Consider the following 114,327-nt stretch of genomic DNA (forward strand, 5'->3'; position numbering starts at 1 on the left):
CGTCGCCGTGCGCGGCACCCGCGGCATCGGCCCCGCGGGCCTGCTCCTCAACTCCCGGGTCGGAGACGTCCAGGTCGACGACCGTACCGGTCTCGTCTCCCTCGACGGCTCCCCGATCCGCTCCGAGGCGGTCGACTCCGTCTCCCTCAACCGCCTCTACTTCCTCTGACCTTCCTTAGGACTCACCGATGACCTACCGCATGCCCGCCGAGTGGATGCCGCACGAGCGCACCTGGATGGCCTGGCCCAGCCCCAACCCCACCTTCACGAACGAGGACGAACTCGCCGAGGCCCGCGCCGCCTGGGCGTCCGTGGCCCGCGCCGTCCGCCGCTTCGAGCCGGTCACGCTGGTCGTCGCCCCCGGCGACGCGGAGTCGGCCCGCGCCCTCGTCGGGCCCGACGTCGACCTGGTCGAGCGGGACCTCGACGACGCCTGGATGCGGGACATCGGCCCCACCTTCGTCACCGACGGCACCGAACTCGCCGCCGTGGACTGGGTGTTCAACGGCTGGGGAGCCCAGGACTGGGCCCGCTGGGAGCACGACTCCAAGATCGCCCGCCACATCGCCGACCTCGCGCAGGTCCCCGTCCTGGCCTCCCCCCTCGTCAACGAGGGCGGCGCGATCCACGTCGACGGCGAGGGCACGGTCCTCCTCACCGACACCGTCCAGCTCGGCTCCGGCCGCAACCCCGAGTGGACCCGCGAGCAGGTCGAGGCCGAGATCCACGCCAAGCTCGGCACCACCAAGGCCATCTGGCTCCCCCACGGCCTCACCGGCGACTACGGCCTCTACGGCACCCAGGGCCACGTCGACATCGTCGCCGCCTTCGCCCGCCCCGGCACGGTCCTCGTCCACAGCCAGCAGAACCCGGCCCACCCCGACTACGAGCGGTCCCGGATGTACGTGAACATCCTGCGCGGCCAGACCGACGCCCAGGGCCGCCCCCTGGAGGTCCTGGAGATCCCGGCCCCGACCGTCCTCAAGGACGAGGAGGGCGACTGGGTCGACTACTCGTACATCAACCACTACCTGTGCAACGACGGCGTCGTCCTCTGCGCCTTCGACGACCCCCACGACGAGCTCGCCGCCGAGATCTTCCGCCGCCTCTTCCCCGAGCGCGAGGTCGTCCTCGTCGACGCGCGGACGATCTTCGCGGGCGGCGGCGGCATCCACTGCATCACCCAGCAGCAGCCGAAGGTCTGAGCCGGGCGGGCATGCGGTAGAACGTACGAGTGAGTCAGAGCAGCAGCCCGTCGCCCCACCCCCGCCGTCGCAATCAGGCCGCCCCGCCGCGGGAGGAACTGCTCGCCGCCGCCATGGGCACGATCGCCGAGCGGGGGCTCGACGGCCTGACGATGGCGGGGCTCGGGCGGCAGGTCGGGATGAGCAGCGGCCACCTGCTCTACTACTTCCGCACCAAGGACGAGCTGCTGCTGCAGACCCTGGAGTGGAGCGAGGGACGGCTCGGGGCCGAGCGGAGCGCACTGCTCTCCCGGCCCGGGACCGCGCGCGAGCGGCTCGACGGGTACGTCGACGTGTACGTGCCCGACGGGCCGCGCGACCCGCACTGGACGCTGTGGCTGGAGGTCTGGAACCGGTCGCAGAACGCCGACGACGACGCCCGCGCGCGCCAGGCCGCCATCGAGGGCGCCTGGCACCGGGACCTCGTGGCGATCCTCGCCGAGGGCGTCTCGCGCGGGGAGTTCCGGGCGGTCGACCCCGACCGCTTCGCGGCCCGGATGCGCGCCCTGCTCGACGGCTTCAGCGTGCACGTCGCCGTCGGCATCCCGGGCACGGGGCGGGATCAAGTCCTCGCCCATGTGGGGGAGTTCATCGCCGAAACCCTGATCTCGCGACCGTAAGGCACGCAAGTACTCCCGATCGTTGCCCGCCGCGACCTTGATCCCCGCACCGTCCCTCCGGCACGGTTCCGGACCATGGGACGAGAGCACTGGAAGAAGATCTGGGTCGGGTCCGCGGGCAACATGGTCGAGTGGTTCGACTGGTTCGTGTACGCGAGCTTCGCCACCTATTTCGCGGGAGCGTTCTTCCCCGAGGGCAACGACACCGCCAAACTCATGAACACCGCCGGCATCTTCGCCGTCGGCTTCTTCATGCGGCCCGTCGGCGGCTGGCTCCTCGGCCGGGTCGGCGACCGCAAGGGGCGCAAGGCCGCCCTCACCCTCACCGTCACCCTGATGTCCGCCTCCGCCCTCCTCATCGCGGTCGCGCCCACCTACGCCGTCGCGGGATACGGCGGCGCCGCCGTCCTCCTGGTCGCCCGCCTCCTCCAGGGGCTCTCCGTCGGCGGCGAGTACGCCGCGAGCGCGACCTACCTCACCGAGGCCTCCGCGCCGCAGCACCGCGGCTTCGCCTCCAGCTTCCAGTACGTCTCGATGACCGCAGGCCAGATCCTGGGCCTCGGCCTGCTGCTCATCCTCCAGCAGACCCTGTCCAGCGAGGCCCTGCACAGCTGGGGCTGGCGCGTCCCCTTCATCATCGGCGCCCTCGGCGCGGCCGTCGTCTTCTACCTGCGCCGCACCATGCTGGAGACCGAGGTGTACGAGGAGAGCGCCGACACCGGCGTCGCGAGCGACCAGAAGGGCACCCTCAAGGCCCTCTGGGGGCACAAGCGCGAGGCCTTCCTCGTCATCGCGCTCACCATGGGCGGGACCGTGGCGTACTACACGTACACGACCTACCTCACGAAGTACCTCTCCAACTCCGCGGGGCTCCCCAAGCAGACCGCGACCCTGGTCTCCTTCTGCGCGCTGATCGTCTTCGCCTGCCTCCAGCCGCTCGCCGGGGCCCTCTCCGACCGGATCGGCCGCCGGCCGCTCCTCATCACCTTCGCGGTGGGCTCCACACTCCTGACCGTGCCGATCATGACGATGCTGAAGCACGCGGGCTCCTTCTGGCCGGCCCTCGGCCTCTCCCTCCTCGCGCTCGTCGTCATCACCGGATACACCTCGATCAACGCCTGCGTGAAGGCCGAGCTCTTCCCCACCGGCATCCGGGCCCTGGGCGTCGCCCTGCCGTACGCCATCGCCAACGCCCTCTTCGGCGGCACCGCCGAGTACGTCGCCCTCTGGTTCAAGGACGCCGGCATCGAGTCGGGCTTCTTCTGGTACGTGGCGGGCTGCGCGGCCGTCTCCCTGATCGTCTACCTGACCATGCGGGAGACCCGCGACATCGACCTGGGCCGGGTCGGCGCGGCCGGCTCCGTGCCCGGGCAGAAGCGGGATCAGCTGCCCGTATCGTGAGACCGTCGTCCCGCTGACGTTCGACCTGTGTCAGACTTCCGGCGTGCTCGCTACCACGATGATTATCGGCAGCAGCGCGCCGGTCCGCAGTGGCCACTGAACCGCGGCACAAACCCCGCGGCAGTGGACACCGTGCCCCAGACCCGCGCGCAGACCTCTCGCACCCGCGAGGGGTTTTTTCGTTTTTCGGCCCCACCCATGCCGGAAGCGGACGACGCGTGAGAATGGGGGCAAGTGGATCCAGACCTTCCGGAGCCACATCCGACAGGAGCCATCACAGTCATGACCACGGAGAACGCCGAGAGCTCGCGCCTCGACGACAGCTTCCATGTCTTCGACACGACGCTGCGCGACGGGGCGCAGCGTGAAGGCATCAACCTCACCGTCGCGGACAAGCTGACCATCGCCCGGCACCTCGACGAGTTCGGTGTGGGCTTCATCGAGGGCGGCTGGCCCGGCGCCAATCCGCGCGACACGGAGTTCTTCGCCCGCGCCACCCAGGAGATCGCGTTCAAGAACGCGCAGCTCGTGGCCTTCGGCGCCACCCGCAGGGCGGGCGGTGACGCCGCCGAGGACCCGCAGGTCAAGGCCCTCCTGGACTCCGGCGCCCCGGTCATCACCCTGGTCGCCAAGTCGCACGACCGGCACGTCGAGCTCGCGCTCCGCACCACCCTCGACGAGAACCTGGAGATGGTCCGCGACACCGTCGCCCATCTGCGCTCCCAGGGCCGCCGCGTCTTCGTCGACTGCGAGCACTTCTTCGACGGCTACAAGGCCAACCCCGACTACGCCAAGGCCGTCGTCCGCGCCGCGCACGAGGCCGGCGCCGACGTCGTCATCCTCTGCGACACCAACGGCGGCATGCTGCCCGCCCAGATCCAGGCCGTCGTCGCCACCGTCCTCGCCGACACCGGGGCCCGCCTCGGCATCCACGCCCAGGACGACACCGGCTGCGCCGTCGCCAACACCCTCGCCGCCGTCGACGCGGGCGCCACCCACGTCCAGTGCACCGCCAACGGCTACGGCGAGCGGGTCGGCAACGCCAACCTCTTCCCCGTGGTCGCGGCCCTGGAGCTCAAGTACGGCAAGAAGGTGCTGCCCGACGGCGCCCTCGCCGAGATGACCCGGATCTCGCACGCCATCGCCGAGGTCGTCAACCTCACCCCCTCCACCCACCAGCCGTACGTCGGCGTCTCCGCCTTCGCCCACAAGGCCGGACTCCACGCCTCCGCGATCAAGGTGGACCCCGACCTCTACCAGCACATCGACCCCGAGCTGGTCGGCAACACCATGCGGATGCTCGTCTCCGACATGGCGGGCCGCGCCTCCATCGAGCTCAAGGGCAAGGAGCTCGGCGTCGACCTGGGCGACGACCGCGCGCTCGTCGCCCGGGTCGTCGAGCGGGTCAAGGAGCGCGAGCTCCAGGGCTACACGTACGAGGCCGCCGACGCCTCCTTCGAGCTGCTCCTGCGCGAGGAGGTCGAGGGCCGCGCCCGCCGCTACTTCCGTACGGAGTCCTGGCGCGCGATCGTCGAGGACCGCCCCGACGGCACCCACGCCAACGAGGCCACGGTCAAGCTCTGGGCCAAGGGCGAGCGGATCGTCGCCACCGCCGAGGGCAACGGCCCCGTCAACGCGCTCGACCGCGCGATGCGCATCGCCCTGGAGCGGATCTACCCGCAGCTCGCCAAGTTCGAGCTGGTCGACTACAAGGTCCGCATCCTGGAGGGCCGCCACGGCACCGAGTCCACGACCCGCGTCCTGATCACCACCAGCGACGGCAACGGAGAGTGGTCGACGGTCGGCGTGGGCGAGAACGTGATCGCCGCCTCCTGGCAGGCACTGGAGGACGCCTTCACCTACGGCGTGCTCAGGGCCGGGGTCGACCCGTCCGAGTAGTCCTCCCGAGCGGCTCGGCGCATGGTTTTTCGGCGTAATTTTTCGACCGAATAGTCCACCTATGTTCCGTTTGGTCCAGTGCGGGTAGCGTCGAACCATGAGGACCAGGCCGCTCTCCCTCCTGTCGGCCCTCGCCGGGCTGATACTGCTCCTGCTCCTGGCCCTGGCCCCCTCATCGGGCGCCAGGGCCACGGGGATCCCCGACGCGGCCGCCGCCCTGAGACAGGGCCCGGTCTACGTCGACCCGGGCGCCGCCGACCAGCTCTCCAAGGCCGACGCGGACGCCCTCGCCCAGAAGATCAAGGACGCGGACAAGCCGCTCTTCGTGGCCGTCCTGCCGGCCACCGCCCAGTTCCCGCCGAACGGCCTCCTCGACAACCTGCGCGCCCAGACCGGCGCCACAGGCCTGTACGCGGTGCGCCTCGGTGACCGTCTCGACGCGGGCTCCGACCCCTCCGTGATGTCCCCCGCCGCCGCGCAGAACCTCGCCGCATCGGTACGTCAGCCCGGTGCCGGAGCGGCCGCCGAACTCAACGACTTCGTCGACCAGGCCCTGCCCGCCCTGCGTGGCTCCGCCCCCGCCTCCTGGGGCTCCGTCGGCACCGACTCCGGCGTCCCCGTGGGCGGACTCATCACCCTCGGCGCCGTCGTCGCCGCCGGAGGCGCGAGCGCCTACGCGGTCGTCCGCCGCAACCGGCTCCGCAAGGAGGCCGGGGAGCGCGCCGCCCTCGACAAGCTGCGGGTCGTCGTCGACGAGGACATCACCGCCTTCGGCGAGGAGCTGGAGCGCCTCGACTTCCACCCCGCGGAGCCCGGCGCGGACGACGCCATGCGCGGCGACTACGAACGCGCCCTCGACTCGTACGACAAGGCCAAGTCCCTCATGGCCTCCGCAACCCACCCCCATGACGTCCGCGCCGTCACCCAGGCCCTTGAGGACGGCCGCTACTCCCTCGCCGTCCTCGCCGCCCGCCGTGAGTCCCGGCCGCTGCCCGAGCGCCGCGCGCCCTGCTTCTTCGACCCGCGCCACGGGCCATCCGCCGAGGACCGCACCTGGACCCCGGCCGGCGGCGCGGCCCGCCAGGTCCCGGTCTGCGCCGCCGACGCGGCCCGCCTCGACGACGGCCTCGATCCGATGGCCCGCACCGTCGACGCGGACGGCGTCCGCCGCCCGTACTGGGAGGCGGGTCCCGCCTACGGCCCCTGGGCCGGCGGCTACTTCGGCGGCGGCATCCTCCCCGGCCTCCTGATGGGCACGCTGCTCGGCTCGATGCTCGCCACCCCGGCCTACGCCGCGGAGTACGGCGGAGGCGAATTCGACGGCGGCGACTTCGCGGGAGGCGACTTCGGCGGCGGTGACTTCGGATCGGGCGGCTTCGGCGGCGACTCGGGCGGCTTCGGCGGCGGCGACTTCGGCGGAGGCGGCGGGTTCGACGGCGGAGGCGGCTTCTGAGCCGCCCCCGGCGCTCCTCAGACCAGCGGCTTCACCGACATCAGGAGATGACGGTGGGCCGCGACCGGCCCGTCGGTGAGGAGAGCACGCTGGCCGGGCCCCAGGAGGTGGAAGTGGACCTCCGGGGAGTCCAGTGAGCCGAGGGCGTCCAGGAGGTACCCCGGGTTGAAGGCGACCGTCAGGGTGTCCGTGCCCGTGAGGACGGACGGGAGCCGCTGGGAGGCCACGTCGTCCTCGTACCCCGCCTGGAGGTGGATCCCGGTGGGGGTGAAGGTGAGCTGGACCGGGCTGTCGCCCTCGGCGACGACCGCGACCCGCTTGACGGCCTCGGTCAGCGGGGCCCGCTCGGTGACCGCGAGGGCGTGGTCGCCGAGGGCGAAGAGCTTGTCGTGGCGGGGCAGGCGCCCGTCGAGCAGTCGGGTGGTACTGCGCAGACCGGCGCTCTCGAAGCCGATCGAGCCGCCGTCGAGGGCGAGCCGCGCCGGGCCGGTGCCCGCGAGGGAACGGGCGATCTCGGTGAGGCGGCGGGCGGGGACGACCACGTCCGCGTCCTCGGCGGGGGTCTCCGCCTCCGGCTTCCACTCCAGGGTGCGGACGGCGTAGCGGTAGCGGTCGGTGGCCGCGAGCGTCATGGTCGTCCCGTCCAGGGCGAGCCGTATCCCGGTCAGGACGGGCAGCGAGTCGTCACGGCCCGCCGCCACCGCCACCTGGCCGACCGCGGCGGCGAAGGCGTCCCCGTCCACCAGGCCGCGGACCTCGGGCAGCGCCGGCGGGGCGGGGTAGTCGTCGAGCGGCAGCAGGGAGAGTCCGAAACGGGCGTCGCCGGAGGTCACGGAGAGGCGGGCGCCCTCCACGGCGATCTCCGTGCCGCCCCGGGGGAGCACCTTGCAGATGTCGAGCAGTCGCCGTCCGAGGACCAGCGCCCGGCCCTCGACGTCCGTGTCGGCCTCGATCTCGACGCGGGCGGAGGCCTCGTGGTCGAGGCCGGAGACCCGCAGTCGGCCGTCCGCGGCCTCCAGGAGCAGGCCGCCGAGGACGGGCATGGGGGAGCGGGCCGGCAGGACGCGCGCGGCCCAGGCCACGGCATCGGTCAACACGCCGCTGTCGATACGGAATTCCATGGCACCGACGCTAGTCGCACCCACTGACAGAGGCGTTGACCAGCGGTTTCAGGCGTCCTTCGGTGAGTTGGGAAGGGAAACGAGTGTCTGATCGTTCTCCTCTCCGAACGCGAACGCGAACGATGGGGGAGCAGCGCGATGAGTGACGTCCACGGCACGGTGGAACCCGGATTCGAGTCCGTACGCGAGGAGTTCGCCACCGTCGTGGCGAACGAGGCGCGCGACGGCGGGGCCCAGCTCGCCGTCCACCACCACGGCCGGCTCGTCGTGGACCTGTGGGGCGGCGACGGAGTCGACGGGGACTCGCTCCTCGGTCTCTACTCCTCGTCCAAGGGCGCCATGGCCCTGGTCGCCGCCCTCCTCGTCCAGGACGGCGTCCTCGACCTGGACCGCACCGTCGCCTCCTGGTGGCCCGAGTTCGCCGCCGAGGGGAAGGGCGGGATCACCCTGCGCCAGCTGCTCGCCCACCGCTCCGGCGTGATCGGAGCCGACGGCGGCCTCAGCCTCGACGAGCTCGCCGACGACCGGAGGGTCGCCGCGCGGCTCGCCGGGCAGCGACCGTTCTGGGAGCCGGACACCGGCCACGGCTACCACGCCCTCGTGATCGGCGCCCTGGTCGGCGAGGTCGTCCTGCGGGCCACCGGCCGGACGGCGCAGGAGCTGTACGAGGAGCGGGTCCGGGTCCCGTACGCGCTCGACTACTACCTGGGGCTGCCCGAGGAGCTGGAGCCGCGCTTCCGTACGGCCCTGCCGATGCTGCCCACGCCCGCGGAGCAGGCGTTCCTCGCGGCGAACCCGATCGCGCCGGACAGTCTCATGGCCATCGGCTTCAACCTCCACGCGGACCCGCCGTTCGACGACCTCGACTACGCGAACTCCCGTACGGTCCGGGAGCGGGCCCCGCTCTCCGGCGGCGGCATCGGCTCCGCGCGCGGCCTCTCCCGGATGTACGCGGCGATCGCCGGCGAGCTCGACGGGCGCGCCCCGCTCCTGAAGCCGGACACGCTGGCGGAGTTCGCCCGGATCCACTCCCGGGGCACCGACCTCGTGACGGGCGCGGAGAACGCCTTCGCCCTCGGCTTCGTCCCGATGGCCACCCGCCACCCCTCCCTGAGCCCGCTCGCCGTCGGCCACAGCGGCGCCCCCGGCTCCCAGGCCTTCGCCGACCCGGCGACCGGCCTCGCGTACAGCTACACCCGCCGCCGCTTCGGCTTCATGGCGGGCCCGGGCGCCGCCGAGAACCACCGCCTGATCCCGGCGGTCGTCGGGGCGGCGCTCAGCCTCTGAAAAGGTCGTCGGAAACGCCGAGCGCCCGCCTTCCGCTGTCGCGGAGGGCGGGCGCGCTCGTGTGTCGTCCCGGGGGGGGAGGACCCGGAGGAGGATCAGGGTCAGGCGGCGTTCTTGATCGCGGAGATGTCGAAGTTCAGCTTGACCTTGTCGCTGACCATGACACCGCCGGTCTCCAGGGCCGCGTTCCAGGTCAGGCCCCACGCGGAGCGCAGGATCTCGGCGGAGCCCTCGAAGCCGACGCGCTCGTTGCCGTAGACGTCCGTCGCCGCGCCGTTGAACTCCAGGTCGATGGAGAGCGGCTTGGTGACGTCCTTGATGGTCAGGTCACCGGTGATCCGGTACAGGTCGCCGCCCAGCTGCTCGGCCGACGTGGAGCGGAAGCTCATCAGCGGGAACTGCTCGACGTCGAAGAAGTCGGCGCTGCGGAGGTGGCCGTCGCGGTCGGCGATGCCCGTGTCGATGGAGGCGATCTTGACGTCGATCGAGGCGGCGGAGCCTGCCGGGTCCGAGCCGTCCAGCTTCAGGACGCCCTCGTGCTCGGCGAAGCTGCCGCGCACGTTGGTGACCATGGCGTGGCGGACGGTGAAGCCGATGCTGCTGTGCGCCGGGTCGATGGTGTAGTCGCCGGTCAGCGCGGCCAGGGCCGGGTCGACGGGGAGGGTGGCGGTGGCGACGGCGGACTCGTTGTTCTTGCGGTTGAAGAGGCCCATGACATGCTCCTTGTCGGTGTTTGTTGAAGCTTCAACGAGAACGACTCTAACTCCATTCCGTTCAACATTCAACATCTCTGGAGGAGTGTCTCCGGGATGTTCACCCGCACGGCGTCACACGGACCCCGACGCCCTCTGGCGGACGCGCGTAGAACTGCGGCATCATCCCCGTGCGAGACGAGCACAAGAACCACCTGCATCCCAAGGCCACCCCCCACCGCCACGGTCACCAGCAGGAGGCAATCCCCATGAAGCTCCGCTCCGTCCTCACGTCCCTCGCCCTCGTCCTCGGCGCGCTCTTCGCACCCGGCGTCGGCGTCCTCACCGCCGCGAGCGAGGCGCACGCGGTCACCAAGATCAGCCACTCCACCGCGACCTCGATGTTCCGGAACTCCGGCATCACCTGGTCCTCGTCCGGCGGCTGCTCCGACCGCTACAACTCCACGTGCACGTCCTTCGAGCAGCTCAACCTCGCCTCCGCCCAGGGCGCCCAGACCCTCAAGAGCGCCAGCGGCTGCGCCCTCAACATCACCGGCGGCACCGAGACCGGGCACGCGAGCGGCACGTACTCCCACTGGAACGGCTACAAGCTCGACTTCAGCAAGTACACCTGCGTCGGGAACTACATCAGGAACACCTTCACCTACATCGGCGTACGCGGTGACGGCGCCCCGCAGTGGAAGTCCGGCGCGGGCAACATCTACGCCGACGAGGGCAACCACTGGGACGTGACCTTCTACAACTGCGGCGGCTGCTGACCGCTCGCGCGTCCCCGAAAGAGCCCCCTCCGGTGGTCACTTGGACTAACCGAAGGGGGTTCTTGGACTGGAGGGGCCCGCGCGGCGCCATCTCGTTGACGGTGCCGCCGGGGAGGGGCCAACTAGTGCGCATGTCCCTCCCCCATTCGCGAAGAATCCGTGCGGCCTGCGCGCTCGCCGTCGCTTCATCCGCCGTGTTCGCCCTGGCCGGCCCCGCCCCCGCCGAAGCCACCCCGGCCACGGCATCGGACACCGCCGCCACGACGGCGGACGCCCTCGCCGCGGAAGACCGGCTCATCACCTCCCCGCAGCTCGCCGTCGCCGTCGCCGAGGACTTCCCCCGCGTCCTCGCGTACACCGACCGCGCGAGCGGCGCCCGCCTCCTCGGCAGTACGGCCCCGGTCACGCGGGTCGTCCTCAACGGCACCCCCCGCGCCGTCCAGGCCAAGGGCGCCCCCGTCCTGACCGCCTCCTCCGCCGCGTACACCCTCACCTTCCCCGACCTGCCCGGCGTCGAGATCGACGCGAGCCTCGGCGTCGACGGGCGGACCACCACCTTCCGGGTGACCGCCGTCCGCGACACCGAGGGCTTCCGCGTCGGCACGATCGACATACCCGGCCACGACCTGGTCTCCGTCAGCTCCTCCGACCCCGGCGCCGCGACCGCCTTCACCCGGCTCGACCCGGACTCCACCCGTACCGCCGACGTCTTCGCGCGGGTCACCGACGCGACCGCCGCCGAGCCGAACCCGGTGGGCGCGACCTACGCCCTCGTGAACACCGGCCGGCTCGCCGCCGCCGTCGAGTCCAACTCCAGCTACGACAAGCCCTCGGGGGCGTCCGCCCGCGACGGCGCCCGCTTCTGGCACCAGGCCCGCAGGACCGGCACCGAGACCCGTGTCGGCGTCTGGTCAGGGCAGTGGACCTACCGCGGCGAAGGCGCGCCGAAGCCCGCGAGCGGTGACGCCCTCCCGTGGGCCAAGGTCGTCGTCACCCCCGACGCCAACGCCGACGGCGCCACCGACTGGCAGGACGGCGCCGTCGCCTTCCGGACGATCGGGATCAAGGCCCCCGGCAGCGACGAGACCCCCGGCCGGGTCGTCGCCCACATCCCGTTCAACTTCGCCTCCCAGGCCACCCACCCCTTCCTGCGCACCCTCGACGACGTCAAGCGGATCTCGCTCGCCACCGACGGACTCGGCCAGTTCGCGCTGCTCAAGGGGTACGGCTCCGAGGGCCACGACTCCGCGCACCCCGACTACGGCGGGAACTACAACAAGCGGGCCGGCGGCCTCGCCGACCTCAACGTCCTTCTCAAGGAGGGCGGGGAGTGGGGCGCCGACTTCGGCGTCCACGTCAACGCCACCGAGTCGTACCCCGAGGCGAAGAACTTCAGCGAGACCCTCGTCGACAAGACGAAGCCGGGCTGGAACTGGCTCAACCAGAGCTACTACATCGACCAGCGCCGCGACATCAACAGCGGCGACCTCGCCCGCCGCTTCCAGCAGCTCCGCGACGAGACCGACCCGAACCTCTCCGCGCTCTACATCGACGTCTACTACACCCACGGCTGGATCGCCGACGAGACGATGCGAGCCGTCCAGGCACAGGGCTGGAACGTCGCCACCGAGTGGTCCGAGAAGTTCGAGCGGTCCTCCCTCTGGTCCCACTGGGCCAACGACCTCGACTACGGCGGCGCCACCAACAAGGGCCTCAACTCGCAGATCATCCGCTTCATCCGCAACGGCGAGAAGGACATCTGGAACAACCACCCGGTCCTCGGCCAGACCGCGCTCGTCGACTTCGAGGGCTGGACCGGCGAGACCGACTGGAACGACTTCACCGCCAACATCTGGCAGCGGAACCTGCCCGCCAAGTACCTCCAGCAGCAGAAGATCACCCGCTGGAACGGCAACGACCTCACCTTCACCGGCGGGGTCCGCGGCACCGTGGAGAACGGCCGCCGCACCTTCCACGACAACGGCCGCAAGGTCCTCGACGGCGACACCTACCTGCTCCCCTGGGACGGCGGCAGGAAGCTCTACCACTACAACAAGACGGGCGGCACGACCAGTTGGGAGGTCCCGGCCGGTACCGGCTCGTACACCGTGTACAAGCTCACCGACAACGGGCGCGTGCAGGCCGCCACCGTCAAGCCCGCCGACGGCCGCATCACCCTCGACGCCGCCGCCGGGCAGCCGTACGTCCTGTACCCCGACCGCGCGCCCGAACAGCGCGCCCCCAAGTGGGGCCAGGGCACCCCGGTGAAGGACCCCGGCTTCAACGACGCGAAGCTCACCGCCTGGACCAAGGCCGGAACCGTCATCCGTGACACCGACGCCCAGGGCCGCAACAGCGCGAAGCTCTCCGGCACCGCCACCGCCTCGCTCCGCCAGGGGATCACCGGACTCACCCCCGGCGAGCGGTACACCGCCTCCGCCCTGATCGAGGTCCAGGCCGGCGAGACCCGGCCCACCACCCTCTCCGTCGGCGGCCGGTCCGTCACCGTCGCACGCTCCGTCCTCCAGGACCGGGTCGCCGCATCCGACTGGAACGGCACCCGCTTCCAGCGCGCCAAGGTCACCTTCACCGCACCGGCGGGCGGCACCACCCCGCTCAGGATCCAGGCCGCGAGCGGCAGCGCCGCCACCGTCCGGATCGACGACGTCCGGATCGTCGCCAACGACCCCGCCACCAAGGACGGAACCCTGGTGTACGAGGACTTCGAGGCCGTCGACCAGGGCTGGGGCCCCTTCCTCAAGGGCGACTCCGGCGGTACGACCGACCCCCGCACCCACATCGCCCAGCTGCACGCCCCGTACACCCAGGCCGGCTGGAACGGGAAGCTGATCGACGACGTCATCGGCGGTGCCGAGTCCCTCAAGTCCCACGACGAGAACACCGGCCTCGTCTACCGCACCGCGCCCTGGACCGTCCCCATGAAGGACGGCCACGGCTACCGCGTGGAGTACACGTACCAGTCCAGCCACGCGGGCGCGTACGAGTGGATCACCGGCTACGACCGCGCGAACGGCACCTCCGTGGAGACCCGCCGCACCCCCATCGGACAGCAGAGGACCAGCGGCCGCTTCACGGAGACCGTCACCGCCGGCTGCGGAGACACCTGGACCGGTCTGCGCAAGCGCGCCGACGCCCCCGACGGCGCCGACTTCGTCCTCGACGACTTCACCGTCACCGACCTCGGCCCGGCCGCCGAGCGCGCCGCCTGCGGCACGCTCACCGTCACCGCGCCCGACACCCTGGAGCCCGGCCGCCCGAACCAGGTCACGGCCACCTTCGGCAACGACGAGACCACCGGCGTCACCGGCGCCCGGGCCGTCCTCGCCCTCCCCGAGGGCTGGACCGCCGAACCGTCCGCGCCCGTCGCCCTCGGCACCGTCGCGGCGGGCGGGAAGGCCACCGCCACCTGGCAGGTCACCCCGCCGGTCGACGCGGCCTACCGGCCGTACCCGCTCGGCGCCACCCTCACCTACGCCCTCGGGGGAGAGGAGCGGAGGCTCACCGCCGCCACCACCGCCCGCACCCTGCCCCCGCCGCCCACCGCCGACAGCTGGGCCAGTGACCTGGACTGGACCTCGGCCACCAACGGCTGGGGACCCGTCGAGCGCGACCTCTCCAACGGCGAGACCGGCACCGGCGACGGCTCCCCGCTGCGGATCGGGGGAGTGACGTACGCCAAGGGCCTGGGCAGCCACGCCCCGGCGAAGATCCGCTACTACCTCGGCGGGCGCTGCACCTCCCTCACCGCCCAGGTCGGCGTGGACGACGTCCAGACCACCCGGGGCACCGTTCAGTTCAGCGTCCTCGCGGACGGCGCCGAGAAGGTGAAGTCCCCGGTGCTCAAGGCCACGGACCCCGCCTGGCCGCTCACCGCCGACGTCACCGGCGCCTCCTACGTCGACCTGGTGGTCGCCGACGGCGGCGACGGCAACGGCAACGACCACGCGGACTGGGGCGACGCGCGCCTCCACTGCGGAAGCTGACCCCGCACGGGCAGGGCAGTCGGCAGCACACGGGGGAAAGCGCTTCCCCGTGTGCTGCCGTGCTCATTGATTGCGTCGGAACCACGGTGTTACACCAGGCGCCACCGGTCTCCACCACTTCCCCCGGGAGGCTCCCGTGTCCCTGTCCCGCTGGTCCCGCCGCACCTTCCTCACCACCGCGAGCGCCACAGCCGCCGCCCTCGCGCTGCCGCTGCCCGCCGCCCACGCCGCCGGTACGGCCACCGAGTTCGAGGCCCTGCGGCTCCGCTGGCTCGACCTCCAGCTCGGCTCCGGCTTCGACGCCGGGGCCGAGCCCTACGCCTCACGGCTCGCCGAGACGGGCACGCTCGCGCGTGCCTTCCGCTCCGCCATGGCCCCCGCCGCCGGCTCCCTCTGGCCCGACGCCCCCTTCGACCCGCCGGCCGGCATCTCCCAGAGCTACAGCCGCCTCTGGACCATGACCCAGGCGTACGCACAGCCCGGCACCGGCCTCACCGGCGACCCGGGACTGCTCGCCGACGTCCTGCGCGGCCTCGACCACCTCTCCGCCGGTGTCTACCGGGCCGGCGCCCCGCGCTACGGCAACTGGTGGGAGTGGCAGATCGGCAGCCCGCGCCTCCTCATGGACATCGTGGCCGCGCTCCACCCGCACCTCGGCGCCGAGCGGATCGCCGCCGCCTGCGCCGCCGTCGACCACTTCGTCCCCGACTCGGTGCTCATGAACTACACCGGCACCTCCACCGGCGCCAACCGCGTCGACCTGTGCCGCTCGGTCGCCCTGCGCGGAGTCCTCGGCGCGAACCCCGCCAAGGTCGCCCTCGCCCGCGACGCCCTCTCGCCCGTCTTCCCGTACGTCACCAAGGGCGACGGCCTCTACGCCGACGGCTCCTTCGTCCAGCACACCTGGGTCGCCTACTCCGGCACCTACGGACAGGTCATGCTCGACGGCCTCGGCCGGCTCTTCACCCTCCTCGCGGGATCCAGCTGGGCCGTCACCGACCCGAACCGGCAGATCGTCCTCGACAGCGTCGAGAAGGCCTACGCGCCCCTCATCTACGACGGCCTCATGATGGACAGCGTCAACGGCCGTGCCATCAGCCGTGGATACCTCAGGAACGACGACCGCCGGATCATGCGCTCCGACCACTTCCACGGCCAGGGCGTCATCGCCGCCATCGCCCTCCTCGCGGGCGGCGCCTCCCCGGCCGAGCGGGACCGCTGGCACGCGCGCGTGAAGGGCTGGATCGAGCGCGACACCGTCTCCCCGGTCCTGGCCGCCCGCCAGTTCGGCGTCGCCGACCTCGCACGGCTGCACGCCGTGGCCGCCGCCCCCGTCCCCGCCGCCCCCGAGCCGACCGGGCACCGGCTCTTCGCCGCCATGGACCGGGCCGTGCACCGCCGCCCCGGCTGGGCCGCCAACATCGCCATGGCCTCGAACCGGATCTCGTACTACGAATGCGGCAACGGCGAGAACCCCCGCGGCTGGCACACCGGCGCCGGAATGCTCTCCTGGTGGACCCCGGAGCTCGGCGACCAGTACACCGACTGGTTCTGGCCCACCGTCGACCCCTACCGCCTCCCCGGCACCACCGTCTCCACCCGGCGCCTCGCCGACCGGGCGGGCGGCGAGTGGGGCGCGCCCAAGCCGGCCGTGCGCTGGGTCGGCGGGGCCACCGACGGGGAGTACGCGGCCGTCGGACAGCACCTGAAGGGCCTCGGCTCCACCCTGGAGGCCCGCAAGTCGTGGTTCTGCGCGGCGGACGCGGTCATCTGCCTGGGCGCCGGGATCACCGCGACCGACGGCGTGCCCGTCGAGACGGTCGTGGACAACCGCCTCCTCGGGGAGTCCGGCACCCAGGCCTTCACCACCGGCGACGGCTGGGCGCACCTGGAGGGCCACGGCGGCTGGGTCTTCCCCGGCGGGACCGGAGAGCTCCGGACGCTCCGAGAGGACCGCACCGGCGCCTGGAGCGACATCAACACCACCAGCTCCACCGAGCGCCGTACCCGCCGCTACCAGACCCTCTGGCTCGACCACGGCACGGACCCGGTCGCCGCCTCGTACGCGTACCTCCTGATGCCGGGAGCCTCCCGGCGTACGCTCGCGGCCCGCGCCGCCGACCCCGGCTGGCTGCGCGTACTCGACAACGGCTCCGAGGCCCAGGCGGTCGCCGTCCCGTCCCTCGGCCTCACCGCCGCGAACCTCTGGCAGGCCGGTACGGTGGGTCCCCTCACGGCCACCGCGCCGGCGAGCGTCCTGGTCCGGCGCCGCCGCTCCGTGCTCGATCTGAGGGTCTCCGAACCGCTCCGCACCGGGCAGCCGCTCGAGCTGCTCTGGGACGGCCCGGTCCGCCAGGTCCTCTCCCACGACCCCTCGGTGGAGGTGCTCGGCGCCGGCCGCTCGCTGCGGCTCCGGATCACGCCCGGCACCGGCGGAGCCACTCACCGTTGCGAGGTCCTGATCTAGGTCTATGTCGGACCCCTACAAACACGAGGGGGGCTGGGCTGTTGACTCGGGCTGGACAGGCGCAGGTTCTGTCCAGCCTCACCAGGATTCGACACGGGAGACTGTTCGGAGTGGACGGCGGGGTTTTCTTGTTCGAGTTCGTAGGGTCGGTACATGACCGTTGTGGACCAGATCCCGAGCGAGCCCGCTGACGCCCGTGGCCGTGTGGCCGAGCTGCACGTCCTGCGCGAGCAGGCTCTCCGCGGCCCGAGTGACCGGGCGACCGAGGCTCAGCACGCCAAGGGCAAGCTGACGGCCCGCGAGCGCATCGAGCTGCTGCTCGATCCTGGTTCGTTCAGCGAGGTGGAGCAGCTGCGCCGGCATCGTGCGCAGGGCTTCGGCCTGGAGGCGAAGAAGCCGTACACCGACGGTGTGATCACCGGCTGGGGCACGGTGGAGGGCCGCACGGTCTTCGTCTACGCGCACGACTTCCGGATCTTCGGCGGTGCGCTCGGCGAGGCGCACGCGACGAAGATCCACAAGATCATGGACATGGCCATCGCGGCCGGTGCTCCGCTGGTGTCCCTGAACGACGGCGCCGGCGCCCGTATCCAGGAGGGCGTCTCGGCGCTCGCCGGCTACGGGGGCATCTTCCAGCGCAACACCCGTGCCTCGGGTGTCATCCCGCAGATCTCCGTGATGCTCGGCCCGTGCGCCGGCGGCGCGGCCTACAGCCCCGCCCTCACCGACTTCGTCTTCATGGTCCGCGAGACCTCGCAGATGTTCATCACGGGCCCGGACGTCGTCAAGGCGGTCACCGGCGAGGAGATCACCCAGAACGGACTCGGCGGCGCCGACGTCCACGCGGGCGTCTCCGGCGTCTCCCACTTCGCGTACGACGACGAGGAGACCTGCATCGCGGAGGTCCGCTACCTCCTGTCGATGCTCCCGCAGAACAACCGCGAGAACCCGCCGACCGTCGCCTCCGAGGACCCGGCGGACCGCCGCTCCGAGATCCTCCTCGACCTGGTGCCCGCCGACGGCAACCGCCCGTACGACATGCACAAGGTCATCGAGGAGCTCGTCGACGACGGCGACTACCTGGAGATCCACGAGCGCTGGGCCCGCAACATCATCTGCGCCCTCGCCCGGCTCGACGGCCAGGTCGTCGGCATCGTCGCCAACCAGCCCCAGACGCTGGCCGGTGTCCTCGACATCGAGGCCTCCGAGAAGGCCGCCCGCTTCGTGCAGATGTGCGACGCCTTCAACATCCCGATCATCACTCTTCTGGACGTACCCGGCTTCCTGCCGGGCGTCGACCAGGAGCACGGTGGAATCATCAGGCACGGCGCCAAGCTGCTCTACGCGTACTGCAACGCGACCGTGCCCCGGATCTCCCTGATCCTGCGCAAGGCGTACGGCGGCGCGTACATCGTCATGGACTCCCAGTCCATCGGCGCCGACCTGACGTACGCCTGGCCCACCAACGAGATCGCCGTCATGGGCGCCGAGGGCGCCGCCAACGTGATCTTCCGCAAGCAGATCGCGGAGGCCGAGGACTCCGAGGCCATGCGTGCCCGCATGGTCAAGGAGTACAAGGCGGAGCTGATGCACCCGTACTACGCGGCGGAGCGTGGCCTGGTCGACGACGTCATCGACCCCGCCGAGACCCGCCAGGTGCTCATCAGGTCCCTCGCGATGCTCCGCACCAAGCACGCCGACCTGCCGTCCCGCAAGCACGGCAACCCGCCTCAGTAAGAGGAGTCATCCACGTGAGCACCCCTGCCAACCTTCTCCGCGTCGAGAAGGGCCACGCCGACCCCGAGGAGCTCGCCGCCATCACGGCGGTGCTGCTCGCCCGTGCGGCCGCCACGCCCGAGCAGACGGACCACCAGGCGCGCACCACGGCCGGCTGGCGCCGCCTGGAGCGCGAGCACGGCTTCCGCGCCCCGCACAGCTGGCGCTGAGTCCCGCCGTACGGGAAGGGCCCCGCACCGATCGGTGCGGGGCCCTTCCCGTACGCGTGGTGGGCCCGGCACGAAGGCCCCGCACCTTCCGGCGCGGGGCCTTTCGTCACGTCCGACCCGGGCGGGGACTACCGCAGGCGTGCCATGAGCGCGTGCTCGACGAGCGTGATGAGGGCGCTCTTGGCGTCCGCGCGGTGGCGGGCGTCGGTGGTGATGATGGGGGTGTCGGGGCCGATCTGGAGGGCCTCGCGGACCTCCTCCGGCTGGTACGGCTGGGCACCGTCGAAGCCGTTGAGGGCGATGACGAAGGGCAGACCCGAGTTCTCGAAGTAGTCGACCGCCGGGAAGCAGTCGGCGAGACGGCGGGTGTCGACGAGGACGACGGCGCCGATGGCACCACGGACCAGGTCGTCCCACATGAACCAGAAGCGGTCCTGTCCGGGGGTGCCGAACAGGTACAGGATCAGGTCCTGGTCCAGGGTGATGCGGCCGAAGTCCATGGCGACGGTCGTCGTCGTCTTGTCGCCGGTGTGCGTGAGGTCGTCGATGCCCGCGGAGGCGGAGGTCATGACGGCTTCGGTACGCAGCGGGTTGATCTCAGAGACGGCGCCGACGAACGTGGTCTTGCCCACGCCGAAGCCACCCGCCACCACGATCTTCGCGCTGGTGGTTGAACGGGCCGCGCCGCCGCTAGAGCTTGCGAAGTCCACTGAGCACCCTTTCGAGCAGTGTCACGTCTGGCTGGCCGCCGGCGGCTGCGTCGCCGCCCGGCTGGTGGATGGCGACGAGTCCGGCCTCGGCCAGGTCGGCGACGAGGATTCGGGCGACGCCGAGGGGGATGGAGAGAAGGGCCGAGATCTCCGCGACCGACTTGATCTCGAAGCACAGCCGGCAGATCCGCTGGTGCTCGGGCAACTGCCCCTGCAGCCGGGACGGTTCGGCCGTCGTGCTGACCAGCGCCTCGATGGCGAGCTGGTAGCGCGGCCGGGTCCGGCCGCCGGTCATCGCGTACGGACGCACCAGCGGGTTGTGCCCGCCTGAGCCGCCCGAGGAACTCGAACCGGCGGCGGACGGAGCGCGCGAGGCGCCGTGCGCGGCCGCGGACGGTCCCTGAGGCTGCCGGTAGGGCTGCGACGCGCCCTGTCTGCTGGGTGCGGAGGGAAAGTTGAACCGGTTCTGCGCCGGGTCGCCGATCGGCGCCTGGTGCGCGTCATAACCGTTGTAGGGGCTTGCGCCCGGTGGTGTTCCCACGTTCTCCTCCTCGACTGCCTCGCGGTCCATGTCCCGTGGAACCGCGCCACCGCACCCTACGGTGCGGTGGCGCGAAACGCACTGTCTGTCTGTTAGTTGAGAAGACTTCCCTGAAGCTCCGCCCGGAGGTCAGGAGTCAGTACCGTGCCCGCGCGGTCCACGAGAAGGGCCATCTCGTAGCCCACGAGACCGATGTCGGCCTCCGGGTGGGCGAGCACGGCCAGCGAGGAGCCGTCCGAGATCGACATGATGAAGAGGAAGCCGCGCTCCATCTCCACCACGGTCTGGTTGACCGCACCGCCCTCGAAGATCCGGGACGCGCCCGCGGTCAGCGAGGTCAGTCCGGAGGCGACGGCCGCCAGCTGGTCGGCGCGGTCACGGGGGAAGCCCTCGGACATCGCCAGCAGGAGTCCGTCGGCGGAGACCACCACCGTGTGCGACACCCCGGGGGTGTTGTCCACGAAGTTGGTGATCAACCAGTTCAGATTCTGCGCCGCCTGGCTCATGCTCACACTAACGCTCCTGGTTGTAGGTACTGCCCGGGCCGAGGCCCGATCCGTTCGTGTCCGTTCCCGCGGTGCGTCCCTGCTGGACTCCGCGGCGCAGGTTGCTCAACCTGCCCCGGACGTCCTCGGGTGCGCGGGAGACCTGGGGGCCGCCCTGCGGGGTCTGCTCAGCCGTGCCCTCGACCAGGTTGGCCTTGGGGACCCGCCGGGGGAGACCGGACGAGGTGACCCCGCCCGCCTTCGGGTCCTTGAGCTTTCCGGCCCGCTGCCAGCGCTCGTCGTTGGTCGAGCGCCAGTCGTCGGTGCCGTCGGCTTCGTTCTGCTGCTGCTCCTGCGCCGGCTGCGCGGGCTTCGCCTGCTGCGGCGCCTGCTGGCCCTGCGAGGCGACGCTGCCGCGGCGCGGCAGACCGGAGTCGGTCAGCGCGTGACCGGCGTCCGGGGCGGGACTGGGGGTCGGACCCTGACGATCGAAGCCTACGCGCTCGGGGGCCTGTTCGGGAGCGCCCGGAGCAGATTCCGTTTCCGCTCCGTACTGCTGCGTCCAGCCGTCGCCGTAAGCGTTCTGATCCTGCCACTCTCCCTGGTGGGACTGGCCATCGAACGCGTTTCCGTACTGCTGGTGTTCGGCTTCCGGTGCCTCGTACGAAGCTTCCGCATAGCCGGCCTGCTGGTACGACTCGTACCCCTGCTGCGGGTACGCGTAGCCGTCCTGCTGCGGGAAGCCGGCCGCGTACTCCTGGCCGTACCCGTTCCCCTGCTGGGGCTGCTGCCCGTACTCCTGCGCCGGGGCGTACTGCTCCGCCGCGTACTCCTGGCCCTGCTGCTGCCCGTACTCCTGGCCCTGGCCGTACTCCTGCGCCTGGTGCCCGTACGCGTCCGCCTGCTCCGGCTGCTCGGCCTGCTCCGCCTCGTCGTGGAAGAGCGGGGCCTGCGCCTGGGCCTCCAGAGCGGCACGCCGCCCCTCACGCTTCAGCGAGCGCTTGACCGGGTCGAGCGGACGCTCCTCCTCGGCCGGCTGCTCGTAACGCGAGTCGTCGAAGCCGAGATCGGCGGCGGTCAGCATCTGCTGCTGCTGGGGCGCGCTCTCGAAGGCGCTCTGCTGCTGCTGTTGCGGGATGATCTGGGAGACCGTGAAGTCGTCCTGGAGCGGCTGCTCGGCGCCACCGCCGTGGGTGATCGCGTCCGGCAGCATGACGAGCGAGGTCGTGCCGGCCTGCTCGCCCGAGGGGCGGAGCTGGACCCGGATGCCGTGGCGGTCCGCGAGCCGGCCGACCACGAAGAGACCCATGCGCTGCGAGACGGCGGCGTCGACGGTCGGCGGGTTCGCCAGCTTGTGGTTGATGTCCGCGAAGTCCTCGGCGGTGAGGCCGATGCCCTTGTCGTGGATCTCGACCATCACACGGCCGTCGGGCAGACGGGTCGCGGTGACGCGGACCTTGGTCTGCGGGGAGGAGAACGTGGTGGCGTTCTCCAGGAGCTCGGCGAGCAGGTGCACGAGGTCGGTCACGGCCTGGCCGTGGATCTCGGCCTCCGGGACACCGGCGAGCTCGATGCGCTCGTACTGCTCCACCTCGGAGGAGGCGGCGCGCATGACGTCGACCAGCGGGACCGGCTGGTCCCAGCGGCGGCCGGGCTCCTCGCCGGCGAGGACCAGGAGGTTCTCGCCGTTGCGGCGCATACGGGTCGCCAGGTGGTCCAGGCGGAAGAGGTTCTCCAGCTGGTCCGGGTCGGCCTCGTTGTTCTCCAGGTCGGTGATGAGGGTCAGCTGGCCCTCGATCAGCGACTGGTTGCGGCGCGAGAGGTTGGTGAAGATCGCGTTGACGTTGCCCCGGAGCATGGCCTGCTCGGCGGCGAGCCGGACGGCCTCGCGGTGGACCTGGTCGAAGGCGCGGGCGACCTCGCCGATCTCGTCCTGCGAGTCGATCGGGATGGGCTGGACACGGGTGTCGACGCGGCCCGGCTCGGTGCGGGAGAGCTGGTCGACCAGCATCGGCAGGCGCTGCTCGGCGATGCCGAAGGCGGCGTTGCGCAGCTGGAGCATCGAGCGGCTCATCTGGCGGGCCATCATCCCGGCCAGGATGAAGGCGGCGAGCAGGGCGATGACGACGATGCCGCCGATCACCCAGGCGTCCGTCTTGGCCTCGTCGGAGATCTTCACGGCCTCGGCCACGGCCTTGTCGACGAGCGCCTTCTCCACCTCGGAGTAGCCCTCGAACTTGGCGGTGGCGACCGCCATCCACGTCTCGGCCGTGATGCCCTGGGACTTCAGGTCCGCGAGGCCATCGGGCGACTTGGCGGTGCCGATCGCGGAGGCCGCGCCGGAGTAGACGGAGCCGTCCTTGCCCTTCGGCAGCTCGACGCCGGCGGCCTGCATCTGCTTGGCGCCCTCGGCGGCCTTCCCGGCCATGACCTTCTTCAGCAGCTCGACGTCCTCGGGCATGCCACCGGAGGCGAACTCGCCGAGGGCGATCTGCTCCAGGTAGTTGTACGAGTTGAACGCCACGGACTGCTGGGCGAAGACGGCCTCCTGGCGGCTGGGCCGGACCAGGAGCTGGGTGCCGATGGAGCGCTGGAGGGACTCGGCGCCCTTGGCCAGCTGGATGGCGTAGACGCTGCGGCCGTAGGCCGTGACGTTGCCGGTGCCGAGGCCGAGCTCGTTGGAGAACTCGGTCAGGTAGTGCTGGACGCCGGTGTACCCGAGCTGGGTGTTCACCGGGTCGAGGGAGCGGGTGTACGCGGCCTTGCGCAGCGCGTCGAGCTTCGGCTCCTCGTCCTTGAAGAGCTTGATGCGGCGCTCGAGGCCCTGACCCGAGGGCAGGTTCTTGATGGCCTCGTCGAACTTCAGCCGGGCCGCGTCGGTCGCGGCGTACGCCTGTGTGACCTCGTCGCTCTTGCGGTCCTCGGCGGACTTCGCGGCCAGCAGCGGGCCGGCGGTGAGGTCCCGCTCGTTCAGGAGGGCGGTGCTGTACTCCGAGGCGGCGCTCACGATGAGCGCCGTCTTCTCGGCGTCCTGCGCCTCCTGCCAGGTGTCGATCGCTCCCTTGACCTGGAAGCCACCCATGACGAGTCCGACGAGCACGGGTATGCAGAGGATCGCGTTCAGCCTGGTGGGCACCCGCCAGTTGCGGGGCGAAAGCTTGCTGGAGCTTCCCTTGGCGGCCGCGGCGGGCGGCGGTGTCACGGGTACATCCGCGGGCGACACCGCGAAACGCGACGGCGGCGTGAAGTTGCCCCGCGTCTCCTGCTCCGCGGAGCTTTCCTTGCTTCGCCTCACTCGACCAACAACCTCTCGGCGTCGGCACCTACGTTGTGCCGGTGTTTCGTTCAGGGCCGTACTACTCGGGAGTTCATGAATTGCAGCACGTGAAGGGGGTCCGTTCCAAACAGTGGGATGCGGCCGCCTTCAGTGGTCCAGGCCTCGTATAAAACGGGCATAAAGAGCGAGCCCCGCCAAATGGCGGGGCTCATGTGAGCGCAGTGACACCGATCGGATGCGTCGTGTGTCCGGGGCGCTCCAATTCTCTGTCGAAACGTTATGAACGGGCGGGCGGCCGTGTCGAAGGACACAGACCGCCCCTGGCAGCGGCATATGACAACCGCCCTGGAGCACTGACTACTTGAGCCGGGCCATCAGGGCGTGCTCGACGAGCGTGATGAGGGCGCTCTTGGCGTCCGCGCGGTGGCGGGCGTCGGTGGTGATGATGGGGGTGTCGGGGCCGATCTGGAGGGCCTCGCGGACCTCCTCCGGCTGGTACGGCTGGGCACCGTCGAAGCCGTTGAGGGCGATGACGAAGGGCAGGCCGCTGTTCTCGAAGTAGTCGACCGCCGGGAAGCAGTCGGCGAGACGGCGGGTGTCGACGAGGACGACGGCGCCGATGGCGCCGCGGACCAGGTCGTCCCACATGAACCAGAAACGGTCCTGTCCGGGGGTGCCGAACAGGTACAGGATCAGGTCCTGGTCCAGGGTGATGCGGCCGAAGTCCATGGCGACGGTCGTCGTCGTCTTGCCACCGGTGTGCGTGAGGTCGTCGATCCCCGCCGAAGCGGAGGTCATCACGGCCTCGGTGCGCAGCGGGTCGATCTCGGAGACGGCGCCGACGAACGTGGTCTTGCCCACGCCGAAGCCACCCGCCACCACGATCTTCGCGCTGGTGGTTGAACGGGCCGCGCCGCCGCTAGAGCTTGCGAAGTCCACTGAGCACCCTTTCGAGCAGAGTCACGTCCGGCGTGCCGCCGGTCTCTCCGTTGCCCGGCTGGTGGATCGCCACCATGCCGGCCTCCGCCAGGTCGGCGACGAGGATGCGGGCGACACCGAGCGGCATCGAGAGCAGCGCCGACACCTCGGCCACCGACTTCACCTCACGGCACAGGTGGCAGATCCGCTGGTGCTCGGGGAGCAGGGTGGCGAGGTGCGCCGGGTCGGCCGTGGTGCTGACCAGCGCCTCGATGGCGAGCTGGTAGCGCGGCCGGGTCCGGCCGCCGGTCATCGCGTAAGGACGCACCAGCGGCTGGTCGCCCTCGTACCCGTACTCGTCGACTGAGGCGCCGTACGGATCGTGAGAGGCGGGGGGCGGGGTCATGAATCCTCCGGGCGTGACAGCAAGACTTCTGCCGTCGGATGGGGCCGGTGGGGGGCCGGGTGGGGCGGCCGGACGATTTGAACGGTGCGCAGGGCGGTACGGAGGGGCGTACCGCCCTGTGGATCGGTCGTGCGAGGGGTTCTGTCCCGGATGGGAACCGGGCTAGTGGAGCAGGCTGCCCTGGAGCTCCGCGCGGAGATCCGGGGTGAGGACGCTGCCGGCCCGGTCGACGAGCAGCGCCATCTCGTAGCCCACGAGGCCGATGTCGCACTCGGGGTGGGCGAGCACGGCGAGCGAGGAGCCGTCGGAGACCTGCATGAGGAAGAGGAAGCCGCGCTCCATCTCCACCACGGTCTGCGCGACGGGGCCTCCCTCGAAGATCCGGGACGCGCCCGCGGTCAGCGAGGTCAGTCCGGACGCGACCGCCGCCAGCTGGTCGGCACGGTCACGGGGGAAGCCTTCGGACATGGCGAGCAGGAGTCCGTCGGCGGAGACCACCACCGTGTGCGACACCCCGGGGGTGTTGTCCACGAAATTGGTGATCAACCAGTTCAGGTTCTGCGCCGCCTGGCTCATCGCGTTCAACTAGCGCTCCTGCTGAGGGTTCGGACCGAGGTGGTGGCTACCCGTGGTCGAGTTGCCGGCCTGGCGGCCCTGCTGGATGCCGCGGCGCAGATTGGTGAGCCGGCCGCGGACGTCGTCGGGTGCACGCGAGACCTGGGGGCCGGCCGTGTGGGCCTGCTCCTGAGCGGTCCCGGGTACGAGGTTGGCCTTCGGCACGCGCCGGGGAAGACCTGAGGTGGTGACACCGCCGGCCGCGGGCTTGCGCACCCGCTCGGCCTGGCGCACCAACTCGTCGTTGGGCGAGGTCCGCCAGGCGGCCCCGCCGTTCTGCTGACCGGCGGCCGGGTCACCGGTCTGCCGGGGCGCCGGGGCGGAGGGCTGCGACACGACCGGGGTCTGCGTCGTCTGCGCCACGTCCGGAACACGGCCGGCGCCGGGCGCCTGCCCCTGCTCCTGGTTCCAGCTGGTCTCAAGGGTGTCGAACAGCGGGGTACGCATGTCACCCGCGCCGCTCGCCGGCGGCAGGGCCTCCGGACGGCGCGGCTGCTGGAGCTGCGGCTGCCGGCCCGGCTCTGAGCCCTGACGCGGACCGCCGAAGTCGCCACCGGTCCGCTGACGCGGGGCCGGTGCCTGCGGGGCCTGGGCCTGCTGCTGGGCCTGCGGTACGAAGGGCTGCCGGCCGAACTGCTGCTGCTGGCCGCCCTGGTACCCCTGGGGGGCGGGGGCCTGCTGCGGGGAGCCGAGGTCGGGGAGCGCGAACTGACCCGTGGAACCGGGGCCCTGCGGAGCACCGAAGTCCGGGCGGGCGAACTGACCCGTGGAGCCGGGGCCCTGCGAGGCGTCGAAGTCCGGACGCGGGAACTGCGCCGTGGACGCCGGGTCCTGCGCACCGCCCTGGTACCCCTGAGGGGTCCCCGGGCGCTGGCCCTGCTGCTGCGGAGCACCGAAGTCGGGGCGCGGGAACTGACCCGTGGAGCCGGGGCCCTGGGGGGCCGCCGGGGCGCCGAACAGGCCGGTCGTCTCCGACTCCTCGTGACCGCGCGGGGCGTCCAGCGGCGACATCTCCTGCCGCTGGCGCCGGACCGGCTGCTGCGCCGGGTCGTTGCCCCAGCTCGCGGCCTGCGGGCGCTGCGGCTGGGGGTTGCCCCCCGGCAGCTCGGCGCGCGGGAACTCGTACCCACCGGTCTGACCGCCCTGCGGGGCCTGCTGCGGCGCGCCGGGTCCGGCCTGCGGGCCGCCGGTGTTGCCCCACACGTCCGTACGGGAGGGGATGGCGCTCGCGGCGCCGCCGATGAGACCGCCGCCGGGGCGCGGCGGCTCGCCGCCCTGCGGACCCTGGGGCGCCTGCGGGCCCGGCGGCAGCTGACCGGTCTTGTCCAGCTGGGCGTTCTGCGGCTGCGGGGTGCGGGACTGCGGGCCGCCCTGCGGACCACCGTCCCGGGCGGGCAGCGCGGCCCGGGGACCGCTCGTGCCGACCTGGGCGCGCGGCGCCGCGGTGCCGAGCCGGCCGGCCGTCGCCGACGGCGCACCGCCCTGACCCGGACGTCCGCCGCCGGGGCCACCGGCCGCGCCGGGACCGCCGGGAAGCCGGCCGCCCGGGGCGGAGCCACCCTGCGGCATGGCGCCCTGGCCACCGGCACCCTGCTTGGGCATCGGCTTCTTGTTCCCCTGGGCGACGTCGACCGGCAGCATGACGAGCGCGGTGGTGCCGCCCGAGTCGGAGGGGCGCAGCTGGATGCGGATGCCGTGTCGCAGGGACAGGCGGCCGACCACGAAGAGACCCATGCGGCGGGAGACCGAGACGTCCACGGTGGGCGGCGAGGCGAGCCGCTCGTTGATCGCGGCGAGGTCCTCGGGGGAGAGGCCGATGCCGGTGTCGTGGATCTCGACGAGCACGCGCCCGTCGGGCAGCGCGTGACCGGTGACCCGGACCTTGGTCTGCGGGGAGGAGAACGAGGTCGCGTTCTCGAGCAGCTCGGCGAGGAGGTGCACGAGGTCGTTGACGACCCGGCCGGCGACCTCGGTCGCCGGGACCGCGGCCAGTTCGATGCGCTCGTACTGCTCCACCTCGGAGGCGGCGGCACGCAGGACGTCGACCAGCGGGACCGGACGCGTCCAGCGGCGGCCCGGCTCCTCACCCGCGAGGACGAGGAGGTTCTCACCGTTACGGCGCATGCGCGTCGCGAGGTGGTCGAGCTTGAACAGCGAGGACAGCTGGTCCGGGTCGGCCTCGCGGGACTCCAGCTCGGAGATGAGCGAGAGCTGACGCTGGATGAGGCCCTGGGAGCGGCGCGAGAGGTTGGTGAACATCGCGTTGACGTTGCCCCGGAGGAGGGCCTGCTCGGCGGCGAGACGCACGGCCTCGCGGTGCACGTCGTCGAAGGCCGCGGCCACCTGGCCGATCTCGTCACGGGAGTGCACACCGACGGACTCGACGGAGGTGTCGACGTCCTGCGGGTCGGACTCGGAGAGCTGCTTGACGAGCTCGGGCAGGCGGTCCTGGGCGACCTTGGTCGCGGTGTCCTGGAGCCGGCGCAGCGAGCGGATCATGGACCGCGCGACGACGAAGGCGCCGATGAGCGAGACGCCGAGGACGAGGAGGATCAGGGCACCGTTGATGATGGCCTCGCGCTGCGACTCCTGCCGCAGCTCACGGGCCATGGTCTCCATGTCGCCGAGCAGACCGCGCTCGATGCGGTTCATGGCGGCGATCTTGGTGCCGTACTCGTCGGTGAAGTTCAGGTGACCCCGCTTGGGGCCGCTCGGCATGGCGTCGTCCGCGTTGAGGACGCGCTCGGCGTACTTCTCGGCGGCGGTGATCGACGGGTTGCCGGTGTTCAGGGACGCCGTCCGTTCGGTGGCGTCACCACCGGTCGACTCGTAGATCGCCTGGAAGGACTTGAGCTCGTCGCTCTCGGAGTTGAGCGCGGCCTCGCCGTAGAGACGGTCGCCCTGCTGGATCTTTCCGGAGGTCTTGTCGCTCGCGGGGAGCGCGGCCGCGATGATCGCCTGCTGGATGGAGGCGTACTCCTTGGCGGACGAGAACGCGGCGAGCGCACGGGTCCGCTTGATCATCTCGGGGTTGCTGGTCGCCTGCGCCATGTCCTGGGACAGGCTGAGCAGCGCGCGGATGAGGCGGCTGTACGCCTCGACCGTCACCGAGTGGGAGACGCCCTTCTCGTAGGCGTTGCCACGGATCGTGTTGAGCTGGATGACCTGCGAGGCGATCCCGTTGACGTTCTGGCGGATGCTGCGCAGCGCCTCGTCGCCCTCGGTGGCCGGGATGTCCTCGGTGGCCTCCAGGAAGGCCTTGTACTCGAGGTCCGTCTTCCGGCGCGGGTTGGAGACCTGGTAGTCGCTGACCGGCCGGTTGTTGACCAGGGGGCCCGCGGAGAGGTCGCGCTCGGCCTGCAGGGCCTGCGCGAGGTCGGTCGCCTCACGGGTCAGCTTGGTCAGCAGCTGCATGTGGTCGAGCTGCTCCATGTCCGCCAGCGACTCGCTGATGCGGATGCCGCCCAGGGTCGTCGCGGCGACCACGGGGAGGGTGAGGAGCGCGACCAGGCGCGTGGAGATGCGCCAGTTGCGCAGGGCTATTCGCGGGCCGACCTCGTTCTCGGCCTTGGGCTTGGTGGGAACTTCGGACGGCTCGGCCGAAGCGGCCGCGGCGTTCGTGCGCCCGCCGTCACCGCCCTTGCCGGACGGTCCCTGACCCTGGTTCGGGGTGCGCGAGGCCGAGGGACCGCGGTCGGTCCCGGCACGCGGTTCCTGCTCCGCCGGAGCATCCGCTCGGCCCTGGCGGGCCGGGGGAGACCCCGAGCCATCCCTCTTGAAACGTCCCTGCACTAGCGTCGCAACCTCTGGACCAGGCGTCCTTCCGGGTGAACGGAGAGGACGGTGTCGGCGTCAATCGGGGTGCGTGAGCACCCCCGGGTGGTCGTCGGTGACCGGCGCAGTTCCCCCTTTCCCGCCACATGGCCGGCGCTGCGTTGCGCCCCCTGCGCGCCGGCTTGAAACCCGCGGCGGTGCGTGGAATTCCAGCACAGTGCCGGATCTCCAACAAGGGCCGCGTGTCGCGCCGGGAGGGTCATGACAACGCGTACGCGCAGTGTCACCGCATGTAGAAGATGATCACGGAGGATTGGGACTTTTCCCCTCCAATGGCTGCGCATGCCCGTGTGTCCCAGTCGCGATGATCAGGAGCGGAATAGAGCATTCAATGGCGGAATGTCCCTTTCCGTGGTGACAGGAGACCGTCCGTAATGCCTGGATTGTGACGCCAGTGGTGAGCAAACTCACACGTTGATCGATGTCTTAGCCATGCATTCGAAGGGAATCGCATGTTTAGCCTGACGCTTTACACCCTCCCGCGCCCTTACGCGGCGCCCGTTCCGGAACAAGGTCAGATCACCGCGATGAAGACGACGAAGACGACGACGCCCGGCAGCACGGCCAACCCCCGCCGTTCCACCCTCGTCCACCTCACGGACGCCGCGGAGCTCGACCGGGGCGCCCGGCCGGAGTACGCGGCCGAGCTGCCCGCCCGGACGGCCAACCCCCGCCGCACCGTCCTCATGCAGCCCCCGGCCCCGTACCAGCCCGAGCCGTACGCCTCCGCCTCCCGCTGAATTCGCAGGTCGGCCGCCCCCGCCGCGTTAGCCTGGAGCGTCAGACTCCAGCCAGCATCAAGTGAGGGGCGACAGCACTCGTGCGCATCGCCAGATTCTCCATCGACGGCAATGTGGCCTTCGGCGCCGTCGAGGGCGAGGGAACCGTCGAGTCCGGCGGCCTCGTCCTCGACATCATCAAGGGCATCCCGTACACCGACTTCGAGCTCAGCGGCACCAAGGTCCCGCTGAGCAAGGTACGGCTCCTGCCGCCCGTGCTCCCCAACAAGGTCGTGGCCATCGGCCGCAACTACGCGGAGCACGCCGCCGAACTCGGCAACGAGGTCCCCGACGTCCCCGTCGCCTTCTTCAAGCCCACCACCTCGGTGATCGGCCCCGGCGACGCCATCGAGTACCCCTCCTTCTCCGACGAGCTGCACCACGAGGCCGAACTGGCCGTGGTCATCGGCCGCATGTGCCGCGAGGTGCCCCGCGAGCGCGTCAAGGACGTCATCTTCGGCTACACCTGCGCCAACGACGTCACCGCACGCGACGCCCAGAAGCGCGAGAAGCAGTGGGCCCGCGCCAAGGGCTTCGACACCTCCTGCCCGCTCGGCCCCTGGGTGGAGACGGACATGAGCATCGCTGCCGCGAGCGACCTGACCATCCAGGCCACGGTCAACGGCGAACAGCGCCAGCTGGGTCGGACGAGCGACATGGTCCGCTCCATCGAGGACCTGGTCGTCCACATCACCGAGGCCATGACGCTGCTCCCCGGCGACGTCATCCTCACCGGCACCCCCGCCGGGGTCGGCCCCCTCAACGTCGGCGACGAGGTCGCCGTCACCATCGAAGGCATCGGCACTCTCACCAACAAGGTGATCAAGCGTGGCTAACGCGATCCGCGTCCGTTTCTGTCCCTCCCCGACCGGCAACCCCCACGTGGGCCTGGTCCGCACCGCCCTGTTCAACTGGGCCTTCGCCCGGCACCACCAGGGCACCATGGTCTTCCGCATCGAGGACACCGACGCGGCGCGCGACTCCGAGGAGTCGTACCAGCAGCTCCTCGACTCGATGCGCTGGCTCGGTCTCGACTGGGACGAGGGCCCCGAGGTCGGCGGCCCCCACGAGCCGTACCGCCAGTCGCAGCGGATGGACCTCTACAAGGACGTCGCCGACAAGCTGCTCGCCGGCGGGTACGCGTACCACTGCTTCTGCACCGCCGTGGAGCTGGAGGCCCGCCGTGACGCCGCCCGTCTGGCCGGCAAGCCCTCGGGCTACGACGGCACCTGCCGCAACCTGAGCGAGGAGCGCATCGAGCGCTACCGCGCCGAGGGCCGCGAGTCGATCGTCCGCTTCAAGATGCCCGACGAGCCGATCACCTTCACCGACCTGGTCCGCGGCGAGCTCACCTTCACCCCGGACAACGTCCCGGACTACGGCATCCTCCGCGCCAACGGCGCCCCGCTGTACACCCTGGTCAACCCGGTCGACGACGCCCTGATGGGGATCACCCACGTCCTGCGCGGCGAGGACCTGCTCTCCTCCACCCCGCGCCAGATCGCGCTCTACAAGGCGCTGATCGAGCTGGGCGTCGCCAAGGAGATCCCCGCCTTCGGACACCTGCCGTACGTGATGGGCGAGGGCAACAAGAAGCTCTCCAAGCGCGACCCGCAGGCCTCCCTCAACCTCTACCGGGAGCGCGGCTTCCTCCGCGAGGGCCTGCTGAACTACCTCTCGCTCCTCGGCTGGTCCTTCTCCGCCGACCAGGACATCTTCACCATCGAGCAGATGGTCGAGAAGTTCGACATCGCCGACGTCAACGCCAACCCGGCGCGCTTCGACCTCAAGAAGGCCGAGTCGATCAACGCCGACCACATCCGCATGCTGGACGTGAAGGCCTTCGCCGAGGCCTGCGAGCCCTGGCTCCGGGCCCCGCACGCGAACTGGGCGCCCGAGGACTTCGACCGCGCCGCCTGGGAGGCCATCGCGCCGCACGCCCAGACCCGCGTGACCGTCCTCTCGGACATCACGGCCAACGTGGACTTCCTCTTCCTGCCCGAGCCGGTCTTCGACCAGCCCTCGTGGGACAAGGCGATGAAGGGCGAGCCCGCGGCGCTCCTCACCACGGCCCGCGAGAAGCTCGCCGACGCCGACTGGAGCGACCCGGAGTCCCTCAAGAACGCGGTCCTGACCGCCGGCGAGGCCCACGGCCTCAAGCTCGGCAAGGCCCAGGCCCCGGTCCGCGTCGCCGTCACCGGCCGCACGGTCGGCCTGCCGCTCTTCGAGTCCATGGAGATCCTGGGCAGGGAGAAGTCCCTGACCCGCATCGACGCGGCCCTCGCGAAGCTCACCGCCTAACCGCACGCCGTACGCCACGGGGGCGGCGACCGGAGATCTCCGGCCGCCGCCCCCGTTGTCGTACCCGCGGACTAGGGTCCGCCCATGTCCATGACACCGCCTGACTGCGCCCACTGGTTCACCCCGGGATCCGTCCCGGCGGAGGACGGGAAGGACGTCGTCTTCGCCGTGCGGGACGTGGGCGAGATCGACCTGCCCACGGGCCGGCTCCTCGCCTGCGACCCGATCGTCCAGCTCTGGGACGACCACGAGCGCCCCGAGCCCTTCGCCGACGCGGTCCCGCCCGGCCGCTACCGGGTGCAGACCGCGGAGGCGTCCTTCACGTACCCCTACGACCACACCGTGAACGCCGCCGCCCGGCTCGTGATCCGCGACACCCCGGTGGCCCGCTGGGAGTCCGCCCTGCCGCCCGGTGAGGACACTCCCGGTGACGACTGCTTCGGCTACGGCGTGGAATCCGGCGCCGGCTGCTTCCTCGACGCCGCCGCCCCCCACTCCTTTCCCGGCACCGACGACGAAGCGGGTGTCATCTGGGACGGTCTCGACAACAGTCCGTCCTTCCCGATCGCCTTCGTCGCAGAGGGTGAGAACGGCCACGGCATCGCCGTCTTCACCTCGGGATGGGGCGACGGCCTCTACGCGACCTGGGTCGGCCGCGACGCCGAAGGCGAGGTCGCCTGCTTCGTCACCGACTTCCGTCCCTTCCGCTTCGCCCGCACCCGATAACCGCTCCCGGAGGGCCCGCCACCGGCGTACGGTCGGTCCATGGCCATCCGCGCCGTCCTCTGGGACATCGACGACACCCTCTTCGACTACGCGCGCGCCGACCGCGCCGGCATGCGGGCCCACCTCGCCGCCGAGGGACTGCTCGCGGCGTACCACTCCGTCGAGGACGCGCTGCGCCGCTGGAAGGAGCTCACGGAGCTGCACTGGCGGCGCTTCGAGGCGTCGGGCGGCACCTTCCAGGACCAGCGGCGCCACCGGGTCCGGGACTTCCTCGGGGCACCCGGACTCACGGACACGGAGGCCGACGACTGGTTCGGGCGGTACGTGGTCCACTACGAGGCGGCCTGGGAGCTCTTCCCCGACACCCTCCCCGTCCTCGACCTCCTCGCCGCCGACTACCGGCACGCGGTCCTGTCGAACTCCAGCATCCGGGCCCAGGAACCCAAGCTCCGCGCGCTCGGCCTGAGCGACCGCTTCGAGGCCGTCCTCTGCGCCGCCGAGCTCGGCACCGCCAAACCGGCCCCCGAGGCCTTCCAGGCCGCCTGTGCGGCCCTGGACCTCGCCCCGTACGAGATCGCGTACGTGGGGGACCAGCCGGACATCGACGCCCGCGGCGCCCGGGAGGCGGGGTTGTGGGGAGTGTGGCTCGATCGCGCCGCCACGGGCGGCCGGCCGGAGCTCGACACGATCACCGACCTCCACCAGCTCCCGGCCCTGCTCCGCACGCATACCCGTTTTGGAGCACCGTCCACCTTCGGGTAATGTTCTTCCTGCGCCGAGGGGAACAAGCCGAAAGGCAAGAGCCCGGAAAGCGCAAGCCGAGCAAGATCCCCCTGGCGGGGAAGTTGCCCCGGTGGCCTATGGTGTAATTGGCAGCACGACGGTTTCTGGTTCCGTTAGTCTTGGTTCGAGTCCAGGTAGGCCAGCTCGCAGAGCTTCATCTGCATGTACGCGGATCTCATCCGCAAGGCCCCCGTTGTGTAGCGGCCTAGCACGCCGCCCTCTCAAGGCGGTAGCGCCGGTTCGAATCCGGTCGGGGGTACAGATCCATCCTGTAGATCATTTGGGTAGCTCCCGGTGAATCCACGGTGACATCACCCGGCTCCGGCCGGGTGGGATCGCTAGGGCCCCCGTTGTGTAGCGGCCTAGCACGCCGCCCTCTCAAGGCGGTAGCGCCGGTTCGAATCCGGTCGGGGGTACGGTTCAACAACCATGGCCTATGGTGTAATTGGCAACACTACGGTTTCTGGTACCGTCATTCTTGGTTCGAGTCCAGGTAGGCCAGCTCGCAGAGCTTCATCTGCATGTACGCGGATCTCATCCGCAAGGCCCCCGTTGTGTAGCGGCCTAGCACGCCGCCCTCTCAAGGCGGTAGCGCCGGTTCGAATCCGGTCGGGGGTACAAGACGAAGAAGCCCTTCCCTTCGGGGGAGGGCTTCTTCGCTGTCCGGCTGCGGTACGCACAACTCCGGCCCACCGCTGCGGCGTTGGAGCGGTGGGCCGGGGAACGAACAGAGGGAGAGGGGTACGTCAGCCGGTGCGGCGGAGCGCCTCGGAGAGGCGGGCGGCGGCGTCGATGACCGCCTGGGCGTGCATACGGCCCGGGTGGCGCGTCAGACGCTCGATCGGCCCGGAGACCGAGACGGCGGCCACCACGCGGTTCGACGGGCCGCGTACGGGCGCGGAGACGGACGCCACGCCCGGCTCCCGCTCGCCGATCGACTGGGCCCAGCCGCGGCGCCGTACGCCCGACAGGGCCGTCGCCGTGAAGCGGGCGCCCTGGAGGCCGCGGTGCAGCCGCTCGGGCTCCTCCCAGGCCATCAGGATCTGCGCCGAGGAGCCGGCCTTCATCGTCAGCGTCGAGCCGACCGGGACGGTGTCCCGCAGGCCCGAGAGACGCTCGGCCGCCGCCACGCAGATGCGCATGTCGCCCTGCCGCCGGTAGAGCTGGGCGCTCTCGCCGGTGACGTCGCGCAGATGCGTCAGTACCGGGCCCGCGGTCGCGAGCAGGCGGTCCTCGCCGGCCGCGGCGGCGAGCTCCGCCAGGCGCGGTCCGAGGATGAACCGGCCCTGCATGTCACGCGCCACCATCCGGTGGTGTTCCAGTGCCACGGCGAGACGATGTGCCGTGGGTCGTGCGAGTCCCGTCGCCGCGACCAGTCCTGCGAGGGTGGCCGGACCGGACTCCAGGGCGCTCAGGACAAGGGCTGCCTTGTCGAGAACGCCTACGCCGCTAGAGTTGTCCATGCAACGATATTCACGTCTCACTCTGTGAAACGCAAGTTCAATTTTCCGAGGATCTTGTCACTCTGGTGAGGCGGCCGCACAACGGCTCGCGAAACGGGTCTCTAGTGGTGTCGGCGCAGCCGCCGGCCGGAGGGAAAGCGATGGGTAGGACACTCGCGGAGAAGGTCTGGGACGACCATGTCGTCCGGCGCGCCGAAGGCGAGCCCGACCTCCTCTTCATCGATCTGCACCTGCTGCACGAGGTGACCAGCCCCCAGGCCTTCGACGGCCTGCGTCAGAACGGCCGGCAGGTGCGGCGCCTCGACCTCACCATCGCCACCGAGGACCACAACACCCCGACCCTCGACATCGACAAGCCGATCGCCGACCCGGTCTCCCGCGCACAGCTGGAGACCCTCCGCAAGAACTGTGCCGACTTCGGCGTGCGGCTGCACCCGCTGGGCGACGTCGAGCAGGGCGTCGTCCACGTGGTGGGACCGCAGCTGGGCCTGACCCAGCCCGGCACCACCGTGGTCTGCGGCGACTCCCACACCTCCACGCACGGCGCCTTCGGCGCGCTGGCCTTCGGCATCGGCACCAGCCAGGTCGAGCACGTGCTCGCCACCCAGACGCTGCCCCTGGCCCGCCCGAAGACCATGGCCATCACCGTGGACGGCGAGCTGCCCGAGGACGTCACCGCCAAGGACCTGATCCTGGCGATCATCGCGAAGATCGGCACCGGCGGCGGCCAGGGCTACATCCTCGAGTACCGGGGCTCCGCCATCGAGAAACTCTCGATGGAGGCCCGGATGACCATCTGCAACATGTCGATCGAGGCCGGCGCCCGCGCGGGCATGATCGCCCCCGACGAGACCACCTTCGCCTACCTGAAGGGCCGCGCCCACGCCCCCGAGGGCGAGGACTGGGACGCCGCCGTCGCGTACTGGAAGACCCTGAAGTCCGACGAGGACGCCGTCTTCGACGCCGAGGTCGTCATCGACGCCGCCTCGCTGGCGCCGTTCGTCACCTGGGGCACCAACCCCGGCCAGGGCGCGCCGCTTTCGGCGAACGTCCCCGACCCGGCTTCGTACGAAGACGCTTCGGAGCGCAACGCCGCCGAAAAGGCCCTGGAATACATGGGGTTGACCGCCGGGCAGCCGCTGCGCGACATCAAGGTCGACACCGTCTTCGTAGGCTCCTGCACCAACGGCCGCATCGAGGACCTGCGCAACGCCGCCGGCCTGCTCGAGGGCCGCAAGGTCGCCGACGGGGTCCGCATGCTGGTCGTCCCCGGCTCCGTCCGGGTCGCCCTGCAGGCCGTTGAGGAGGGCCTGGACAAGGTCTTCAAGGAGGCCGGCGCCGAATGGCGGCACGCGGGCTGCTCGATGTGTCTGGGCATGAACCCCGACCAACTGGCGCCCGGTGAGCGCTCCGCGTCCACCTCCAACCGCAACTTCGAGGGTCGGCAGGGCAAGGGCGGCCGGACCCACCTGGTCTCGCCCCAGGTCGCCGCCGCCACCGCCGTCCTGGGCCACCTGGCCTCCCCGGCCGATCTGTCCGACGTCGCCACCACCGCGGGGGTCTGAGGAACCATGGAAGCTTTCACCACGCACACCGGCCGGGCCGTCCCGCTGCGCCGCAGCAACGTCGACACCGACCAGATCATCCCGGCGCACTGGCTGAAGAAGGTCACCCGCGACGGCTTCGAGGACGGCCTCTTCGAGGCCTGGCGCAAGGACTCCGAGTTCATCCTCAACCGCCCCGAGCGGCAGGGTGCCTCGGTCCTGGTCGCCGGCCCCGACTTCGGCACCGGCTCCTCCCGTGAGCACGCCGTCTGGGCGCTCCAGAACTACGGCTTCCAGACGGTCATCTCCTCCCGCTTCGCCGACATCTTCCGCGGCAACTCGCTGAAGAACGGCCTGCTCACCGTGGTCCTGCCGCAGGAGACCGTGGACGCGCTCTGGGAGCTGACCGAGGCCGACCCGACCGCCGAGGTCACCGTCGACCTGGAGCAGCGGAAGGTCCTGGCCGAGGGGATCGACGCCGACTTCGAGCTCGACGAGAACGCCCGCTGGCGGCTCCTGAACGGGCTCGACGACATCAGCCTCACCCTTCAGAACGAAGCCGACATCGCGGCCTACGAGGCGGACCGGCCGGCCCACAAGCCCCGTACAATTACGGTCTGAGCAGCGCTTTTCCAAGACTGCGCCCCCCACCGTCCGGTGGGGGGCGCAGTCGCTTGTTGAGACCCTGTCGGGCGACAACTCGCCCTAGATGGCACAATCGGTGCATGGAACGCGACAGCCAACTCGAGCTCTACGAGGCAGTCGCCGCCCGATTGAAGGAAGCGCACACAAGAGTGCGCTCACTGCAAGTCCCGGAGGGCGTAAGGATGGCGCTGTCCCGGAAGCTGCTGGTCGTGACGGCCGCGGCGAAGCACGATCTCAAGGACGCGGCAGCGCGTCTGGACCGGTTGATGAAGGACCTCGACGAGGGCCGATTCCCAGAGGACGACTGACACCAGGAACTCCGCAGCGGATCTTCCGCGTTGCGGCACTAGGGTGATTAGACCGTTTCGTGTTTGATTTGCGGTATATACATGCCTAACGTGCGAAAAAGCTTGAACACTTTCGTTCTGGCAATGTCTCCGAAGGGGAAGACGTGAACAAGGCGCAGCTCGTAGAAGCGATTGCCGACAAGATGGGCGGTCGCCAGCAGGCCGCCGAAGCCGTCGACCACGTGCTTGACGCCATCGTGCGTGCCGTGGTCGGGGGCGACCGGGTCTCGGTGACGGGTTTCGGCTCGTTCGAGAAGGTCGACCGTCCGGCCCGCTACGCCCGTAACCCGCAGACGGGTGAGCGGGTGCGGGTCAAGAAGACCTCGGTCCCGCGCTTCCGTGCAGGTCAGGGCTTCAAGGACCTGGTCAGCGGCTCGAAGAAGCTCCCCAAGGGCGGCGAGGTCTCCGTCAAGAAGGCCCCCAAGGGCAGCCTCACCGGTGGCGCCTCCGCCACCGTGAAGAAGGCCGCCGCCAAGAAGGCCACCACCGCCAAGAAGGCCGCCGCGAAGAAGGCGACGCCGGCGAAGAAGACCACCGCGGCGGCCGCCAAGAAGGCGACCCCCGCGAAGAAGACCACCACGGCGGCCGCGAAGAAGGCGACCCCCGCGAAGAAGGCGACCCCGGCCGCGGCGAAGAAGACCGCGAACGGCGCCGCCAAGAAGGCCACCACGGCCGCCGCCGCCAAGAAGGCGACCAAGGCCGCCGCCAAGAAGACCGCGCCCGCGGCGAAGAAGGCCACGGCGACGAAGGCGCCCGCCAAGAAGACGACGGCGCGCAAGACGACCGCCAAGAAGACCGCCGCCAAGAAGTAGGACGAGCGGTACCGATCCGCCGGGCCGGGCTCCCTCCGGGGAGCCCGGCCCGCGGCGCGTCCGAGTGCCCGGCGCGTGGGGAGGTGCCGGTCAGAAGGTCTGCAGGGTCACCAGGGTGATCCGCGGGGCGGCCCCGGAGGCGCCGGGCTCCACCTCGATCCGCACCCGCTGCCCCGGGCGCAGCAGCCGCAGCCCGCCCGCCTCGAAGGCCTCCGCCCCGAACTCCACGGGGGTGCCGTCGTCGAGCAGCACACTGCCGCTGCGGGTCTCGGGGTCGTACGTGAACGCGGTCGCCTGCATGGGCCGCAGCCTATCCGGCCGCCGACAGCCACCGGGCGGCCGTCCGCGGGCCGAGCCCCAGGGCCCCGGCCACCGCCAGATCCGCACCGGTGTCCACGTCCCGGCGTACGGAATCCACCCCGGCGAGCGTGATTTCCACCGCCCCCGAAGACAAATGCCGGAGCCTCGACGCACCTCCGAATGCCGGTTCCAATTCCACCCCCGGAGCCGCCGAGAGGAATGTCGTACCTATTTCGGCGGCATCCGCGAGAAATGCTCTCGGAAATTTCCGGGCCACGTCGAGCACCCGGGCCAGCTCCTCCGGCCGCAGCGCCGGCAGATCCGCGTTGAGCGCCGCCACGCGCGCGTACCGCCGCCGGGACCGCACGGCACGGACCCCGTGCGCGAGGGCCGCGTTGAGCCCCGCCGCCGGGGTGTCCGGAACGATGCGGGCACCCAGGGCGGCCAGGGCCGCGGCGGCCTCGGGATCGTCCGTGACGACCGCCACATCCCGTACGGGGGCGCAGTTGAGGGCCGCCCCCACGGTGTCCTCGGCGAACGCCAGCGCGAGCCGCGGGCGCAGCCGGGATCCGGCCGCCGCGGCCAGCCGGCTCTTCGCCAGGGCAAGGGGCTTCAGGGGGACGATCAGGGACCAGCGGTCGTCCGCGTCCGGGCGCGTGGCGTGCGGTGGCTTCATCGGGGCCCATTCTGTCCCGCCCACACGTTCTCCCGGAGGGCCCGGGGCGTACGGTGTCACTCGACAGAGCAGGAGCATGGGGCGACACTTGACCCCCTGCCAGCCAGTCCCGGAGAAAGGTGTCCGAGTGCCCCGCCGCAGAATCGGCTTCTGGTACCGCCTCGCGGCGGTCATCGCCAAACCCCCCCTGGTGGTTCTGTTCAAGCGGGACTGGCGCGGTATGGAGCACATTCCGGCCGACGGCGGATTCATCACCGCGGTCAACCACAACTCCTACCTGGACCCGCTGTCCTACGCGCACTACCAGTACAACACCGGCCGCGTCCCGCGCCTCCTCGCCAAGGCGGCCCTCTTCAAGGCCCCCTTCGTCGGCATGATGCTGCGCGGCACCGGCCAGATCCCCGTCTACCGCGAGACGACGAACGCGCTCGACGCGTTCCGCGCCGCCGTCGACGCCATCGAGCGCGGCGAGTGCGTCGCCTTCTACCCCGAGGGCACCCTGACCCGCGACCCCGACATGTGGCCCATGGCCGGCAAGACCGGCGCCGCGCGCGTCGCGCTGCTCACCCGGGCCCCCGTCATCCCGGTGGCCCAGTGGGGTGCCAACCTCGCGATGCCGCCGTACGCCAAGGAGAACAAGCTCAGCCTGTTCCCCCGCAAGACGCTGATCGTGCAGGCCGGTCCGCCCGTCGACCTCTCCCGCTTCCACGGACTCGAGCCGACGCCCGAGGTGCTCCGCGAGGCGACCGAGGTCATCATGGCCGACATCACCGCCCTCCTGGAGCAGATCAGGGGCGAACAGGCGCCCGTCGAACCGTACGACCACCGCAAGGCCCGTCTCCAGCAGCGGCGCAAGGCGGCAGAGGGGGGCACCAAGTGACCAAGGCAGCCGTCTTCGGCAACGGATCCTGGGGCACCGCCTTCGCGATGGTGCTCGCCGACGCGGGATGCGAGGTGAGCCTCTGGGGCCGCCGCGCCGAACTCGCCAAGGAGATCAACACCTCCCGCACCAACCCTGACTACCTGCCCGGAGTCGAACTCCCGGCCACCGTCACGGCCACCGCCGACCCGGCCGAGGCCGCCCACGACGCCGACTTCACCGTCCTCGTCGTGCCCTCCCAGACCCTCCGCGGCAACCTCGCCGCCTGGGCCCCGGTGCTCGCCCCCGACACCGTCCTCGTCTCCCTCATGAAGGGCGTCGAACTCGGCACCGCCAAGCGGATGAGCGAGGTCATCACCGAGGTCGCCGACGTGCCCGCGGAGCGCGTGGCCGTCCTCACGGGCCCCAACCTGGCCAAGGAGATCGCCGCCCGGCAGCCCGCGGCCGCCGTCGTCGCCTGCGTCGACGAGACGGTCGCCCAGCGGCTCCAGACCGCCTGCATGACCCCGTACTTCCGGCCGTACACCAACACCGACGTGGTGGGCTGCGAGCTCGGCGGCGCCGTGAAGAACGTCATCGGCCTCGCCGTCGGCATCGCCAACGGCATGGGCCTCGGCGACAACTCCAAGGCCACGCTCATCACGCGCGGCCTCGCCGAGACCACCCGCCTCGGCCTCGCCATGGGCGCCGACCCGCTCACCTTCTCCGGCCTCGCCGGCCTCGGCGACCTGGTCGCCACCTGCTCCTCGCCGCTCTCCCGGAACAACACCTTCGGCACCAACCTCGGCCGCGGGATGACCCTCCAGGAGACCATCGCGGCCACCAAGCAGACCGCCGAGGGCGTCAAGTCCTGCGAGTCCGTGCTCGATCTGGGCCGCCGCCACGGCGTCGACATGCCCATCACCGAGACCGTCGTCTCGATCGTCCACGACGGCAAGCCGCCGATCGTCGCCCTCAAGGAACTGATGTCGCGCTCGGCCAAGCCCGAACGCCGCTGAGGCGTCGGTGACGCGCCCGCTGCGCCGTACGCGCGCGGTGGCAGCGGGGCGCTCAGGAGTTCGGGAGCCGCAGGGTACGCTCATCGCGATATGAGCGAGAACACCCAGAGCCCCCGCAAGCCGCGCGTGGCCGTCGTCTTCGGCGGACGCAGCTCCGAGCACGCCATCTCCGTCGTCACGGCGGGCGCCGTCCTGAGCGCCATCGACCGGGACAAGTACGACGTGCTGCCCATCGGCATCACGACGGACGGGCGCTGGGCGCTCACCGCCGACGCCCCGGAGCGCATGGCCATCGCCGACCGCGCCCTGCCGAACGTCGCCGACCTGGCCGAGTCCGCGAAGGGCGGCGTCGTCCTCTCCGTCGACCCGGCCAACCGCGAAGTCGTCCTCAGCGAGCCCGGCGCCGTACCGAAGGCCCTCGGCGAGGTCGACGTGGTCTTCCCGATGCTCCACGGCCCCTACGGCGAGGACGGCACCCTCCAGGGCCTCCTGGAGCTCTCCGGTGTCCCCTACGTCGGCGCGGGCGTCCTCGCCTCCGCCGTCGGCCAGGACAAGGAGTACATGAAGCGGGTCTTCGTCTCCTTCGGCCTCCCGGTCGGCCCGTACGAGGTCATCCGGCCCCGTGAGTGGGAGCAGAACCCGGCCGCCGCCCGCAAGCGGATCGTCGAGTTCGCCGCCGACCACGGCTGGCCGCTCTTCGTGAAGCCGGCCCGCGGTGGCTCCTCGATGGGCATCACCAAGGTCGACGACCTCTCCGGCCTCGACGAGGCGATCGAGGAGGCCCGCCGCCACGACCCGAAGATCCTCGTCGAGTCGCTGCTGCGCGGCCGCGAGATCGAGTGCGGCGTCCTGGAGTTCGAGGACGGCCCGCGCGCCAGCGTGCCGGCCGAGATCCCGCCCGTCACCGACCACGACTTCTACGACTTCGAGGCCAAGTACATCGACTCGGCCTCCGGCATCGTGCCCGCCCCGATCGGGGACGAGGCCACCGCCGAGGTCCAGCGCCTGGCCGTCGCCGCCTACGAGGCCGTCTCCTGCGAGGGTCTGGTCCGCGCCGACTTCTTCCTCACCGACGACGGCGACTTCGTCATCAACGAGATCAACACCATGCCGGGCTTCACGCCCATCTCCATGTACCCGCGCATGTGGCAGGAGAGCGGCGTCGACTACCCCGAGCTCGTCGACCGGCTCATCCAGGCCGCGCTGAACCGCTCCACGGGCCTGCGCTGACCGGACCGGAAACGGAAAGACCGTGCCACCGCCTCTCAGAGGCTCGGCGGCACGGTCTTCCGCACGGGAGCGGCGAGGTCGGCGAGGGGCGTCACGTCGTGCGCGAACCGCTCGCCGAGGGTCACCTCGACATACGTCTTCCGGTACGTCGAGGTGAAACGGGGCCCGCTGCCCTCGGGGCGCTCCAGCATCCAGTTCACCCCGTTCGCCTCGACGCCCTGCGCCTTGGGGTCGCTCATCTTTTCGGGCCGGGGGACCCCGCAGCGCAGTACGATCGCACCGTCGCCCCAGCCGGCGGTCAGCTCGGAGCCGGGCTCCGGGTCACTCCGCTCAAGACCCGCCACGGTGTCGGGAAGCTCCTTCGCCAGGGCCTGGCAGAAGGCGGCCTCCACCGCGGGGGGGCTTGGAACCACGACGGACGCCGAGGCGTCCGACGAGGAGCAGCCGGCGGCGGCCGGCAGCAGGACGGCGACCGCCACGGCGGCGGACAGGCCGAAAGGCCGGTGGGAAGACATCACCGGCCAAGCGTAGACGGGGGCTACAGATGAACGACCGGGCAGGTGAGGGTGCGCGTGATGCCGTCCACTTGCTGGACCTTCGCGACCACCATGCGGCCGAGCTCGTCGACCGTGTCCGCCTGCGCGCGCACGATGACGTCGTACGGACCGGTCACGTCTTCCGCCTGGAGCACCCCCGGGATCTTGGAGATGGTGTCGGCGACGATCGACGCCTTGCCCACCTCGGTCTGAATAAGGATGTACGCCTGAACCACGGAACCTCCAGGGCGACCACGAGGATCTTGTGGGAGAAAGAGACGCCACGGTACCGCGTCGCCGCGGGCCACGGGGAGACCCGCGTGTCCCGGGGCACTGCCGGGGTGGCGTACGCAGGACAGAAGTTGACGGTCTACTTGACGGTACCCAGCACGGTGACGGCCCGCGACCCGCGGCGCGAGACGACGCGCCCCCGCACGCCGGCCGGCACGAAGACACGAGGTGAGGCGCGGTGAAGGGCACAGTCGGAGAGCTCGGCGAGTTCGGGCTCATCAGGGAGCTCACATCGCGGCTCACCTCCACCCCGGCGGTACGGATCGGGCCGGGCGACGACGCCGCGGTGGTCTCCGCCCCCGACCGGCGCGTGGTCGCCAGCACGGACATCCTCCTCGAGGGACGCCACTTCCGCCGCGACTGGTCCACGGCGTACGACGTCGGCCGCAAGGCCGCCGCGCAGAACCTCGCCGACATCGCCGCCATGGGCGCGGTCCCCACCGCGCTCCTCCTCGGCCTGGTCGTCCCCGCCGAACTCCCCGTCACCTGGGCCACCGAACTCATGGACGGCCTCCGCGACGAATGTCAGGTCGCGGGCGCGGCGGTCGTCGGCGGCGACGTCGTCCGCGGCGACTCGATCATGGTCTCCATCACCGCCCTCGGCGACCTGCGCAACCACGACCCGGTGACCCGCGGCGGCGCCCAGCCCGGCGACGTCGTCGCCTACACCGGCTGGCTCGGCTGGTCCGCCGCCGGCTACGCGGTCCTCTCCCGCGGCTTCCGCTCCCCGCGCGCCTTCGTCGAGGCCCACCGCAGGCCCGAACCGCCGTACCACGCGGGTCCCGCCGCCGCCGGTCTCGGCGCCACCGCCATGTGCGACGTCAGCGACGGCCTGATCGCGGACCTCGGGCACATCGCCGAGGCCAGCAAGGTCCGCATCGACCTGCGGTCGGGACTCATCGACATCCCCACCCAGATGAACGACATCGGCCAGGCCGTCGGCGTCGACCCCATGCAGTGGGTGCTCACCGGGGGAGAGGACCACGCCATCGTGGCCACCTTCCCGGCCGACGTGAAGCTCCCCGCCCGCTGGAAGGTCATCGGCGAGGTCCTCAACCCCTCCGCGCTGCCGCAGGTCACCGTGGACGGGGCGCCCTGGCACAGCGCGGGCGGCTGGGACCACTTCGGGGAGACGGAGTGACGTCCCGGCCCCCGCTGGTGCTGACCGTCGCCGGATCCGACTCCGGCGGCGGCGCCGGCATCCAGGCCGACCTGAAGACGATGCTCGCGCTCGGCGTCCACGGCATGAGCGTGCTCACCGCCGTCACCGCCCAGAACTCGCGGGGCGTCCAGGGCGTCTGGGAGCTGCCCGTGGAGGCCGTCCGCGCCCAGTACCGGGCCGTCGTCGACGACATCGGCGTCCAGGCGGTCAAGACCGGGATGCTGGCCACGGCGGCGCTCGTGGAGACCGTCGCAGGGCTGCTCGCCGATACCGACGCCCCGGTGGTCGTCGATCCGGTCGGCGTCTCCAAGCACGGGGACCCGCTGCTCGCCGAGAGCGCGCTCGACGCCGTACGGGAGAGGCTGCTGCCCCGGGCGACCGTCGCCACCCCCAACCTGGACGAGGTGGCACAGCTCACAGGCGTGCACGTCGTGTACGAGAGCGACATGCGGACCGCAGCCGAGGCGGTCCTGTCGTACGGGCCGCGCTGGGTCCTGATCAAGGGCGGGCACCTGCCCACCGGTCAGGAGGCCGTGGACCTGCTCACGGACGGCGCGGATGAGCACTGGCTGCGCGCCCCGCGCCACGACAACCGGCACACCCACGGGACGGGCTGCACGCTCGCGTCGGCGGTCGCGTCCGGGCTCGCCAGGGGGCTCGCGGTGCCGGAGGCGGTACGGGAGGCGAAGGAGTACGTGACCGGGGCCATCGGCGCCGGTTTCGCCCTGGGCTCGGGCATCGGCCCGGTCGACCACGGCTGGCGCTTCCGGGACTGACCGTCCACGGAGGCCTCGAAAGGTCCATGATCGTTTCCGGGCAAGGCAAAAGGCCGGTTCACCGAGGTGAACCGGCCCTTTCAAGGCAACCGCAGGGGCTGCGCTACGACAGAACGTCGCGATTAGCGCGAGACCTTGCCGGCCTTGATGCACGAGGTGCAGACGTTGAGCCGCTTCGGCGTCCGACCGACCACGGCACGCACGCGCTGGATGTTCGGGTTCCAGCGACGGGACGTACGGCGGTGCGAGTGCGAAATGTTGTTGCCGAAGCCCGGCCCCTTGCCGCAGACGTCGCAGTTGGCAGCCACGGGTCACTCCAAAAGCTTCAGGATTTACAGTGAATTCCGGCGCACCGGAATCAGGAGTCTGAAGTGGCTTGCCGGGGAACGGCCCGGTGTGAACCGGGCAACCGAAGCAGCATACAACGCCTGCCTCGGTGGAACGAAACTACCACGGTCTCCGCGGACCCCGCCCCGGGGCCAGGTCACTGGGGGTCCCCCTGCTCGAGCGAAGCCGAGAGCTTGGGGGAGGGGCACCCCGGGTCTACCCTGCGGTGAGCTCACCGCCGAAGGAGGACCCCCGTTGTCGCGAGCCCTTCAGCCCTTCGAGGAGCTCGTCGAGCTCGACGCCGAAGCGGTCCGCTCCTGGTCCGCGCGGACCCTGGACGCCCTCGGCCGGGAGCGCGAGGAGATCGACGCGATCAACGTCTACCCCGTCGCCGACGGGGACACCGGCACCAATCTGTACCTGACGGCGGAAGCCGCCCACCAGGCCGTCGAGGCCGTCTTCGCCGCCTCCGCGCCGGACACCGCCGAGACCGTACGGGCCATGGCGCACGGCGCCCTGCTCGGCGCCCGGGGGAACTCGGGAACGATCCTCTCCCAGCTCCTGCGCGGCATGGCCGGGGTGCTCACCGAGGGCTGTGACGGTGATCACCTCGCTCGCGCCCTCGCCGAGGCCGCGAGCGCGGCCCGACGGGCCGTCGCCCATCCCGTGGAGGGCACCATCCTCACGGTGGCCGCCGCCGCGGCCGTGGCCTGCGCCGCGGGCGGGGGACTCGTCGAGGTGGCGAGGAACGCCCACGACGGGGCCAGGACCGCCCTCGCGGCCACCTCGGGGCAGCTCGACGTCCTCGCACGCGCCGGAGTCGTCGACGCGGGCGGACAGGGCCTCGTGACGGTCCTCGGCGCCCTCCTGGAGACCGTGACCGGCCAGGCCCCGCCCCCCGCCGGTACGGCGGCGGTCATGCCCGCCCCCAGCGAGGAATGCCCCGCCGAGGGCGGACCCGCCTATGAGGTGATCTACCTCCTGGAGGCGGACGACACGGCCGTGGACCTGCTGCGGGCCCGGCTCGACGCGTTGGGGGAGTCCCTCGTCGTCGTCGGCGGCGACGGACTTTGGAACGTCCACGTGCACGTCGACGACGCCGGCGCCGCCGTCGAGGCCGGCGTCGAGGCCGGACGGCCCCACCGCATCCGGATCACCCACTTCGCGGCCGACGCCGCCGCCGACGGGGGCCGAGCGGAACGCGCTCAGCGCGCGGTCGTCGCCGTCGTCCCCGGCGAGGGCCTCGCCGGCCTCTGCGCGGAGGCGGGCGCGACCACCGTACGGACCCGGCCCGGCGAACCGCCCGCGGGCGACGAACTCCTCGACGCGATCCGCCGGGCCCACGCGCGCGAGGTCGTCCTCCTGCCCAACGACACCGAGCTGCGGCAGACCGCCACGGCCGCCGCCGAACGGGCCAGGGCCGAGGGCATCCGCGTCGCCCTCATCCCCACCCGGGCCGCCGTCCAGGGCATCGCCGCCCTCGCCGTCCACGAACCCGACCGCCGCTTCGACGAGGACGTCGTCGCCATGACGGCCGCCGCGGGCGCCACCCGCTACGCCGAACTCGCCGTCGCCGAACGCCAGTCCTTCACCTCCGCCGGCGTCTGCCAGGCCGGCGACGTCCTCGGCCTCATCGAGGGCGACGTCGCCGTCATCGGCAAGGACCTCACCGAGACGGCCCGCACGGTCCTCGACCGGATGCTCTCGGCCGGCGGCGAACTCGTCACCCTCGTCGTCGCCGACGACACACCGCCCGAGCTCGCCGCCGACCTGGAACGCCATGTCCGGCGCGGCTACCTGGCCGTCGACACCACCACGTACCACGCGGGCGCGGGGGCCCCGCCGCTGCTCATCGGGGTGGAATAGGGCCCGTTCCCGACGCTTGTCCACAGGGTTCTGCGCGACTGTCGGTCCCTTGGTGTGGAATGGAACGCGTGCCCGCGCTCGACGAACCACTCAAGAAGTCCCTCGGCCCCGCCACCGCCAAGGTCATGGCCGAGGCACTCGACCTGCACACGGTCGGCGACCTGCTCCACCACTACCCCCGCCGGTACGCCGAGCGGGGCGAGCTGACCACGCTCTCCGACCTGCCGCTCGACGAGCACGTCACGGTCGTCGCGCAGGTCGCCGACGCCCGTGTGCTCACCTTCAACGGCGCCAAGGGGCGCGGCCAGCGCCTCGAAGTGACCATCACCGACGGCAGCGGCCGCCTCCAGCTGGTCTTCTTCGGCAAGGGCGTGCACAAGCCGCACAAGGACCTTCTGCCCGGCACCCGGGCGATGTTCTCCGGCAAGGTCTCGCTCTTCAACCGGCGCCTCCAGCTCGCCCATCCCGCGTACGAACTCCTACGCGGCGACGACGGGGAGGCCGTGGACACCTGGGCCGGGGCCCTCATCCCGATCTACCCGGCCACCACCAAGCTGGAGTCCTGGAAGATCGCCAAGGCCGTCGACGCCGTCCTGCCGAGCGCCGTCGACGCCGTCGACCCGCTCCCCGACGCCCTGCGCGAGGGCCGCGGCCTCGCCGAACTCCCCGAAGCCCTCCGGCTCATCCACCGGCCCCGCACCAAGGCCGACGTCGCCACCGCCCGCGAGCGCCTCAAGTGGGACGAGGCCTTCGTCCTCCAGGTCGCCCTCGCCCGGCGCAGACACGCCGACACCCAACTGCCCGCCGTCGCCCGCCGGCCGGTCCCCGACGGCATCCTCGACGCCTTCGACGCCAAGCTGCCCTTCACCCTCACCGACGGCCAGAAGAAGGTCTCCAAGGAGATCTTCGACGACCTCGCCACCGAACACCCCATGCACCGCCTCCTCCAGGGCGAAGTGGGCAGCGGAAAGACGATGGTCGCCCTGCGCGCGATGCTCGCCGTCGTCGACTCCGGGGGGCAGGCCGCGATGCTCGCCCCCACCGAGGTCCTCGCCCAGCAGCACCACCGCTCGGTCACCGAGATGATGGGCGAGCTCGCCGAGGGAGGCATGCTCGGCGGCGCCGAGCGGGCCACGAAGGTCGTCCTGCTCACCGGCTCCATGGGGGTGCCCGCCCGCCGGCAGGCCCTCCTCGACCTGGTCACGGGGGAGGCGGGCCTCGTCATCGGCACGCACGCGCTCATCGAGGACAAGGTCCAGTTCCACGACCTGGGCCTGGTCGTCGTCGACGAGCAGCACCGCTTCGGCGTCGAGCAGCGCGACGCCCTCCGGGGCAAGGGCAAGCAGCCCCCGCACCTCCTCGTCATGACCGCCACCCCCATCCCGCGGACCGTCGCCATGACGGTCTTCGGCGACCTGGAGACCTCCGTCCTCGACCAGCTGCCCGCAGGACGCTCCCCTATCGCCAGCCATGTCGTCCCCGCCGCCGACAAACCCCACTTCCTCACGCGCGCGTGGGAGCGCGTGCGCGAGGAGGTAGGGAAGGGACACCAGGCGTACGTGGTCTGCCCGCGCATCGGCGACGAGGAGGACCAGAAGAAGAAGGCCAAGGCGTCCGCGGAGGACGAGGCCGAGAAGCGCCCGCCGCTCGCCGTCCTCGACGTCGCCGAGAAGCTCCGCACCGGCCCCCTCGCCGGCCTCCGGATCGCCGTCCTGCACGGCCGGATGCACCCCGACGACAAGGACGACGTGATGCGCCGCTTCGCCGCGGGCGAGCTCGACGTCCTCGTCGCCACCACCGTCATCGAGGTCGGCGTCAACGTCCCCAACGCCACCGCCATGGTGATCACGGACGCGGACCGCTTCGGCGTCTCCCAGCTCCACCAGCTCCGCGGCCGCGTCGGCCGTGGTGCGGCCCCCGGGCTCTGCCTCCTCGTCAGCGAGATGCCCGAGGCGAGCCCCGCCCGGCAGCGGCTCAACGCCGTCGCCGCCACCCTCGACGGCTTCGAGCTCTCCCGCATCGACCTCGAACAGCGACGCGAGGGCGACGTCCTCGGCCAGGCCCAGTCCGGCGTCCGCTCCTCCCTGCGGGTGCTCACCGTCATCGAGGACGAGGAGGTCATCACCGCCGCCCGCGAGGAGGCCACCGCCCTCGTCCTCGCCGACCCGGACCTCACCGCCCACCCGGGCCTCCGCACGGCTTTGGACGCCCTCCTCAGCGAGGAGCGGGAGGAGTACCTGGAGAAGGGCTGACCCGGTGTGACCGAAAGCGCCATAAGCTATTGCACACGCCATAGGTTATGAAGAACGAGGACATCGATGACCCGCGTGATCGCCGGCACGGCAGGCGGGCGCCGCCTGGCTGTGCCGCCAGGCAACGGCACCCGCCCCACCTCCGACCGGGCGCGCGAGGGCCTCTTCTCCACCTGGGAGGCGTTCCACGGCCTCGCCGGGTCGCGCGTCGCCGACCTGTACGCGGGCTCCGGCGCCGTCGGCCTCGAGGCGCTCTCCCGTGGCGCCACCCACGCCCTGCTCGTGGAGGCGGACCCGCGCGCAGCGAAGACGATCCGGGACAACATCCGGTCGATCGGCCTGCCCGGCGCCGAACTCCGTACCGGCAAAGCGGAGCAGATCGTGACGGGACCGGCGCCGGCCGACCCGTACGACCTGGTCTTTCTCGATCCGCCGTACGCCGTGGGGGACGAGGATCTTCGCGAGATACTCCTCACACTGCGCTCAGGGGGCTGGCTGAGCGACGATGCCCTCGTCACCGTGGAGCGCAGCACCAGAGGCGGAGAATTCGGCTGGCCGGCCGGTTTCGAACCTATGCGGGCCCGTCGTTACGGCGAGGGAACGTTTTGGTACGGTCGCGCCGCCTCTACGTGCGAAGACGCACGATGACCGGACCGGAGAGCGAGGGACCCAAGTTGCGCCGCGCCGTCTGTCCGGGGTCATTCGACCCCATCACCAACGGACACCTCGACATCATCGCCCGAGCCTCCAAGCTGTACGACGTCGTACACGTCGCGGTGATGATCAACCAGTCGAAGAAGGGCCTGTTCACCGTCGACGAGCGGATCGAGCTGATCCGCGAGGTGACCGCCGACTTCGGCAACGTCGAGGTGGAGTCCTTCCACGGGCTACTCGTCGACTTCTGCAAGCAGCGAGACATCCCCGCCATCGTCAAGGGACTCCGCGCGGTCAGCGACTTCGACTACGAGCTGCAGATGGCCCAGATGAACAACGGCCTCACGGGCGTGGAGACCCTGTTCGTCCCCACCAACCCGACGTACAGCTTCCTCTCCTCCTCGCTGGTCAAGGAGGTGGCCGCCTGGGGCGGCGACGTCTCCCACCTGGTCCCCCCGACGGTCCTTCCCCGGCTGACCGAGCGCCTGGCGCGGAAGTGACGCCCGGCCATCGCTGCTGACACTCCGTCACCTGGTGTCGTACGGGCACCGACTGCCCTTACAGTCGTCCCGTCCGTCTCCATCCAGCTGTAGAGAGTGGCGAGCACCCGGTGGACGTACAGAAGAAGCTCGACGAGATCGTCGCGACCGTGCAGGGCGCCCGTTCCATGCCCATGTCGGCATCCTGCGTGGTCAACCGGGCCGAGCTGCTCGCCCTGCTCGAAGAGGTACGGGGGGCCCTGCCGGGGTCTCTCGCCCAGGCCCAGGAGCTGATCGGCGGCCGCGAGCAGCTGGTCGAGCAGGCCCGCCAGGAAGCCGAGCGGATCATCGAGGCCGCCCACGCCGAGCGGGGCTCGATCGTCTCCGACACCCAGGTGGCCCGGGAGTCCCAGGAGGAGGCCGACCGGATCCTCTCCGAGGCCCGCCGGGAGGCGGAGGAGGTCCGCGCGGAGGCCGACGACTACGTCGACTCCAAGCTCGCCAACTTCGAGGTCGTCCTCAACAAGACGATCGGCTCCGTCGACCGGGGCCGCGAGAAGCTCCTCGGCCGCGGTCCCGGCCTCGACCAGGACGGCTACGCGGACCCGGACGCCCCGGAGTACAGCTCCGACCCGGCGACCCTGATCAGCCGGGCCGACGAGTACGTCGACGCCAAGCTCGGCGCCTTCGAGGCCGTGCTCAGCAAGACCCTGGAGGCCGTCGGGCGCGGCCGGCAGAAGCTGCACGGCCGGATCGCCTCCGACGCCCTCGGTGAGCACATGGCCGCGCAGGACGGTCTCGGCGGTTCCGTGCACACCAGCGACGCCGACTACCTCGCGGGCCTCGCGGAGCTGTCCGACCCCGAGCCGGTGCAGATCCCGGCCCAGCAGCAGCCCCAGCACCAGCCCGACCCGTACGCGGCGTACCAGCAGGTCCAGCAGCAGCCCGACCCGTACGCCGCCTACCAGCAGGTCCAGCAGCAGCCCGACCCCTATGCCGCGTACCAGCAGCCGCAGCAGGCCGACCCGTACGGCTACCAGCAGCAGGACCCGTACGCGTACCAGCAGCCCGTCCAGCAGCCCGGCCAGCCTCAGCAGGGCGCCGCGCTCGACGAGACCAGCTTCTTCGACACGAGCATGATCGACCTGGAGCAGCTGCGCAGGTACGAACAGGGACAGTAGGGGTCCCAAGGGCCGGATTGGGCCCTGAGCGAAGCGTCCAGTATCCTGGCTCTTCGGTCGCGCGTATGCCCGCGATCCTTGCTGCCCACGTCAGGCAGCCTCCCCACGACGCAGAACGAATCGAAAGCAGGAAGAGCCCTGAGCACGCGCCTCGACCACCGCAACCCCCTCGTGTTCGACACGCACGAGCTGGGGCGGCGTCCTGGTGCCCTCCAGCGGATCTCGCGTTCGATCGAGGCCCCCACGGCCCTGGGCGTCGAAGGAGTGATCGGAGTGCCCGAGGGCGCTCCGGTGGAAATCGATCTCCGTCTTGAGTCGGTCATGGAAGGGGTGCTTGTCACAGGCACCGCCCGTGCATCGGCCGAGGGGGAGTGCGTAAGGTGTCTGGAGCCCGTCGAGCTGGAGCTCGACGTGGATTTCCAGGAGATGTTCTCGTACCCCGACTCCGACGACCGGGGCCGCTCCAAGGCGGCCGCGGACGACGAAGCCGAGGCAGACGAGGACATGATCCCCCTCGAGGACGGCATGTTCGACCTCGAACCCGTGCTGCGTGATGCGGTGGTGCTCGCACTGCCGATGCAGCCGGTGTGCCGGGAGGACTGTGCAGGCCTGTGCTCCGAATGTGGAGCCAACCTGAACGAGAACCCGGACCACCACCACGACGCCGTCGACGCTCGTTGGGCGGCATTGCAGGGACTCGCCGGTTCGCTGGGAACCGATGAGAAGGACAACATGAGCGGCAAAGCCTCTGACGGGGACGTCCGAAGCGCCGCCGAGAAGCAGGAGAAGTAGCCGTGGCTGTTCCGAAGCGGAAGATGTCGCGCAGCAACACGCGCCACCGCCGGTCGCAGTGGAAGGCTGCGGTCCCCACCCTGGTTTCGTGTGAGCGTTGCCAGGAGCCGAAGCTGCAGCACATCGCGTGCCCGAGCTGCGGCACCTACAACAAGCGCCAGGTCCTCTCGGTCTGATTGGGCTGGTGAGAGGCGCAATGTCTGAGTCCCGCAAGACGGACGACAAGACGGACCATGCCTCGTCCCACACGCTTCTGGAAGGGCGGCTCGGCTACAAGCTCGAGTCCGCCCTTCTGGTGCGTGCGCTGACCCACCGTTCGTTCGCGTACGAGAACGGCGGTCTGCCCACCAACGAGCGTCTCGAGTTCCTCGGGGACTCCGTGCTCGGCCTGGTGGTCACGGACACGCTGTACCGGACCCACCCCGACCTGCCGGAAGGCCAACTGGCCAAACTGCGGGCCGCGGTGGTCAACTCGCGTGCGCTGGCGGACGTGGGGCGCGACCTCGAACTCGGCTCCTTCATCCGGCTCGGCCGGGGCGAAGAGGGCACGGGGGGCCGGGACAAGGCGTCCATCCTCGCCGACACCCTTGAAGCGGTGATCGGCGCGGTCTATCTCGACCAGGGCCTCGACGCGGCGTCCGAGCTGGTTCACCGGCTCTTCGACCCGCTGATCGAGAAGTCCTCGAACCTCGGTGCGGGCCTGGACTGGAAGACCAGTCTCCAGGAACTCACCGCGGCCGAGGGTCTGGGTGTGCCGGAGTACCTCGTCTCGGAAGAGGGCCCCGACCACGAGAAGACCTTCACTGCTGCCGCCCGCGTCGGTGGTGTCTCGTACGGCACCGGCACCGGCCGCAGCAAGAAGGAAGCGGAACAGCAGGCGGCGGAGTCCGCGTGGCGCGCGATTCGCGCGGCCGCGGACGAACGCGCGGCGGCGGCGAAGGCCGCGGCCGAGTCGGGAACGGGAGAGGTCGCCGACCCCTCTCCGACCGTCCACCGGGCGTCGGCCTGACGGCCGCACCCACCGCTTCCCGAGAACCCCGCCCCAGGGCGGGGTTCTCGCTTTTCCGGCTCATGGCCCCCGGTAGGGTTGAAGCGCTGTCGAAGACGTCCGTCCGGAGGAGTCCCGTGCCCGAGCTGCCCGAGGTCGAGGTCGTACGGCGCGGTCTGGAGCGCTGGGTCGCCGGGCGGACCGTGGCCGAGGTCGAGGTGCTGCACCCGAGGGCCGTACGGCGTCATCCGGCGGGCGGCGAGGACTTCGCGGCCCGGCTGAAGGGGCAGCGGTTCGAGGTGGCGCGGCGACGCGGCAAGTACCTCTGGCTGCCGCTGGCCGACACCGGGACCTCCGTCCTCGGACACCTCGGCATGAGCGGGCAGCTGCTCGTGCAGCCCGAGGACGCCGCCGACGAGAAGCACCTGCGGATCCGGATCCGCTTCGCCGACTCCGCCGGCACCGAGCTCCGCTTCGTGGACCAGCGCACCTTCGGCGGGCTCTCGCTCCACGACCAGACCCCCGACGGGCTGCCCGACGTCATCGGGCACATCGCCCGTGACCCGCTGGATCCCGAGTTCGACGACGCCGTCTTCCAGAGCGCGCTGCGTCTGCGCCGTACGACCGTCAAGCGGGCGCTCCTCGACCAGTCGCTGATCAGCGGCGTCGGCAACATCTACGCCGACGAGGCGCTCTGGCGCGCCCGGCTGCACTACGACCGGCCGACCGCCACCCTGACGCGCCCGCGCTCGGCCGAGCTCCTCGGGCACATCAGGGACGTGATGAACGCGGCGCTCGCCGTCGGCGGCACCAGCTTCGACAGTCTGTACGTCAACGTCAACGGCGAATCCGGCTACTTCGACCGCTCCCTCGACGCCTACGGGCGCGAGGACGAGCCCTGCCGCCGCTGCGGTACGCCGATGAGACGGCGGGCCTGGATGAACCGCTCCAGCTACTTCTGCCCCCGCTGCCAGCGCCCGCCGCGCGTGACGGCGTAGCGAGCGTCGGTGCCTCAGACGGAGACGGGGGCCGCGCGCTCCGCGTCGTAGCTCTCCCGGGCCGCCTCGACCTGGGGCATCCGCCCCTCCACCAGCTCGATCAGACCGATCAGCCGCTCCGCAATCTCACGGCCGAGCGGGGTGAGCCGATAGTCGACCCGCGGCGGGTTGGTGGGCTGCGCCTCGCGATGGACGAGGCCGTCGCGCTCCAGGGCGTGAAGGGTCTGCGAGAGCATCTTCTCGCTCACGCCGTCGACCCGTCGCCGCAACTCGTTGAAGCGGAACGAGCCCTCGTGCAGCGCGCCCAGCGTCAGGCTCCCCCAGCGGCCCGTCACATGCTCGAGCGTCCCGCGCGAGGGGCAGGCCCGCGCGAAGACGTCGTAGGCGAGGTCGTCAGTCATGCCTTCCACCGTACTCCGGCGCAGCGCTCACCACCACGGGGGCGCTGTCCCTCGGCATGCGCTATCGGAAAGACAGTGCTCAGCCCCGGGCTCAGTAGCCGAAGTTCTGCGTCCACCAGGGGCCGCCGTCGCCGAAGTGGACGCCGACGCCGATGGTCGTGAAGTCGCAGTTCAGGATGTTGGCGCGGTGGCCGTCGCTGTTCATCCAGGACTCCATCACGGCCGCCGCGTCCGCCTGGCCGCGGGCGATGTTCTCGCCGCCCAGGCCTGAGATGCCCGCGTTCTGCGCGCGCACCCACGGTGTGGCCCCGTCCGGGTCCGTGTGGTCGAAGAAGCCCCGGGACGCCATGTCCGCGCTGAACGCCCCGGCAAGGGCGGCGAGCCGCGCGTCCGTGTTCACCGGGGTGCAGCCCACCTGGGAACGCTCGACGTTGACCAGACGCAGGACCTCGGCCTCGGCGGCCTCGCCCCGGTCGGCGGTGGAGGGGGCCCGGGTCTTCTCGACCGGTGCCTCGGTCGTCGGGGCGGGCTTCGGCGCGGGGGCCTTGGTGGAGGGCGCGGCCGTGATCCTCGGCGTCGTGGGCGCGGGCTTCGCGGTCTTCGTGGGCTTCGGGGCCGGCTTCGTGGGCTTGGGAGCCGCCGGCTTCGTCGGCGTGGCCTTGGGGGTCGCCTTCGGTGTCGCCTTCGGGCTCGGCTTCGTGGACGGGGTGGCCGACGGCGAGGCCGTCCTGCCGCTGCCCGATCCCGTACGCGTGCCGGACTCGCCCGCCGGGGTCTGGGTGGCCCCGCCCTGGGTCGTCAGTTCCGGGGCCTGCCGGGACTGGCTCGGCGGCTCGCTCGTGCCGGCGCTGCCGACCGTGAACGTGTCCCCGCCGGGCAGCAGGCCGGAGGCGACGGCGATGGCGCCGATCGCGACCGCGGCGGAGGCGCCGAGCAGGCCGGTGCGCACGGGTGTGCCGAGCCGCTTGCGGCGGGCACCCCGGTGCTGGTGGTCCGTACCGGCCGCGTAGTCTTCTGCGGCGGGTGCGGCTCCGGCGCGACGGTGGCGTCCCATCTGCTCTGCCTTCCTCTGCTGGTTCTGCTGGGCTTTGCTGATCTTTGCTGTCGGCACCGTTGAGGACCGTCAGTCGAACAGTGCGCGCCCGAACGGGTGAGGCGTGTTCGGTCGGGACTGTAGTCCATGGGCGACCGGTGCAACGTGCTGATCTGGCAATCCGCCCGCTAGCGTGCAGTCATGAGTGATGATGTACGGATGACCGCCTGGGTGCGCGGCCGGGTACAGGGAGTGGGCTTCCGCTGGTTCACCAGGGCAAACGCTTTGGAGATCGGCGGCCTGGTCGGCTTCGCCCTGAACCTCGATGACGGCCGTGTGCAGGTCGTGGCCGAAGGGTCGCGTGAGAATTGCCACCGTCTGCTGGCCTGGCTCCGCTCGGCCGACACACCCGGGCGCGTGGACGGAGTCACTGAGATCTGGGCCACGCCGCGCGGCGGCTACGACACCTTCGCCATCCGCTGAGCCCTCCGCGCCGGTGCCCCGTCCGGTGACCGAGAGGGGCGCCGGGCGGACGCGCGGTAACAGGGGTCTGACGGGGGAAAGTCCCTGGTGGTTGCCAAGAAGCGCCCGTCGTGGAAGGCTGCCCGGTAAGGATGATCGCGACGCCCTGAGGCACCGAGTCTGCGAGGCCCCGCCGCCCATGGGGCGGCCCTGGACTCCTCGGTCGCCCCTTCGAACGGGGCGTGATCGTGTTGACCGTCAAACTTTTTGGTGAGACTCTGGAAGCCCCGCGCACCTTAGCTGTTTGGCAGTGGAACCGGCACGACAAGCAGTACTGCCGAGCACCGCGGGTGCGAATCCCTCACGACCCAACCGCTTCGGTCGGTCACTCATTGTGGAGGACCATCCATCATGGCAAAGGCGCTTCTCGGTTACGTCGGCGGCTCCGACCCGCGACTCCTCGCCGAGATGCGACGGCTTCAGCAGCGCGTCCAGGACCTCGAATCCGAGCTGGTACGGATCCAGTCCGAGAACGACTCGCTCGCCGCTGCCGCCGCTCATCACCAGGGAGAATCGTTGCTGAACAGCATCGACCTCGACGTACCCCAGGCGGAGCCTGCGCTCACCTGACAACCCAGCCCCGAGGGGCCAGGTGGGAAACACTCACGCCGGCACGGCCGACTGGACATCCACGTCGGTACAGCTGGACATGCAAGGGGCGCTTCGGCGTCCCTTCTCTCTTTCCCCCCACCGCTTCACCCACTGTTTCCCCCTCGTCCCCCCTCTTCTCATCCGAGGATCTGCCCTGCACCTTCGCGGGTGAAACGCACGGGCCCCGGTAGAGTCCAAGGGGTGCACCTCAAGGCCCTGACCCTCCGCGGATTCAAGTCGTTCGCCTCGGCCACCACCCTGCGGTTCGAGCCGGGAATCACCTGTGTCGTGGGCCCCAACGGATCGGGCAAGTCCAATGTCGTGGACGCCCTCTCCTGGGTCATGGGCGAGCAGGGCGCCAAGTCGCTGCGCGGCGGCAAGATGGAGGACGTCATCTTCGCCGGCACGAGCGGGCGCCCGCCGCTCGGCCGCGCCGAGGTCTCGCTCACCATCGACAACTCCGACGGCGCGCTGCCCATCGACTACGCCGAGGTCACCCTCACCCGGATCATGTTCCGCGGCGGCAGCAGCGAGTACCAGATCAATGGTGACACCTGCCGGCTGCTCGACTTCCAGGATCTGCTCTCCGACTCCGGCATCGGACGCGAGATGCACGTCATCGTCGGCCAGGGACAGCTCGACTCCGTGCTGCACGCCGACCCGATGGGCCGCCGCGCCTTCATCGAGGAGGCGGCCGGCGTCCTCAAGCACCGCAAGCGCAAGGAGAAGGCGCTGCGGAAGCTCGACGCGATGCAGGCCAACCTCGCGCGCGTGCAGGACCTCACCGACGAACTCCGCCGGCAGCTCAAGCCCCTCGGCCGACAGGCCGCCGTGGCCCGCCGCGCCGTCGTCATCCAGTCCGACCTCCGCGACGCACGGCTCCGCCTCCTCGCCGACGACCTCGTCCACCTCCAGCGGGCCCTCACCGCCGAGGTCGCCGACGAAGCGGCCCTGCTCGCCCGCAAGGAGGCCACCGAGACCGCGCTGCGCGCCGCCCTCGCCCGCGAGGCGGAGCTCGAAGCGGAGGCCCGCGCCCTCGTGCCGCGCCTGGAGCGGGCCCAGCAGAACTGGTACGCCCTTTCCCAGCTCGCCGAACGCGTCCGGGGCACCGTCTCCCTCGCCGACGCGCGCGTGAAGAGCGCCACCGCGGCGCCCCCCGAGGAGCGCCGCGGCCGCGACCCTGAGGACCTGGAGCGGGAGGCGGCCCGCGTCCGCGAACAGGAGGCGGAGCTGGCGGCCGCCCTGGAAGCGGCCGAACGGGCCCTTGAGGACGCCGTCGCCCGCCGTACCGAGCTCGAACAGGCGCTGGCCGCCGAGGAACGACGCCTCAAGGACGTGGCCCGCGCCCTCGCCGACCGGCGCGAGGGCCTCGCCCGCCTCCACGGCCAGGTCAACGCGGCCCGCTCGCGCGCCGCCTCCGCCCAGGCCGAGATCGACCGCCTCGCCGCCGCCCGGGACGAGGCGGTCGAGCGGGCGGCCACCGCCCAGGAGGAGTACGAGCAGCTCCGGGTGGAGGTCGAGGGACTCGACGCGGCGGACACCGAGGACGCCGAGCGCCATGAGGCCGCCCGCCGTGAACTGGCCGATGCGGAAGCCGAGTTGAGCGCCGCCCGCGAGGCCGCCGGCGCCGCCGAACGCCGCCGTGCCGCGACCCGGGCCCGGCACGAGACCCTCGCCCTCGGTCTGCGCCGCAAGGACGGCACGGGCGCACTGCTCGCCGCGGGACTCGGCGGACTCCTCGGCCCGGCGGCCGAACTCCTCACCGTCACCCCGGGATACGAGATCCCCGTCGCCGCCGCACTCGGCGCCGCCGCCGACGCGGTCGCGGCCACCGGGCCGTCCGCGGCCGCCGAGGCCCTCCGGCTGCTGCGCAAGCAGGACGCGGGCCGTGTCTCCCTGGTCCTGACCGGAGCCCCGGAACCGGACCCCGTTCCGGCCGCCGAGGGCCGTCCGTACGCCGCCGACCTCGTGCACGGCCCCCCCGAACTCATGGCCGCCGTACGTCGGTTGCTCGCCCGGGTCGTGGTCGTCGGAGACCTGGACGAGGCCGCGGAACTGGTCAGGTCCCGGCCCGCGCTGACCGCCGTCACGGCCGAGGGCGACCTGCTCGGGGCGCACTTCGCGCAAGGGGGCTCCGCGGGAGCCCCCAGCCTCCTCGAAGTGCAGGCCTCGGTGGCCGAGGCCGCCGCCGAACTCGAAGAACTGGCCGTACGCTGCGAGGAGTCGGCGACGGCCCAGCGCGAGGCCGACGAGCGACGCCGCACCGCCGCCGCGCTCGTCGAGGAACTCGACGCCCGCCGCCGTACCGCCGAGCGCGAGAAGTCCGCCGTCGCCAAGGAGCTCGGGCGGCTCGCCGGGCAGGCCAGGGGAGCGGCGGGGGAGGCCGAGCGGACCGTGGCGGCGGCCGCCCGCGCCCAGGAGGCCCTGGAGAAGGCGACCGAGGAGGCGGAGGAGCTCGCCGAACGGCTCCTGGTCGCCCAGGAGGCCGCCGACCTCGGGGACGACGGCAGCGAGGAACCCGACACCGCCACGCGTGACCGGCTCGCGATCGACGGCTCCCACGCGCGCCAGGCCGAGATGGAGGCGCGGCTCCAGGTCCGTACGCACGAGGAGCGGGTCAAAGGGCTCGCCGGGCGGGCCGACTCGCTCGACCGGGCCGCACGGGCCGAACGGGAGGCACGCGCGCGTGCCGAGCAGCGCAGGGCCCGGCTGCGCCACGAGGAGCGGGTCGCGGGCGCGGTCGCCGCCGGCGCCCGGGCGCTCCTGGCCCACGTCGAGGTCTCGCTCGACCGCGCCGAGCGGGAGCGGGCGGCGGCCCAGACGGCCCGCGCCGACCGGGAGGAGGGCCTGACAGCCGCCCGGACGTGGGGCCGGGAGCTCAAGGCCGAGCTCGACAAGCTGACCGACTCCGTCCACCGGGGCGAGGTGCTGGGCGCCGAGAAGCGGCTGCGGATCGAGCAGCTGGAGGCGAAGGCCCTGGAGGAGTTCGGCGTGGAGGCGACCGACCTGGTCGCCGAGTACGGCCCGGACCAGCCCGTGCCGCCGCCGCCCGCGGTCGAGGGGGAGGAGCAGGACGGCGATGAGGCGGCCCGGTCGCGCCCCTTCGTCCGTTCGGAGCAGGAGAAGCGGCTCAAGGCCGCCGAACGGGCGTACCACCAGCTCGGCAAGGTCAATCCCCTGGCACTGGAGGAGTTCGCGGCCCTGGAGGAGCGGCACCAGTTCCTCTCGGAGCAGCTGGAGGACCTGAAGAAGACCAGGACCGACCTGCTTCAGGTCGTGAAGGAGGTCGACCTGCGGGTCGAGCAGGTCTTCACCGAGGCGTACCGGGACACGGCCCGTGAGTTCGAGGGTGTCTTCTCGCGGCTCTTCCCGGGCGGCGAGGGCCGGCTCGTCCTCACCGACCCGGACAACATGCTCACCACCGGCGTCGACGTGGAGGCCCGCCCTCCGGGCAAGCGGGTCAAGCGGCTCTCGCTGCTCTCGGGCGGCGAGCGCTCGCTCACGGCCGTGGCGCTGCTCGTCTCGATCTTCAAGGCGCGGCCCAGCCCGTTCTACGTGATGGACGAGGTGGAGGCGGCGCTCGACGACACCAACCTCCAGCGGCTGATCGGGATCATGCGGGAGCTCCAGGAGTCCTCGCAGCTGATCGTGATCACGCACCAGAAGCGGACGATGGAGGTCGCGGACGCGCTGTACGGCGTATCCATGCAGGGTGACGGCGTCTCGAAGGTCATCAGCCAGCGGCTCCGCTAAAGCATTCGTTCAAGTGTTGAACTCTGATGGGTGAGCTGTGCTCTAAAAGTCACACGACATCGACTATTGACTTCGAAACTTGAAGGCATAGTCTCTGCAACGTTGCTTTTACCTTCACGTGGTGGGCGGCGTGAAGTTGTGCGCCACTGGAAGGGCTTCCCCCCACCGAGGAGTCCATGTGACCAACACCGCGCAGGCGCCCACGCCGCCGCCTTCCGAAGGCCGAGCCGCCCACCCGGACCACCTCGGCCACGTCATCTTCATCACGGCCTCGGCCGCGATGGGCGGATTCCTCTTCGGATACGACAGCTCCGTCATCAACGGCGCCGTCGAGGCGATCCGCCACCGCTACGACATCGGCTCCGGCACCCTCGCCCAGGTCATCGCGATCGCCCTGATCGGCTGCGCCATCGGCGCCGCCACCGCCGGCCGGATCGCCGACCGCATCGGCCGCATCCGCTGCATGCAGATCTCCGCGGTGCTCTTCGCGGTCAGCGCCGTGGGCTCCGCGCTGCCCTTCGCCCTCTGGGACCTGGCGCTCTGGCGGGTCGTCGGCGGCTTCGCCATCGGCATGGCCTCGGTGATCGGCCCCGCGTACATCGCCGAGGTCGCCCCCGCCGCCTACCGCGGCCGCCTCGGCTCCTTCCAGCAGGCCGCCATCGTCATCGGCATCGCCATCTCCCAGCTGGTCAACTACGGCATCCTCCAGCTCGCCGACGGCGACCAGCGCGGCGAGATCGGCGGCCTGGAGGCCTGGCAGTGGATGCTCGGCGTGATGGTCGTCCCCGCCCTGCTCTACGGCATGCTCTCCTTCGCCATCCCCGAGTCGCCGCGCTTCCTCATCTCCGTCGGCAAGGTCGACCGCGCCAAGGCGGTCCTCGCCGAGGTCGAGGGCCACACCGTCGACCTCGACCTCCGCGTCGCCGAGATCGACCGGGCCATGCGCAGCGAGCACAAGTCCACCTTCAAGGACCTGCTCGTGGCCGGCGGCCGCTTCAAGCTGCTGCCCATCGTCTGGGTCGGCATCGGACTCTCGGTCTTCCAGCAGCTCGTCGGCATCAACGTCGCGTTCTACTACTCCGCGACCCTCTGGCAGTCCGTCGGCATCGACCCGTCGAGCTCGTTCTTCTACTCGTTCACCACGTCGATCATCAACATCGTCGGCACCGTGATCGCGATGGTCCTGGTCGACCGCGTGGGCCGCAAGCCGCTCGCGCTCGTCGGCTCCATCGGCATGGCCGTCGCCCTCGCCTTCGAGGCCTGGGCCTTCTCCGCCGACCTCGTCGACGGCAAGCTGCCCGAGACCCAGGGCGTCGTGGCGCTCGTCGCCGCCCATGTGTTCGTGCTCTTCTTCGCCCTCTCGTGGGGCGTGGTGGTCTGGGTCTTCCTCGGCGAGATGTTCCCCAACCGGATCCGCGCCGCGGCCCTCGGCGTCGCCGCCTCCGCCCAGTGGATCGCCAACTGGGCCATCACCGCGAGCTTCCCGTCCCTCGCGGACTGGAACCTCTCCGGCACGTACGTCATCTACACGATCTTCGCCGTGCTCTCGATCCCCTTCGTGCTCAGGTACGTCAAGGAGACCAAGGGCAAGGCGTTGGAGGAGATGGGCTAAACCCCCGCTGCCCCGCTCCTCACCCACGGAACTGCCCCGGCCCGAGGCCCTGTGCCCCGAGCCGGGGCAGTACGCCGTTCCCGCAGGCATCAGGGGGTGTCGAGTCCCGGAAGCACACCGTCGCAGAACAGCCGCAGGCTTCGCCACCCCTCCTCGACCGGCATCCCGCCGCACAGCGGATGCAGCACGAGGCTCTCCAGGCCGAGGGCCAGGCACTCCTCGGGAGTGACGATCCGGTACACCCCCTCCGCCCGGAGCTCCGCCACCGTCGTCGCCGTCGACCGCACCGCCGAGCGGATGTCCTTCGACTGCCACGACGCGTACGTCCGCGCCTCGTGCAGGAAGTGCTCCCCGTGCTCCGCCCAGGTCCGGTCCGGATCCTCCGACAGGTGCAGCAGCGGGGTCTCCTCGGCCGGCATCATCGTCCACCCCTCCGTGCCGTACTCGGCGCACCGCTCCCGGTAGTACGTCTCCAGGTCCGGCAGGTGCGCGCTCGGGAAGAACGGCAGCCCGAGCCGGGCCGCCCGCCGCGCCGCCGCCCGCGACGAACCGCCCACGAGCAGCAGCGGATGCGGCCGGGTGAAGGGCCGCGGGGTGACCCGTACCGTACGCCCCCGGTACGTGAACGGCTCGCCGGTCCAGGCCGTCAGGAGGGTCTCGAGGAGCAGGTCCTGGAGCTTGCCGCGCCGGCCCCAGTCGACCCCGCGCTCCTCGTACTCCTCCGGCCGGTAGCCGATCCCCGCCACCGTCACCAGACGGCCCCCGCTCAGCAGGTCGAGGACCGCGATGTCCTCCGCGAGCCGCAGCGGATCGTGCAGCGGCCCGATGATCGCCGACACCGTCACGGCGATCCGTTCCGTCGCGCCGAAGACCGCGCCGGCGAAGGCGAAGGGGGAGGGCAGCCAGTTGTTCGCGACCCCGTGGTGCTCCTCGGTCTGGACCGTGTCGACCCCGTGGGTGTCGGCGTACGCGGCCATGGCGAGGGCGGCCCGGTAGCGCTCCGAGAGGGACTCCGGGGTCGCGCGGGGATCGACGAGGTTGAACCGTACGACTGTGAAGGGCATGGGAAGTCCCCCTCCGCGGGTGGGATGCCGGCGAAGGGGGACGTTATCTGACGTAGCGTCAGATGGAAACGGTCTCGCGCACCTCGGCGGCCGCCGCCGGAGCCTTCTCGGGGGTGCGCGGCAGCACGGCGTAGAGCACGCCCGCGACCACGATCGTCGCCGCCCAGCCCAGACCGTTCTCGCCGATCCAGGACGAGGCGAGCGGACCGGCGAACCAGTCGACCTTCGTGAACAGCAGGCCCGCGAGCAGCGCCACGGCCCAGGCCGTCATCGCCTGCCAGGCGAAACCGCCCCGGTACCAGTAGGCGCTGGTCCGGGTGGTGTCCATGAGTGCCACCGCGTCGTACGACCGGCGCCGCAGCATGTCCACGCCGAAGACCCCGATCCACGCCGAGAACGCCACCGCGAGCAACGTCAGGAAGGAGATGAACGAGCCGATGAAGCTGGTCGCCACCACCATCAGGAGGAAACCGAAGACCAGGCTGATCACCGCGTTCACACTGACCGCCGCCGCCCGCGACACCTTGATGCCCAGGGTCTGCGCCGTGAACCCGGCCGAGTACATCGACATCGAGTTGATGAGCAGCATCCCGATCAGGGCGATCACCAGGTACGGCACCGAGATCCACATCGGCAGCAGCTCACCGATGAACGAGACCGGGTCCTGCGCCGAGGCCAGGTCCGGCGTCGACACCGCCATCACCGCGCCCATCAGCACCATCGGCAGGACGACGATCCCGGCGCCGCCGACCGTCGAGCCCACCATCGCCTTCGAGGAGGCCGTGCGCGGCAGATAGCGGGTGAAGTCCGGGCCCGAGGGGACCCAGCTGATGCCGCCGGCCGCGATCGTGCCGATGCCCGCGACCATCATCGCCGTCGAACCGGCCGGCTTGTCGAAGACCGCCGACCAGTCCGTGTTCGCCACCAGATAGGCCAGGACGAGCACCGAGAAGGCACCGAAGAGGTACGTGGACCACTTGCTGCACACCCGCAGCGCGTTGATGCCGAGACCCGAGACCAGGAAGGTGCAGGTGACGAAGAGCAGCAGCGTCACCACGATGAGGAGCGTGTTCGACTTCACTCCGAAGAGCAGGTCGAGGACGGTCAGCACGGCGTACGCGCCGGTCACCGCGTTGATGGTCTCCCAGCCCCAGCGGGCCACCCAGATCAGCGCACCCGGGAAGAGGTTTCCGCGCTGACCGAACACGGCACGCGACAGCGCCATCCCCGGCGCCCCGCCCCGCTTGCCCGCGATCGAGATCAGGCCGACGATCCCGTACGAGAGGACGGGCGCGGCGATCGCCACGGCCAGGACCTGCCAGAAGTTCAGGCCGTTGAAGACGATCAGACCGGCGCCCATCGTGAGCAACAGCACACTGATGTTGGCGGCGACCCAGGTCGGGAAGAGCTCGCGGACCCGGCCGGTCCGCTCGGCGTCGGGGACGGGTTCGAGACCGCGGGTCTCCATGGCGCCGTCGTGCGTCGCGCCTGCGGCTTCGGAGGCGTCGTGGGGCATGGGGGTACTCCGTACACATGTGGGGGGGACCCACCCAGCGTACGTGCTCCGTCTCCGGCCGCTTCGTGGCCGATACTGGTGGGGTTATGGGAATCGAAATCCTCATCCTTGCCGTCGTCATCGCCGTCGTCGTGGTGGGTGTGACCAGCGGGCTCGTGATCGGCAGCCGCAAGAAGAAGCGGCTGCCGCCGGCGGAGCCGCCGTCCACCACCCCGACCATCACCGCTCCGCCCGCCGAGCCGCACGTCGGCGACGAGGCGGAGACCCCCCGGGAGGAACCACGCCGCACGGTCGAGGAGGTCACTCTCCCCGCCGAGGAGGCCGTCGAGACGCCGGCCGCCGTCGAGGACCCCGTCGTCGCCGAACCGGCGGCCCCCGAGATCGAGATCCCGGAGCCCACCGCCGGCCGTCTCGTACGGCTCCGCGCCCGGCTCGCCCGCTCGCAGAACTCGCTCGGCAAGGGGCTGCTCACGCTCCTGTCCCGCGAGCACCTCGACGAGGACACGTGGGAGGAGATCGAGGAGACCCTCCTCACCGCCGACGTCGGCGTCGCCCCCACCCAGGAGCTCGTCGAGCGACTGCGCGAGCGCGTCCGCGTGCTCGGCACCCGCACCCCGGAGGAACTGCGCGGTCTGCTCCGCGAGGAGCTCGTCGCCCTCCTCGGGCCCGACCTCGACCGCACCGTGCACACCGAGAGCCCCACGGACGTCCCGGGCGTGGTCATGGTCGTCGGCGTCAACGGCACCGGCAAGACCACCACCACCGGCAAGCTGGCCCGCGTCCTCGTCGCCGACGGCAAGTCCGTCGTCCTCGGCGCCGCCGACACCTTCCGCGCCGCCGCCGCCGACCAGCTGCAGACCTGGGGCGAGCGCGTCGGCGCCCGGACCGTCCGCGGCCCGGAGGGCGGCGACCCGGCGTCGATCGCCTACGACGCCGTCAAGGAGGGCATCGCGGAGGGCGCCGACGTCGTCCTCATCGACACCGCCGGCCGGCTCCACACCAAGACCGGCCTCATGGACGAGCTCGGCAAGGTCAAGCGCGTCGTCGAGAAGCACGGCCCGCTCGACGAGATCCTCCTCGTCCTCGACGCCACCACCGGCCAGAACGGTCTGATCCAGGCCCGTGTCTTCGCCGAGGTCGTCGACATCACCGGCATCGTGCTCACCAAGCTCGACGGCACCGCCAAGGGCGGCATCGTCGTCGCCGTCCAGCGCGAGCTCGGCGTCCCGGTCAAGCTGGTCGGTCTGGGCGAGGGCCCCGACGACCTGGCCCCGTTCGAGCCGGGCGCCTTCGTCGACGCCCTGATCGGCGACTGACCCACGGTCCACGCGCACGCGTGAGGGCCCCCGCCGTGCATCGGCGGGGGCCCTCTTGTGTGTTCGGGTGGCGCCAGGGGGTGTCTTGCCGATCAGGCCGGGCTCGCGGCGTCTGGCACCGCCTAGAAGTGGGTGCGGTGGCAGATGTACGCCAGGGTGCCGAGCAGCAGACGCGCCTGCGGCGGCGCGCCCGCCGTGTCCAGCGTCGGAGGCCTCAGCCAGCGCACCGGACCGAGCCCGCCCAGATCCGACGGGGGAGCGGTGATGTGGCTCCCCGGCCCCAGACCGTGCAGGTCCAGATCGGCGTCGTCCCAGCCCATCCGGTACAGCAGCCGCGGAAGCTCCGCCGCCGCCCCCGGCGCCACGAAGAACCGGGCCCGCCCGGTCGGCGTCGCGCACACCGGGCCCAGCGGAAGCCCCATGCGCTCGAGACGGACGAGCGCCCGGCGGCCCGCCGCCTCGGCGACCTCGATCACGTCGAAGGTCCTGCCCACCGGCAGCATCAGTGCGGCGCCCGGGTACTCCGACCACGCCTTGGCCGCGTCGTCGAGGCCGGCGCCCGCCGGGACCGGCTCCGCGAAGGAGAGAGGGTGCGCGCCCGGGGCCGTACACGCCGGATCACCGCAGGAGCACTGGCCGGAGACGGCCCGCGCGCCGGGAACGACGTCCCAGCCCCACAGGCCGGTGTACTCGGCCACCGCTGTGCACTCCGTGGTGCGTACGCGGCGGCGTGCGCCGGACCGCATCTCACGAATGCCGCCGATCGTGAAACCCATGCCCCCTCCAACGGGTCGAGCGCGCCGGTGGTTACGAGCCGGAGCACCGTCGTCACCTTTCGTCACGGTCCGTCGCGCGATGTGTGGCGCGGTCGTGCGAAGGGTGGTGCGGGTCGGAGCGCGCGCCTCTCCGCGCATCCGTCCGCCGACTCCGGTTCGTCGCCTGTCAAGTGAATCGCGTTCGACGGGCGTCGAGTTCATTCGATGGGGTGGCGAATGGTGGCGTTTCTTGAATCGCCCTCGTAGACGGGTGATCGTAGGATTACTTTCGGTACTCGAAACCAGGGGGCGCTTGCGCACGCGGGTATGCCGGAGGCAACCCGGTTTCCAGTTCGAAGGAGAGCGAACGCCGGACGGGTGCCGCAAGAGGCGGCATTCTGATAGGGGTTCGCAGGACAGGCAATCAGGTGGATGGGGGCGTTCCAGTGGGCGGCAACGGCACAGAGGGCACGACTGCCGGCAAGCGCCCGAACGAGCAGCTGGGCTCGTGGTTCGTGCGCAGCGGCTGGTCGAAGGGCGAACTCGCCCGGCAGGTGAACCGCAGGGCACGCCAGATGGGCGCGCACCACATCTCCACCGACACCTCGCGGGTGCGCCGCTGGCTCGACGGCGAGCAGCCGCGCGAGCCCATCCCCCGCATCCTCTCCGAGCTGTTCTCCGAGCGCTTCGGCTCCGTCGTCGCCGTCGAGGACCTCGGCCTGCGCACCGCCCACCAGTCGCCCTCCGTCTCCGGAGTCGACCTGCCCTGGGCCGGCCCCCAGACCGTCGCCCTGCTCAGCGAGTTCTCCCGCAGCGACCTCATGCTCGCCCGCCGGGGCTTCCTCGGCTCCTCCCTGTCGCTCGCCGCGGGACCCGCCCTCATCGAACCGATGCAGCGCTGGCTCGTGCCGACCCCCGGCGGCGACATCGAGCGGCCCGACGCCCTCGCCGACATCCGCCGCCCCAACCGGCTCTCCGAGGTCGAACTCGACCTCCTGGAGTCCACCACCGCCATGTTCCGCAAGTGGGACGCCCAGTGCGGCGGCGGACTGCGCCGCAAGGCCGTCGTCGGCCAGCTCCACGAGGTCACCGACCTCCTCCAGGAGCCCCAGCCCGCGGCCACCGCCAAGCGCCTCTTCACCTGCGCCGCCGAACTCGCCGAACTCGCCGGGTGGATGAGCTACGACGTGGGCCTCCAGCCCACCGCCCAGAAGTACTTCGTCCTCGCCCTGCACGCCGCCAAGGAAGCCGGCGACAAGCCCCTCGGCTCGTACATCCTCTCCTCGATGAGCCGTCAGATGATCCACCTCGGCCGGCCCGACGACGCCCTCGAACTCATCCACCTCGCCCAGTACGGCAGTCGAGACTGCGCCACCCCGCGCACCCAGGCCATGCTGTATGCGATGGAGGCCCGCGCCTACGCCAACATGGGCCAGCCCTCCAAGTGCAAGCGGGCCGTCCGGATGGCCGAGGACACCTTCGCGGACGTCGGCCTCGACGGCGAGCCCGAGCCCGACTGGATCGGCTTCTTCTCCGAGGCCGAGCTCAACGGCGAGAACTCCCACTCCTACCGCGACCTCGCCTACGTCGCCGGGCGCTCCCCGACCTACGCCTCGCTCGCCGAGCCCGTCATGGAGCGGGCCGTGCGACTCTTCGAGAAGGACCCCGACCACCAGCGGTCGTACGCGCTCAACCTCATCGGCATGGCCACCGTCCACCTCCTCAAGCGCGAGCCCGAGCAGTCCGTCGTCCTGGCGGGGAAGGCCCTCGGCGTGGCCAGGAGCATCCGCTCCGAGCGGGTCAACACCCGGCTCCGCAAGACCGTCGACCACGCCGCCCGCAACTACAGCGACGTCGCCGAGGTCGTCCAGCTCACCGACCGGCTCACCGAGCTGCTGCCCGAGACCGCCGAAGCGGTCTGACCCCGGCCCCGCGCCCCCCGTACTCCGGCCGCGCCGGACGTCCCGTACTGCCCGACTCGGCTCCCCCGCCGCAAGGACACAGGGACGTCCCGGCGCGGCCGGTCTGTCGTCGCCGGGAGAGTACGCCCGTCACCTCTCCGTGATCCCGGCGTTCACGGCCGTGTAACACGCCCCACCCCTTCGTCACCGCTCCGAAACATCGAGCGGCATCGGCGGAAACCGCGCTGCGCGAATCTCTGGCCCATAACCGGCCACCCTCACGGCCGGCCGCTCTCTCCGGCCCCGCCCCGCACGGCCGTACCGACGACGAGGAGACGCCGATGGCACCAGCCATCATGACCCTGGCAGCAGACGCCCCCGAGCTGTCCGCCGCCAACACCGGGTTCATGCTCATCTGCTCCGCCCTGGTCATGCTGATGACCCCGGCCCTCGCCTTCTTCTACGGAGGCATGGTCCGCGTCAAGTCCACCCTCAACATGCTGATGATGAGCTTCATCAGCCTGGGGATCGTCACGATCCTGTGGGTGCTCTTCGGCTTCAGCCTCGCCTTCGGCACCGACATCGGCTCGATCGTCGGCTGGTCCTCCGATTACGTCGGCCTCAGCGGCATCGGCGTCACCGAGCTGTGGGACGGCTACACCATCCCGGTGTACGTCTTCGCCGTCTTCCAGCTGATGTTCGCGATCCTCACCCCGGCCCTGATCAGCGGCGCCCTCGCGGACCGCGTCAAGTTCACCGCCTGGGCCCTCTTCATCACCCTCTGGGTCACCGTCGTCTACTTCCCCGTCGCCCACTGGGTCTGGGGCGCGGGCGGCTGGCTCTTCGAGATGGGCGTCATCGACTTCGCGGGCGGCACGGCCGTCCACATCAACGCCGGCGCCGCCGCCCTCGGCGTGATCCTGGTCATCGGCAAGCGCGTCGGCTTCAAGAAGGACCCGATGCGCCCGCACAGCCTCCCCCTGGTCATGCTCGGCGCCGGTCTCCTCTGGTTCGGCTGGTTCGGCTTCAACGCCGGCTCCTGGCTCGGCAACGACGACGGCGTGGGCGCCGTGATGTTCGTCAACACCCAGGTCGCCACCGCCGCCGCCATGCTCGCCTGGCTCGCGTACGAGAAGATCCGCCACGGCGCCTTCACCACCCTCGGCGCCGCCTCCGGCGCGGTCGCCGGCCTCGTCGCCATCACCCCGGCCGGCGGCGCCGTCAGCCCGCTCGGCGCGATCGCCGTCGGTGCCATCGCCGGCCTCGTCTGCGCCATGGCCGTCGGCCTCAAGTACAAGTTCGGCTACGACGACTCCCTCGACGTCATCGGCGTCCACCTCGTCGGCGGTGTCATCGGCTCCCTCCTCGTCGGCCTCTTCGCCACCGGCGGCGTCCAGTCCGACGTCAAGGGCCTCTTCTACGGCGGCGGCCTCGACCAGCTCGGCAAGCAGGCCATCGGTGTCTTCGCGGTCCTCGCCTACTCTCTGATCGCCTCCGCGATCCTCGCCCTGATCATCGACAAGACGATGGGGATGCGGGTCAGCGAGGACGACGAGGTCTCCGGCATCGACCAGGTCGAGCACGCCGAGACCGCGTACGACTTCAGCGGAGCCGGCGGCGGCGCGTCCTCGCGCTCCACCGCCGCCCCCGCCCCGGCCGTCACGGAGAACAAGAAGGTGGACGCATGAAGCTCATCACCGCGGTCGTGAAGCCGCACAGGCTCGACGAGATCAAGGAGGCCCTCCAGGCGTTCGGCGTCCACGGCCTCACCGTCACCGAGGCCAGCGGCTACGGCCGCCAGCGCGGCCACACCGAGGTCTACCGGGGCGCCGAGTACACCGTCGACCTGGTCCCCAAGATCCGCATCGAGGTCCTCGTCGAGGACGAGGACGCCGAACAGCTCATCGACGTCGTCGTCAAGGCCGCCCGAACCGGCAAGATCGGAGACGGCAAGGTGTGGAGCGTGCCGGTCGAGACCGCCGTACGGGTCCGCACCGGCGAGCGCGGTCCGGACGCACTGTAAGCACACGAAGGAGCCGCCGGGTGACGAGCCTCGAAGTCAGCGAAGAGACCGAAGATTCGGGACCCGGCGGTTACGCGGCGGCCCGGCTGCTCCTCCTCCACGAGAAGGAGCGGTCCGGGCCGCCGCGCCGTACCGCCCTCGCCCGGCTCACCGACGACTGGCTGGCCGGACTCTTCACGGCCGCCGCACCGCCCCGGGGCGTCGCCCTCGTCGCCGTCGGCGGCTACGGCCGCGCGGAACTCTCCCCCCGCAGCGACCTCGACCTCCTCCTGCTCCACGACGGCAGCGCCGACAAGGCCGCCGTCGCCGCCCTCGCCGACCGGATCTGGTACCCCGTCTGGGACCTCGGGCTCGCCCTCGACCACTCCGTCCGCACCCCCGCCGAAGCCCGCGCCACCGCCCGCGAGGACCTCAAGGTCCACCTCGGCCTCCTCGACGCCCGCCCCCTCGCCGGGGACCACGGACTCGTCGCCGCCCTGCGCACCACCGTCCTCGCCGACTGGCGCAACCAGGCCCCCCAGCGCCTCCCCGAACTCGACGAACTCTGCAGGGAACGCGCCGAACGCATGGGCGAACTGCAGTACCTCCTCGAACCCGACCTCAAGGAGGCCAGAGGCGGACTCCGCGACGCCCAGGTCCTCCGCGCCGTCGCCGCCTCCTGGCTCGCCGACGCCCCCCGCGAAGGCCTCGCCGACGCCCGCCGACGCCTCCTCGACGCCCGCGACGCCCTCCACCTCACCACCGGCCGCGCCACCGACCGGCTCGCCCTCCAGGAACAGGACGCCGTCGCCGCCGAACTCGGCCTCCTCGACGCCGACACCCTGCTCCGCGAGGTGTACGAGGCCGCCCGGACCATCTCGTACGCCACCGACGTCACCTGGCGCGAGGTCAACCGCGTCCTCAAGGCCCGCTCCGCCCGGCCCCGACTGCGGGCCCTCCTCACCGGCCGCGCCGGAAGCGGCCGCGCGGGCGCCGGGAAGCCACCCGTCGAACGCACTCCGCTCGCCGAAGGCGTCGTCGAGATGGACGGCGAGGTCGTCCTCGCCCGCACCGCGCGCCCCGAACGCGACCCCGTCCTGCCCCTGCGGGCCGCCGCGGCGGCCGCCCAGTCCGCCCTGCCGATCTCCCTGCACGCCGTACGCCGCCTCGCCGCCACCACGAAGCCGCTGCCCGTGCCGTGGCCCGCCGAGGCCCGCGAGGAGCTCGTCACCCTGCTCGGCGCGGGAGAGGCCACCATCCCCGTCTGGGAGGCCCTGGAGGCCGAAGGGCTGATCACCCAGCTGCTCCCCGACTGGGAACGCGTCCGCTGCCGGCCCCAGCGCAACCCCGTCCACACCTGGACCGTCGACCGCCACCTCGTCGAGACCGCCGTACGGGCCTCCTCCCTCACCCGCCGCGTCGGCCGCCCCGACCTCCTCCTCGTCGCCGCCCTCCTCCACGACATCGGCAAGGGCTGGCCCGGCGACCACTCCGTCGCCGGCGAGACCATCGCCCGCGACCTCGCCACCCGCATCGGCTTCGACCGCGCCGACGTCGCCACCGTCGCCACCGCCGTCCGCCACCATCTGCTCCTCGTCGAGACCGCCACCCGGCGCGACCTCGACGACCCCGCCACCGTCCGCTCCGTCGCCACCGCCGTCGGCACCGTCGGCACCCTCGAACTCCTGCACGCCCTCACCGAGGCCGACGCCCTCGCCACCGGGCCCGCCGCCTGGTCCTCCTGGCGCGCCTCCCTCGTCGCCGACCTGGTCAAACGGGTCGCGGGCGTCCTCGCGGGCGAGACCCCGCCCGACCCCGAGGCCGCCGCACCCAGCGCCGAACAGGAACGCCTCGCCATCGAGGCCCTGCGCACCGGCGAACCCGTCCTCGCCCTCCACACCGAACCGGTCGCGGCGGAACCCGAGGAACCCGAACCCGTCGGCGTCGAACTCCTCATCGCCCTGCCCGACCAGCCCGGCGTCCTCCCCGCCGTCGCCGGAGTCCTCGCCCTCCACCGGCTCACCGTCCGCGCCGCCGACCTCCGCGCCGTCGACCTCCCCACCGGACTCGGCACCGGAACGGGACCCGTCCTCGTCCTCGACTGGCGGGTCGCCGCCGAGTACGGCTCCCTCCCCGAGGCCGCCCGGCTCCGCGCCGACCTCGTCCGCGCCCTCGACGGCTCCCTCGACATCCCCGCCCGCCTCGCCGAACGCGAGGCCGCCTACCCGCGCCGCCGCGGCCTCACCGCCCCGCCGCCCCGCGTCACCGTCGCCGCCGCCGACTCCCGCCTCGCCACCGTCATCGAGGTCCGCGCCCAGGACGCCCCCGGCCTCCTCCACCGCATCGGTCGCGCCCTTGAGGGCGCCGAGGTCCGCGTCCGCAGCGCCCATGTCTCCACACTCGGCGCCAACGCGGTCGACACCCTGTACGTGACCCGCCCGGACGGCGCCCTCCTTCCGGACGAGGAGGCGATCGACCTGGCCCGGACCCTGGAGTCGGCGCTCCGCTGACCCCCGTACCGACCCGTCCCCGCCCACCGGATCCGGCGGGCGGGGGCACACACTTCGAGCGGCCCGATACCCTGGAGGGCAGTCCGACCGCCCCCGACACCTGAGGATCCGCGACCGCCGTGTTCGATACCCTCTCCGACCGCCTTGCAGCGACCTTCAAGAACCTCCGCGGCAAGGGCCGTCTGTCCGAGGCGGACATCGACGCCACCGCGCGCGAGATCCGTATCGCCCTGCTCGAAGCGGATGTCGCCCTGCCGGTCGTCCGGTCCTTCATCAAGCAGGTCAAGGAGCGCGCCACCGGCGTCGAGGTCTCCCAGGCCCTCAACCCCGCCCAGCAGGTCATCAAGATCGTCAACGAGGAGCTCGTCTCCATCCTCGGTGGCGAGACCCGGCGCCTGCGGTTCGCCAAGACCGCGCCCACCGTGATCATGCTGGCCGGTCTCCAGGGTGCAGGTAAGACCACCCTCGCCGGAAAGCTCGGTCTCTGGCTCAAGGGCCAGGGCCACTCCCCGCTGCTCGTCGCCTGCGACCTCCAGCGCCCCAACGCCGTCACGCAGCTCGGTGTCGTCGCCGACCGCGCCGGTGTGGCCTTCTACGGCCCCCAGCCGGGCAACGGCGTCGGTGACCCGGTCCAGGTCGCGAAGGACTCGATCGAGTACGCGCGGACCAAGATGTTCGACGTCGTCATCGTCGACACCGCCGGCCGCCTCGGCATCGACCAGGAGCTGATGCAGCAGGCCGCGGACATCCGCGACGCGGTCAGCCCCGACGAGGTCCTCTTCGTCGTCGACGCCATGATCGGTCAGGACGCGGTCAACACCGCCGAGGCCTTCCGCGACGGCGTCGGCTTCGACGGCGTCGTGCTCTCCAAGCTCGACGGCGACGCCCGCGGTGGCGCCGCGCTCTCCATCGCGCACGTCACCGGCAAGCAGATCATGTTCGCCTCCAACGGCGAGAAGCTGGACGAGTTCGACGCGTTCCACCCGGACCGCATGGCGTCCCGCATCCTCGGCATGGGCGACATGCTCTCCCTCATCGAGAAGGCCCAGCAGACCTTCGACGAGGAAGAGGCCGCCAAGATGGCCTCCAAGCTCGCGTCGAAGAAGGGCCAGGAGTTCACGCTCGACGACTTCCTGGCGCAGATGGAGCAGGTCCGCAAGATGGGCTCCATCTCGAAGCTGCTCGGGATGCTTCCCGGCATGGGCCAGATGAAGGAGCAGATCGCCAACATCGACGAGCGGGACGTCGACCGTACGGCCGCCATCATCAAGTCGATGACCCCGGGCGAGCGCCACGACCCGACCATCATCAACGGCTCGCGCCGCGCCCGTATCGCCAAGGGCTCCGGCGTCGAGGTCAGCGCGGTCAAGGGCCTGGTCGAGCGGTTCTTCGAGGCCCGCAAGATGATGTCCCGCATGGCCCAGGGCGGCGGCCTCCCCGGCATGCCGGGCATGCCCGGCATGGGCGGCGGCCCCGGTCGGCAGAAGAAGCAGATCAAGCAGGCCAAGGGCAAGCGCAAGAGCGGCAACCCGATGAAGCGGAAGGCCGAGGAGCAGGCCGCGGCCGAGCGCCGCGAGCAGGCGCAGGCGGGCGGCGCCTTCGGCCTCCCGGCGGCCGGCCAGACCCCCAAGGACTTCGAGCTGCCGGACGAGTTCAAGAAGTTCATGAGCTGACCTCGGTCACCTCGTGAGAACGGGCCCGGAGCGGTACGAAACCGCCCCGGGCCCCTTCTCACCCCTCCGGGCCGCCCGCGATGCCGGGTTCCTCCCGCTCTTCGATACTGGGGCCACTGCCGCCCCGAGGAGAGCCACGTGGCCAACCCCGTACCCCCGCGCGACCGGACCGACCAGCCCTGGCGCTCGGAAGGGGCTCCGCCGCCCCCGGCGCCGAAGCGGAGGATGCCGGGCGGCTGGGGCAGCCTCGTCCTCGCCGCGCTCGCCGTGTACCTGATCACCAACATCGTCCTGTCGTTCTTCAACGAGGGCGACGGGCCGACCGTCTCGTACACCGAGTTCAGCAAGCAGGTCGCCGCCGGGAACGTCACCAAGATCTACTCCAAGGGTGACGCGATCCAGGGACAGCTGAAGGAGAAGCGGCCCGTCCCCGACGGCAAGGGCGACTACAGCACGTTCCAGACCCAGCGCCCCGCCTTCGCCGACGACGACCTGTGGGCGCAGCTGACCCAGCAGAACGTCACCGTCACGGCCGAGCCGGTCGTGCGGGAACGCAGCTTCCTCGCCAACCTCCTCATCTCGCTCGCGCCGATGCTGCTGCTCGTCCTCCTGTGGGTGTTCATCGCCCGCCGCATGAGCGCGGGCATGGGCGGTGCCGGCGGCATGCTCGGCCGCAAGACCCCGCCCAAACCCGTGGAGCTGGAGGGCGAACAGCGCACCACCTTCGCCGACGTCGCCGGCATCGACGAGGTCGAGGGCGAGCTCAACGACGTCGTCGACTTCCTCAAGAACCCGGGGGCCTACCGCGCGATGGGCGCCAAGATGCCCCGCGGTGTGCTCCTCGCCGGTCCGCCCGGCACCGGAAAGACCCTGCTCGCCCGCGCCGTCGCGGGCGAGGCCGGGGTGCCGTTCTTCTCCGCCTCCGCGTCCGAGTTCATCGAGATGATCGTGGGCGTCGGCGCCTCCCGGGTCCGGGAGCTGTTCGCCGAGGCCCGCAAGGTCGCCCCGGCGATCATCTTCATCGACGAGATCGACACCATCGGCCGCGCCAGGGGCGGCGGCTCCGGCATGGGCGGGCACGACGAGCGCGAGCAGACCCTCAACCAGATCCTCACCGAGATGGACGGCTTCACCGGCTCCGAGGGGGTCATCGTCCTCGCCGCCACCAACCGCGCCGACGTCCTCGACCCCGCCCTCACCCGGCCCGGCCGCTTCGACCGGATCGTGCACGTCAACCCGCCGGACCGGGGCGGCCGCGAGGCCATCCTGAGGATCCACACCCGGGAGATCCCGCTCGCCAAGGACGTCGACCTGGAGCACGTGGCCCGGACGACCCCCGGGATGACCGGTGCCGAACTCGCCAACCTCGCCAACGAGGCCGCCCTCCTCGCGGTCAAGCGCGACCAGAGGGCCGTCACGCGGTCGGACCTGTCCGACGCCCTGGAGAAGGTCCAGCTCGGCGCGGAACGGCCGCTCGTGATGCCCGCCGACGAGCGGCGCAGGACCGCGTACCACGAGAGCGGACACGCCCTCCTCGGCATGCTGCAGCCCGGCGCCGACCCGGTCCGCAAGATCACCATCGTCCCCCGTGGCCGGGCCCTCGGCGTCACGCTCTCCACCCCCGACTCCGACAAGTACGCCTTCACCGAGGACTACCTCCGGGGACGGATCATCGGAGCCCTCGGCGGCATGGCCGCCGAGGAGGTCGTGTTCGGCGTCGTCACCACCGGCGCCGAGAGCGACCTGGAACAGGTCACCAAGATCGCCCGGGGGATGGCGGGACGCTGGGGCATGAGCGAGCGCGTGGGCCGCCTCACGGCGATCCCCGGCGACGCCCAGCAGGCGTACGGCCTCGCGGCGGCCCCCGCGACCCTCGACACCGTCGACGCGGAGATGCGCCGCATCGTCGAGGAGTGCTACGAGAGCGCGGTACGCCAGCTCCGCGAGCACCGCGACCGGCTGGACGCCCTGGCCACGGCGCTCCTGGAGAACGAGACCCTGGAGGAGGCCGAGGCGTACCGGGCGGCGGGCATCCCGCGCGCGGTCCGGAAGGACTGAGGCCCCGGAGGCCGGCTGCGGCACCGGGCGAGCCGGCACCCGGCCGAGCCGGCGCCCGGCCGAGCCGGCGCCCGGGCGAGCCGGCGTCCGGGCTCTACGGCACCCGGGCGAGCACGTACCGGAAGACGTTCGGCATCCACACCGTCCCGTCCGCGCGCACGTACGGGGCGAGCGCCTCCTCGATCTCCTTCGCCACCTGCGAGGGATCCGACGCCCGGACCGCCTGGTCGAACGCTCCCGTCGACAGCAGACCGCGCACCGCGCTGCCCTCGTTCGCGTACCCGAAGGGGCAGGCCACCCGCCCCGAGCCGTCCGGGCGCAGGCCCGCCGCCGTCACGAGCCCGTCCAGATCCACGCGGATCCGGGGCCGGCGGTCGGCGAGCCGGGCCGCGACCCGCAGCACCGGTTCCGTGGCGCACCGCTCCGGCGGCCCCCACCCCGCGAGCACGACCGTGGCGCCGCGTTGCGCCGTACGGGTGAGTGCCACCAGCTGGGGGAGGAGCCCGTCGGTGGCGTGGAAGGCCGTGATCACGTCGTACGGACCGGCCTCCGGCGGCTCCTCGGTGACCGGGACGTCCTCCGGAAGACGCTCCCTGGCCAGCTCCACGCGCGCGTGGTCGTGGTCCGCGCCGGCCACCCGTGCGCCCCGCGCGGCCGCCATGAGCAGGGCGAGGCCGGAGCCGCAGCCCAGGCCGAGGACCCGTGAGCCGGCGCCCACGTCGAGGCGGTCGTACACCGCCTCGTAGAGCGGAACGAGCATGCGTTCCTGGATCTCGGCCCAGTCGCGCGCGGGGTGGTGCGGGACGAGCGTAGGTGTCATGGAAAAGTGCTCCGATCCGTGCTCGGACGTAAGCCCCCGTAGTCAGGGAACTGCGCATCCCGGGCCGCGTCCAGTGCTCGCGCCGCACCGATTCGTCCGGAAGCGTGAGGGACGGGAACCGGGGCAGGGGTGCGGCGCGACCGCGCGCGTGGACCCGGTAATGTCCGTGCAACGCTTCCCGGTTCGCTGAGGGAACGTTCTCCCGGGGCGCGCGAGCCCTCGCTACGCGCCGGGGCGTATGCGCCACTACGCACCAGCTTGACGCCCGCTGCGCGGCTTCTCCGCAGATCGGCGCACTGGCCCTCGTCAGGACGCATCAACGGCAACTGACGGGTACGTGCAAAATATTTGGGATGCCCCGGAATGGAACCCGGAGGCGATCCGGCTCGTTGTACCCGACGTGAGCACGACACCACCTGTTCTCGCCGCAGAGCTGGCACAGGCGTGGGCCGACATTCAGCGGCACCACCCCGAGCTGCCCGATCTTGCCGCGCCCGAGTCCCTGATCGGAGAGTCCTCGTCCGCCTGCGGGGCCGAACTCTCCTTCGAACGGCTGCTCCATGAGGCAGTCCACGGCATCGCCGCCGCCCGAGGTGTCCGCGACACCTCCCGCGCCGGCCGCTATCACAACCGCAGATTCCTCGCGATCGCCGAGGAGATGGGCCTCGACCACCCCGAGGAGCCACACGCGAGCAGCGGCTTCTCCCTGGTCACGCTCAACCCCGAGGCGAGGCGGCGCTACCGGCCCACCATCGAGCGGCTCCAGCGTGCCCTGAAGGCCCACACGGTCGCCACGGCGGCCGACACCAAGCGCTCCTTCCGCGGACCGGCCGCCCGGCACGGCTCCTCGGGCGGCGGCGTGCGCGTCAAGGCCGTCTGCGACTGCGGGCGGAACGTGCGCGTGGTGCCCTCGGTGCTCGCCCAGGCCCCGATCGTCTGCGGCGGCTGCGGCAAGCCGTTCCGCATCCCGGAGACGGTGGGCGCCGCAGGCTGAGGCCGCGGCGTGTGGCACAATGGCTAGCTGTACTCGACAGTCGCACAGGACCCCTCTCTCCTCCGGCTGACGCGTCCATCGGGCATCCGAGTACCGCAACCCCACGTGGCATCTCAAAGTGCCCAACCACGTCAAGACCAGGAGACACCACTCCAGTGGCAGTCAAGATCAAGCTCAAGCGCCTCGGTAAGATCCGCCAGCCCCACTACCGCATCGTCGTCGCCGACTCCCGCACCCGTCGGGACGGTCGCGCGATCGAGGAGATCGGCCTCTACCACCCGACGTACAACCCGTCGCGTATCGAGGTCGACTCCGAGCGTGCGCAGTACTGGCTGTCCGTCGGCGCCCAGCCGACCGAGCCGGTTCTCGCCATCCTGAAGCTCACGGGCGACTGGCAGAAGGCCAAGGGCCTCCCGGCCCCCGAGAAGGCCCTGCTCGTCCCCGCGACGAAGGAGGCGAAGCGCGCCTCGTTCGACGAGTTCGCGAAGACCCTCGAGTCCGGCGACGACAAGGGTGAGGCCATCACCCCGAAGGCCAAGAAGGCCGACAAGAAGGCTGACGAGGCCGAGGCCGCGTCGACCGAGTCGACCGAGGCCTGAGCATGCTCGAGGAGGCTCTCGAGCACCTCGTGAAGGGCATCGTCGACAACCCCGACGATGTGCAGGTCGCCTCGCGCAACCTGCGCCGTGGCCGCGTGCTGGAGGTCCGGGTCCACCCCGAAGACCTCGGCAAGGTGATCGGCCGCAACGGCCGCACCGCGCGTGCGCTGCGTACCGTCGTGGGCGCCATCGGCGGCCGTGGGATCCGTGTCGACCTCGTCGACGTGGACCAGGTCCGCTGAAGAAGTCGGCCACATCGGTTGAATGATGTGCCGGCACGGGCCGGGGAGGGCTTACGAGCCCACCCCGGCCCGTTGTCGTTTTCGTCGTACGAGCTGTGTGACAGGAGAGTGTGGAGCAGTGCAGTTGGTAGTCGCGCGGATCGGCCGCGCCCACGGCATCAAGGGCGAGGTCACCGTCGAGGTGCGCACGGACGAGCCCGAGCTGCGGCTCGGCCCCGGTGCCGTACTGCTCACCGACCCGGCCTCCGCCGGGCCGCTGACCATCGAGACCGGCAAGGTGCACAGCGGCAAGCTGTTGCTGCGCTTCGTGGGCGTCAACGACCGCAACGCCGCCGAGGCCCTGCGCAACACCCTCCTCATCGCCGAGGTCGACCCCACGGAGATGCCCGAGGAGGAGGACGAGTACTACGACCATCAGCTGATGGACCTCGACGTGGTCCTCGCCGACGGCACCGAGATCGGCCGGATCACCGAGATCTCCCACCTGCCGTCCCAGGACCTCTTCATCGTCGAGCGACCCGACGGCACCGAGCTGATGATCCCGTTCGTCGGGGAGATCGTCACCGAGATCGACCTGGAGGAGCAGCGGGCCGTCATCGACCCGCCGCCCGGCCTGATCGACGACCGCGCCGAGATCGTCTCCTCCCGGGACGACGAACCGGGTGACGACGCATGAGGCTCGACGTCGTCACGATCTTCCCCGAGTACCTCGAACCGCTGAACGTCTCGCTGGTCGGCAAGGCACGCGCGCGCGGGCAGCTGGACGTCCACGTCCACGACCTGCGCGACTGGACCCACGACCGGCACAACACCGTCGACGACACCCCGTACGGCGGCGGCCCCGGCATGGTCATGAAGACCGACCCCTGGGGCGAGGCGCTCGACGAGACGCTCGCCGACGGCTACGAGGGCGGCGCCCACGGCCCGGTCCTCGTCGTCCCCACCCCCAGCGGCCGCCCCTTCACCCAGGAGCTGGCCGTCGAGCTCTCCGAGCGCCCCTGGCTGATCTTCACGCCCGCCCGTTACGAGGGCATCGACCGCCGGGTGATGGACGAGTACGCGACCCGGATGCCGGTCTACGAGGTCTCCATCGGCGACTACGTCCTGGCCGGCGGAGAGGCCGCCGTCCTCGTCGTCACCGAGGCCGTCGCCCGGCTCCTGCCCGGTGTCCTCGGCAACGCCGAGTCCCACCGGGACGACTCCTTCGCCCCCGGGGCCATGGCCAACCTCCTGGAGGGCCCCGTCTACACCAAGCCCCCCGAGTGGCGCGGCCGGGGCATCCCCGACGTCCTGCTCAGCGGGCACCACGGCAAGATCGCCCGTTGGCGGCGCGACGAGGCCTTCCGGCGCACCGCCGCCCACCGGCCCGACCTCATCGAGCGCTGCGACCCCGCGGCCTTCGACAAGAAGGACCGCGAGATCCTCTCGATGATGGGGTGGGCACCGGAGCCCGGCGGCCGGTTTTGGCGCAAGCGCGAAGACGTGGAAGAATAGGCCGCTGTCGTCCGTCCGGCGCGCGCCCCTGCCACAGGGGGAACGACGTCGCCAGGAGCGGACGACGCTCCGAATCATCTTCGAACGTACCGCTGATGACCTGTGGCATCAGCGAGGAAAGAGACCTCCATGGCCTCCCTGCTCGACCAGGTCAACGCGGGTTCGCTCCGCTCCGACCTCCCCGCCTTCCGCCCCGGCGACACCGTGAACGTCCACGTGCGCGTCATCGAAGGCAACCGCTCGCGTATCCAGCAGTTCAAGGGTGTCGTCATCCGCCGCCAGGGCTCGGGCGTCAGCGAGACCTTCACGGTCCGCAAGGTCTCGTTCTCCGTCGGCGTCGAGCGCACCTTCCCGGTGAACAGCCCGATCTTCGAGAAGATCGAGCTCGTGACCCGCGGTGACGTCCGTCGCGCCAAGCTCTACTACCTGCGTGAGCTGCGCGGCAAGGCTGCCAAGATCAAGGAGAAGCGCGACCGCTGAGCTTCGGCTCCCGGCACGCTCGACGCTTCCGAGCCCTCGCACAGGCAGGCCGGATAGGCTCTGCCCCCGATGGACGACGAAGCACAGCACACGGAGCGCGACCCCTCTTCCGACACGGAGGACGGGTCGCGCTCCGCGCGCGTTTCCGAGGTCGGCGGGACCGCGCCGGACGCGAGCGCCCCTGACGCGACGGCGCCGGACCCGAGCGAGCCGGACCCGAGCGAGCCGGACCCGAGCGCGCACGTCGGGACCGCGCCCTCCTGGCGGCGGACGGCCTTCGTGGGCGGGGTCTGCGTGGCCTTCGTACTGCTCCTGAGCCATTTCGTGCTGCAGCCCTTCCTGATCCCGAGCGGCTCGATGGAGCCGACGCTCCAGGTCGGCGACCGGATCCTCGTGAACAAGCTGGCGTACCGTTTCGGCAGTGAGCCGGGCCGGGGTGACGTCGTCGTCTTCGACGGCACGGGATCCTTCGTACGCGAGCAGCCGCGGGGCAATCCGGTGACCGGAGTGCTCCACGACGGCGACGCGGCCGCCCTCGGGCTCGCGGAACCCGACGAGACCGACTTCGTGAAGCGGGTCGCCGGCGTCGGCGGCGACCGGGTGGTCTGCTGCGACAAGGACGGCCGGCTCACCGTCAACGGCGTCACCGTCGAAGAGCGGTACCTGATGCCCGGGGACCAGCCCTCCAGCGTGCCCTTCGACATCGTCGTCCCCCAGGACAGGCTCTGGGTCATGGGCGACCACCGCAGCCAGTCCAGCGACTCCCGGGACCACCTGGGCAGCCCCGGCGGTGGAATGGTCCCCGTCGACAAGGTCGTCGGACGCGCCGACTGGATCGCCTGGCCCTTCGGGCGCTGGTCCGGCGTTCCCGCCACGGACGCCTTCGACGCCGTACCGGCCGCGCCGGCCGGCGGACACGGGACGGGGGGCCATGGGTAGCCGAGGCCGGCCGCCGCGACGCGAATCGGGTCACCGCGCCGAGCAGGGAACCGGCCAGGGCGCCGCCCTGCCGGGACGGGCGGAGCGCCGCAGGCTCGCCCGCAAGGTCAAGCGCCGCCGACAGCGGTCCGCGATCCGTGAGATCCCGGTCCTCGTCACGGTGGCCGTCCTCATCGCGCTCGTCCTCAAGACCTTCCTGGTCCAGGCGTTCGTCATCCCGTCCGGTTCCATGGAACAGACGATCCGGATCTCCGACCGGGTCCTCGTCGACAAGCTCACCCCCTGGTTCGGCTCCCGCCCGCACCGCGGCGACGTCGTCGTCTTCAAGGACCCCGGCAACTGGCTCCAGCAGGAGGCCACGCCGCCCGCCGACGACCCGGTCGGCATCAAGCAGGCCAAGCAGGCCCTGACCTTCATCGGACTGCTGCCCTCCGCCGACGACCGGGACCTCATCAAGCGGGTCGTCGCCGTCGGCGGGGACACCGTCCGCTGCTGCGGCGAGGACGGGCGGATCACCGTCAACGGCGTACCGCTCGACGAGCCGTACCTGCACCCGGGGAACGAGCCGTCCACCATCCCCTTCGAGGTGAAGGTCCCGCAGGGCCGGATCTTCGTCCTCGGCGACCACCGCTCGGACTCGGCCGACTCCCGCTTCCACCTCGACGAGAAGGACCACGGCACCGTCGCGGAGGAGCAGGTCGTGGGACGTGCCGTGGTGATCGCCTGGCCCATCGGGCACTGGCGCGGCCTCGAGGAGCGGGACACCTTCGCCGCCGTACCGGACGCCCGTACGGGATCCGAGTCCGCGCTCGGTCTGTCGCATAGTGTGTCCCAGCGGAATCTCAACGGATTCACCGGGCTCCCGACCCCTGCGGAACTTCTGCTCGTTATGGGAGTGGTGGGCCTGTCCCTGACCCGGGGCAGGCGTTCGCACGGACTGAGGAGTGGATGTGGGGGATTTGGCCGTCGGCGCACGATCCGGACACGATGAGCCCGACAAAAGGGCCGGCGGGGCCTTCGGCGATGACAGCGTGGGTGACGACGTGACGGGTGACGAGCAGGCGCAGCCGCCGGGTGGCGGTGCGCCGGGCGGTGGCGACGACGACACGGCGGGCGGCTCCGGCAGGGGCCCCAAGAAGCAGCGTTCCTTCTGGAAGGAACTGCCTCTCCTCGTCGGAATCGCCCTGGTGCTCGCCCTGCTGATCAAGACCTTCCTGGTGCAGGCGTTCTCGATCCCCTCGGAATCGATGATGAACACCCTCCAGAAGGGCGACCGCGTCCTCGTCGACAAGCTGACCCCCTGGTTCGGCTCCGAGCCCGAGCGCGGCGAGGTCGTCGTCTTCCACGACCCGGGCGGCTGGCTCGAGGGCCAGAAGACGCCCACGCCCAACGTCGTGCAGAAGTTCCTCAGCTTCATCGGCCTCATGCCGTCCGCCGAGGAGAAGGACCTCATCAAGCGCGTCATCGCCGTCGGCGGGGACACCGTGTCCTGCAAGGAGGGCGGCAAGGTCGTCCTCAACGGCAAGACGCTGGACGAGACGGCCTACCTCTACCCCGGCTCCCTGCCCTGCCAGGACTCGTTCGGACCGGTCAAGGTCCCCGAGAACCGGATCTGGGTCATGGGCGACAACCGCCAGAACTCCCTGGACTCCCGCTTCCACCAGCAGCTCCCGGGCGGCGGAACGGTCTCCAACGACGAGGTCGTCGGCCGCGCCGTCGTGATCGCCTGGCCCGTCACCCGCTGGGCGACCCTCCCCGTCCCCGACGTCTTCGACCAGCCCGGCCTGAGCCAGGCCGTGACCGCCGCCCCGGTCGGCGCGGCCGGTCTCGCCGGAGCGCTCCCGCTGGTGCTGTGGCGCCGGAAGAAGCTCGCCGCGCGGCATACCGCCGCATAGTGACCCGCGGGTAGGGTGCCGTCCCGGACCGTCGAAAGACCCACGGTCCGCCGACAGACCTACGGGGTGCGCACATGAGCGGAAACATACGGACCCAGAGCGGCCACGGCCGCCTCGGCAGCACGCTGTCGGGGCTGGCCGTGGCCGTCGGCTGTGTGCTCTTCCTCGGCGGCTTCGTCTGGGGAGCCCTGCTCTACCAGCCGTACTCCGTCCCCACCGACTCCATGACCCCCACCCTCGACGTCGGGTCCAAGATCCTCGCTCAGCGCGTCGACGGCGACGAGGTCCGGCGCGGTGACGTCGTCGTCTTCACCGACCCGCTCTGGGGAAACGCGCCCATGGTCAAGCGGGTCGCCGCCGTCGGCGGCGACACCGTCGCCTGCTGCGACCGGGACGGCCGCCTCACCGTCGACGGCACGCCCGTCCACGAGCCCTACCTCCGGCCGGGACCCGGCGGCCGGACCGTCGCCTCCGGTCAGGAGTTCTCCGTCACCGTCCCGGAGGGCAACCTCTTCCTCCTCGGCGACGAGCGGCACACCTCGCTCGACTCCCGTACGCACATCGAGGAGGCCGGCCAGGGCTCCGTGCCCCGCGCCACCGTCGTCGCCAGGGTCGACGCGGTCGTCTGGCCCGCCAAGGGCCTCCTGGACCGCCCCACCGGCTTCGCGGGACTCCCCGGCGGCATCTCCGAACCCGGGCCCGTACGCCCCCTCCTCACCGCAGTCGTCGCCGGAGCCTTCCTGGTGTTCGCCGGAGCCGCGTACGGCCCGGTGGCACGCTTCTTCGCGAAGCGCCGCCCGGCGGGACCCCGGACCGGCGAGCGGGAGAAGGTGGGTACATGACGGATTCCTCCGCGCGGCCGACGGCGGACCCGGACCCGGCGCACATCCGGCGACGGGTCGCACGGGTCGTGCTCCTCGACCCCGACGACCGCGTCCTGCTCCTCCACGGATACGAGCCGGACGACCCGGCCGACTCCTGGTGGTTCACCCCCGGCGGCGGCCTCGAAGGCGGCGAGACCCGCGAGGAGGCGGCGCTGCGCGAGCTGGCCGAGGAGACCGGCATCACCGAGGTCGACCTCGGACCGGTGCTCTGGAAGCGGTACTGCTCCTTCCCCTTCGACGGGCGCCGCTGGGACCAGGACGAGTGGTACTACCTCGCCCGCACCCGCGGAACCGAGGCGGAGCCCCGCCCGCGGGCCCTCACCGACCTTGAGAACCGCAGCCTCGGCGGCCTGAGATGGTGGACCTCCGCGGAACTGTCGGCGGCGCGTGAGACGGTGTACCCGACCAGACTCGCCGAGCTGCTCCGCACGCTGCTCGACGAGGGACCTCCGAGTGCACCGTTGGTTCTCGCCCCGGAAATCGTTTAGGGGCGCGTTCGACTGGCGCACAATAGGGGGACGCACGGCTGAAGGGGAACATGCCATGAGCGCCGAGGACCTCGAGAAGTACGAGACCGAGATGGAGCTGAAGCTCTACCGGGAGTACCGCGATGTCGTCGGGCTGTTCAAATACGTGATCGAGACCGAGCGACGCTTCTACCTCACCAATGACTACGAGATGCAGGTGCACTCGGTGCAGGGTGAGGTCTTCTTCGAGGTCAGCATGGCTGACGCCTGGGTCTGGGACATGTACAGGCCGGCCAGGTTCGTCAAGCAGGTGCGGGTCCTCACCTTCAAGGACGTGAACATCGAGGAGCTCAACAAGAGCGACCTCGAACTTCCCGGAAGCTGACACCGGGAGAACTCTGTGGAGAACGGCCTCACCCTCAGGGGTGAGGCCGTTCTCCACAGGAGCCCCCGCCGTCCACAGGGCCGCACGCGATCCACCCCGCTCCGTCACAGTCGGTGACGGAGGTGGTACCGCATGAACAAGACCCAAGCACTCGGACGGTACGGCGAAGAGCTCGCCGCCCGCCGGCTCACCGCGACCGGCATGCAGATCCTCGCCCGCAACTGGCGCTGCGGCCGCACCGGCGAGATCGACATCGTCGCCCGCGACGGCGACACCCTCGTCGTCTGCGAGGTCAAGACCCGACGGCTCGGCTCCTACGAGCACCCCATGGCCGCCGTCACCCCCGGCAAGGCCGACCGGCTCCGCCGCCTCGCGGCCTGCTGGCTCGACCGCAACGGCAACCCGGCGCCGCTCGGCGGCGTCCGCATCGACCTCGTCGGCATCGTCCTGCCCCGCCGCGGCGCCCCCGTCCTCACCCACGCCCAGGGGGTGGCCTGAGATGGGATTCGCCCGCACCTGCTCCGTCGCCCTCGTCGGCGTCGAAGGCGTCGTCGTCGAGGTCCAGGCCGACCTCGAACCCGGCGTCGCCGCCTTCACCCTCGTCGGCCTCCCCGACAAGAGCCTCACCGAGAGCCGCGACCGGGTCCGCGCCGCCGTCGTCAACTCCGGCGCCGAATGGCCCCAGAAGAAGCTCACCGTCGGGCTCAGCCCGGCGTCCGTGCCCAAGGGAGGCTCCGGATTCGACCTCGCTGTCGCCGCGGCGGTGCTCGGAGCCGCCGAGCGGATCGACCCGCGCGCCATCGCCGACCTCGTCCTCATCGGCGAACTCGGCCTCGACGGACGGGTGCGGCCCGTCCGCGGCATCCTGCCCGCCGTCCTCGCCGCCGCCGACGCCGGATACCACCAGGTCGTCGTCCCCGAACAGACCGCCGGCGAAGCCGCGCTCGTCCCCGGGGTCTCCGTCCTCGGCGTCCGCAGCCTCCGACAGCTCATCGCCGTCCTCACCGACGAACCCGTCCCCGAAGAGGAACCGACGGAGGCGGGCCGACCCGACGCCATGCTCGCGGGACTCCTCGTCCCCGGAGCCGGCATCGGCACCGGACTCGCGCCCGACCCCGCCGACCCGTCCGGAGGCCCCGACCTGGCCGACGTCGCCGGCCAGCACCGCGCCCGCCGCGCCCTGGAAGTGGCCGCCGCCGGCAGCCACCACCTGCTGCTCTCCGGCCCACCCGGCGCCGGAAAGACGATGCTGGCCGAGCGCCTCCCCGGCATCCTCCCGCCCCTCACCCGACAGGAATCCCTCGAAGTCACCGCCGTCCACTCGGTCGCCGGCATCCTCCCGCCCGGCGAACCCCTCGTCCGCCGCGCCCCCTACTGCGCGCCCCACCACTCCGCCACCATGCAGTCCCTCGTCGGCGGCGGGAACGGCCTCCCCAGGCCCGGCGCCGTCTCCCTGGCCCACCGCGGGATCCTCTTCCTCGACGAGGCCCCCGAGTTCTCGGGAAAGGTCCTCGACGCCCTCCGCCAGCCCCTCGAATCCGGACACGTCGTCATCGCCCGGGCCGCCGGAGTCGTACGGCTCCCCGCCCGCTTCCTCCTCGCCCTCGCCGCCAACCCCTGCCCCTGCGGCCGGCACACCCAGCAGGGCGCGGGCTGCGAATGCCCGGCCGCGCTCGTCCGCCGCTACCAGGCGCGCCTCTCCGGTCCCCTCCTCGACCGCGTCGACCTGCGGGTGGAGGTCGAGCCCGTCACCCGCGCCGACCTCCTCGGCCAGGGCGGCCGGGGCGAGACCAGCGCCACCGTCGCCGCCCGCGTCCGCGAGGCACGGGCCCGCGCCGCCGCCCGCCTCGACGGCACCCCCTGGAACGTCAACAGCGAGATCCCCGGTCATGAACTCCGTACGCGCTACCTCGCCGCACCCGGAGCCCTCGCGACCGCCGAACGCGACATCGAACGCGGCCTGCTCACCGCCCGCGGCCTCGACCGCGTGCTCAGGGTCGCCTGGACCGTCGCCGACCTCGCAGGACACGACCGTCCCGACAACCAGGACATCGCCCTCGCCCTCGAACTGCGCACCGGCATCACCCGCGGCGTACCCGTCGGAGCGGGGGAGCGCGCATGACCGCCCCCACCCGTCTCGCCGAACGACGGGCCCGCGCCACCCTCAGCCGGGCCGTCGAACCCGGTGACGAACACGCGGGCCGCTGGCTCCACCGCTACGGAGCCACCGGCTTCCTCGACCGACTGCTCCACCCCACGGAGGCCCCGGACGCCTTCGACGCCGCCGACTCCGGTGGTTCCGGCGGGGGTGGCCCCTTTCCCGGTACGGGGCAGAAGCGCGTCGCCTCGTGGCGGCGGCGCGCCACCGCGGCGGACCCCGACCGCGACCTCGCCGCCATCCACGACCTCGGCGGCCGGTTCCTCATCCCCGGCGACACCGAATGGCCCCGTCAACTCGACGACCTCGAAGACGCCCGCCCCCTCGGCCTCTGGGTCAGAGGCCCGGCCGACCTGCGCACCTGGGCCCTCCGCTCCGTCGCCCTCGTCGGCGCCCGCGCCTGCACCCCGTACGGCGCCCACACCGCGGCCGACCTCGCCACCGGCCTGGCCCGCCGGGGCTGGGTCGTCGTCTCCGGAGCCGCCTACGGCATCGACGGCGCCGCTCACCGCGGCGCGCTCGCGGCAGCCGGAGCCACCGTCGCCGTCCTCGCCTGCGGGGTCGACACCCCGTACCCCCGAGGCCATGACCAGCTCATCCGGCGCATCGCGGAACAGGGGCTCGTCGTGGGGGAGTTGCCACCCGACAGTCATCCCACACCCAGCCGCTTCATCCTGCGCAACCGTGTCATCGCCGCCCTCACCCGGGGAACCGTCGTCATCGAGGCCCAGCACCGCAGCGGCTCCCTCGTCACCGCCCGCGCAGCCGCGAGGCTCGGCCGCCACACCATGGGCGTCCCCGGACCCGTCACCAGCGCACTCTCCGCGGGCGTCCATGAACTCCTGCGCGGCGACGCCACCCTCGTCACCGACGCCGACGAGATCATCGAACTCGTCGGTGACATGGGTGAGCTCGCCCCGGCGCGCCGGGGCCCCGTCCTTCCCCGCGATCTCCTCGCCCCGGCGACGGCCCAGGTCCTGGAAGCGGTCCCCGCCGGTGACCCGACCCCCACGACCGTCATCGCCCGTCGCGCCGGCACCACCCCGGACGACACCCTCGCCAAGCTGTACGAACTCCACTCGCTCGGCTTCGTCGAACGGCACGGCTCCGGCTGGCAGTTGACGAGGACGGCCACCTCGGCGTCGAACGCGCGGCGAGGCGGTACTTGACCTGGAGCATTCGGGTGAAAGGGTGATGACGATGAACAACCGAGTTCTCTCGGCCGCGCCCGAGGGGCCGACGCGCGCCACGGCCCGGGTTCGAAGATGTGGCCGACGGCGTCCACCCGGAGCGGCGCCATCCGCCGATGTTCGCGCACCGCGACCGCGCACTCACGCTACGCTCACCAGAATTCCGTCCAGGACACTCCCACCGACACACCCGACAGCAGAACGGCTCAAGGCAACGCATGCCCCAGCACACCTCCGGGTCTGACCGCGCTGCGGTGCCCCCAGCAGCCCGGGGCGCCGTGCGACCACCCGCACCGACCTCCCTCGACGAACTCTGGCGGTCGTACAAGGACACGGGCGACGAGCGGCTGCGGGAGCAGCTGATCCTGCACTACTCGCCGCTCGTCAAATACGTCGCCGGACGCGTCAGCGTCGGGCTGCCGTCCAATGTGGAACAGGCCGACTTCGTCTCCTCCGGCGTCTTCGGTCTCATCGACGCCATCGAGAAGTTCGACGTCGAGCGGGCCATCAAGTTCGAGACGTACGCCATCACCCGCATCCGCGGCGCCATGATCGACGAGCTCCGCGCCCTCGACTGGATCCCCCGCTCCGTCCGCCAGAAGGCGCGCAACGTCGAACGCGCCTACGCGACCCTCGAGGCCCAGCTCCGGCGCACGCCCTCCGAGAGCGAGGTGGCCGCGGAGATGGACGTCACCCTGGAGGAACTGCACGCGGTTTTCAGCCAGTTGTCCCTGGCGAACGTGGTCGCCCTGGAGGAGCTGCTGCACGTCGGCGGCGAGGGCGGCGACCGGCTCTCCCTGATGGACACCCTCGAGGACACCGCCGCCGACAACCCCGTCGAGGTCGCCGAGGACCGCGAGCTGCGCCGGCTCCTCGCCCGCGCCATCAACACGCTCCCCGAGCGGGAGAAGACCGTCGTCACGCTCTACTACTACGAGGGCCTCACGCTCGCCGAGATCGGCAACGTCCTTGGCGTCACCGAGAGCCGCGTCAGCCAGATCCACACCAAGTCCGTCCTCCAGCTCCGCGCCAAGCTGGCCGACGTCGGACGCTGACACGGCGCGAGCCGGTCGTACAGTGGAGCCGTGCCCAGGATTCGAGCGGCCTCCGTGGCCGAGCACCGGACGATGCAGCGCGGCGCCCTCCTGGACGCCGCGCGTTCCCTGCTGTCGGAGGGCGGGACGGAGGCGCTGACCTTCCCCGCACTCGCCGAGCGCACGGGCCTCGCCCGTTCCTCCGTGTACGAGTACTTCCGATCGCGCGCGGCCGTCGTCGAGGAACTGTGCGCCGTCGACTTCCCCGTCTGGGCCGCCGAGGTCGAGGTCGCCATGGACGGTGCCGAGACCCCGCAGGGCAAGGTCGAGGCGTACGTCCGCAAGCAGCTGGAGCTGGTCGGGGACCGGCGCCACCGCGCGGTCGTCGCCATCTCGGCGAGCGAGCTCGACGACGGCGCCCGCGAGAAGATCCGCGCGGCCCACGGCGGTCTCGTCGCCATGATCGTCGAAGCGCTCGCCGATCTCGGCCAGGCCCAGCCCCGGCTGGGCGCCATGCTCCTCCAGGGCGTCGTCGACGCCGCCGTCCGCCGCATCGAGCTCGGCGCCGCCGAGGACCCCGCGGAGATCGCCGAGGCGGCCGTCACGATGGCCCTCCACGGCGTCAACGGCACCACGGCCTGACGCCCCTCGGCAGCCCCTCATTCGCCTGGCGGCAGCAGACGTGAGGGGGCTCCGCGGGTCAGGATCAGCGGGTTCAGATAGGTGTCGCCGCGGAGCAGCCCCCAGTGGAGGCAGGTCTCCGGGCAGTGGGTGCCGGCGGCCACCCGGGCGATCGGGGTGCCCGCACGGACCGGCGTGCCCGTCGCCACCAGCGGAGTCACCGGGGAGAAGGTCGTCCGGAGCGGGGGAGTGCCCATACCCGGGAGGGTGAGGGTGACGACTCCGCGGCCGCCGACCGGGCCCGCGAAGGTGACCGTCCCCGCGGCCGGGGCCAGGACCGGGGTGTCCGGCGGCGCGGCCAGATCGACGCCGCGGTGCCCGGCGGCGTACGGCCCGGCCGGGGGCTGCCAGCCGCGGACGACCACGGGAGGCGGTGGACCCACGGGCCACAGCAGCCCGAGGGTGAGGATCAGTGCCGTGAGACGCATGGGGAAAGGCTCCCCGCGGTGACCGCTCCGGACCGGTCGCGGACCGGATCTGTGGACTGCTCGCAGCTTGTGGACAGGGCCGTCACCCGGCGCTCCCGGGGTCCCGTACACTTCCTATGGCGACCCGGGTCACCGGGTCGACTTCGCACGCCCCGCCACCCGGCCCTCACCGGTCGATGGCAGCGCCTTTTCGGTCCCTCGTGGCACGGCGCGTCGGGGCGTCAGGACATAACCGAGAAACCCAAGGAGATACGGCCATGGCCGTCGTCACGATGCGGGAGCTGCTGGAGAGCGGCGTCCACTTCGGTCACCAGACCCGTCGTTGGAACCCGAAGATGAAGCGCTTCATCTTCACGGAGCGCAACGGCATCTACATCATCGACCTGCTCCAGTCGCTGTCGTACATCGACCGCGCCTACGAGTTCGTCAAGGAGACCGTCGCGCACGGCGGCTCCATCATGTTCGTCGGTACGAAGAAGCAGGCCCAGGAGGCCATCGCCGAGCAGGCGACGCGCGTCGGCATGCCGTACGTCAACCAGCGTTGGCTCGGTGGCATGCTCACCAACTTCTCCACCGTCTACAAGCGTCTGCAGCGCCTCAAGGAGCTCGAGCAGATCGACTTCGAGGATGTGGCCGCCTCCGGCCTCACCAAGAAGGAGCTCCTGGTCCTCTCCCGCGAGAAGGCCAAGCTGGAGAAGACCCTCGGTGGTATCCGCGAGATGTCCAAGGTTCCCAGCGCCGTCTGGATCGTGGACACCAAGAAGGAGCACATCGCCGTCGGCGAGGCTCGCAAGCTGAAGATCCCGGTCGTCGCGATCCTCGACACCAACTGCGACCCCGACGAGGTCGACTACAAGATCCCGGGCAACGACGACGCGATCCGCTCCGTCACCCTGCTCACCCGCGTGATCGCCGACGCCGTCGCCGAGGGCCTCATCGCCCGCTCCGGCGCCGCGACCGGCGACTCGAAGCCGGGCGAGAAGGCCGCCGGCGAGCCCCTCGCCGAGTGGGAGCGCGACCTGCTCGAGGGTGAGAAGAAGGCCGACGAGACCGTCGAGGCCCCCGCCGCCGAGGCCGCCCCGGCCGAGGCTGCCGCCGAGACCGTCGAGGCTCCGGCCGAGGCCGCTGCCGAGGCCACCGAGGCTCCGGCCGCGGACGCCGAGCAGGCCTGACCCTTCAGGACCTTCGGGTGACGACGGCGGGGGCCCACAAAGCCCCCGCCGTCCACCCGTGGACCCGCCCGATCTTTCAGACTTCGAGAGAGAAACAGACTCATGGCGAACTACACCGCCGCTGACGTCAAGAAGCTCCGCGAGCTCACCGGCGCCGGCATGATGGACTGCAAGAAGGCCCTGGACGAGGCCGACGGCAACGTCGACAAGGCCGTCGAGGCGCTGCGCATCAAGGGCCAGAAGGGTGTCGCCAAGCGTGAGGGCCGCTCCGCCGAGAACGGCGCCGTGGTCTCCCTCATCGCCGACGACAACACCTCCGGTGTCCTCGTCGAGCTGAAGTGCGAGACGGACTTCGTCGCCAAGGGTGACAAGTTCCAGGCCGTCGCCGACAAGCTCGCCGCCCACGTCGCCGCCACCTCCCCGGCCGACCTGGACGCGCTGCTCGCCTCCGAGATCGAGGCCGGCAAGACCGTGCAGGCGTTCGTCGACGAGGCCAACGCCAACCTCGGCGAGAAGATCGTCCTGGACCGCTTCGCGCAGTACGCCGACGGCTTCGTCTACGCGTACATGCACCGCACGATGCCGGACCTCCCGCCGCAGATCGGTGTCCTCGTCGAGTTCGACAAGGCCGACGCCGCCGTCGCCAAGGGTGTCGCCCAGCACATCGCCGCCTTCGCGCCGAAGTACCTCACCCGTGAGGACGTTCCGGCCGAGGTCGTCGAGACCGAGCGTCGCGTCGCCGAGGAGACCACCCGCGCCGAGGGCAAGCCCGAGGCCGCGCTCCCGAAGATCGTCGAGGGTCGCGTGAACGGCTTCTTCAAGGACGCGACGCTGCTCGGTCAGCCGTACGCCCTTGACAACAAGAAGTCCGTCCAGCAGATCCTGGACGAGGCCGGTGTCACCCTGAAGCGCTTCACGCGCATCAAGGTCGGCATCTGAGTCCGGTCGCGAACGCGACGGACGTCGGACCCCCCGGTAGGGTCTGAGGCAGTCGTCCGCGCACGCGCAGGACGACCGCAGATCTGACAGGAGGCCATTGCCGTACGGGAAACCGCGAGGACCCAAGGCAATGGCCTCCTTCGTATGTGCACGAGGAGATCTCCATGAACCAGGGCGCCGTACAGGGCGACGACAACAACGGCAGGACGGCCGGGCGCTACATGCTGAAGCTGTCCGGAGAGGCCTTCTCCGGCGGTACCGGCCTGGGTGTCGACCCCAACGTCGTGCACGCCATCGCGCGTGAGATCGCGGCGGTCGTCCGCGACGGCGCGGAGATCGCGGTGGTGATCGGCGGCGGTAACTTCTTCCGTGGCGCCGAGCTCCAGCAGCGCGGCATGGACCGGGCCCGGTCCGACTACATGGGCATGCTCGGAACGGTGATGAACTGCCTCGCCCTCCAGGACTTCCTGGAGAAGGAGGGCATCGACTCGCGCGTCCAGACCGCCATCACCATGGGCCAGGTCGCCGAGCCGTACATCCCGCTGCGCGCCGTGCGCCACCTGGAGAAGGGCCGTGTGGTCATCTTCGGTGCGGGCATGGGCATGCCGTACTTCTCCACCGACACCACGGCGGCCCAGCGTGCGCTGGAGATCGACGCCGAGGCCCTGCTCATGGGCAAGAACGGCGTGGACGGCGTCTACGACTCCGACCCCAAGAGCAACCCCGACGCGGTCAAGTTCGACGCGCTCGAGTACGGCGAGGTGCTCTCCCGCGACCTCAAGGTCGCCGACGCCACCGCCATCACCCTGTGCCGGGACAACAACCTCCCGATCCTCGTCTTCGAACTGCTCACCGAGGGCAATATCGCTCGCGCGGTGAAGGGTGAGAAGATCGGCACGCTCGTGAGCGACCAGGGCACCCGGGCCTGACCCGAACCGGGGAACCGCCCCGCAAGGGGATGGACAGAGCCCTGCCGGTCGTACACCGTGCAGGACACAACGCGACGACACGCAGGAGCATGTGGTGATCGAAGAGACCCTCCTCGAGGCCGAGGAGAAGATGGAGAAGGCCGTCGTGGTCGCCAAGGAGGACTTCGCCGCGATCCGCACCGGCCGTGCGCACCCGGCGATGTTCAACAAGATCGTGGCGGACTACTACGGTGCCATCACCCCCATCAACCAGCTCGCGTCGTTCTCCGTCCCGGAGCCGCGCATGGCTGTGGTGACCCCGTTCGACAAGAGCGCGCTGCGCAACATCGAGCAGGCCATCCGCGACTCGGACCTCGGCGTCAACCCGAGCAACGACGGCAACATCATCCGGGTGGTGTTCCCCGAGCTGACCGAGGAGCGCCGTCGGGAGTACATCAAGGTCGCCAAGAGCAAGGCCGAGGACTCGAAGATCTCGATCCGCTCGGTCCGCCGCAAGGCCAAGGAGACCATCGACAAGTTCGTCAAGGACGGCGAGGTCGGCGAGGACGAGGGCCGCCGCGCCGAGAAGGAGCTCGACGACACCACCGCGAAGTACGTCGCGCAGGTGGACGAGCTGCTCAAGCACAAGGAAGCCGAGCTGCTCGAGGTCTGATGAACGACTCTTCCTGGGGCGCCCCGGCCGGTACCGGCCGTAGGGGACCCGACCAGGGGCCCGTCCCGGCGGGTCCCGCATACGATCGGCATCAGGCGGCGCAGACTCGGCCCATGCCCATCGTGCCCGACGTTCCCGCCGGCGGATTCCAGGACGGTCACGGCCGGGGGGCCGCTCACCAGAGCGGTCCCCTGTTCCGTGACGAGACGCCGCACGAGCACCCGCAGGAGCCCATGCACAACCCCGCCCCGCCTCCGCCGCCCGCACCGACGGGGCCACGGCAGAAGAAGAGCGCGGGGCGGGACCTGGGCGCGGCCATAGGGGTCGGGGTCGGACTCGGCGCGGTCATCGTCGCCTCGCTCTTCATCTGGAAGCCGGCGTTCATCGGGGTGATAGCGGTCGCCGTGGTGGTCGGGCTCTGGGAGCTCACCTCGCGCCTCCAGGAGCGCAAGGCGATCAAGGCTCCGCTGGTCCCGCTCGCGGTCGGCGGCGCGGCGATGGTCGTCGCCGGCTATGTACGGGGCGCCGAGGGCGCCTGGGTGGCGATGGCGCTCACGGCGCTCGCGGTGCTCGTCTGGCGGATGACGGAGCCTCCCGAGGGCTATCTGAAGGACGTCACGGCGGGCGTGTTCGCCGCGTTCTACGTGCCGTTCCTCGCGACCTTCGTGGCGCTCCTCCTTGCCGCGGACGACGGCCCGCAGCGGGTGCTCACCTTCCTGATCCTGACGGTGGTCAGCGACACCGGGGCGTACGCGGTCGGCTGGCGCTTCGGCAAGCACAAGCTGGCCCCGAGGATCAGCCCCGGCAAGACCCGGGAGGGTCTGGTCGGCGCGGTGACGTTCGCGATGGCGGCGGGCGCGCTGTGCATGGAGTTCCTGATCGACGGGGGCGCCTGGTGGCAGGGGCTGATCATCGGCCTCGCGGTGGCGGCGAGCGCGACGCTCGGCGACCTCGGCGAGTCGATGATCAAGCGTGACCTGGGCATCAAGGACATGGGCACGCTGCTGCCGGGGCACGGCGGCATCATGGACCGCTTGGACTCGCTGCTGCCGACGGCGCCGGTGGTGTGGCTGCTGCTCGCTCTGTTCGTCGGAACGGCTTGACGGACACCGGGTACTCTGGAAGGGCTCGTGGCGCGTGCGCCGCGGGCCCTTCCGTCGTCCTCGCCGCTGCGGGGATGTTCCAGTGAGGTCTCCTGGCTCCGGCATCGTGATGCCGCGGTCCCCGTCTTCCCGGGGATGCCAGACCTCGTGCCGTCTGAGGAGACACCCGATCGTGGCCCGTCCAGTGCCCGGAGAACTCACTTTCGTCGCCCCCCGCGGAGCCAAGCTGCCGCCGCGGCACCTGGCCGACCTGACGCCGGCCGAGCGGAAGGAGGCCGTCGCCGCGATCGGCGAGAAGCCCTTCCGCGCCAAGCAGCTGTCCACGCACTACTTCGCGCGGTACGCGCACGATCCCGCCGAGTGGACGGACATCCCGGCCGCCTCGCGGGAGAAGCTGGCCGGGGAGCTGCTGCCCGACCTGATGTCCGTGGTCCGGCACATCTCGTGCGACGACGACACCACCCGTAAGACCCTGTGGCGGCTGCACGACGGCACGCTCGTCGAGTCGGTGCTCATGCGCTATCCGGACCGGGTGACCATGTGCATCTCCTCGCAGGCCGGCTGCGGGATGAACTGCCCGTTCTGCGCGACGGGCCAGGCCGGGCTCGACCGGAACCTGTCGACCGCCGAGATCGTGCACCAGATCGTGGACGGCATGCGCTCCCTGCGGGACGGGGAGGTGCCCGGCGGGCCGGCGCGGCTCTCCAACATCGTGTTCATGGGCATGGGCGAGCCGCTCGCGAACTACAAGCGGGTCGTCGGCGCGATCCGGCGGCTCACCGACCCCGAGCCGGACGGTCTGGGGCTCTCGCAGCGCGGGATCACGGTCTCCACCGTCGGTCTCGTGCCCGCGATGCTGCGCTTCGCGGACGAGGGCTTCAAGTGCCGGCTCGCGGTCTCGCTGCACGCTCCGGACGACGAGCTGCGCGACACCCTGGTGCCGGTGAACACGCGCTGGAAGGTGCGCGAGGTCCTCGACGCCGCCTGGGAGTACGCGGAGAAGTCCGGGCGCCGGATCTCCATCGAGTACGCGCTCATCCGGGACATCAACGACCAGGCCTGGCGTGGTGACCTGCTCGGCCGGCTGCTCAAGGGCAAGCGGGTGCACGTCAACCTGATCCCGCTGAACCCGACGCCGGGCTCGAAGTGGACGGCGTCCCGTCCCGAGGACGAGAAGGCCTTCGTCGAGGCCATCGCCCGCCACGGCGTGCCGGTGACCGTCCGGGACACCCGCGGTCAGGAGATCGACGGCGCCTGTGGACAGCTCGCGGCGTCCGAACGCTGACCTTGTACTCTGAGCTCGAACACATCTTCATATTCCGACAGGGGAGCGCCACAGCGCTGAGAGTGCGGTCACCGTAGGACCGCAGACCCTCTGAACCTCGCCCAGGTCATTCTGGGTAGGGAGTTCGGTCGTAACTCAAGCTGTTGCGCCCTGCCCACCTTCGGGTGGGCGGGGCCGCGTCTCTTCCTGGTCACACCCAGGAGGAAAATCCAGTGAGCATCACCAAAGCCGCCGCCGCCGCGCTCGTCGCGGCACTCGGCGTCACCAGCCTCGCCGCCTGCGGCACCGACGACGTCCGGGGCTCGGCAGACAAGACGGACCGGCCCGCGCCGAAGACGGTGACGCTGGTCAGCCACGACTCGTTCAACGCCTCCAAGGAGGTGCTCGCGGCGTTCACCAAGGAGACCGGCTTCACGGTCAAGGTGCTGAAGAGCGGCGACGCCGGCGAGGCCGTCAACAAGGAGATCCTGACCAAGGGCTCCCCGCAGGGCGACGTCTTCTTCGGCGTCGACAACACCCTGCTCTCCCGCGCCCTCGACAACGGGATCTTCGTCCCGTACGAGGCGAAGGGCGTGGACCGCGTCCCGGCGGAGTACCGCCTCGACAAGGAGAACCGGGTCACGCCGATCGACACCGGCGACATCTGCGTCAACTACGACAAGAAGTACTTCGCCGACAAGAAGCTGGCGCCGCCGCAGACCTTCGAGGACCTGGCGGAGCCCGCGTACAAGAACCTGCTCGTCGTCGAGAACCCCGAGCGCTCCTCGCCGGGCCTCGGATTCCTCCTCGGTACGGCCGCGAGGTACGGCGACGACGGCTGGCAGGACTACTGGACGAAGCTCAAGGCCAACGGTGTGAAGACCGTCGACAGCTGGGAGCTCGCCTACAACCAGGAGTTCTCCGGCTCGGCCGGAGGCAGGCAGGCCAAGGGCGACCGGCCGCTCGTCGTGTCGTACGCCTCCAGCCCGCCCGTCGAGGTGCTCTACGGCGAGCCGCAGCCGAAGGCGGCGCCCACCGGCGTCGCCACCGGCACCTGCTTCCGGCAGACCGAGTTCGCGGGCCTGCTGAACGGGGCGAAGAACCCCGAGGGCGGCAAGGCGCTGATCGACTTCCTGATCTCGAAGAAGTTCCAGGAGGACATGCCGCTCCAGATGTTCGTGAACCCGGTGGCGAAGGACGCCGTCCTGCCGGAGCTCTTCACGAAGCACGGGGTGGTCGTCGACAAGCCCGAGACGATGGCGCCCGAGAAGATCGCCGAGAAGCGCGACGCATGGATCCAGCAGTGGTCGTCGCTCGTTCTGAAGTAGTCCCCGGCCGCGGGGGAAGCGCGGCGCGGCTCGGCCTGATGGCCGCGCCCGTCGCCTTCTTCGCGCTCTTCTTCGCCTGGCCCGTCCTCTCGATCGTCGAGCGCGGGCTGCGGGTCGAGGGGGCGTGGCAGTTCGGCCGGTTCGGCGAGACGCTGAGCCGGCCGGAGATTCTCGACGTCCTGTGGTTCACGCTCTGGCAGGCACTCGCCTCCACCGGGCTCACCCTGCTGATCGCGCTGCCCGGCGCGTACGTCTTCGCGCGCTTCGACTTTCCCGGCAAGGGGCTGCTGCGCGCCGTCGTCACCGTGCCCTTCGTGATGCCGACCGTCATGGTCGGCACGGCCTTCCTGGCGCTCGTCGGGCGCGGCGGGCTCCTCGACGAGCTGTGGGGCGTCCGGCTCGACACCACCGTCTGGGCGATCCTGATCGCCCATGTGTTCTTCAACTACGCCGTCGTCGTGCGGACCGTCGGCGGCCTGTGGGCGCAGCTCGACCCGCGCCAGGAGGAGGCCGCGCGGGTCCTCGGCGCGTCCCGCTGGACCGCGTGGCGGACCGTGACCCTGCCGGCGCTCGCCCCGTCCGTCGCCGCGGCCGCGCTGATGGTGTTCCTCTTCACCGCGAGCTCCTTCGCCGTCGTGCAGATCCTCGGAGGATCGACGTACTCGACCCTGGAGACGGAGATCTACCGGCAGACCGTCATCCGCTTCGATCTGACGACGGCCGCCGTCCTCACGATGGTGCAGTTCGCCGCCGTCGGCGTCGTGCTCGCCGTGCACGCCCGGACGGTCCGGCGGCGGGAGACCGCGCTGCGGATGGTGGCGCCCGAGGAGACGGCCCGCCGGCCACGGGGCCTCGGCCAGTGGGCGCTGTTCGCGGGCGTGCTGCTCTCCGTCGCCCTGCTGATCGTGCTGCCGCTCGGGGTGCTCGTCGAGCGGTCCTTCGCCACCTCCCAGGGATACGGGCTCGACTACTACCGGGCCCTGCGGACCCCGGACCCCTCCGGCACCTTCCTCGTGCCCCTCCTCGACACGATCGGGAACTCCCTCCGGTACGCCGTCGTCGCCACCCTGATCGCCCTCGTCATCGGCGGACTCGCGGCGGCCGCCCTCACGCGGCGCGCCGGGCGGCTCGTACGGGGCTTCGACGCGCTCCTCATGCTGCCGCTCGGGGTGTCCGCCGTGACCGTCGGCTTCGGCTTCCTCATCACCCTCGACGAGCCGCCGTTCGACCTGCGGGCCAGCTGGATCCTCGTCCCGCTCGCGCAGGCCCTCGTCGGCGTCCCCTTCGTCGTACGGACCATGCTGCCGGTGCTCCGTGCGGTGGACGAGCGGCTGCGGGAGGCGGCGGCCGTGCTCGGGGCCTCGCCGTGGCGGGCCTGGCGGGAGGTGGACCTGCCGCTCGTGCGGCGGGCGCTGCTCATCGCCGCTGGATTCGCCTTCGCCGTCTCGCTCGGCGAGTTCGGCGCGACGGTCTTCATCGCCCGGCCCGACAGCCCGACGCTCCCGGTGGCCGTCGCCCGGCTCCTCGGCCGGCCGGGCGAACTCAACTACGGCCAGGCCATGGCCCTCTCGACGATCCTCATGGTGGTGTGCGCGGTGTCCCTGCTGCTGCTCGAACGGCTCCGGACCGATCGCACCTCCGGGGAGTTCTGATGCTGAGACTCGACGGGGCGACCGTACGGTTCGGGCGGCGGACCGCGCTCGACGCCGTGGACCTGGAGGTCGCCGACCACGAGATCGTGTGCGTGCTCGGCCCGAGCGGCAGCGGCAAGTCCACGCTGCTGCGGGCCGTCGCCGGGCTCCAGCCGCTCGACGGCGGCCGGGTGCTGCTCGGCGGCGCCGACCAGGGCGGGGTGCCGGTGCACCGGCGCGGGGTCGGCCTGATGTTCCAGGACCACCAGCTGTTCCCCCAGCGGGACGTCGCCGGCAACGTCGCCTTCGGCCTGCGGATGCGGGGAGCGGGCCGCGCCGAGCAGAGCGAACGGGTCGCGGAGCTGCTCGACCTCGTCGGTCTGCCGGGGGCCGGGCGGCGGTCCGTCGCCGCGCTCTCCGGCGGCGAACAGCAGCGGGTCGCACTGGCCCGCGCGCTCGCCCCCCGGCCACGGCTGCTCATGCTGGACGAACCGCTCGGCCAGCTCGACCGGGGGCTGCGGGAGCGGCTCGTCGTGGAGCTGCGGCAGCTGTTCGGGCGGCTCGGGACGACGGTCCTCGCGGTCACCCACGACCAGGGCGAGGCGTTCGCGCTCGCGGACCGGGTGGTGGTCATGCGGGACGGACGGATCGCCCAGTCGGGTGCGCCCGTCGACGTGTGGTCGCGGCCGGCCTCGGAGTTCGTGGCCCGTTTCCTGGGCTTCGACAACGTGGTGGCGGCCCGGGTGAGCGGGACCGCCGCGGACACCGTGTGGGGGAAGGTCCCGGTGCCGGAGGGCGCGCCGCAGGGCGAGCGCCGGCTCCTCGTCAGGCCGGGCGGGGTGCGTCTCGTACCGGCGGAGGACGGGCGGGTCTGGACCGTGGAGTCCCGGACGTTCCGGGGCAGCCGGGTGGCCGTACGGCTCCGTCCGGCGGACGGGCCCTCGCTCGAGGCGGAGTTCCCGCTGCGGGAGGTGCCCGAGGAGGGCGCCCTGACGGGGGTGGCCTTCCGGGCTGAGGACGTGGTGGTGCTCGGCGACGACGCGCCGTAGCGGTGAGACCCCCTGGTACGTGCGATGAGTTCTGCCCGCCGGGGGAGTCTCCTTTCTGTCGAGTCGTCTCTTCGTCGATCGCAGGAGGAAAGCCGTGGGCCAGCTGCTCAGAGTCCAGAACTTCATGGTCTCGTCCGACGGGTTCGGTGCCGGTGAGGGCCAGAGCCTGGAGAGGCCGTTCGGCCACGCGGATCCGGGGGAGCTGTTCGCCTGGGCGGGCGCCACGGCGAGCTGGCCCAGGCGCACCGAGCCCGGCGGAAGCCGTGGCCTCGACGACTACTTCACGCGGGACTTCGCCCGGAACATCGGCGCGGAGATCATGGGCCGCAACAAGTTCGGCCCGCAGCGCGGGCCCTGGCAGGACGACGAGTGGCAGGGCTGGTGGGGCGACGAGCCGCCGTTCGGCACCCCGGTGTTCGTCATGACCCACCATCCGCGGCCCTCGTTCACGCTCTCGGACACCACGTTCCACTTCGTCGACGCCGACCCGGCCACGGTGCTCGCCCGGGCGCGGGAGGCGGCGCGGGGCAAGGACGTCCGCCTCGGCGGCGGGGCCACCACGATCCGGGAGTTCCTCGACGCTGACCTCGTCGACACCCTGCACGTCGCGGTCGCGCCGGTGAAGCTCGGGTCCGGGGTGCGGCTCTGGGAGTCGCCCGACGAGCTGCTCGACCGGTTCCACCGCGATGTGGTGCCAAGCCCCCGGGGCGGGGTGACGCACCACGTCTTCTGGCGGAAGTGAAGCGAGACTCCTCAGCACCGTTCGCAGGTCCGGCGGGTCGCACGCTGGTAGGCGCGGGTCGCCCGGGCCAGGGCGAGGCCGTAGCAGGCGAAGCCGCCGTAGGCGACGGCGAGGACCCAGGGGGCGTGGTCGGCCAGGCCGACGGAGACCGCGCCCGTCCAGGCGAGCACGCCGAAGGCCGCCAGGAGGGCCCCGAACGGGGCGAGCGCACCCGCCCCGGCCCATCCGAGAGCGAGCATCGGCAGCCGGGGCAGCCGCCGCCCCCAGGGGCGGGTGAGCGCGAGGGCCAGGACCATGCCGAGGACGGCGAGGACCGCGGTGACGTCCACCCCGTGGTCGTACAGCCAGAGGCCCAGGTCACTGGTGTACTCCGGGTCGGCGCCGGGGCGGCCCGAGCCCGTGAAGCCGACGGTGAGGCCCAGCGCCCAGGCCGTCTTCAGGAGCGTGTACGGGACGAGGGCGGCGACCGCGATCAGGCCGGCGCGGGTGCCGGGGTGCCCGGCCGGCGCGGGGGCGTGTCCACCGCAGTACGGGCAGGTGCCGAGGGCCCGGCGCCGGTGGGCGAGGGCCGCGTACCCCCACAGGACCGCGCCGAGGACGGCGAGGCTCTGGTTGGCCAGGGCGGCCCCGTCGACCGGCGGCTGTCCGCGGGAGAGGAACGACAGCAGGTGGAGCGGGCTGAGGAGGGCGGGGAAGCCCGAGGTCAGACAGAGCCCGACGACCGCCCACGCCGCCGTGGAGGGCCACCTCGCGTGCGGGCGGCGGAGCAGGACGTACGCGAGGAGGGCGGCGGCCCCGTACAGCACGGCGGCGGTCGCCTCGGCGGCCGTGCCCGTCCCCCTGCCGAGGAGCGCGTAGCCGAACGCGGGTCCGGTGAGGGCGGCGACGGCCGCGCCCGTGGCGTAGAGCAGCGACCAGAGGAGGGCGGCGCGGCCCACCCGGTCGAGCCCGGGTGACCGGGCGGCGAGAGGGCTCTTCGGAGTCATGCCCCGAGCCTCCCGGGCAGCGCTCCGGCGGACGTCGGCCCGTGGTCGGGTCCCGCTCCGCCGCGCGGGGGAGGCGGGGCAGGTGGGCCTGCGACGGGAGCGGTACGACGGGTCCGCGACGGGCAGGGGGTCAGCCGGTGAGCGGCAGCGCCGCGAGTTCCGCCACGGCCCACGTCAGCGGCAGGAAGACCGCGAGCAGGATGCCGGCGCGCATGAGGGCGGCCGTGCGGAGGACCGCCGGCGGGGCGCCGATGCGGAGGAGGGCCTCGGTGGTGTGGGCGCGGCTCTGCTTGGACTCCAGGGCCGCGGTCAGCAGGGTGGCGGTGGTGCAGGCCAGGACGAGGGTGGCGCCCAGGCCGGTCAGGGGACCGAAGGAGCCGGAGTCCGTGCCCGTCCGGTGCAGTGCCGCCGCGGCGAGCGTTCCGGAGAGCACCGCGCACACGACGCCGAGGGGCCGGCCGATACGTCGGGACTCGTCCATCAGGACACGGCCGGCGAGCAGCCGGGTGGCGCCCGGCCTGACCGCCTGGAGGAGACGCCCGCAGCCGTGGACGACGCCGGGGCCGGCCATCGCGAGGCCGACCGCCGTGAGGACCCAGCCCGCCAGGACGCCCGCCGGGTTGCCGTCGAAGCGGCCCGGCAGCGGGAGCCCGCCGCCGCCTCCGCCGTGCCCCGCGTACGTCTCGATCGCCAGGCCGACCGCGACCAGGGCGACGCCCCACGGAAGCCCGGACGGCACGGCCCGCTCCGCGCCCTCGGCCCCGGGGGGCGCGGAGCGGGGGCGCAGCGCGAGGCCCGCTGCCACGGCGGCGGAGACGGGCAGCACCGCGAGCAGGGTGAGGGCCGCCGCGAGCGGGATCGGCTGGTCGGCGGCGAGGAGTTCCGCGGCGGCGCCGTCGAAGGGCAGCCCGGTGATGTCGCCGCGCAGGTGCAGGTAGAACAGCAGCGCGACCATGGAGCCGAGGGTGCAGGCGACCGCGGTCGAGGCGGCGGCGATGGCCGTGAGACGTGCGGGACCGAGGCCGACCGCGGAGAGCCCCGGCCGGGGGCGGGTGCTGGGGTCGGTGCGGGCCACGGCGACCGCGAACTGGACGGTCGCGGCGAGCGGCAGGGCGCACCAGAGCAGTCGTAGGACGGACGCCGAGGAGCGCTCCGGGTGACCGACGGCGTATCCCAGGGTGCAGAGCAGGAGGAAGCCCACCCCCGCGGCCGCGGCGGCGACGAGGAGCCGGCGGGTCAGGACGAGGGGGTGGGCCCCGCGGGCTAGACGGAGAGCGAGCACGCCGCGACGCCCTCCGCCCCTGATGCCGGGGGTACGGCGCTGACCCGGCGTCCGTCGAGGAGTGCGACCGTGCGGTCGGCGAGCGCCGCGACCTCGGCGTCGTGGGTGGCGAGGAGCACGGTGATGCCGTGGGAGCGGGCGGCGGCCGCGAGGGTGCGCAGGAGCTGGGAGCCGTCGGCGCGGTGCAGGGTGGCGGTGGGTTCGTCCGCGAACAGCACCGAGGGCGTGGTGACGAGGGCGCGGGCGGTGGCGATCCGCTGGCGCTGGGACTGGGTGAGGGCGTGCGGGCGCTTGCGCGCGCAGGCGCCGATGTCGAGGCGCTCCAGCCATTCCAGGGCGGTGGTCTTCGCGGCCCTGTGGGAGGCCCCGCGGAGCAGCAGGGGCAGGGCGGTGTTCTCCCAGCCGGTGAGCTCGGGGACGAGGCCGGGCTCGGGGTCGATCCAGCCGAAGCGGTCGCGCCGGAGCCGCTCGCGGTCGGCGGCGCCGAGGGTGTGCACGGGCCCGCTGTTGAACCAGACCTCGCCCTGCTGGGCGAGGAGCTGGCCGGACAGGCACCGCATGAGGGTGGTCTTGCCGCTGCCGCGCGGGCCCACGAGGGCGAGGATCTCGCCTTCGCGGACGCCGAGGGAGACGCCGCTGAGCGCGTCCGAACCGCCCAGGGCGCAGTGCAGGGAACGCGCCCAGAGCACGTCGTTGTCCGGTGGGGCCATCGCGTACACCTCGATGTCGGATCCGATCTGTGTTCCCCCGTGCGGGGGAACGAAGAGACGGGCCTGTCGGTCACTGGCTCCGTGAGGATCCAGGGCACGGCCAGGGATGCACCGTAAGGATTCAGATCCGCTTGTACGGACAGCACACGGCCCGGGCCGCCGCCATCCACTCGGATGGCGGCATGCCCGGGCCGGTAGTCACGCCGTGAGGGCGGCGTGATGCTGGGGGGACCCGCTACAGCTCGGTCCTGCGCAGCCTGGTCCTTACAGCTTGGTCCACGCCTCGGTGAGCACCGAGCGCAGGATGCCTTCGATCTCGTCGAAGGTGCCCTGGTCGGCGATCAGCGGCGGGGCCAGCTGGATGACCGGGTCGCCACGGTCGTCGGCACGGCAGTACAGGCCGTTCTCGAACAGCGCCTTGGAGAGGAAGCCGTACAGGACGCGCTCGGTCTCCTCGTCCGTGAAGGACTCCTTGGTGACCTTGTCCTTGACGAGCTCGATGCCGTAGAAGAAGCCGTTGCCGCGGACGTCGCCGACGATCGGGAGGTCGTGCAGCTTCTTCAGGGTGTCGAAGAAGTTGCCCTCCTGGTCGAGGACGTGCTGGTTCAGGCCTTCCTTGTCGAAGATGTCGAGGTTGGCGATCGCGACCGCCGACGACACCGGGTGGCCACCGAAGGTGTAGCCGTGGAGGAAGGTGTTGTCGCCCTTGTAGAAGGGCTCCGCGATGCGGTCCGAGATGATGCAGGCACCGATCGGGGAGTAACCCGAGGTCATGCCCTTGGCGCAGGTGATCATGTCGGGCACGTAGCCGAACTTGTCACAGGCGAACATCGTGCCGAGGCGGCCGAAGGCGCAGATCGTCTCGTCGGAGACGAGCAGCACGTCGTACTGGTCGCAGATCTCGCGGACGCGCTGGAAGTAGCCGGGCGGCGGCGGGAAGCAGCCGCCGGCGTTCTGCACCGGCTCCAGGAAGACGGCGGCGACGGTGTCGGCGCCCTCGAAGAGGATCTCCTGCTCGATCTGGTCGGCGGCCCAGCGGCCGAAGGCCTCGGGGTCGTCGCCGTGGATCGGGGCGCGGTAGATGTTGGTGTTCGGCACCTTGTGCGCGCCGGGGACCAGCGGCTCGAAGGGGGCCTTCAGGGCCGGCAGGCCGGTGATGGACAGGGCGCCCTGCGGGGTGCCGTGGTAGGCGACCGCACGCGAGATGACCTTGTACTTGGTGTGCTTGCCCTGCAGCTTGAAGTACTGCTTGGCGAGCTTCCACGCGGTCTCGACGGCCTCGCCGCCACCGGTGGTGAAGAACACCTTGTTGAGGTCGCCCGGCGCGTAGTCCGCGAGACGCTCGGCGAGCTCGACGGCCTTGGGGTGCGCGTACGACCACACGGGGAAGAACGCGAGTTCCTTGGCCTGCTTGTACGCGACCTCGGCCAGCTCCTCGCGGCCGTGTCCGGCGTTGACGACGAAGAGACCCGCGAGACCGTCGAGGTAGCGCTTTCCCTTGTCGTCGAAGATGTAGGTGCCCTCACCACGCACGATGGTGGGAACGGGCGAGTTCTCGTACGACGACATGCGGGTGAAGTGCATCCACAGGTGGTCGTAGGCGGACTTTGACAGGTCGCTTCGGGACTGGGTCACGATTATCGAGTTCCCCACATATAGGTCTGCTTCTTGAGCTTGAGGTAGACGAAGCTCTCGGTGGAGCGCACGCCGGGGAGGGTGCGGATCCGCTTGTTGATCACATCAAGGAGGTGGTCGTCGTCCTCGCAGACGACCTCCACCATCAGGTCGAACGAGCCCGCGGTCATCACCACGTACTCGCATTCGGCCATGGCCGTCAGGGCCTCCGCGACCGGATCGAGGTCGCCCTCGACGTTGATGCCGACCATCGCCTGCCGTCGGAAGCCCACGGTGAGCGGGTCGGTGACGGCGACGATCTGCATGACGCCCTGGTCGAGCAGCTTCTGGACGCGCTGCCGCACGGCGGCTTCGGAGAGGCCGACGGCCTTGCCTATCGCCGCGTAGGGACGGCGACCGTCTTCCTGGAGCTGTTCGATGATCGCCAGCGAGACGGCGTCGATCGTCGGGGACGAACCAGTTCCGGTTCTTGAGTGGTTGCTTTGACTTGCCACGCCTTCACTGTGCACCGAGATTGTCCGTCGTGCAACCCCGGAGCGATGTAATTCGTTGCGAGCGGCCCTCAATCTCACTGAATCCGAAGTTGAGGGGGGTCGGGGCTGTTGAAAGCGTCAGTGGAGCGACTACCCTGAGGTGTCTCGCCCATCGGGACACCGCACAAGGACGTGCGACGACAGAACGTGACAGGAGGGGTGGCAAGTGACCACCGAGCTGCGCCGGCTGCGTAACTACATCAACGGGGAGTTCCGCGACGCGGCCGACGGCCGCACCATCGACGTGGTCAACCCGGCCACCGGCGAGGTGTACGCGACCTCCCCGCTTTCCGGGCAGGCCGACGTCGACGCCGCCATGGAGGCCGCCGCGGCCGCCTTCCCCGCCTGGCGTGACAGCACGCCGGCCGAGCGCCAGAGGGTACTGCTGAAGATCGCGGACGCCTTCGAGGAGCGCGCCGCGGACCTGATCGCCGCCGAGGTCCAGAACACCGGCAAGCCCGTCGCCCTCACCGCGAGTGAGGAGATCCCGCCGATGGTGGACCAGATCCGCTTCTTCGCCGGTGCCGCCCGGATGCTCGAAGGCCGCTCGGCCGGCGAGTACATGGAGGGCATGACCTCCATCGTCCGCCGCGAGCCCGTGGGCGTCTGCGCCCAGGTCGCGCCGTGGAACTACCCGATGATGATGGCCGTCTGGAAGTTCGCCCCGGCGCTCGCCGCAGGCAACACCGTCGTCCTCAAGCCCTCGGACACGACCCCCGCGTCGACCGTCCTGATGGCGGAGATCATCGGTCAGATCGTCCCCAAGGGCGTCTTCAACGTCGTCTGCGGCGACCGCGAGACCGGCAAGGCGATGGTCGAGCACCCGACCCCGGCGATGGCCTCCATCACCGGTTCCGTCCGCGCCGGCATGCAGGTCGCCGAGTCGGCGGCCAAGGACGTCAAGCGCGTCCACCTGGAGCTGGGCGGCAAGGCTCCCGTCCTGGTCTTCGAGGACACCGACATCGAGAAGGCCGTCGAGGACATCTCCGTCGCCGGCTTCTTCAACGCGGGCCAGGACTGCACCGCCGCCACCCGCGTCCTCGTGCACGAGTCGATCCACGACGAGTTCGTCGCCGCCCTCGCCAAGGCCGCCGCCGAGACGAAGACCGGTCAGCCGGACGACGAGGACGTGCTGTACGGCCCGCTCAACAACGCCAACCAGCTGAAGCAGGTCAGCGGCTTCATCGACCGCCTCCCGGCCCACGCCAAGGTCCAGGCCGGCGGTCACCGCGTCGGCGACAAGGGCTACTTCTACGCCCCGACCGTCGTCTCCGGCCTCAACCAGGACGACGAGATCGTGCAGAACGAGGTCTTCGGCCCGGTCATCACCGTCCAGTCCTTCACGGACGAGGCCCAGGCCCTGGAGTTCGCGAACGGCGTCGAGTACGCCCTCGCCTCCTCCGTCTGGACCAAGGACCACGCGCGCGCGATGCGCATGTCCAAGGCGCTCGACTTCGGCTGTGTGTGGATCAACACCCACATCCCGCTCGTCGCCGAGATGCCCCACGGCGGCTACAAGAAGTCCGGCTACGGCAAGGACCTCTCCGCCTACGGCTTCGAGGACTACACGCGCATCAAGCACGTCATGACCTCCCTGGGCTGACCCCCTCGGTTCCTCACGCGGCCCCGGCACCTTGATCGACAGGGTGCCGGGGCCGTTTTTTGCCCACGTTCGCGTTTTGAACACGTTCATAAAGAGGCGTACGCTGCGGTCATGAGCGACACGAACGGGCCGAGAGCCCTTCTCAAGCGCATCCGCGTCTGGCTGATCGTCTTCGTCGTCTGTCTGGTCCTGAGCGGTGTCACCGCCTTTCCGCTCGTCACCGAACTCCGTTACCTCGACGCCTCGCTCGACGGCTGGGCCGCGCCCGTCGCCGAGCTCCTGCCGGGGCTCGCCGAGTGGATCGACCGCGTCCGCGGCGGTCTCGAGACCGCCGACGAGCAGGCGCCGTACCTGCTCTACGGCACCGACTGGCTGGCCTTCGCCCACCTCGTCATCGCCGTCGCCTTCTACGGCGTCTACCGCGACCCCGTCCGCAACATCTGGGTCGTCGAATTCGGCATGATCGCCTGCGTCGGCATCATCCCGCTCGCCCTGATCAGCGGACCCGTCCGGGACATCCCCTTCTGGTGGTCCGTCATCGACATGTCCTTCGGCGTCATCGGGATCCTGCCGCTGCTCCACGTACGCCGGCTGATCAAGCGGCTTGAGACGGCGGCGGCCGCGGAGCCCGTGACCGTCCAGTCCGTGACCGCCTGGTCCGGGACCGTCTAGTCCGGGAGGCCGTAGGCCGCCACCATGATGGTCAGGGCCGTCCTGTTCATGTCCTGGCCCTTCGCGTCCGTCGCGTTCACGCTGTAGACGAGGGTGCGTGCGCCGTCGCGGGTCGAGGCCACGGCCGCGTTGTACCCCCAGCGGCCGCCCGTCTTGCCCCACACCTCGCGTCCGCCGAGCCGCTTCATCGACAGGCCCGCGGCGTACGCGGCCGGGGCGCCGGTCTTCGCGTCCGGCACCTTCGGCAGGGTGAACATCTCCTCGAGGAGCGGCCCGCGCACCACCCGGCCCGCGAACAGCTCCCGGGTGAACCGCTCCAGGTCGGCCGTGGTCGACACCAGGTCGCCGGCCGCCCAGCCGTCCGTCGTCCGCCACACCGAGACGTCGCGCAGCCCGGTCGTCCCGTCGTCGAGCCGCATCGTCTGGTAGCCGTGGTTGTACGGCCCGGTGATCTCGGCGGCCGTGCCCGGAAGGTACGTGTCCCGGAGGCCGAGCGGGCGCAGGATCCGGCGCTCCACCTGGTGCTCGAAGGAGTCGCCCGTCACCCGCTCCACGATCAGTCCGGCGATCGTGTAGCCGATGTTGAGGTAGTGCTGCTCGGTGCCCGGGCGGAACTCGCGCGGCTTCGCTGTCGCCGAGCGGACCATGTCCCGCGGGTCGTGGACGTCGAAGCGGTGCGCGTACCACTCCTCCACCGTCTCGCCCGCGAAGTCGGGGGCCGGGATGCCATGGGTGTGGTTCAGGAGCTGCCGCACGGTCACCGTCGCGTACCGGCCGGGGATGAGCTCCGGCAGATACGAGCGGGCCGTGCGGTCCAGGTCGATGCGGCCCTCGGTGGCGAGCTGGAGGACGGTCGCCGCCGTGAACACCTTCGTCACCGAACCGGCCCTGAAGCGGCCTGCCGGGTCCGCCGGCGCCTTCGTCTCCAGGTCGTGGACGCCCGAACTGCCCTGCCAGGAACCCTCGGTGCCGCCGATCCGGACGAGTGCGGCCGTCGCGTCGGCGCGGGGGAGACCCGCGATCACTGTGCTCAGATCAGGGGCCGACGTCCGGGACACGGCCGTCGACGCCGGGGCCCCCGCGAAGGCCGGGGTCAGTACCGGCCCCGCTGCGACGCCCAGGACCAGGGCCGCGGCGAGCAGGGTGCGGGTGGAATGCCTCATGGTCAACTCCGGTGGTGTGAGCCCTCGTTCTCGTTGGCTCCATCCTGCTGACCAGGGGCGATCCGCGGATCGCCCGCACCGGCGGTCTTCCGCCGGTCAGTTCCTCCCCGGCACGGGGGATCCGCCTCCCCCGGGCGGGGGAGACCCCGCGGCGACCAGACCCGTCTCGTACGCGCAGATCACCGCCTGGATCCGGTCGCGCAGGCCCAGCTTGGCGAGCACATTGCCCACGTGGGTCTTCACCGTGTGGTCGCTGACCACCAGCTCCGCCGCGATCTCCGCGTTGGACAGACCCCGCGCGAGCAGCAGCAGCGTCTCCCGCTCCCGGCCCGTCAGGACGTCGAGCCGCGGGTCCGGGCCCACGGCGGTCCGGCGCGGGCCGCCCGCCGTGTACTGCTCCACCAGCCGCCGGGCCACCGACGGCGCGAGCAGCGAGTCGCCCGCCGCCACCACCCGTACCGCGTGCACCAGGTCGTCCCGCCGCACGTCCTTCAGGAGGAAGCCGCTCGCGCCCGCGTGCAGCGCCTCGTACACGTACGCGTCGGTGTCGAAGGTCGTCAGGATCACCGTCCGGCAGCCGGACCCCAGGGCGCTGATCGCCCGGCAGGCCTCGATGCCGTCCGTCCCGGGCATCCGGATGTCGAGCAGCGCCACGTCCGGCGCGAGCCGGCGCACCGCGTCGACGGCCTCCGCCCCGTCCCCGGCCTCCGCCACCACCTCGATGCCCGGCTGCGCGTCGAGGATCATCGCGAAGCCGCTGCGGACCAGTTCCTGGTCGTCCGCGACCACCACCCGGATCGTCATGTCCCCACCTCCGTCGTGGAGGGTACGGGGAGCAGCACCCGCACCTCGAACCCGCGGCCGCCCGGTCCCGGGCCCGTGGCCGCCGTCCCGCCGTGCGCGGCTGCCCGCTCCCGGATGCCGACGAGGCCGTGGCCGCCCGAGCCGCCCTGCGGGCCGCGCCCGTCGTCGGTCACGGTGACGCGCAGGACGTCGTCGGCCCGGGCGAGCCGGACCTCGACCGCGCGGGCGTCCGCGTGCTTGACGACGTTCGTCAGCGCCTCCTGCACGATCCGGTAGACGTGCGCGCCGGTCGTCGCCGGCAGGGCCCGTACGCCGCCCTCCGTCGTGTACGCGACGGCGAGACCGCTGCTCCTGACCCGCTCCACGAGCGCGGGAAGACCGGCGAGGTCCGGCTGCGGCTCCCGGGGCGAGGCGCTCTCGGAGCCCTCGCGCAGCAGCCCCAGCATCTGCCGCAGCTGGTTCATCGCCTCGCGGCCGGTCTCCGAGATCGCCTCGAACGCGGCCTCGGCGCGCTCGGGGGCGGCCCGTACCGCCACCGGCCCCGCCTCCGCCTGCACGATCATCAGGCTCACCGCGTGGGACAGGATGTCGTGCATCTCCCGCGCGATCCTGGCCCGTTCACGCGCGGCGGCCCGCTCGGCGTCGACCCGGTGGGCCCGCTGCCGGGCGTCCTGGAGCCGGCCGAAGACATACGAGGCGGCGAACACGAAGAGCGAGAACGTCAGTTCACGCGCCGACCGCGTGTTGAGCCACACCGAGACCGGCACCGCGACCACCAGGAGGCCCGCCGCCGTGAGCCGCTTCCACGGCGGCGAGAGGAGCGCGATCGTGTAGACGATGACGAGCCCGGTGTACGGCAGCGGCTGCCCCGGCCCGTCCACGGCCAGCTTGTACAGCGCGCTCGCCGCCACGATCGCGAGGAGGACGGCGAAGGGCGCGCGCCGCCGCCAGACCAGCGGCAGCACGGTGAGCGTCGTGAGTCCGTACGCGGCCCAGGTCGCCGGCTCGAGCCCGGGCGGTCGCGGCACCACGAACGGCATGGTCATCGCCGCCTGCACGAGCAGCGCGATCCCCAGGTCCACCGCCCACGGGTTCGCCGCGCCCCAGGTCCGCGCCCGCTCCCACCGGCCGCGCAGCTCCCCCCGTATGCCCACTACGGCTTGCGGCCCACGGCGCCGAACTGCGCGACGGTGTACGCCTCCGAGGCGGCGTGGCGCCAGCGCGCGCAGGAGACGATGCCGGGTTCCA

At 71.4% G+C, this 114,327-nt stretch carries 107 protein-coding genes and 5 tRNA genes (2 of these 112 running past the window's edge); 80 read left to right on the top strand and 32 right to left on the bottom strand.

Features of this window, described 5'->3' with window-relative positions; all coding sequences use genetic code 11:
• The 6 genes from ACZ4VK_RS30495 to ACZ4VK_RS30520 all read left to right on the top strand — a co-directional run.
• Positions 1–169: the end of an urease subunit alpha gene (locus tag ACZ4VK_RS30495; protein ID WP_468359090.1), read on the top strand. 1,514 nt of this gene lie to the left of the window's left edge; only the last 169 of its 1,683 coding nucleotides appear in the window; its start codon lies beyond the left edge, outside the window; the stop codon is at positions 167–169.
• 19 nt (positions 170–188) lie between these two features.
• On the top strand, positions 189–1,205 hold the full coding sequence (locus ACZ4VK_RS30500) for an agmatine deiminase family protein (protein WP_468359093.1): 1,017 nt from the start codon (positions 189–191) through the stop codon (positions 1,203–1,205).
• Between the two features lie 98 nt (positions 1,206–1,303).
• On the top strand, positions 1,304–1,864 hold the full coding sequence (locus ACZ4VK_RS30505; protein WP_468359511.1) for a TetR/AcrR family transcriptional regulator: 561 nt from the start codon (positions 1,304–1,306) through the stop codon (positions 1,862–1,864).
• A gap of 75 nt (positions 1,865–1,939) precedes the next feature.
• Positions 1,940–3,265, top strand: coding sequence for an MFS transporter (locus ACZ4VK_RS30510; RefSeq protein ID WP_468359096.1), 1,326 nt, complete (start codon positions 1,940–1,942; stop codon positions 3,263–3,265).
• Between the two features lie 282 nt (positions 3,266–3,547).
• Positions 3,548–5,164 (top strand): citramalate synthase, encoded by a 1,617-nt coding sequence (gene cimA, locus ACZ4VK_RS30515; RefSeq protein WP_468359099.1) that lies wholly within the window; start codon positions 3,548–3,550, stop codon positions 5,162–5,164.
• Positions 5,165–5,261: 97 nt separating this feature from the next.
• Positions 5,262–6,617 carry a hypothetical protein gene (locus ACZ4VK_RS30520; RefSeq protein ID WP_468359102.1) on the top strand — a complete coding sequence of 452 codons (1,356 nt, stop codon included), beginning with the start codon at positions 5,262–5,264 and terminating at the stop codon, positions 6,615–6,617.
• A gap of 17 nt (positions 6,618–6,634) precedes the next feature.
• On the opposite strand, the gene dnaN is transcribed toward ACZ4VK_RS30520, so the two are convergent.
• Positions 6,635–7,738 (bottom strand): DNA polymerase III subunit beta, encoded by a 1,104-nt coding sequence (gene dnaN, locus ACZ4VK_RS30525; RefSeq protein WP_468359105.1) that lies wholly within the window; start codon positions 7,736–7,738, stop codon positions 6,635–6,637.
• Between the two features lie 138 nt (positions 7,739–7,876).
• Here dnaN and ACZ4VK_RS30530 point away from each other — a divergent pair, with 138 nt between their 5' ends.
• On the top strand, positions 7,877–9,025 hold the full coding sequence (locus ACZ4VK_RS30530; RefSeq protein ID WP_468359108.1) for a serine hydrolase domain-containing protein: 1,149 nt from the start codon (positions 7,877–7,879) through the stop codon (positions 9,023–9,025).
• Positions 9,026–9,126: 101 nt separating this feature from the next.
• Here ACZ4VK_RS30530 and ACZ4VK_RS30535 read toward each other — a convergent pair whose 3' ends face one another.
• Positions 9,127–9,738: a YceI family protein gene (locus ACZ4VK_RS30535; RefSeq protein WP_468359111.1), complete on the bottom strand. Its 612-nt coding sequence runs from the start codon at positions 9,736–9,738 to the stop codon at positions 9,127–9,129.
• A 248-nt stretch (positions 9,739–9,986) separates the two neighbouring features.
• On the opposite strand from ACZ4VK_RS30535, the gene ACZ4VK_RS30540 reads away from it, so the two are divergent.
• The 5 genes from ACZ4VK_RS30540 (at position 9,987) to ACZ4VK_RS30560 (ending at position 18,913) form a co-directional block, all read left to right on the top strand.
• Positions 9,987–10,496, top strand: coding sequence for a hypothetical protein (locus ACZ4VK_RS30540; RefSeq protein WP_468359114.1), 510 nt, complete (start codon positions 9,987–9,989; stop codon positions 10,494–10,496).
• Positions 10,497–10,627: 131 nt separating this feature from the next.
• A complete protein-coding gene (locus ACZ4VK_RS30545; RefSeq protein WP_468359116.1) occupies positions 10,628–14,500 on the top strand; it encodes an endo-alpha-N-acetylgalactosaminidase family protein in 3,873 nt (1,290 codons plus the stop codon).
• 136 nt (positions 14,501–14,636) lie between these two features.
• Positions 14,637–16,967: a polysaccharide lyase 8 family protein gene (locus ACZ4VK_RS30550; RefSeq protein ID WP_468359119.1), complete on the top strand. Its 2,331-nt coding sequence runs from the start codon at positions 14,637–14,639 to the stop codon at positions 16,965–16,967.
• Between the two features lie 153 nt (positions 16,968–17,120).
• Positions 17,121–18,704, top strand: coding sequence for an acyl-CoA carboxylase subunit beta (locus ACZ4VK_RS30555; protein ID WP_468359122.1), 1,584 nt, complete (start codon positions 17,121–17,123; stop codon positions 18,702–18,704).
• 14 nt (positions 18,705–18,718) lie between these two features.
• On the top strand, positions 18,719–18,913 hold the full coding sequence (locus ACZ4VK_RS30560) for an acyl-CoA carboxylase subunit epsilon (protein WP_468359125.1): 195 nt from the start codon (positions 18,719–18,721) through the stop codon (positions 18,911–18,913).
• 128 nt (positions 18,914–19,041) lie between these two features.
• On the opposite strand, the gene ACZ4VK_RS30565 is transcribed toward ACZ4VK_RS30560, so the two are convergent.
• The 8 genes from ACZ4VK_RS30565 to ACZ4VK_RS30600 form a co-directional block, all read right to left on the bottom strand.
• A complete protein-coding gene (locus tag ACZ4VK_RS30565; RefSeq protein WP_266897066.1) occupies positions 19,042–19,623 on the bottom strand; it encodes a GTP-binding protein in 582 nt (193 codons plus the stop codon).
• Positions 19,604–20,164, bottom strand: a complete 561-nt coding sequence (locus ACZ4VK_RS30570; RefSeq protein ID WP_468359514.1) for a DUF742 domain-containing protein — start codon at positions 20,162–20,164, stop codon at positions 19,604–19,606. The genes ACZ4VK_RS30565 and ACZ4VK_RS30570 overlap by 20 nt, the downstream gene beginning before the upstream one ends.
• 92 nt (positions 20,165–20,256) lie before the next feature.
• Positions 20,257–20,670, bottom strand: a complete 414-nt coding sequence (locus tag ACZ4VK_RS30575; protein WP_026057603.1) for a roadblock/LC7 domain-containing protein — start codon at positions 20,668–20,670, stop codon at positions 20,257–20,259.
• A 7-nt stretch (positions 20,671–20,677) separates the two neighbouring features.
• A complete protein-coding gene (locus ACZ4VK_RS30580) occupies positions 20,678–23,944 on the bottom strand; it encodes a sensor histidine kinase (RefSeq protein ID WP_468359129.1) in 3,267 nt (1,088 codons plus the stop codon).
• 339 nt (positions 23,945–24,283) lie between these two features.
• Complete coding sequence (locus ACZ4VK_RS30585) at positions 24,284–24,865, bottom strand: GTP-binding protein (protein ID WP_384406214.1); 582 nt, start codon at positions 24,863–24,865, stop codon at positions 24,284–24,286.
• Complete coding sequence (locus ACZ4VK_RS30590; RefSeq protein WP_024756254.1) at positions 24,846–25,250, bottom strand: DUF742 domain-containing protein; 405 nt, start codon at positions 25,248–25,250, stop codon at positions 24,846–24,848. The genes ACZ4VK_RS30585 and ACZ4VK_RS30590 overlap by 20 nt, the downstream gene beginning before the upstream one ends.
• Positions 25,251–25,412: 162 nt before the next feature.
• On the bottom strand, positions 25,413–25,826 hold the full coding sequence (locus ACZ4VK_RS30595) for a roadblock/LC7 domain-containing protein (RefSeq protein ID WP_015036421.1): 414 nt from the start codon (positions 25,824–25,826) through the stop codon (positions 25,413–25,415).
• Between the two features lie 9 nt (positions 25,827–25,835).
• Positions 25,836–29,657 (bottom strand): sensor histidine kinase, encoded by a 3,822-nt coding sequence (locus ACZ4VK_RS30600; protein ID WP_468359132.1) that lies wholly within the window; start codon positions 29,655–29,657, stop codon positions 25,836–25,838.
• Positions 29,658–30,226: 569 nt separating this feature from the next.
• Here ACZ4VK_RS30600 and ACZ4VK_RS30605 point away from each other — a divergent pair.
• The 10 genes from ACZ4VK_RS30605 to ACZ4VK_RS30650 all read left to right on the top strand — a co-directional run bounded on the left by ACZ4VK_RS30605 (position 30,227) and on the right by ACZ4VK_RS30650 (position 34,906).
• Positions 30,227–30,439, top strand: a complete 213-nt coding sequence (locus ACZ4VK_RS30605; RefSeq protein WP_468359135.1) for a hypothetical protein — start codon at positions 30,227–30,229, stop codon at positions 30,437–30,439.
• A gap of 80 nt (positions 30,440–30,519) precedes the next feature.
• A complete protein-coding gene (locus tag ACZ4VK_RS30610) occupies positions 30,520–31,314 on the top strand; it encodes a fumarylacetoacetate hydrolase family protein (protein WP_384120819.1) in 795 nt (264 codons plus the stop codon).
• The gene (gltX, locus tag ACZ4VK_RS30615; RefSeq protein ID WP_468359138.1) at positions 31,307–32,779 is read left to right on the top strand and encodes a glutamate--tRNA ligase; all 1,473 of its coding nucleotides are present in this window, start codon (positions 31,307–31,309) and stop codon (positions 32,777–32,779) included. Before ACZ4VK_RS30610 ends, gltX begins: the two co-directional genes overlap by 8 nt.
• Positions 32,780–32,863: 84 nt before the next feature.
• On the top strand, positions 32,864–33,505 hold the full coding sequence (locus tag ACZ4VK_RS30620) for a DUF4241 domain-containing protein (RefSeq protein WP_468359141.1): 642 nt from the start codon (positions 32,864–32,866) through the stop codon (positions 33,503–33,505).
• 39 nt (positions 33,506–33,544) lie between these two features.
• The gene (locus ACZ4VK_RS30625; RefSeq protein ID WP_468359144.1) at positions 33,545–34,267 is read left to right on the top strand and encodes an HAD family hydrolase; all 723 of its coding nucleotides are present in this window, start codon (positions 33,545–33,547) and stop codon (positions 34,265–34,267) included.
• Positions 34,268–34,359: 92 nt separating this feature from the next.
• Positions 34,360–34,431 (top strand) — tRNA-Gln (locus tag ACZ4VK_RS30630).
• Between the two features lie 43 nt (positions 34,432–34,474).
• Positions 34,475–34,547, top strand: a tRNA-Glu gene (locus ACZ4VK_RS30635).
• 84 nt (positions 34,548–34,631) lie between these two features.
• Positions 34,632–34,704: transfer RNA gene (locus ACZ4VK_RS30640), tRNA-Glu, on the top strand.
• 14 nt (positions 34,705–34,718) lie between these two features.
• A tRNA-Gln gene (locus ACZ4VK_RS30645) sits at positions 34,719–34,790 on the top strand.
• A 43-nt stretch (positions 34,791–34,833) separates the two neighbouring features.
• A tRNA-Glu gene (locus ACZ4VK_RS30650) sits at positions 34,834–34,906 on the top strand.
• Positions 34,907–35,034: 128 nt separating this feature from the next.
• Here the strand turns inward: ACZ4VK_RS30650 and ndgR are convergent.
• Positions 35,035–35,751 (bottom strand): IclR family transcriptional regulator NdgR, encoded by a 717-nt coding sequence (ndgR, locus tag ACZ4VK_RS30655; protein WP_015036427.1) that lies wholly within the window; start codon positions 35,749–35,751, stop codon positions 35,035–35,037.
• A gap of 140 nt (positions 35,752–35,891) precedes the next feature.
• On the opposite strand from ndgR, the gene leuC reads away from it, so the two are divergent.
• The 4 genes from leuC to ACZ4VK_RS30675 all read left to right on the top strand — a co-directional run bounded on the left by leuC (position 35,892) and on the right by ACZ4VK_RS30675 (position 39,099).
• Complete coding sequence (gene leuC, locus ACZ4VK_RS30660) at positions 35,892–37,316, top strand: 3-isopropylmalate dehydratase large subunit (RefSeq protein WP_468359147.1); 1,425 nt, start codon at positions 35,892–35,894, stop codon at positions 37,314–37,316.
• 6 nt (positions 37,317–37,322) lie between these two features.
• Positions 37,323–37,916 (top strand): 3-isopropylmalate dehydratase small subunit, encoded by a 594-nt coding sequence (gene leuD, locus ACZ4VK_RS30665; RefSeq protein ID WP_468359150.1) that lies wholly within the window; start codon positions 37,323–37,325, stop codon positions 37,914–37,916.
• 104 nt (positions 37,917–38,020) lie between these two features.
• Entirely contained in the window at positions 38,021–38,248 is a 228-nt protein-coding gene (locus ACZ4VK_RS30670; protein ID WP_030206244.1) for an SCO5555 family protein, read from the top strand.
• A gap of 143 nt (positions 38,249–38,391) precedes the next feature.
• Positions 38,392–39,099 (top strand): HU family DNA-binding protein, encoded by a 708-nt coding sequence (locus ACZ4VK_RS30675; protein ID WP_468359153.1) that lies wholly within the window; start codon positions 38,392–38,394, stop codon positions 39,097–39,099.
• A gap of 90 nt (positions 39,100–39,189) precedes the next feature.
• On the opposite strand, the gene ACZ4VK_RS30680 is transcribed toward ACZ4VK_RS30675, so the two are convergent.
• Positions 39,190–39,399: a hypothetical protein gene (locus tag ACZ4VK_RS30680; protein ID WP_468359156.1), complete on the bottom strand. Its 210-nt coding sequence runs from the start codon at positions 39,397–39,399 to the stop codon at positions 39,190–39,192.
• A gap of 10 nt (positions 39,400–39,409) precedes the next feature.
• Positions 39,410–40,075, bottom strand: coding sequence for a 2-phospho-L-lactate guanylyltransferase (gene cofC, locus ACZ4VK_RS30685; RefSeq protein ID WP_468359159.1), 666 nt, complete (start codon positions 40,073–40,075; stop codon positions 39,410–39,412).
• A 127-nt stretch (positions 40,076–40,202) separates the two neighbouring features.
• On the opposite strand from cofC, the gene ACZ4VK_RS30690 reads away from it, so the two are divergent.
• The 3 genes from ACZ4VK_RS30690 (at position 40,203) to ACZ4VK_RS30700 (ending at position 43,183) form a co-directional block, all read left to right on the top strand.
• Complete coding sequence (locus ACZ4VK_RS30690; protein WP_468359162.1) at positions 40,203–40,955, top strand: lysophospholipid acyltransferase family protein; 753 nt, start codon at positions 40,203–40,205, stop codon at positions 40,953–40,955.
• Complete coding sequence (locus ACZ4VK_RS30695) at positions 40,952–41,953, top strand: NAD(P)H-dependent glycerol-3-phosphate dehydrogenase (protein WP_468359165.1); 1,002 nt, start codon at positions 40,952–40,954, stop codon at positions 41,951–41,953. The genes ACZ4VK_RS30690 and ACZ4VK_RS30695 overlap by 4 nt, the downstream gene beginning before the upstream one ends.
• 90 nt (positions 41,954–42,043) lie before the next feature.
• Positions 42,044–43,183 carry a D-alanine--D-alanine ligase family protein gene (locus ACZ4VK_RS30700; protein ID WP_468359167.1) on the top strand — a complete coding sequence of 380 codons (1,140 nt, stop codon included), beginning with the start codon at positions 42,044–42,046 and terminating at the stop codon, positions 43,181–43,183.
• A 35-nt stretch (positions 43,184–43,218) separates the two neighbouring features.
• On the opposite strand, the gene ACZ4VK_RS30705 is transcribed toward ACZ4VK_RS30700, so the two are convergent.
• On the bottom strand, positions 43,219–43,698 hold the full coding sequence (locus ACZ4VK_RS30705) for a DUF3515 domain-containing protein (RefSeq protein ID WP_468359517.1): 480 nt from the start codon (positions 43,696–43,698) through the stop codon (positions 43,219–43,221).
• Between the two features lie 23 nt (positions 43,699–43,721).
• Positions 43,722–43,955, bottom strand: coding sequence for an Lrp/AsnC family transcriptional regulator (locus ACZ4VK_RS30710; RefSeq protein ID WP_073819077.1), 234 nt, complete (start codon positions 43,953–43,955; stop codon positions 43,722–43,724).
• Between the two features lie 233 nt (positions 43,956–44,188).
• Here ACZ4VK_RS30710 and ACZ4VK_RS30715 point away from each other — a divergent pair, with 233 nt between their 5' ends.
• On the top strand, positions 44,189–45,151 hold the full coding sequence (locus ACZ4VK_RS30715; RefSeq protein ID WP_468359170.1) for a thiamine-phosphate kinase: 963 nt from the start codon (positions 44,189–44,191) through the stop codon (positions 45,149–45,151).
• Positions 45,148–45,948: a bifunctional hydroxymethylpyrimidine kinase/phosphomethylpyrimidine kinase gene (gene thiD / locus ACZ4VK_RS30720; protein ID WP_468359173.1), complete on the top strand. Its 801-nt coding sequence runs from the start codon at positions 45,148–45,150 to the stop codon at positions 45,946–45,948. Before ACZ4VK_RS30715 ends, thiD begins: the two co-directional genes overlap by 4 nt.
• Positions 45,949–46,070: 122 nt before the next feature.
• Here the strand turns inward: thiD and rpmB are convergent, their stop codons facing one another.
• Positions 46,071–46,256: a 50S ribosomal protein L28 gene (gene rpmB / locus ACZ4VK_RS30725; RefSeq protein ID WP_003957616.1), complete on the bottom strand. Its 186-nt coding sequence runs from the start codon at positions 46,254–46,256 to the stop codon at positions 46,071–46,073.
• A gap of 274 nt (positions 46,257–46,530) precedes the next feature.
• Here rpmB and ACZ4VK_RS30730 point away from each other — a divergent pair, with 274 nt between their 5' ends.
• From ACZ4VK_RS30730 to mutM, 9 genes are all read left to right on the top strand, one after another.
• Positions 46,531–48,141 carry a DAK2 domain-containing protein gene (locus ACZ4VK_RS30730; protein ID WP_468359175.1) on the top strand — a complete coding sequence of 537 codons (1,611 nt, stop codon included), beginning with the start codon at positions 46,531–46,533 and terminating at the stop codon, positions 48,139–48,141.
• Positions 48,142–48,200: 59 nt separating this feature from the next.
• A complete protein-coding gene (gene recG, locus ACZ4VK_RS30735) occupies positions 48,201–50,393 on the top strand; it encodes an ATP-dependent DNA helicase RecG (protein WP_468359178.1) in 2,193 nt (730 codons plus the stop codon).
• A 66-nt stretch (positions 50,394–50,459) separates the two neighbouring features.
• The gene (gene rsmD, locus ACZ4VK_RS30740; protein WP_468359181.1) at positions 50,460–51,041 is read left to right on the top strand and encodes a 16S rRNA (guanine(966)-N(2))-methyltransferase RsmD; all 582 of its coding nucleotides are present in this window, start codon (positions 50,460–50,462) and stop codon (positions 51,039–51,041) included.
• 26 nt (positions 51,042–51,067) lie between these two features.
• Positions 51,068–51,547 (top strand): pantetheine-phosphate adenylyltransferase, encoded by a 480-nt coding sequence (gene coaD / locus ACZ4VK_RS30745; protein WP_181399519.1) that lies wholly within the window; start codon positions 51,068–51,070, stop codon positions 51,545–51,547.
• A 110-nt stretch (positions 51,548–51,657) separates the two neighbouring features.
• Positions 51,658–52,707, top strand: a complete 1,050-nt coding sequence (locus tag ACZ4VK_RS30750) for a cell division initiation protein (RefSeq protein WP_468359184.1) — start codon at positions 51,658–51,660, stop codon at positions 52,705–52,707.
• A gap of 171 nt (positions 52,708–52,878) precedes the next feature.
• A complete protein-coding gene (locus tag ACZ4VK_RS30755) occupies positions 52,879–53,499 on the top strand; it encodes a YceD family protein (RefSeq protein ID WP_468359187.1) in 621 nt (206 codons plus the stop codon).
• Between the two features lie 2 nt (positions 53,500–53,501).
• A complete protein-coding gene (gene rpmF / locus ACZ4VK_RS30760; RefSeq protein WP_015036448.1) occupies positions 53,502–53,675 on the top strand; it encodes a 50S ribosomal protein L32 in 174 nt (57 codons plus the stop codon).
• A 20-nt stretch (positions 53,676–53,695) separates the two neighbouring features.
• The gene (rnc, locus tag ACZ4VK_RS30765) at positions 53,696–54,508 is read left to right on the top strand and encodes a ribonuclease III (RefSeq protein ID WP_468359190.1); all 813 of its coding nucleotides are present in this window, start codon (positions 53,696–53,698) and stop codon (positions 54,506–54,508) included.
• A gap of 116 nt (positions 54,509–54,624) precedes the next feature.
• A complete protein-coding gene (gene mutM / locus ACZ4VK_RS30770) occupies positions 54,625–55,485 on the top strand; it encodes a bifunctional DNA-formamidopyrimidine glycosylase/DNA-(apurinic or apyrimidinic site) lyase (protein WP_468359193.1) in 861 nt (286 codons plus the stop codon).
• A gap of 14 nt (positions 55,486–55,499) precedes the next feature.
• Here the strand turns inward: mutM and ACZ4VK_RS30775 are convergent, their stop codons facing one another.
• Both ACZ4VK_RS30775 and ACZ4VK_RS30780 read right to left on the bottom strand, forming a co-directional pair.
• Complete coding sequence (locus tag ACZ4VK_RS30775) at positions 55,500–55,886, bottom strand: winged helix-turn-helix transcriptional regulator (RefSeq protein ID WP_468359196.1); 387 nt, start codon at positions 55,884–55,886, stop codon at positions 55,500–55,502.
• A 91-nt stretch (positions 55,887–55,977) separates the two neighbouring features.
• A complete protein-coding gene (locus ACZ4VK_RS30780; RefSeq protein WP_468359198.1) occupies positions 55,978–56,940 on the bottom strand; it encodes a CAP domain-containing protein in 963 nt (320 codons plus the stop codon).
• A gap of 180 nt (positions 56,941–57,120) precedes the next feature.
• Between ACZ4VK_RS30780 and ACZ4VK_RS30785 the strand changes: the two genes are divergently transcribed.
• From ACZ4VK_RS30785 to ACZ4VK_RS30800, 4 genes are all read left to right on the top strand, one after another.
• Positions 57,121–57,402 carry an acylphosphatase gene (locus ACZ4VK_RS30785; protein WP_468359201.1) on the top strand — a complete coding sequence of 94 codons (282 nt, stop codon included), beginning with the start codon at positions 57,121–57,123 and terminating at the stop codon, positions 57,400–57,402.
• Between the two features lie 390 nt (positions 57,403–57,792).
• Complete coding sequence (locus ACZ4VK_RS30790) at positions 57,793–58,011, top strand: hypothetical protein (protein ID WP_030206333.1); 219 nt, start codon at positions 57,793–57,795, stop codon at positions 58,009–58,011.
• Between the two features lie 222 nt (positions 58,012–58,233).
• Positions 58,234–61,785: a chromosome segregation protein SMC gene (smc, locus tag ACZ4VK_RS30795; RefSeq protein WP_468359204.1), complete on the top strand. Its 3,552-nt coding sequence runs from the start codon at positions 58,234–58,236 to the stop codon at positions 61,783–61,785.
• 178 nt (positions 61,786–61,963) lie between these two features.
• Positions 61,964–63,397, top strand: coding sequence for a sugar porter family MFS transporter (locus tag ACZ4VK_RS30800; RefSeq protein ID WP_468359207.1), 1,434 nt, complete (start codon positions 61,964–61,966; stop codon positions 63,395–63,397).
• Between the two features lie 89 nt (positions 63,398–63,486).
• On the opposite strand, the gene ACZ4VK_RS30805 is transcribed toward ACZ4VK_RS30800, so the two are convergent.
• Both ACZ4VK_RS30805 and ACZ4VK_RS30810 read right to left on the bottom strand, forming a co-directional pair.
• A complete protein-coding gene (locus ACZ4VK_RS30805) occupies positions 63,487–64,461 on the bottom strand; it encodes an LLM class flavin-dependent oxidoreductase (RefSeq protein WP_468359210.1) in 975 nt (324 codons plus the stop codon).
• A gap of 58 nt (positions 64,462–64,519) precedes the next feature.
• The gene (locus ACZ4VK_RS30810; RefSeq protein WP_468359213.1) at positions 64,520–65,977 is read right to left on the bottom strand and encodes a cytosine permease; all 1,458 of its coding nucleotides are present in this window, start codon (positions 65,975–65,977) and stop codon (positions 64,520–64,522) included.
• A 92-nt stretch (positions 65,978–66,069) separates the two neighbouring features.
• On the opposite strand from ACZ4VK_RS30810, the gene ftsY reads away from it, so the two are divergent.
• Positions 66,070–67,293, top strand: coding sequence for a signal recognition particle-docking protein FtsY (ftsY, locus tag ACZ4VK_RS30815; protein ID WP_468359521.1), 1,224 nt, complete (start codon positions 66,070–66,072; stop codon positions 67,291–67,293).
• A gap of 122 nt (positions 67,294–67,415) precedes the next feature.
• Here ftsY and ACZ4VK_RS30820 read toward each other — a convergent pair whose 3' ends face one another.
• A complete protein-coding gene (locus tag ACZ4VK_RS30820; protein WP_468359215.1) occupies positions 67,416–68,069 on the bottom strand; it encodes a bifunctional DNA primase/polymerase in 654 nt (217 codons plus the stop codon).
• A gap of 425 nt (positions 68,070–68,494) precedes the next feature.
• Between ACZ4VK_RS30820 and nsdA the strand changes: the two genes are divergently transcribed.
• The 6 genes from nsdA (at position 68,495) to ftsH (ending at position 78,192) form a co-directional block, all read left to right on the top strand.
• Entirely contained in the window at positions 68,495–69,970 is a 1,476-nt protein-coding gene (nsdA, locus tag ACZ4VK_RS30825; RefSeq protein ID WP_468359218.1) for a transcriptional repressor NsdA, read from the top strand.
• A gap of 320 nt (positions 69,971–70,290) precedes the next feature.
• Positions 70,291–71,637: an ammonium transporter gene (locus ACZ4VK_RS30830; protein ID WP_468359221.1), complete on the top strand. Its 1,347-nt coding sequence runs from the start codon at positions 70,291–70,293 to the stop codon at positions 71,635–71,637.
• Positions 71,634–71,972: a P-II family nitrogen regulator gene (locus tag ACZ4VK_RS30835; protein WP_015036464.1), complete on the top strand. Its 339-nt coding sequence runs from the start codon at positions 71,634–71,636 to the stop codon at positions 71,970–71,972. Before ACZ4VK_RS30830 ends, ACZ4VK_RS30835 begins: the two co-directional genes overlap by 4 nt.
• A 20-nt stretch (positions 71,973–71,992) precedes the next feature.
• Positions 71,993–74,461 carry a [protein-PII] uridylyltransferase gene (locus ACZ4VK_RS30840; RefSeq protein WP_468359226.1) on the top strand — a complete coding sequence of 823 codons (2,469 nt, stop codon included), beginning with the start codon at positions 71,993–71,995 and terminating at the stop codon, positions 74,459–74,461.
• Positions 74,462–74,580: 119 nt separating this feature from the next.
• On the top strand, positions 74,581–76,134 hold the full coding sequence (gene ffh / locus ACZ4VK_RS30845; RefSeq protein ID WP_468359229.1) for a signal recognition particle protein: 1,554 nt from the start codon (positions 74,581–74,583) through the stop codon (positions 76,132–76,134).
• A gap of 138 nt (positions 76,135–76,272) precedes the next feature.
• Entirely contained in the window at positions 76,273–78,192 is a 1,920-nt protein-coding gene (gene ftsH / locus ACZ4VK_RS30850; protein ID WP_468359232.1) for an ATP-dependent zinc metalloprotease FtsH, read from the top strand.
• 94 nt (positions 78,193–78,286) lie between these two features.
• On the opposite strand, the gene ACZ4VK_RS30855 is transcribed toward ftsH, so the two are convergent.
• Positions 78,287–79,012, bottom strand: coding sequence for a class I SAM-dependent methyltransferase (locus tag ACZ4VK_RS30855; RefSeq protein WP_468359235.1), 726 nt, complete (start codon positions 79,010–79,012; stop codon positions 78,287–78,289).
• Between the two features lie 400 nt (positions 79,013–79,412).
• Here ACZ4VK_RS30855 and ACZ4VK_RS30860 point away from each other — a divergent pair, with 400 nt between their 5' ends.
• The 17 genes from ACZ4VK_RS30860 to ACZ4VK_RS30940 all read left to right on the top strand — a co-directional run bounded on the left by ACZ4VK_RS30860 (position 79,413) and on the right by ACZ4VK_RS30940 (position 92,415).
• Positions 79,413–80,006: a hypothetical protein gene (locus tag ACZ4VK_RS30860; RefSeq protein WP_030551033.1), complete on the top strand. Its 594-nt coding sequence runs from the start codon at positions 79,413–79,415 to the stop codon at positions 80,004–80,006.
• Between the two features lie 155 nt (positions 80,007–80,161).
• A complete protein-coding gene (gene rpsP / locus ACZ4VK_RS30865; protein WP_030206380.1) occupies positions 80,162–80,605 on the top strand; it encodes a 30S ribosomal protein S16 in 444 nt (147 codons plus the stop codon).
• A gap of 2 nt (positions 80,606–80,607) precedes the next feature.
• On the top strand, positions 80,608–80,847 hold the full coding sequence (locus ACZ4VK_RS30870; RefSeq protein ID WP_030206382.1) for an RNA-binding protein: 240 nt from the start codon (positions 80,608–80,610) through the stop codon (positions 80,845–80,847).
• A 118-nt stretch (positions 80,848–80,965) separates the two neighbouring features.
• Positions 80,966–81,523 carry a ribosome maturation factor RimM gene (rimM, locus tag ACZ4VK_RS30875; protein WP_468359240.1) on the top strand — a complete coding sequence of 186 codons (558 nt, stop codon included), beginning with the start codon at positions 80,966–80,968 and terminating at the stop codon, positions 81,521–81,523.
• On the top strand, positions 81,520–82,341 hold the full coding sequence (trmD, locus tag ACZ4VK_RS30880; protein ID WP_468359243.1) for a tRNA (guanosine(37)-N1)-methyltransferase TrmD: 822 nt from the start codon (positions 81,520–81,522) through the stop codon (positions 82,339–82,341). The genes rimM and trmD overlap by 4 nt, the downstream gene beginning before the upstream one ends.
• A gap of 129 nt (positions 82,342–82,470) precedes the next feature.
• Positions 82,471–82,821 (top strand): 50S ribosomal protein L19, encoded by a 351-nt coding sequence (rplS, locus tag ACZ4VK_RS30885; RefSeq protein WP_015036473.1) that lies wholly within the window; start codon positions 82,471–82,473, stop codon positions 82,819–82,821.
• A gap of 69 nt (positions 82,822–82,890) precedes the next feature.
• Positions 82,891–83,760: a signal peptidase I gene (gene lepB, locus ACZ4VK_RS30890; RefSeq protein WP_468359247.1), complete on the top strand. Its 870-nt coding sequence runs from the start codon at positions 82,891–82,893 to the stop codon at positions 83,758–83,760.
• Entirely contained in the window at positions 83,753–84,751 is a 999-nt protein-coding gene (gene lepB / locus ACZ4VK_RS30895; protein WP_468359250.1) for a signal peptidase I, read from the top strand. The genes lepB (ACZ4VK_RS30890) and lepB (ACZ4VK_RS30895) overlap by 8 nt, the downstream gene beginning before the upstream one ends.
• Positions 84,720–85,655, top strand: a complete 936-nt coding sequence (gene lepB, locus ACZ4VK_RS30900; protein ID WP_468359524.1) for a signal peptidase I — start codon at positions 84,720–84,722, stop codon at positions 85,653–85,655. Before lepB (ACZ4VK_RS30895) ends, lepB (ACZ4VK_RS30900) begins: the two co-directional genes overlap by 32 nt.
• Positions 85,656–85,729: 74 nt before the next feature.
• Positions 85,730–86,497 (top strand): signal peptidase I, encoded by a 768-nt coding sequence (gene lepB, locus ACZ4VK_RS30905; protein WP_468359253.1) that lies wholly within the window; start codon positions 85,730–85,732, stop codon positions 86,495–86,497.
• The gene (locus ACZ4VK_RS30910) at positions 86,494–87,027 is read left to right on the top strand and encodes an NUDIX hydrolase (protein WP_468359256.1); all 534 of its coding nucleotides are present in this window, start codon (positions 86,494–86,496) and stop codon (positions 87,025–87,027) included. Before lepB (ACZ4VK_RS30905) ends, ACZ4VK_RS30910 begins: the two co-directional genes overlap by 4 nt.
• A gap of 55 nt (positions 87,028–87,082) precedes the next feature.
• Complete coding sequence (locus ACZ4VK_RS30915; protein WP_005311352.1) at positions 87,083–87,391, top strand: DUF2469 domain-containing protein; 309 nt, start codon at positions 87,083–87,085, stop codon at positions 87,389–87,391.
• Positions 87,392–87,523: 132 nt separating this feature from the next.
• A complete protein-coding gene (locus ACZ4VK_RS30920) occupies positions 87,524–87,889 on the top strand; it encodes a YraN family protein (RefSeq protein ID WP_468359258.1) in 366 nt (121 codons plus the stop codon).
• Between the two features lies 1 nt (position 87,890).
• Positions 87,891–89,513: a YifB family Mg chelatase-like AAA ATPase gene (locus ACZ4VK_RS30925; protein ID WP_468359261.1), complete on the top strand. Its 1,623-nt coding sequence runs from the start codon at positions 87,891–87,893 to the stop codon at positions 89,511–89,513.
• Positions 89,510–90,718 (top strand): DNA-processing protein DprA, encoded by a 1,209-nt coding sequence (gene dprA / locus ACZ4VK_RS30930; protein WP_468359264.1) that lies wholly within the window; start codon positions 89,510–89,512, stop codon positions 90,716–90,718. The genes ACZ4VK_RS30925 and dprA overlap by 4 nt, the downstream gene beginning before the upstream one ends.
• A 239-nt stretch (positions 90,719–90,957) precedes the next feature.
• On the top strand, positions 90,958–91,794 hold the full coding sequence (whiG, locus tag ACZ4VK_RS30935; protein ID WP_125746154.1) for an RNA polymerase sigma factor WhiG: 837 nt from the start codon (positions 90,958–90,960) through the stop codon (positions 91,792–91,794).
• Positions 91,795–91,866: 72 nt separating this feature from the next.
• Entirely contained in the window at positions 91,867–92,415 is a 549-nt protein-coding gene (locus ACZ4VK_RS30940; protein WP_468359527.1) for a TetR/AcrR family transcriptional regulator, read from the top strand.
• Positions 92,416–92,432: 17 nt separating this feature from the next.
• On the opposite strand, the gene ACZ4VK_RS30945 is transcribed toward ACZ4VK_RS30940, so the two are convergent.
• A complete protein-coding gene (locus ACZ4VK_RS30945) occupies positions 92,433–92,882 on the bottom strand; it encodes a M23 family metallopeptidase (protein WP_468359268.1) in 450 nt (149 codons plus the stop codon).
• Between the two features lie 257 nt (positions 92,883–93,139).
• On the opposite strand from ACZ4VK_RS30945, the gene rpsB reads away from it, so the two are divergent.
• The 10 genes from rpsB (at position 93,140) to ACZ4VK_RS30995 (ending at position 103,691) form a co-directional block, all read left to right on the top strand.
• Positions 93,140–94,054 (top strand): 30S ribosomal protein S2, encoded by a 915-nt coding sequence (rpsB, locus tag ACZ4VK_RS30950; RefSeq protein WP_468359271.1) that lies wholly within the window; start codon positions 93,140–93,142, stop codon positions 94,052–94,054.
• Between the two features lie 102 nt (positions 94,055–94,156).
• Complete coding sequence (gene tsf / locus ACZ4VK_RS30955) at positions 94,157–94,993, top strand: translation elongation factor Ts (RefSeq protein WP_468359274.1); 837 nt, start codon at positions 94,157–94,159, stop codon at positions 94,991–94,993.
• 164 nt (positions 94,994–95,157) lie between these two features.
• Positions 95,158–95,922 (top strand): UMP kinase, encoded by a 765-nt coding sequence (pyrH, locus tag ACZ4VK_RS30960; protein WP_384109919.1) that lies wholly within the window; start codon positions 95,158–95,160, stop codon positions 95,920–95,922.
• A 94-nt stretch (positions 95,923–96,016) separates the two neighbouring features.
• Positions 96,017–96,574, top strand: a complete 558-nt coding sequence (gene frr, locus ACZ4VK_RS30965; RefSeq protein ID WP_468359277.1) for a ribosome recycling factor — start codon at positions 96,017–96,019, stop codon at positions 96,572–96,574.
• Positions 96,574–97,677 (top strand): phosphatidate cytidylyltransferase, encoded by a 1,104-nt coding sequence (locus ACZ4VK_RS30970; protein WP_468359280.1) that lies wholly within the window; start codon positions 96,574–96,576, stop codon positions 97,675–97,677. Before frr ends, ACZ4VK_RS30970 begins: the two co-directional genes overlap by 1 nt.
• Before the next feature lie 172 nt (positions 97,678–97,849).
• On the top strand, positions 97,850–98,962 hold the full coding sequence (gene rlmN, locus ACZ4VK_RS30975; protein WP_468359283.1) for a dual-specificity RNA methyltransferase RlmN: 1,113 nt from the start codon (positions 97,850–97,852) through the stop codon (positions 98,960–98,962).
• A 212-nt stretch (positions 98,963–99,174) separates the two neighbouring features.
• On the top strand, positions 99,175–100,269 hold the full coding sequence (locus ACZ4VK_RS30980) for a thiamine ABC transporter substrate-binding protein (protein ID WP_468359286.1): 1,095 nt from the start codon (positions 99,175–99,177) through the stop codon (positions 100,267–100,269).
• Positions 100,270–100,307: 38 nt separating this feature from the next.
• Positions 100,308–101,921, top strand: a complete 1,614-nt coding sequence (locus ACZ4VK_RS30985) for an ABC transporter permease (protein WP_468359530.1) — start codon at positions 100,308–100,310, stop codon at positions 101,919–101,921.
• Positions 101,921–102,949 carry an ABC transporter ATP-binding protein gene (locus tag ACZ4VK_RS30990; protein WP_468359289.1) on the top strand — a complete coding sequence of 343 codons (1,029 nt, stop codon included), beginning with the start codon at positions 101,921–101,923 and terminating at the stop codon, positions 102,947–102,949. The genes ACZ4VK_RS30985 and ACZ4VK_RS30990 overlap by 1 nt, the downstream gene beginning before the upstream one ends.
• A 94-nt stretch (positions 102,950–103,043) precedes the next feature.
• A complete protein-coding gene (locus tag ACZ4VK_RS30995; protein ID WP_468359292.1) occupies positions 103,044–103,691 on the top strand; it encodes a dihydrofolate reductase family protein in 648 nt (215 codons plus the stop codon).
• An 11-nt stretch (positions 103,692–103,702) separates the two neighbouring features.
• On the opposite strand, the gene ACZ4VK_RS31000 is transcribed toward ACZ4VK_RS30995, so the two are convergent.
• The 5 genes from ACZ4VK_RS31000 to ACZ4VK_RS31020 form a co-directional block, all read right to left on the bottom strand.
• Positions 103,703–104,677, bottom strand: coding sequence for a hypothetical protein (locus tag ACZ4VK_RS31000; protein ID WP_468359295.1), 975 nt, complete (start codon positions 104,675–104,677; stop codon positions 103,703–103,705).
• 130 nt (positions 104,678–104,807) lie between these two features.
• Entirely contained in the window at positions 104,808–105,959 is a 1,152-nt protein-coding gene (locus ACZ4VK_RS31005; RefSeq protein ID WP_468359298.1) for a hypothetical protein, read from the bottom strand.
• The gene (locus ACZ4VK_RS31010; RefSeq protein WP_468359301.1) at positions 105,941–106,669 is read right to left on the bottom strand and encodes an ABC transporter ATP-binding protein; all 729 of its coding nucleotides are present in this window, start codon (positions 106,667–106,669) and stop codon (positions 105,941–105,943) included. The genes ACZ4VK_RS31005 and ACZ4VK_RS31010 overlap by 19 nt, the downstream gene beginning before the upstream one ends.
• Positions 106,670–106,933: 264 nt before the next feature.
• On the bottom strand, positions 106,934–108,304 hold the full coding sequence (locus tag ACZ4VK_RS31015) for an aspartate aminotransferase family protein (RefSeq protein ID WP_468359304.1): 1,371 nt from the start codon (positions 108,302–108,304) through the stop codon (positions 106,934–106,936).
• 2 nt (positions 108,305–108,306) lie between these two features.
• The gene (locus ACZ4VK_RS31020) at positions 108,307–108,813 is read right to left on the bottom strand and encodes an Lrp/AsnC family transcriptional regulator (RefSeq protein WP_468359307.1); all 507 of its coding nucleotides are present in this window, start codon (positions 108,811–108,813) and stop codon (positions 108,307–108,309) included.
• A 190-nt stretch (positions 108,814–109,003) separates the two neighbouring features.
• Here ACZ4VK_RS31020 and ACZ4VK_RS31025 point away from each other — a divergent pair, with 190 nt between their 5' ends.
• Together ACZ4VK_RS31025 and ACZ4VK_RS31030 are read left to right on the top strand one after the other, a co-directional pair.
• A complete protein-coding gene (locus tag ACZ4VK_RS31025) occupies positions 109,004–110,440 on the top strand; it encodes a gamma-aminobutyraldehyde dehydrogenase (protein WP_468359310.1) in 1,437 nt (478 codons plus the stop codon).
• 111 nt (positions 110,441–110,551) lie between these two features.
• A complete protein-coding gene (locus tag ACZ4VK_RS31030) occupies positions 110,552–111,112 on the top strand; it encodes a hypothetical protein (RefSeq protein ID WP_468359313.1) in 561 nt (186 codons plus the stop codon).
• Here the strand turns inward: ACZ4VK_RS31030 and ACZ4VK_RS31035 are convergent.
• From ACZ4VK_RS31035 to ACZ4VK_RS31050, 4 genes are all read right to left on the bottom strand, one after another.
• Positions 111,109–112,275 carry a serine hydrolase domain-containing protein gene (locus ACZ4VK_RS31035; RefSeq protein WP_468359316.1) on the bottom strand — a complete coding sequence of 389 codons (1,167 nt, stop codon included), beginning with the start codon at positions 112,273–112,275 and terminating at the stop codon, positions 111,109–111,111. The genes ACZ4VK_RS31030 and ACZ4VK_RS31035 overlap by 4 nt on opposite strands.
• Before the next feature lie 96 nt (positions 112,276–112,371).
• The gene (locus tag ACZ4VK_RS31040; RefSeq protein ID WP_468359318.1) at positions 112,372–113,079 is read right to left on the bottom strand and encodes a response regulator transcription factor; all 708 of its coding nucleotides are present in this window, start codon (positions 113,077–113,079) and stop codon (positions 112,372–112,374) included.
• The gene (locus ACZ4VK_RS31045) at positions 113,076–114,233 is read right to left on the bottom strand and encodes a sensor histidine kinase (protein WP_468359321.1); all 1,158 of its coding nucleotides are present in this window, start codon (positions 114,231–114,233) and stop codon (positions 113,076–113,078) included. The genes ACZ4VK_RS31040 and ACZ4VK_RS31045 overlap by 4 nt, the downstream gene beginning before the upstream one ends.
• On the bottom strand, positions 114,233–114,327 hold the end of the coding sequence (locus ACZ4VK_RS31050) for an SAM-dependent methyltransferase (protein ID WP_468359324.1). Its footprint extends 691 nt past the window's final position; the window shows 95 of its 786 coding nt (coding positions 692–786); the start codon falls outside the window, past its right edge; its stop codon occupies positions 114,233–114,235. The genes ACZ4VK_RS31045 and ACZ4VK_RS31050 overlap by 1 nt, the downstream gene beginning before the upstream one ends.

It is taken from the genome of Streptomyces sp. NPDC028711 (assembly GCF_055565415.1).

Excerpts from the sequence above, each read along its gene's own strand:
- ACZ4VK_RS30805 (WP_468359210.1), bottom strand. The coding sequence starts at position 64,461 with ATGCCCTTCACAGTCGTACGGTTCAACCTCGTCGATCCCCGCGCGACC.
- ACZ4VK_RS30555 (WP_468359122.1), top strand. The coding sequence starts at position 17,121 with ATGACCGTTGTGGACCAGATCCCGAGCGAGCCCGCTGACGCCCGTGGC.
- ACZ4VK_RS30545 (WP_468359116.1), top strand. The coding sequence starts at position 10,628 with ATGTCCCTCCCCCATTCGCGAAGAATCCGTGCGGCCTGCGCGCTCGCC.
- tsf (WP_468359274.1), top strand. The coding sequence starts at position 94,157 with ATGGCGAACTACACCGCCGCTGACGTCAAGAAGCTCCGCGAGCTCACC.
- ACZ4VK_RS30775 (WP_468359196.1), bottom strand. The coding sequence starts at position 55,886 with ATGACTGACGACCTCGCCTACGACGTCTTCGCGCGGGCCTGCCCCTCG.
- ACZ4VK_RS30790 (WP_030206333.1), top strand. The coding sequence starts at position 57,793 with ATGGCAAAGGCGCTTCTCGGTTACGTCGGCGGCTCCGACCCGCGACTC.
- cofC (WP_468359159.1), bottom strand. The coding sequence starts at position 40,075 with ATGAAGCCACCGCACGCCACGCGCCCGGACGCGGACGACCGCTGGTCC.
- ACZ4VK_RS30985 (WP_468359530.1), top strand. The coding sequence starts at position 100,308 with ATGGCCGCGCCCGTCGCCTTCTTCGCGCTCTTCTTCGCCTGGCCCGTC.
- leuD (WP_468359150.1), top strand. The coding sequence starts at position 37,323 with ATGGAAGCTTTCACCACGCACACCGGCCGGGCCGTCCCGCTGCGCCGC.
- ACZ4VK_RS30810 (WP_468359213.1), bottom strand. The coding sequence starts at position 65,977 with ATGCCCCACGACGCCTCCGAAGCCGCAGGCGCGACGCACGACGGCGCC.
- recG (WP_468359178.1), top strand. The coding sequence starts at position 48,201 with ATGGAACGCGTGCCCGCGCTCGACGAACCACTCAAGAAGTCCCTCGGC.
- cimA (WP_468359099.1), top strand. The coding sequence starts at position 3,548 with ATGACCACGGAGAACGCCGAGAGCTCGCGCCTCGACGACAGCTTCCAT.
- rplS (WP_015036473.1), top strand. The coding sequence starts at position 82,471 with ATGGCCTCCCTGCTCGACCAGGTCAACGCGGGTTCGCTCCGCTCCGAC.
- ACZ4VK_RS30575 (WP_026057603.1), bottom strand. The coding sequence starts at position 20,670 with ATGAGCCAGGCGGCGCAGAATCTGAACTGGTTGATCACCAACTTCGTG.
- pyrH (WP_384109919.1), top strand. The coding sequence starts at position 95,158 with ATGAACCAGGGCGCCGTACAGGGCGACGACAACAACGGCAGGACGGCC.
- ACZ4VK_RS31035 (WP_468359316.1), bottom strand. The coding sequence starts at position 112,275 with ATGAGGCATTCCACCCGCACCCTGCTCGCCGCGGCCCTGGTCCTGGGC.
- dprA (WP_468359264.1), top strand. The coding sequence starts at position 89,510 with ATGACCGCCCCCACCCGTCTCGCCGAACGACGGGCCCGCGCCACCCTC.
- ACZ4VK_RS30500 (WP_468359093.1), top strand. The coding sequence starts at position 189 with ATGACCTACCGCATGCCCGCCGAGTGGATGCCGCACGAGCGCACCTGG.
- lepB (WP_468359253.1), top strand. The coding sequence starts at position 85,730 with ATGAGCGGAAACATACGGACCCAGAGCGGCCACGGCCGCCTCGGCAGC.
- ACZ4VK_RS30920 (WP_468359258.1), top strand. The coding sequence starts at position 87,524 with ATGAACAAGACCCAAGCACTCGGACGGTACGGCGAAGAGCTCGCCGCC.
- ACZ4VK_RS30530 (WP_468359108.1), top strand. The coding sequence starts at position 7,877 with ATGAGTGACGTCCACGGCACGGTGGAACCCGGATTCGAGTCCGTACGC.
- ACZ4VK_RS30925 (WP_468359261.1), top strand. The coding sequence starts at position 87,891 with ATGGGATTCGCCCGCACCTGCTCCGTCGCCCTCGTCGGCGTCGAAGGC.
- ACZ4VK_RS31040 (WP_468359318.1), bottom strand. The coding sequence starts at position 113,079 with ATGACGATCCGGGTGGTGGTCGCGGACGACCAGGAACTGGTCCGCAGC.
- ACZ4VK_RS30700 (WP_468359167.1), top strand. The coding sequence starts at position 42,044 with ATGAGCGAGAACACCCAGAGCCCCCGCAAGCCGCGCGTGGCCGTCGTC.
- ACZ4VK_RS30670 (WP_030206244.1), top strand. The coding sequence starts at position 38,021 with ATGGAACGCGACAGCCAACTCGAGCTCTACGAGGCAGTCGCCGCCCGA.
- ACZ4VK_RS30970 (WP_468359280.1), top strand. The coding sequence starts at position 96,574 with ATGAACGACTCTTCCTGGGGCGCCCCGGCCGGTACCGGCCGTAGGGGA.
- ACZ4VK_RS30785 (WP_468359201.1), top strand. The coding sequence starts at position 57,121 with ATGAGTGATGATGTACGGATGACCGCCTGGGTGCGCGGCCGGGTACAG.
- ACZ4VK_RS30625 (WP_468359144.1), top strand. The coding sequence starts at position 33,545 with ATGGCCATCCGCGCCGTCCTCTGGGACATCGACGACACCCTCTTCGAC.
- ACZ4VK_RS30940 (WP_468359527.1), top strand. The coding sequence starts at position 91,867 with ATGCAGCGCGGCGCCCTCCTGGACGCCGCGCGTTCCCTGCTGTCGGAG.
- ACZ4VK_RS30510 (WP_468359096.1), top strand. The coding sequence starts at position 1,940 with ATGGGACGAGAGCACTGGAAGAAGATCTGGGTCGGGTCCGCGGGCAAC.
- rnc (WP_468359190.1), top strand. The coding sequence starts at position 53,696 with ATGTCTGAGTCCCGCAAGACGGACGACAAGACGGACCATGCCTCGTCC.
- lepB (WP_468359247.1), top strand. The coding sequence starts at position 82,891 with ATGGACGACGAAGCACAGCACACGGAGCGCGACCCCTCTTCCGACACG.
- ACZ4VK_RS30870 (WP_030206382.1), top strand. The coding sequence starts at position 80,608 with ATGCTCGAGGAGGCTCTCGAGCACCTCGTGAAGGGCATCGTCGACAAC.
- ACZ4VK_RS30540 (WP_468359114.1), top strand. The coding sequence starts at position 9,987 with ATGAAGCTCCGCTCCGTCCTCACGTCCCTCGCCCTCGTCCTCGGCGCG.
- ACZ4VK_RS30595 (WP_015036421.1), bottom strand. The coding sequence starts at position 25,826 with ATGAGCCAGGCGGCGCAGAACCTGAACTGGTTGATCACCAATTTCGTG.
- ACZ4VK_RS30780 (WP_468359198.1), bottom strand. The coding sequence starts at position 56,940 with ATGGGACGCCACCGTCGCGCCGGAGCCGCACCCGCCGCAGAAGACTAC.
- trmD (WP_468359243.1), top strand. The coding sequence starts at position 81,520 with ATGAGGCTCGACGTCGTCACGATCTTCCCCGAGTACCTCGAACCGCTG.
- ACZ4VK_RS30520 (WP_468359102.1), top strand. The coding sequence starts at position 5,262 with ATGAGGACCAGGCCGCTCTCCCTCCTGTCGGCCCTCGCCGGGCTGATA.
- leuC (WP_468359147.1), top strand. The coding sequence starts at position 35,892 with ATGGGTAGGACACTCGCGGAGAAGGTCTGGGACGACCATGTCGTCCGG.
- ACZ4VK_RS31030 (WP_468359313.1), top strand. The coding sequence starts at position 110,552 with ATGAGCGACACGAACGGGCCGAGAGCCCTTCTCAAGCGCATCCGCGTC.
- ACZ4VK_RS30820 (WP_468359215.1), bottom strand. The coding sequence starts at position 68,069 with ATGGGTTTCACGATCGGCGGCATTCGTGAGATGCGGTCCGGCGCACGC.
- ndgR (WP_015036427.1), bottom strand. The coding sequence starts at position 35,751 with ATGGACAACTCTAGCGGCGTAGGCGTTCTCGACAAGGCAGCCCTTGTC.
- lepB (WP_468359250.1), top strand. The coding sequence starts at position 83,753 with ATGGGTAGCCGAGGCCGGCCGCCGCGACGCGAATCGGGTCACCGCGCC.
- ACZ4VK_RS30680 (WP_468359156.1), bottom strand. The coding sequence starts at position 39,399 with ATGCAGGCGACCGCGTTCACGTACGACCCCGAGACCCGCAGCGGCAGT.
- dnaN (WP_468359105.1), bottom strand. The coding sequence starts at position 7,738 with ATGGAATTCCGTATCGACAGCGGCGTGTTGACCGATGCCGTGGCCTGG.
- ACZ4VK_RS30705 (WP_468359517.1), bottom strand. The coding sequence starts at position 43,698 with ATGTCTTCCCACCGGCCTTTCGGCCTGTCCGCCGCCGTGGCGGTCGCC.
- ACZ4VK_RS30855 (WP_468359235.1), bottom strand. The coding sequence starts at position 79,012 with ATGACACCTACGCTCGTCCCGCACCACCCCGCGCGCGACTGGGCCGAG.
- ACZ4VK_RS30620 (WP_468359141.1), top strand. The coding sequence starts at position 32,864 with ATGTCCATGACACCGCCTGACTGCGCCCACTGGTTCACCCCGGGATCC.
- rpsB (WP_468359271.1), top strand. The coding sequence starts at position 93,140 with ATGGCCGTCGTCACGATGCGGGAGCTGCTGGAGAGCGGCGTCCACTTC.
- ACZ4VK_RS31000 (WP_468359295.1), bottom strand. The coding sequence starts at position 104,677 with ATGACTCCGAAGAGCCCTCTCGCCGCCCGGTCACCCGGGCTCGACCGG.
- ACZ4VK_RS31010 (WP_468359301.1), bottom strand. The coding sequence starts at position 106,669 with ATGGCCCCACCGGACAACGACGTGCTCTGGGCGCGTTCCCTGCACTGC.
- ACZ4VK_RS30605 (WP_468359135.1), top strand. The coding sequence starts at position 30,227 with ATGAAGACGACGAAGACGACGACGCCCGGCAGCACGGCCAACCCCCGC.
- ACZ4VK_RS30990 (WP_468359289.1), top strand. The coding sequence starts at position 101,921 with ATGCTGAGACTCGACGGGGCGACCGTACGGTTCGGGCGGCGGACCGCG.
- ACZ4VK_RS30830 (WP_468359221.1), top strand. The coding sequence starts at position 70,291 with ATGGCACCAGCCATCATGACCCTGGCAGCAGACGCCCCCGAGCTGTCC.
- ACZ4VK_RS30590 (WP_024756254.1), bottom strand. The coding sequence starts at position 25,250 with ATGACCCCGCCCCCCGCCTCTCACGATCCGTACGGCGCCTCAGTCGAC.
- whiG (WP_125746154.1), top strand. The coding sequence starts at position 90,958 with ATGCCCCAGCACACCTCCGGGTCTGACCGCGCTGCGGTGCCCCCAGCA.
- ACZ4VK_RS30910 (WP_468359256.1), top strand. The coding sequence starts at position 86,494 with ATGACGGATTCCTCCGCGCGGCCGACGGCGGACCCGGACCCGGCGCAC.
- ACZ4VK_RS30915 (WP_005311352.1), top strand. The coding sequence starts at position 87,083 with ATGAGCGCCGAGGACCTCGAGAAGTACGAGACCGAGATGGAGCTGAAG.
- ACZ4VK_RS30945 (WP_468359268.1), bottom strand. The coding sequence starts at position 92,882 with ATGCGTCTCACGGCACTGATCCTCACCCTCGGGCTGCTGTGGCCCGTG.
- ACZ4VK_RS30535 (WP_468359111.1), bottom strand. The coding sequence starts at position 9,738 with ATGGGCCTCTTCAACCGCAAGAACAACGAGTCCGCCGTCGCCACCGCC.
- rsmD (WP_468359181.1), top strand. The coding sequence starts at position 50,460 with ATGACCCGCGTGATCGCCGGCACGGCAGGCGGGCGCCGCCTGGCTGTG.
- ACZ4VK_RS30835 (WP_015036464.1), top strand. The coding sequence starts at position 71,634 with ATGAAGCTCATCACCGCGGTCGTGAAGCCGCACAGGCTCGACGAGATC.